Consider the following 115,343-nt stretch of genomic DNA (forward strand, 5'->3'; position numbering starts at 1 on the left):
CAGTTGTTTTCAAGCCTTCAGAGCAAACACCGCTGACCGCGCTCAAAATGGCAAAACTGCTTTCCGAAATCCTGCCTGAAGGCGTCGTTAACGTCATTCTCGGGCGCGGGGATACGGTTGGTAACACACTGATCAATCATCCGGCGATCAACATGATCTCAATCACCGGCGATATCGCCACCGGCAAAAAGATCCTCCAGGCCGCCGCCAAGACCGTCAAACGCTCGCATCTGGAATTGGGCGGCAAGGCTCCAGTCATCGTCTATGGCGATGCTGACATCGACGCCGTCGTCGCAGGTATCAAGGCCTTCGGCTATTACAATGCCGGACAGGATTGCACGGCCGCATGCCGGATCTATGCCGAAAAGAGCATCTACGCAAAATTCGTGGCCGATCTCAGCGCCGCAGTCTCCACGATCCGCTTTGGAGAAGCCGATGACACGATGAACGAAATCGGCCCGCTGATTTCATTGCGCCAGCGCGACCGGGTGGCAAGCTTCGTGCAACGCGCAGCAGAAATCGGCCATATCGAAGTCACCGCAGGCGGCGCAACGCCGGAAGGCGGCGGCTTCTATTATCAGCCAACTGTTGTGGCAGGTGCCTTGCAATCTGACGAAATTGTCCGCCGCGAAGTCTTCGGTCCGGTCGTGTCTGTGACACCGTTCGGTGCTGACGATGATGTTATTGGCTGGGCCAATGATTCCGATTATGGCCTGGCCTCTTCTGTCTGGACCAAGGACATATCGAAAGCGATGAATGCAGCCGCCAGCCTGCGGTATGGCTGTACCTGGATCAACACCCATTTCATGCTATGCAACGAGATGCCACACGGCGGATTGAAGCAATCCGGCTATGGCAAGGATCTCTCCCAATATGCGCTCGAAGATTACACCGTCGTCCGACATGTTATGATCAATCACGGGTGATCGAGTTGGTTTCTTTGCGGATCAATTTCAACGCGGCCCTTTTATTCCCGCGGCTTTGCACAAGGGCTTCGAGAACATAGATGTTGGCGCTAGGGCGTTGGTGTCAGGCGGCCTATATCGCGGCTTCGCCAGTCTGACGAGGTTGTACGTGTGAAGCAGCGTCGGAGGCTACCCCTATGACTGGTCCCGTAAGGCCCTGCTCTACTGAGATAAAATGGAGATCAGGTGGGGAGCACGATCAATGCCGATGAACACCCCACACGCGCAGAAATTTTACAGGTAAAGTCAGGCGTTCTGCAACACGATTGCCTCGACCGATGGTCGGCGGCGGCTGAGCAAAAACAGGTTCAGAAGCGCGCCGCATGAGCATAGTGAGGCGAGACCAAGGAGGACATGACTGCCAAACTGTGTCAGCAAACTGATAAAGATCGGAGGCGATGCGGCCGAAATTAGATTGAGCGGCAGTGCGATGCGCGACGTTGCTTTGGCAAATTCGGCCTTGTCGTAGAATAACAAAGGGATGGTGGCCCGAGACACCGCCAGCGCGCCGCTGCCCAGGCCGTAAATCAGGATGAAGCCAGGGACTGTCCAATAGATGCCATCGCCTACGATGAGCAGCAGCATTGCGACAGGCAGACAAATACCGGCGACCAGGCCGGTGGTTATCCCATCCCATCGACCGCCACCCACGAAATCCAATCCGCGAGCACACACCTGAATGACCCCCAGCATCGAGCCGAAGGCAATCGCTTGGGACTTTGGTAATCCCTCAGCCTGCAAGAGTTCGATCAGTACGGCAGAAAACCCGAAGGTAACGAAGGCATTGAGGGCGATGGCTGTTACTATGAGAGCGAAAGTGCCTTTGCGTGCGATCGTTGTCGGCCCGGTCGCCGGCGCTGACGGGCTCGTCGCCTCCCCCCGATATGCCCGGCGCGGCAAGCCGAAGACATAAAACGGCAGGCATACCAGCACCATCATTGCTGCATAGACGAGGCAGGTGCCACGCCAGCCCACTGCTGCCGAAAGAAATGCGGTCGTCGGCCAGAAGATGCTACTAGACAGCCCCGTTACCAGCATGAGTGCGCCGATGGCGCTCTTGGCCTTCCGTCCGGCGATCTCATTGAGCATGATATAGGCCGCTGTGGTCAGTGTGGCGCTGCCGGCTGTACCCAGAATGACCCAGGCCGCGAAATAGAGCACTGGCCCTGTTGAAACGGAAAGCAGCACAAAGCCGGCCGCAGCGAGAACAGCCCCGGCCATCATCACGCGGCGGGCGCCGAACCGCATAAATCCCTTCGCCAACACCGGAGCCCATAGGCCCATGACGACATACAGGACTGAACTGCCAGCGAAGGCCGCCTCGATGCTCATACCAAGACCGGCGGCAACCTGCTGGCCGATGATCGCGGGAAGGCTGACCGTACCCCACCCTATCACCTGCGTCACGGCAAGGACGAAGAGGACACTGATGATTTTCCTGTCGGGTCCTAGGAAGCGCATAGGCCTGCCAATAACAATTAAAATTGCTGATTAGCAGACTTCACATATCAAGTAGATGACAGCTGTGTTCGAGTGTGTCGGATCAATGCTGACGACGTCAGGCAGACCATCTAAAAACTCTGCTTGCCACAATTATTGATCCCAGCCGACAATTGTGAGCTTGGGCCACATTTTGATCCAGCGATCGATCTTCTTTTCGTATATTTCGCATGTAATCTGCTTTTTGTTTGGGCGGACGACAGCACCAAACAGGTCGGAAAGTCCATAGGGAGCGCACAACTCCAGGCTAGTATGGGCAGGTCGCAGGCCCACGGCCGCCGCCGCTGTCGGAAAAGTGGTTATGGCTTCGGCTGTTGAAGTATACGGATTAATCGAATATCCGAACTTGGCTTCGTACCAAGAGTGTACTCTGGCTTGGTTTTTCACATCTATCCAGACTGGCAACCCCGAGAATGCTGATCGGATACGGGCCGAGTGTTCGGCTTCCGAGACCTCTTAAAGATCATCGGGATCGAAATAAACGATATCGATGTCTTGGATGCCATAAGCGGGCGGGAAACCAAAAATGTGGTTCCAAACCGTTTGGGCGATAGCACCGGCCACAAGCTAGGAATCAGGCAGGGCAATCTCATCCCAGTTGCTAAGAACTGAAGAAAGCAGTGGGCTCTTGGAGACGATCTCTTGTAATTCCAGGTGCAGTTCGTCGCTCACATAAATCTTCCTTCGAACGGCTTGGCTGATTCCAAATAGCACGTCGCCGCGCTAGATTCTGCCATGGCACATCTTTCTGGAACAGAGAGCGCACAATTGCTGCTTCTCGCGGAAGGGCAATGTCACATTGCTTGAATAAGCCAAGCGAAGGGCTTGCAGTTGAAATCAAGCCACCGCGTCGGTCATAGCCTTCCACTGCGCCATTGCGGGGATTCTATGACTCTGGGTAGTCAGAGCTGAAGCAAATGTCGGCGTCCGTGCTCGCAACCGGATGACTGAACCTGGCCATTAAGAGTTCAGCCGCGTTGCATGAAAACTCAAAGGGTCGGGCTAATTTATCAACGCCGCCGACGATTCTTTTTTGATCGAACTTTTTTATCATTATATAAGTAATATATAATTATAACGGCAGGCTGAACCCTAATCCTGGATTAAACGATGCCGGTTTTCAAATTCTCTAAACTCGTTCGTGAATTGCTGACTGTCCGATCTGATAATCCCGATTTGCTAAAAGCCCAATATCGCGCCTTTTCAAGCCAAATGCCGATGATGTATTTCATCTTGTTAAGCAGCAGCTGGGCGCTGGCCATCACACATTTCCATTCCTCACCCTTGTCTCTTACCGTCGGCATACCGCTCCTATTTACGTGTCTGGGCGGCCTACGAATGGTATTCTGGTTGCGAAACCGCAGTGTCAATCCGACAGCTGAAATGGCACATGCCGCAATGATCTTCACAAATCGTCTTTCTATTGTAATTGCGATCGCTTTTGCCGTTTGGTGTTACATGTTGTTACCTTATGGAGATGAATACGAGCGATCTTACGTCTCTTTCTACATGGCAATTACTGTGATGTCGTGCATTTTCTGCCTGATGTATCTCCGGTCGGCAGCAGTCATTGTCACTATAATTGTCAGTATATCATTTCTAATATTTTTCATTCCACTGTATAAGATTATTTCCATAGCCGTTGCGGTCAATGTCATGTTGGTTTGCGCAGGTATTATATCGGTTTTGCTCAAGAATTACCGCAATTTCGAGCAGATGGTCCTATCAAAACATAGGGCAGAAGCATTGAGCAACGAAAATTTGCGACTGGCCCACGTCGATAGCCTAACCGAGCTACCAAACCGACGAGCGTTTTTTTCGTATCTTGAAGTCGAGCTGAGGAACGCGAGCGCCGTTGGTTCCAGAGTAGCCCTTGGCATTATCGACCTCGACGGGTTCAAACCAATTAACGACCTTTACGGCCATTCGACAGGTGATCGGCTTCTGGTTGAAGTGGCAAAGCGTCTCCTGGCTCTTCCTGAGGGCCACGAAGTCTTCCGGCTGGGTGGTGACGAATTTGCTATTATTGCGACGAACTCTCTAGACGATGAACAGTTCTTAAGCGCCTTCAATGCACTGAGCGAGAGGCTTCATCACCCTTTTTATATGGCGGAGGCCACCGTTCAGGTTTCTGCATCAATTGGCATTTCATTCTATCCGGATCTTACATCGACGCCAGAGAGATTGTTTGATCAGGCTGACTACGCCCTCTATCACGCAAAGAATACTCGACGTGGGAGTGCGGTATTGTTTAACGCGTGCCATGAAAGACAAATCAATATTAACGCCAGCATCGAACAAACACTCAAGCAAGCTGACATATCGCAAGAAATGTCTATCCTCTATCAGCCCATCATTGATATCAGACGGCGCAAGCCCGTTGGCTTTGAGGCACTGGCCCGGTGGGAAAGCCCAACTTTAGGCCAAGTATCGCCAGCCGAGTTTTTTCCTATTGCGGAGCGGGCTGGAATTGTCGGTCTTTTAACAAGACCACTTCTCAGAAAGGCCCTCGATGCGGCCAGCCAATGGGATAGCGATCTGCGGCTATCATTCAATCTTTCTGCTTACGACCTTAACTCGAGCGAAAGTGCTGCGCTCTTGATCGACATCATCGAAAGTGGAAAATTTGATGCTGGCCGAATTGATTTTGAAATTACCGAAACAGCATTCACACATGATTTTGCCCAGGTGAAGCGGTCTATTGAAATGTTGCGCCTACTCGGCTGCGGAATTTCTCTTGACGATTTTGGTATTGGTTATTCGAGCCTCACACGGCTGCACTCTCTTCCACTCACCAAGATCAAGATTGATCGCAGCTTTGTCGTAGGTCTGGACAAGACACCTGCAAGTTATAAAATTGTCAAATCCGTGCTCGCTCTCAGCCAGGATATGGGATTGGAGTGTGTTGTTGAAGGTATAGAGACACACGACGAATTGGCGGCTCTACAAAAACTCGGTGGCATCCTCGTTCAAGGTTATATCTGTTCTCCGCCACTGCTTGAGTCAGATGTGGCTGAGTTCGTTGCTCGATCTACGAATACCGGTGCTGTGTAGGCTTCCGCTGTGTTGAATTTTCGATTTACCAGCGTTGATACTTTGAGCCATTCTGACGTCGCTGACTGAACGCTGATATATTTCCTTAAATTGTCTGTCGGTCAGGCCATAGAGCGGTTACTTTCCCGCCTGCCGTCGTCACGCAATGTAGCGGAACTTCCCGGTTCGCTGATGGCATTCATGCCGCTGACCATGCGGGATGCGCGTGCGCCAGGATTAACTGGGCATCATCATCCGTTAACACACCTGGATAAACTAAAAAATAAACATAAAGCACGAGTCAGGTTGTATATTTACAATCCCAGACTCTTGGCTTTACATCGGCTTAACATCACCGAGCTGGGAGCCATGATGAAAACTGTTCTTTTTTGTTTAGCAATTTTTCTTTTGCCTATTTCAGCTGCTCTTGCCGATTGTCCCGCCCCCATCGACAACAGTTTCGCAGCAGCAGCCAAAGCCAACTTCGACTGCTCCAGTAGCCTGCCCCTGAAAGGTCACGAGACGGATCGCAAGTTCCAGATCCACTACGATTTTCCAAAGACCTTGCCCGATACCAGCAAGTTGCCCTGGTTGACGATTGATCCCTTCAAGAACCCCGCTGACTACATGCAGGCCGTCTTGAATTACGTTACCAAAGTGAACGCCCGTCCTGATATCGATTGGCGCGTTCAAGACAACAAGGTCGAGGAATGGTGCGATGCGCCATGGTTCTTCATGTTGAGGGAGCCACTGCACGGCATGACCACCGAACGATGGTCTCGCCCCAAGGAGCTGCATGCTCTGCAAACGAATTGGGAGCGTACTTTCGCTGTCGGGATCTACAATGATGTGGCCTGTTACGGTCTTGGTCAGATCTGGGCCGATCCGGCCTTTCCCAAAACCCTTGATTTTGCATTCGCGGAGGGCGCCGTTGCCGCCAAAATGCTGTTCACCTCAGCGACACCTTCCAGCGTTCCTTATCTTGCAGGGTCAAAGGAGTGGGACGTTGCCGGAGAAAAGGACGGCAGCACCATGACGATGCGGCTTCTGCAATTTGATCTCTCGATCAAGGACAAGCGTTCGCCCAACGGCTGGTTCTTCGGGACTTTCGTCTATAATGCCATGCAGCCCGGTGATACGCCTTATCAACGCCTTGTTCCGGTCGGTCTGATCTGGGGAAGCGATCCCGCGTTGAATGCAACAGCCTATCTCGAGCAAGCCATGTCGCCGACCGAAAGCTGGGTCAATCCTGCGGTCGCAACTATGTTTTATCCCCTCCCGAGACAGCATCTCGGCCTTTTCGGGCGCGCCAATGGCCCGGTCGACAACCCAATGTCCGCCTGCATTACATGCCATCAGCGCGCGCTTGACTGGGGGACCGCAGTCTTGCCTGACAGCCCTGAAGCGGCGCAAGCGGCGGAACTGTTGCCAGATGCTCCCACTGATCCATACAATGACTCAGCCGTCGCCGCCTATTTCAGAAACATTGGGTCCAATTCACCCGTGCCGGACACGCAATCGCTTGATTATGTTTTGCAGGTTTCAAAAGGGATTGCTGCATTCCGCAATTGGGTGAAGACCGATTTTCCTGACCATGCCGCATCCACCTCGGATGTCCCGCCCTACCCCTTCAAACCTGGCAACACAATCACCACGGTGCCCGTTGACATTACTGCTCCCGGCACTGAAAAACCTGGAAACGATCCGACCGGCAAGCTTTTCCTTCGCTGATCCAATATGATAATCTAACTATATCCCGTCTTCAGGAGCTGCGCATGTTGTCGTTAAACATCTTTGGCCGCTTTCTGATTGTCGACTCTCATGGGTGTGACCGCAGCCCGAGAGGATCAAAGGCACGCGGTATATTGGCATTACTTGCCATGTCAAAAGGCTATTCGTGCAACCGGATCTGGCTGCGGGACAAACTTTGGAGCGATCGGGATTCCAAGAGAAGATCGGATAGCCTTCGCCAGACGCTCGTCGACATACGACGGGCGTTTGGCCCCTATCACACCGTATTGCAAGCGGATCGGGAAAAGGTGGCACTCGATCCAACCCGCTTTAAGATAAAATACCAGCTCATGCCCACCTCCGGTAACTGGACGAATGAGCAGGACGCATTTGCCGACCTCGACATTCGTGACACTGAGTTCGCAGACTGGATTCGGAACTTACGAGCGTCTCTTGCAGACAAGGCGCGGATCAGTCCGCCCCATGTCCTACGCAGTCATACCTCCCCCAAACCCGCAATTTTTTTCCAATTCCTATCCGATAACCAGCTTGCGAGTGAATTGACATCAAGTCGGCTGATGACGCTGACCACGGCGTCGCTCCATGATTTAGACGATTTTGAAATCTTTCCCCGTCACACTGCCATCACTGGCACGCTCCCTCCCTTGCCTGTCAAAGGCATCAGTGTCGCAGTGCGGACCGTAACTTTGGGTCCAGACAGCCATGTGGTTTTTGCCATCAGCCATGCAGGGACTGGACAGCTCTATTGGTCGCGAACCACTCAAATATCGGCATCACACACTGACTTGCTACATCACGAATCCGGGATTCTTGTCCAAGCCATTCTTTCGACGTTGCGGGAGCGGAAGGATCAGCTTGGAATCTCACATTCTGGAGCCATGCTCGCCAATCATGCGCGGGCCTTGATCTTCCGATTTGATCGGCAAAGTTTAAGAGATGCAGACGTAAATTTGCGCTATGCCTATGATCGCGATCCGCGGCCGCAATATCTGGCATGGCGAGCATTCCTGCGTAACATGGCTCAATTCCAGCACTGCAGCAGCACATTCCTGGACGACAAGGTCACATCGGCAGATTTGGTTCAGGAAGCATTGCGCCAGGACGTCGGCAGCGCCAGTATTCTGGGCATCGGGGCCCATCTCGAATATCTTGGAGGCGGTTCAAGCCGTGGTTCGTTACGGCTTGCTGAACGCGCTGTCAGCCTCGATCCGTCGAACGCAGTCAACTTGGCGATTTTATCCAATACAGAACTGGTTCTCGACAAGCTCAGGGATAGCCGAGGATCGGCTTTAAGCGCACTTGCATTAACAGGCGGAGGCGAGCACAGGGCCTTTGTCGAATTCTTTTGCTGTATGTCCGCCGCCGCGTTGGGCGAATATGCAACAGCCATAGGTCACGCAGAAGCTGCGCTTATTCTGCGTCCCGCATTTCGAGCACCTCTAAGGTATTTGGTCGCGCTGTATAAACAAATGAACATGATCAAACAAATGGAACGTGCCATCTCCCGATTGCAGCAGTTCGAGCCTGACTTCGTGCCGAGCCGCTTTCTCGACAACGATTATCCGGTCACCACCATGCGAAGGCTTCGGCTGATCGAAGCCATTGCCAGCTAGTCATCGCAGCCCTCACCGCAGCAGAGATAGCGTTATCGCCGGTGCAGCGGCTGGCGGCAAAGATTGACGTCCGCGTTTTCAATCCGATTTAAGGAATTATGCAGTCGGGTTATCTCCACCTGACTCTGATCCCTGCAAGGTGTTCCATTGCGACGTCGCGTCGGCGCGATCTTCCAACGCAGTGCCACGAGGTCTTTCCGACCCAGTCAGCGTCGGCGCGATCAGTGTGATCGTCAACACAATCTGTCGCTCAATCGCAATTTGATCATCCGTACCTGTCAATCGCCAATAACTCCAATTGGCATTGACGAGGGTGTAAAGACTAATGCCGAGCTCAAAAAGCTGTTCCTGCGGCCATGTTGAGCCAAGACGATGCAACAGCCGTGCATAGTTCGACGCAACCAGCCTTGCATGCTGTTGGGCAATGGGAAACAGGGTCTCATAATAATAAGCCGCATCAACAATGGTGCGGTCCAGCCCGATGGAAAGTTGATAAACCCATGTCTCGCGGATCAGGGTTGCCAATTGCGCCTGCCAGCCATTAGCCTGGACTTTCTCCGATCCGGCTTCCAGAAAAGTTCGCACCTGCGCCAGTTTTTCCTCGTAAATTTCGGCAATGCGGAGTTTGATGTCAACAATCTTTTGCTTAAAGGACGCAGCATTCGGAGCATTGTAGAAGGCGACAGCGTACCTCAGGTCTTTATCCCTCAACTGGTGGAACTGCACCGGCAGGGACGTTTCCGGTTTGATAAATTGGTCAAGTTCTACCCGCTTGCCGACATCAATCAGGCGGTTCAAGACAGTGAAAGCGGTGTGACTCTGAAGGCAATCTTGCGCATGTCGGGTTCTTGATATTCTTTCACAGCGCTGTGGACATTTATGTAAAAGGGGGATGTGTTGCATCGATTCCATAAGCATTTTTCATATTCAGCGTCTGTGCGAAACTTCACTTACCGCGGTGGCGATTTCATTATGTCCGATTTTGTGGTGATTGCGCAGTCCGTTCTGGCGGGCAGCGCGTCATCATCTCTCATCAAACTGTGTGGCTTTGGGCTGAGACATTCGTCAGACACTTTGCCAATGATCTCCAGACGCGATCTGCTGGCAAACTCGGTGATATCTGGAGCTTGATGAGGTTGCCATCACCAGCGGTGTGACACCCCCGGAATTGCGCCTTCAAAGGCGCGTAAAGCGATGTGAGACAGGTCGACGCAAAGCAGCATCACTCTCAGGGTTTTCCACAGCCGCCCATTGCAACCGCAGAACTGGACAAGTGAATATCCATCAAGGTCTCGACAACGAAAACGAGTATGGCTAATAGCGTAACGATATAACATTAGGGAGATGCCTATGCTCAAGACATCCATGCTCGCAGTATCTGTAATGCTGCTCTTTTCCGGCTCGGCGGTTGCTGGCGCGAACGACACGACAGTGGACGTCGTCGCTCCCTTCGAGATCACCGGATTGGATCCAGCCAAATCGGGCGATATCTTCCTGCGTATGGGCATTGTCGAGACACTGGTGGAATCCGACAAGGATGGTAACCCGGTACCGGCACTCGCGAAAAGCTGGATCGTTTCACCAGATGGCACTTCGGTGCGTTTCACGCTCCAGCAGGGTGTCTCCTTTCATGATGGGTCAGTGCTTGCTGCGAAAGATGTCGCCAGAGCGTTGAACGTTGCGCGGGGCAAGCCCGGCCTTCTGAGCAAAGCACCGATTGATTCCATTACCGCTGACGGTCAGGACACCGTCGTCATTACGTTGGCCCGGCCCTTTGCCCCGCTTCTGGCTTTCCTCGCTGAAAGCCGGGCGCAGATACTTGCGCCGTCTGCCTATGAGGGCAACACCGTCAAGGCAATTATCGGCACCGGCCCCTTCAAGCTCACAGGTATCGAAGCACCGCAAAGTCTCGCCGTCGAACGCTTTGACGGCTATTGGGGCCGCAAGCCTGCCATTGAGAAAGCAACCTATCTCACGGTAAGCCGCGGAGAAACCCGCGCTTTGATGGCCGAAAGCGGCGATGCCGACTACGTCTTCAACCTTGATCCGGCCAGCCGCACGCGTCTGTCCAAGAGCGACAAGGTCAAGCTGCTCTCGACCTCGATCCCGCGCAGCGTGCTGTTGAAGGTGAACGCTGGTCTGGCCTCACTTGAAGATATCAAGGCGCGCGAGGCGCTGAGCCTTGCCATCGATCGCGAAGGGCTGGCGGTGGCCATCCTGCGCTATCCGGCCGCAGCAACCCAGCTTTTCCCACCGAGCGTCGGAATCTGGTACGACAAGTCGCTTGCCCCCCTCACCTATGATCCAGACAAGGCCAAGTCCCTTCTTACAGAACTCGGCTGGAAAGCCGGATCAGATGGCATTCTTCAGAAGGACGGCAAGCGCTTCGCTCTGACGCTGACCACCTATCCGGATCGCCCCGAGTTACCGCTGATAGCCGCCGTCCTTCAGGACCAGTTCAAGGAAATCGGCGTCGCATTGACGATCAATTCGGCCAATTCGAGCGAAATCCCAGCCAAGCATCAGGACGGCACGCTGGAACTGGCGCTGATGGCGCGCAATTTTGCCCTGGTTCCCGATCCCATTGGCACGATGCTTTCTGACTATGGTCCCAAGGGTGGCGATTGGGGTGCCATGAACTGGACCAATGCGGATTTCAACAAGGCCCTTGACGAGCTGACCCGTGTCACGGATCCGGCAGCAGCCGAAACCCTGCGTCACGGAGCCGTCGCTGCCATCCAAAGCGATTTGCCCGTGATTCCGATTGCCTGGTATCAGCAGACGATTGCAGTATCACCGAAGCTGGAGGGGGCTACCATCGATCCCTTTGAGCGCAGTTTTGGCCTTCAGAATATGCGGTGGGCAAAATGATTAGAGCTATCGTCAGCCGTCTCATCCAGGCAGCTCTGGTGGCGCTTATGGTCGGTATCCTGACGTTCGTCATGGCAAGGTCGCTGCCAGGAGACCTTGCCTACCGGATCGCGGCTGGCCGCTATGGCTACGATATCGTCGACGGCGCCGCGGCGGCCAAAGTTGCTGCGGAGCTGAACATCGGCCAACCATCGCTTGCTGCTCTCGGGCAATGGTTGCTGGACCTGCTGCGTTTCGATCTCGGCACATCTCTGGTGACCGGTGAGCCGGTGGCGCACGCCATCCGTGCCCAGTTCGGCCATACGCTTGAATTGGCGCTTGTCGCCATTCTGCTATCGCTTGTCATCGGTCCGCCGCTTGGCGTTCTGGCGGGGCTGCGACCCGGCGGTCTGCTTGATCGTGCATTGCTGCTGCTGTCGACCACACTGCGCGCACTGCCGCAATTCGTCGTCGGTCTGATGCTGATTATCGTTTTCGGTCTCACCCTCAATCTGCTGCCGACTGCTGGGCACGAACACGGTGGCCACCTTGTCTTGCCAGCCCTTACGCTGGCGCTTGGTCTTGCGGCGGTCTCCAATCGCGTGGCCAGAGACGCCATGCTTTCCGTGTCCCGATCCGCCTATTATGCGTTTGGACGCACCAAGGGCCTTTCGGAATGGCAGGTCTTTCGTCATCACGGTTTGCGCAACGTCGCTGTGCCGATCGTCACCTATCTCGGCGTCCAGTTCGTCTACCTCGTTGAAGGGGTGGTCGTGGTCGAGACGCTGTTCGCTTGGCCGGGAATCGGCCATGCACTGGTCCATGCCATTTTCGGGCGAGACGTGCCGATGATTCAGGGCACGGCTCTTATCATGGGTCTGTTCTTCGTGATCCTCAATGCGGGCATCGACCTCATGTGCCACATCATCGACCCTCGGAGACGCAGGACATGACGGCTCTCGATTATACAGCGCCAACTGAGGCGCGTTGGCCACCGCGTCGGCTGGCGGGACTTGCGATCCTCGCAGGCCTGCTGGTATTCGCCTTCCTCCCCTTGCTGATCGGAAGTGAGGATCCACTGAAACAATCACTACGCCTCTCGTTGCAGGGGCCGACTGTGAGTAACTGGTTCGGATACGATCATCTGGGCCGCTCGATACAAGCGCGCCTATCGGCTGCGCTGCGGCTATCCCTCGGCTTGGCAGGGCTGTCGGTCCTGACCGCGATGATCCCCGGCGCTCTTCTGGGTGCCGCCGCCGCCTGGCGCGGCGGCTTTGTCGACAGGGCGATCGGTGCGGTCTCGGAAGCTTTTCTGGCTCTGCCCGGACTACTCCTGGTCCTGATGCTGACTGCTATCGTCCCCGATAGCGCCGCCATGCTTTATCTTGGTATTTCGCTTGTGCTTTGGGTCGAATACTTCCGGATCACCCGCGCCCTGACAAAACCGTTGCTTGCCTCGCCAGCCGTCGAAGCCTCAAGGCTTCTCGGTTTCGGCCCAATTTATATTCTGCGCAGGCATTTATGGCCGGAGGTCGCGCCGGTGCTGCTGACTGTGGGGGCCTATGGGGCCGCATCTGCCATAATGGCTATTGCTGCACTCGGTTTCGTCAGTGTCGGTGTTCGTCCTCCGACATCCGAGCTCGGCGCCATGATGATCGAGCTTCTTCCCTATTACGAAGAAGCCCCCCACGCCATTCTCCAGCCAATCGCAACGATCTTTCTGATCGTTCTCGCGTTGCAGCTCATCGGGGGAAAGAACAAGCCATGACCGTTTTACTCGATGTGACCCATGCGACGGTTTTTACCTCAACCGGCGTCCTGGTAGAGCCGGTCAGCCTCACGCTTCATGCCGGGCGCGCTTTTACCATTCTTGGCGAAACCGGATCAGGCAAGAGCCTGCTCGCACAAGCCATCATGGGCATCCTGCCGGACGGGCTGGCCGCGAAGGGCAAAGCCATAATAGACGGCATTGCCCTTGACCTCGCCAACCCCTCGGAGCATCGCGCGCTCTGGGGGCGCAAGGTCAGCATTCTGCCGCAAGAACCGTGGCTGGCGCTGGACCCAACCATGCGTTCTGCCCGGCAGATTGCCGAGGGTCATCGGTTTGTTGGCGGCATGACGGCGACAGCTTCTCTCGCGGAGGCTCGTATCGACCTGGCAGCGCTCGGCGTGGCCGATGCTGAGAAAAAGCTGCCGGGCGAATTGTCCGGTGGCATGGCGCAGCGCGTGGCTTTTGCCGCAGCACGCGCAGGGGGCGCCCGGATTGTGGTTGCGGACGAACCGACAAAAGGGCTCGATGTCTCCCGCCGCGACGACGTCATCGCACTGTTGATGAAGGAAATCGAAGCAGGCGGCTCAGTCCTCACCATCACGCACGATCTTGCGCTCGCACGGCAAATGGGCGGTGACCTAGCTATCATGGTCAATGGGCGCATCGTTGAGCAGGGAGAGGCCGCGACCATTTTGGCCCACCCGGAACATGATTATACACGCCGGCTGATCGCGGCCGATCCTGGCCGTTGCCAGAGGAATGCCAGCCGATCCGCAATCAAGGGCGACCCCATCCTGACCGCCCGCTCCATCGCCAAGAGCCGTGGTGGAAAACGCCTGTTTGAGGGGCTTGATGTAGATATAGGTGCGGGTGAGATTGTCGGCGTCACGGGTCCCAGTGGCTCGGGTAAGAGTACGCTCGGTGACATTCTACTTGGACTGCTGAAGCCGGACCGGGGTTCCGTCAACCGCCCGGCGGGTGTTGCTCGGACGCGCTATCAGAAGATCTACCAGGACCCGCCCTCCGCATTTCCAGCCAAGATCCGCATCGGCACGAATCTGGACGATCTTATCCGTCTGCACCGATTGGACCCGACACGGATCACGCCGCTGATGGAGCGACTGCACTTGTCGCAGACCTTGCTCGGACGCCGACCAGACGAAGTCTCCGGCGGCGAATTGCAACGTTTCGCCCTACTGCGGGCATTGCTCCTTGATCCCGTCTTCCTCTTCGCCGACGAACCAACATCAAGGCTCGATCTCATCACTCAACAGGAAACCATTGAACTGCTTAGCGAACTGGCACGGGAACAGAATTGCGCCGTACTCATCGTCAGCCACGATGCTGCCCTCATAGGACATGCCTGCGACCGGAGCTTGGTGATTTCGTCGTAAGCCGGGCTACGATGCCGATGCGATGATCCCCTCTCCTCGTTCAAAATGCTGGCCAGGTATCCGAAAGCCGGTAGCCCGACGGCCATGGATCGGTCGGGTCGAGCATCAACTGGGATACTCCCGTTATCCAGGCGCGGCCGGAAATGACGGGGCGAATGGCGCTCAGCCCACCAATTTCTGTCAGCGAGTCGATGTGGCACTTGAATTCGGAATCAATGATCGAGCGCCCGATATAGGTCTCACCAACTCCGATTTCTCCCCGCGCATGCATGACGGCAAGTCGGGCGGAACAGCCGGTTCCCGTTGGGGAGCGATCGATCTTGCCGGGACGGATCGCAACGGCGCTCTTGCCAGTCAGGATGCCGTTTTCGCGCGTTGCTGGCGTCGTCATCTGGCAAAAGGAGATATGGTTCCAATCCGCATTACACGGATGCACGAACCCAAGCTGTTCGTTGGCAGCGGCGGTGATCCTCATACCGAGTTCCGCCAACTCCCTCGCCTCGTCGGGCTTCAGCGAGAAGCCGAGGCCGACCGCATCGACAATCACGAAACTGTCGCCGCCATAGGCGGTATCGACCGTCAGGGTGCCGAGCCCCTCGACTTCCAGCGCAGCGGCGAGCCGTGTTGCGAAAGAGGCCACATTCAGCACATTGATCCGCTCGGCCTTGCCATTGGCACATTCCGCCGTCACCTCGATGACACCGCCCGGTGCTTCCAGGACCATATGCGTCAGAGGCTCCTGCATCGAAATGATGCCGCTGTCGAGGATGGCGGTCGAAACACAAATAGAGTTCGAGCCTGACATCGGCGGCGTATCGGCTGGCTCCATGATAATGAAGCCCATCTGCGCGCGCGGGTCTTTCGGCGGGACCAGCAGATTGACATGCCGGAACACCCCGCCGCGTGGCTCATTCAAAACAAAGTTTCGCAAGGTGTCGTCGCTGGCAATAAAACGCGACTGCTCCCAAAGCGTATCACCCGGCGGGGGTGAGACGCCACCGACTATCACATCGCCGACCTCCCCTTCCGCGTGAACCCCGATAACGTGAATAACCTTGTTGGTGCGCATTCGAAGGTTCCTTTAATTGCGGTCTGTGGCGAACCGGGTTTCAGCAGACATTCTGCTAAAGGATATCATCGCGCAGGCAGGCCGCCACATGGTCGGGACCCAGTGCCCGCAAGAGCGGCACGGTTTGCGCGCAAGCCGGCATGGCGTAGCGGCATCGCGTTCGGAACACGCAGCCGCTCGGCGGATCGATCGGATTGGGAAGATCACCCTCTGCCATGGCACGGATCGGCTGATGGTCGGGGTCTGGAACAGGCGATGCCGAAAGAAGCGCTTCGGTATAGGGATGGCGCGGGCGCGCATAAAGCGCGTCGCGAGGCGCAATCTCCATCACCCGCCCAAGATAAAGCACCACGACGCGGTCGCATAGATGCTCCACGACGCCGAGATCGTGCGAGATGAACAGCATCGTCAGATGCAGAAGTTCTTTAAGATCTTGCAGGAGGTTCAGAACCTGCGCCTGAACCGAAACATCAAGCGCAGAGACAGGCTCGTCAGCCACAACGAATTCCGGCTCCACGATCAGCGCACGGGCAATCACGATGCGCTGACGCTGGCCGCCGGAAAACTCATGCGGGTAACGGTTTGCGGCATCCACGGGCAGGCCAACAAGGTCCAGCATCTCCGTCACGCGGCGCGCACGATCCGCCTTGTTGCCGATGCCATGCACTTCAAGCCCTTCAGCAATTTGCGCGCCCACCCGCATGCGCGGGTTGAGGCTCGAAAATGGGTCCTGGAAGATCATCTGAATACGCTTGCGAAAAGGCAGAGTATCGCGCTCGACAAGATTTCCAATATTCTGCGTGTCGAAGACGATGTTGCCACTGCTTGGTGCATCCAGACGCATGACCAGTCGACCTATGGTGGTCTTTCCCGATCCAGATTCGCCGACAAGGCCAACCGTCTCGCCCCTGCGCACGGAAAAGTTCACATCCGCGACAGCATGGACGTAGCGGGCGGGGCCGAAAAACGCATCGCGCTTCACCGGAAAGCGCTTGACGAGGTTTTCAAGAACCAGAAGATCGGGTTTGTCACTCATGGAGCAACCTCCTTCCAGTGCAAGCAGCGGACGATGTGATCCGCCTCCACGCTTTCGAACGGTGGGTTGGCGCGCAAACAGTCATCCGTCGCGAATTTGCAACGAGACGCGAAACGACAGCCCGCCGGAAGGTCGAAGGGACTGGGGGGAATGCCTCCGATCGCTGGCAGGCGACCGTCTCTGCCGACAGCCCCTTTGCGCGGGATCGAGTTCAACAGGCCGATCGTGTAGGGATGGCGGGGATTGGAAAAAATCCGTCGCACCGGACCGTGCTCCACGATCTGCCCGGCGTACATGACAGCCACGTCATCAGCGACCTGCGCGATCACGCCCATATTGTGGGTGATGAAAAGAACGGACATGCCGATCTCGCCCTGCAGACGCTTGATAAGGTCAATAATCTGCGCCTGGATCGTCACGTCTAGCGCCGTCGTCGGCTCATCTGCAATCAGCAGGGACGGGCGACAGGACAGCGCAATTGCGATCATCACGCGTTGGCGCATTCCACCCGACATCTGGTGGGGATAGTCATCGACGCGCTTCTCGGGCGCTGGAATGCCGACCAGACGCAGCATTTCTATGGCACGGTGGCGTGCCTCGACCTTGCTGGCCCCCTGGTGTAGCCGGACGGCCTCGGCGATTTGCTTGCCGACCGGCCAGACCGGATCGAGACTGGTCATCGGCTCCTGGAATACCATCGCGATTTCGTTGCCGCGAACGGCTCGCATCTCTTTTTCCGGCAGCCTCTTAAGATCGACCTCGCCGTTTCCGCTTTTGAACAGCATGGAGCCGCCGGCGATCCGGCCATTACTGCGTTCGACGAGGCGCATCAAAGAGAGACTGGTCACCGATTTGCCCGACCCGGATTCGCCCACGAGACCCAGCGTCTTGCCCGGAGCAATGGAAAACGACACACCATCGACGCTGGTGACGAGGCCGCGCGGTGTGTCGAAGGTCGTCTTCAGGTCGCTGACGGTCAGAAGCATGGCCGTGGAGGAAGCGTGAGTGTTCATGGTCATGAGCGCCTCACCCTTGGGTCGACAACACCGTAAAGGATGTCGACAAGGAAGTTGACGACGATATAGATCAACGCGCTCAAGAGGATAAAGGCCTGCACCACGGCATAATCCTGCCTGAGGATACCGTCGATCACCAACCCGCCGACACCAGGCCAGGTATAGATGCGCTCGACCAGCACGGAACCACCCAACAGCTGGGCAAGGATCAACCCGCCAGCCGTGAGCGTAGGCAGGAAGGCATTCGGCAGCACATGACCAAATGCAATCGCAAGGCTGCGGACACCCTTGGCGTGGAGCACTGTGACAAACGGTTCGTTTGCCGTATCAAGGAGATTGGCACGCAATAGCCGGATCAGATAACCGAGCGACCCTAGCGCGAGCGTCACACTTGGTAGCGCCAGAGAGTGAAGCGCACCGAAGAACCCGGACATGTCGCCGGCAAGCAGGAAGTCTATACTGTAGAGCCCTGTCACAACCGCCGGAGGCGCATCGCCACGCCCAACAGGGCCAGGGAACCAACCGAGATTTTCCGAAAAGACGATCAGGAAAAGCAGCGCGATCCAGAAGGGTGGAACGCCAACGAAAACGAAAGCAGAGCCACGCAGCAACCGATCGAGCCAGCGCGAACGCGCAAAGACGGAAAACACCGTCAGGAATATCGCGCCGATGAAAGCAAAGAGAAAGGCGTAAAGCGCAAGTTCCGCGCTAGCCGGCAAGCGTTGCCCGATCTGCTGAAGCACCGGCTGGCCGGCACTATATGAGAAACCCCAGTCGCCTCTGACAAATCCGACAATATAATCGGCATATTGTATATAAAGTGGTTTATTGAGGCCAAGTGCTGCCTCCACCTGCCTGATGACCTCGTCTGTCGCGAAGGGGCCGGCAATGAGACGAGCAGGGTTTGTCGGTACAGCGCGCAGCACGATGAAGGCGATGAGGGAGGAGCCCAAAAGCGTCAGCAGTGCCGAAAAGATCCGTTCCATGATGAAGCGAAGCATGTCTAATACCTTCCCATCGCGGACTTCGGGTCGTAATATTCGCGCAGACGGTCGGCGATCAAGTTCGCGGATGCGGCCAGAAAGAAGATGCCAAGGCCGGGGAAAAGGCCGAGCCACCATTGCCCCGTCAGCGCATAGGCGAGACCTTCCGTAATCATCGTTCCCCATTCGGGTAGCGGCGGCTGGATGCCGAGACCGACAAAGCCGAGCGCTGCCAGCGTCAGAATCGCGAAGCTGAAGACCGACGACGCCTGAATCAAAACCGTCGAAACCGTCTGCGGCAGGACATGACGGCGCACGATGCTGAGCCGGGATACGCCGAGGGCCCGCGCCGCGTCGATATAGGAGAGATTGCGGATGCGCAGCACCTCGCTGCGAAGCAGGCGATAATACCAGGGGATCGCTGCCAGAACGATGCCGAACACGGCTGAAACAACACCGGGACCGAGCCCGATCGCGACTGCCATGGCCAGGATCAATGGCGGAAAGGACAGGATTGCATCCATGATCCGCGAAACGGCGAGGTCAAACCAGCCGCCTGAAAAACCGGCCACCAGGCCAAGCCCCCCGCCAAGCAGCGTGGCGAGAACTGTTACCACGCACGACACGGCCAATGAAACCCGTGCGCCGCTCATGAAGCGGGCCAGCACATCGCGACCGACATCATCCGTTCCCATTGGATGCGACCAGTCCGGCGGTGAAAGGGCGGTCAAAATGTCCACTTCGAGCGGGTCGAAATGCCAGACCATCGGCCCGAAGACCGCGATGGCGAACAGGACGACCAGAATGATCGTTCCCGCTGCCATTTCACCGTCCATAAATATTTGACCGAAGAGGGACCGCATGATGTTCCTTTGCGAAAAGAACCGGGAGAAATCGTATCCCTTCCGGCTCATGAGATTCAGAATGCGTGCGGATAATGCTGTCGCGCAAAGGCCTCAGAGATATAACCGTCATCGAGATCGGCCTGGATCTTCTCCAAAGGTCGCTCAGCGGGCTCGCCATATCCGCCGCCGCCGCCGGTTTGCAGCTTGAGCAAGCCGCCCTTAGGGACGAGAAAATGCGTGGTTTTCGGAACGATATGTTCTGTGCCGTCCGGCATGACCACCATTGCATTGTTCGCACGGCCACCAAGGCCGCCCTTAAGTCCCCAGGGCTGGTTCTTCGAGCGTTCGAACACCGTTGTGATGAATGTGTCTTCCGTCATCTCAAAGAAGAGATCGATGCCTGGTCCGCCACGATATTTGCCGGGACCGACGGAATCCTGCGCCAGAGCAAGGCGCTCGACGAGGAAAGGATTGCGGGCCTCCCAGACTTCGACCGGGGTGAAGCGCGTGGCCGATTCCGAGATATGCAGCATGGTGCCGCCATCGCCGCCATCCCAGGCACCCTGCCCGGTCGGATGCGGGGCGCCATCCGCCCAGGCCTCGCCGGTTTCCTCGCGGGTTCCCCACCAGACGACCGAGCAAATACACCCGCCAGAGCAGGCCGGAACAGATGAAGGCAGTGCCTTGGAGATAGCGTTGTAGATGACTTCGATCGCCTGCAATGCCGACCAGCCATAGAGAAAGCAGGGAGACGGCGGTTCGGGATCGAACATGCTGCCGGGGCGGGTGATGACCTTGATCGGCCGGAAGTGGCCTTCATGGGGCGCTTCGCCATAGCCGGCAAGCATGGTAATCGCAACACGGCTCGCGGAGATCGTCGATGGCAGGGGGCTGTTGACGGGACCGCCTTGCGCATCAGGGGTTTCGGAAAAGTCGATGGTGACGTCCGAGCCCTTCACGTCGACAGTGATTTCAAAGGGAATTCGGTTCTTGGTGACGCCGTTGTCGTCCATTTCCCCATTGCCCACATAGCGGCCATCGGGAATCTTCTCGAAGAAGCTGCGAATGATGGCCTCTCCATGGTCGAACATATGCTCGACAGCATTGCGATACGTGTCGAGGCCGAAACGCTCCACCACTTCGAGGAAGCTCTTGGCTCCGACGCGGCATCCGGTAACCTGGGCATCGAGGTCACCCGATACGGCCTTGGGAACGCGGCTGTTGCCGAGGATCATGCGATAGATGTCGTCGTTAAGCTCGCCCTTTTTGTAGATCTTCACGCCTGGGAAGATCGTGCCTTCCTGGTAGACATCCGTGGTGTCGGTGCAATAGGGATCCTTGGCGGCGATATCGAGCCAGTGGCCCTTGATCGCCGTGTAGCCGATCAGGTCCTGCCGATAGAAGACCGGCATGATGATGACCATGTCCTGGGGATGCGAACCAGTGCCATAAGGCCAATTGTACATCAGGATGTCGCCATCGAAGATCTTGTCTTCGCCGCCGATATTCTTGACAGCCTCGCGCACGGCAAAGTTCAGCGTTCCCATGAAGATGGGAAGGCTTGGCGCTTGAGAGAGCATACGCAGCTCTCGATCATAGATGGCGACAGCAAAGTCCAGCACCTCGTAAATGATCGGCGAGAAAGCCGTCCGGATCAGCGCCCGCTTCATCTGGTTGGCGGCCGAATTGAGCGCATGCCGCACGACTTCCGTCGTGATCGGATCGGAGTTGACGGCAAGCCCTTTGCTGGGAACCCCTGCCAAGTGAAGGACTGGATCTTTCCGCTTCATGATTAATTCTTCCGTTCCAGAATGATTTCGCCCACAGTCCCGATCCGCGCCGTCCAATCGGCGTCCAGATAGGTCGTGCAGGTTCCTTCGGTGATGATGGCGGGGCCTGAGAGCGTACCGGCGATCGCCTGGCGCTGTACGATCGCAAAGGACATGCGCTTTCCTTTCTCGAACGAAAAAGCCTCAAGCGTCTGGAACTCTGCAACGGCTTCCGGCTCGTGCGTGAAGCGGATTTCCCGCCGCGGCAAGGGCACGCGCACCGTGGCACGAATGGAAACCACCTCGATTTCGTCGTTCATCGTGCTGCCGAATGTCCTGCTGTATTCGGCGCGGAACTTCGTCTTGATGGACTCCGCGCTCTCAGAGATCCTGCCATTCTCGTTATCGGCAACGATAGACAGCCGGTGCTCCTGCCCCTTGTAGCGAAGGTCGAGACGAACGGCATTGACCGCTTCGGCGAACGAACGCTCGCTTCGCGACCGGATCGCGACAAACAGCCCTTCCAGCACCTCATTGGCGATCTTCAGGCTATCATCCGTGAGATCCAGGATGCGGGTACGCGCTGCCGACTGCACCATGTCAGCCCCGAGAAGTCCCCAGGCAGAGAAATTGCCAGCGAGTGGCGGCACGACGATCTCGTTCATCTTCAACTCGTCAGCAAGCAGGGTCGCCATCAGCGGTCCCGCACCACCAAAGGGCAGCAACGTCATCTCGCGAGGGTCGAAACCCTGGTCTAGAGAAATCTCCCGCATGGCATTGGCCATGGCCGAGCTGGCAATGCGCAGAACGCCCGCCGCCGTCGTTTCGATATCTTGTCCGATTGCCGATGCGACAGGGGCAAGTGCAGCCTCGGCCTTGCCGATATCGAGATGGATGCCGGAGGCGAGATTGCCCGGACCGAGCATGCCAAGATAGGCCGCAGCGTCAGTGAGCGCTGGCTGGATGCCGCCTTTGCCGTAGCAGGCAGGCCCCGGAACGGCGCCAGCGCTTTGTGGCCCTACACGCATGAGGTTGCCGGCATCGACATAGGCAAGCGACCCGCCGCCCGAACCGATTGAGCGCACGTCGACCCATGGGGTCTGTACCGGCATATTGTCGATCATGCCCTCAAACAGAACCTGGGGTTCGCCATCGATGATGACGGCCGTGTCGAAACTCGTCCCGCCGACATCGGCGGTGATCATGGCCTTCCGCCCAAGCATCTTGGCAAGCTCACCTGCCCCCTGAGCGCCGCCGACAGGCCCGGACATAATCGTTTCGAACGGTCGGTCTTCCGCCTCGGAAAATGTCATGGAGCCACTGCCGGAACGCGTAATCAGGCACTGCCCCTTAAAGCCGAGAGTGCGCAGCGTGTTTTCCAGCCGCCTGAGATAATTCGACATGCGACCGCGAACGAACGCATCGATGACCGTTGTCGACGTGCGCTCATATTCCCGGTATTCTCCGGAGATCTTGTGGGAGAGCGAAATGCCGCCCTCATACCCCGCATCCCGAAGAATGGCTTCGATCTCGAGTTCGTGCTGCGGATTGGCAAAGGCGCTGATCAGGCAAACGGCAATGCTGTCGACCTTTTCTGCCGCCAGCAGTTCATAGGCCGCCAGAACACTTTCTCGCGTCACCGGCGATAGAACCGCGCCATCGCCCCGAATGCGGCCATCGACTTCCAGACGAAGGCGGCGCGGAACGAGCGGCACCGTTTGCTTCCAGAACAGATTGTACATTTCCGCGCGGTCGCCGCGCCGGATTTCAAGGACGTCGCGGAAGCCCTGTGTCGTGATCAGGCCGACTTTGGCGCCACGGCGCTCAAGCAGAGCATTGAGGCCCACTGTCGTTCCATGCAGGAAATACGCAGCGCTGTCGATAATGGCCTGGGGCACATGAGCACGGATCGCATGCGCAACACCTTCCTCAGGCGCTGATGGAACGGTGGGAACTTTTCCTTCAACCGTTCTGCCATTTTCTTCATCGAAGTAAACAAGGTCTGTGAAGGTGCCGCCGATATCGACACCAATTCGGGTAGCCATGCGTATTTTCTCCTGATGTGCCGCAGAAGGCTTCGTCTCTGTGCGCCCGACACGACGTTGTTTCTGTCGCTCGCCGAGAGGGAAATATCAGCGTTCAACAACTGCCTTAGAGGCGGTTTACTTACCCATGAAGCGGAAGTCTGTGAGCGGCGCGAAACGGAACGCCTTGACGTTCTTGCTCAAGACGATGACCGGCTGGTCTTCGAAGAAGAGGAGCTTCGGATAGTCTGCTCGCCAAAGCGTGGTGATCTCGTCAAGGATCTTCTGATGCTCGACCTTGTCCAACGTCGCCCGCAACTTGACGACCAGCTCGTTGATTTTCGGATTGCAGGATTCTGTCAGGTTATAGGGCGTCTTACACATGACGTCGTAGCCGAAGTAGTAACCGGCCTCGAAGACGCCCGGACCATCAAGCCGCATCAGCGACTGCACCTTATGGCCCTGCGTCAGGTCCTGATATTCGGCACCTGGCGCAATGCGGATCTTCAGGTTGATGCCGAGCTTCGACCAGGTGCTTTGCAAGACGGTGGCAATCTGCTGTTGCGTCGTGTCGCCTTCCTGAACGAGGACTTCGACGTCGACCGGCAGTTTCACACCGCTCTCCGCCAGCAATGTCTTTGCCTTGGCAAGATCAAACTGGATTGGTTTGCTCAGTTCGGCATTGAAGCCGGCCATGCTTGGTGGCACCGGGCCGAAATAGAGCGTTCCGTATCCGAACGCGACCTTCTTCACGATATCCTCGTAAGGGACGGCATGGGCGACGGCCTCGCGCACCTTCGGGTTGTCCCAGGGCGCCTTTGTGTTTGGCAACATCATCTGCTGGACGAAGGGATTGGAAAAGGCCTCAACCTTGACATCCGGCGAAGACTTAAGCGTAGATACCGCCTGTTTGGAGAGACCATAGGTGACGTCCGCTTGCCCGCTTCGGGCCTGTAGCAGCAAGGTCGGAGCGGAGGAAATCCAGTTCATCTGGATCGACTTCGCCAGCGGCGGCTCGCCGCCGAAATTAGGATTGGCCGTGGCATGGGCCGACTGGTTAGGCAAATAGGAATCCAGCACATATGGCCCGGAGCCAGCAACATGCGACGACATGTATTCGTTCGGCTTGCCAGCAACGACGCCACCATTGGCTTCAACGACCGCCGGATCGACGATCGAAGCCGCTCCCGTCGCCCAGTCGGCGAGGGAATTGGCATTGGACTGGATCAATTTGATGACAACTGTGGTCGCGTCAGGCGCTTCGATCGATTCGATAATGCTCGGGCTGAGGAACCCATCGGTCAGGAAATACTGGCCACAGCCGCCCATCTTGAGGCCGCGCTCGAAGGAATATTTGACAGCAGCCGCGTCGACTGGCTTTCCGGAGGTGAACTTGTAATTGTCGTTGAGCTTGAAAGTGTAGGTCTTTCCATCATCGCTGATCATCCAAGATTTTGCCAGATAGGGCCGAACCGCGCCGTAATCTACTTCCTCGCCGCCCGCAGCATTCTTTTTGATGCCGAAATCGACCAGCCGCACATAGAAATTCTGCAGAAACCCGATATCCGGAACACCACAGGCCCAGGCTGGATCAAGGGTGGATGGCGCGGTCGGCGCATTAACGACGAGATCGCCCGAGGCGCCAAGAGCCGTACCAGCGCCCAAAAGTGCGGCGGCAGCCGTCATTCCCAACAATCGCGATGACATTAAGCTCATCATGCCCATGACTCAGTTCCCTTTTTGTGTCGCCTCTTGGTGAAGCGTTTATATTATTCTGATAAGAAATTAATTTCCTATCGTATTTTGAAAGGCTATATTGTCAATAAATTTTTCTTATGGTCATAATTTTCGAATTCGTCAAAAAGACTATCCTACTGATATAAAATAGGATTACCCGGCGAATATTTCAGGCGCTGATAAAGCGAACGAACCCTATTCAAAGGTGATCAAGGAATAATCTGCTTGCGAGCAGTTCATTTGACACCTATATTTCCTATAAGAAACATTTGCGAAGTTGCCCTATGACATTGAAAACGAATTTCGCAGCGGAAACCTGCTGCCTGCCGTTCGAAGCCCTTCAGAACCTCCTCAAACGCATTTTCCTGGCGGCCGGAGCAAGCGAGCACGTCGCGAACATCCTGAGCGTCAATTGCGCTGGGTGCGAACGCGATGGGGCGCTTTCACACGGCATTTTCAGAATACCCGGCTATGTAAATTCCATTCGCAGCGGTTGGGTCGACCCTGCCGCCGTGCCAGTTCTGGAGACCGGTAGCTCGGGCTTCCTGCGGGTCGATGCCCGTAACGGATTTACGCAGATCGCACTCGATTTCGCGGCACAGTCTTTGAAGGAGCGCGCAAGGCAGGAAGGCGTCGCATTGCTTTCGATCCGCAATTCTCATCATTTCAGCGCGCTTTGGCCGGATGTCGTGCCCTTCGCCGAAGAGGGCCTACTGGCCATCGCGATGGTCAACAGCTTCGCCTGCACTGCGCCTTTCGATGCCAAGGTGCCGGTTTTCGGCACCAATCCGGTTGCCTTTGCTGCGCCCTGTGACGGCATGGCGCCTATGGTCGTCGATATGGCCACGAGCGCCATCGCCAATGGCGATGTGCAGATTGCTGCGCGTGAAGGCTTCAGCCTGCCGCCTGGGCTAGGCATCGACCGGAGTGGAGAGCCAACCGTCAATCCGCGTGCGGTACTGGATGGCGGCGCACTGCTGACATTCGGCGGCTACAAGGGCTCGGCCATTTCCATGCTGGTGGAAGTGATGAGCGCCGCTTTGACCGGAGGCAAGTTTTCCTATGAAGTGGACTGGTCCGACTATCCTGGAGCGCAGACGCCGCATACGGGCCAGCTCGTTATTTTGATCGATCCGGATGTTGGCCGCAACGCGCAATTCAGCCACCGCGTCCGGCATCTGGTCGAACGGCTCCGGCTCGCAAAGGTCTCGCGCCTGCCAGGCGATCGCCGGCTGGCGACACGCGAGCGTTCGATGCGGGAGGGGGTGTGCCTGCAAAAGAGCGACCTGGAGAAAATGGAATTTCTCGCGCAGCAAAGGTGGGCATCAACCTGATGTCGCGGGGCGGGACTCAGGTTGATCCTTGCAGAAGTTGCGGCTCTGTGGCATGGGCCATCGGAAGTTACATAAGAAACAACGTCTACAAGTGATGCACCTGAGACGTGACAATGGGAAGATCGAATATGGAGACGGAGACCTCTCAGCGCAGCTCGCCGCGAGCGGGTACGAAATCTCTTTCGGTAATTTTGCGCAAACTGCGAAAGAATGCGGGCCTCAGCATCGGCGAACTCGCGGAAAGGAGTACTCTAGCCCCCTCGACGCTCTCGAAAATCGAGAACGCGCAGATGTCGCCGACCTATGAGACGATCCTCAGTCTGGCAAGCGGCCTGGGTGTCGATGTATCTGAACTGTTCGCCCACAAGCCTAGTTCACCAGTCAGTGGACGCCGCGCCGTCACCCGTGTCGGCGAAGGCTCAAAGCTGAAGACCAGTCATTACGAATACGAACTTCTCTGTGCAGACATTGCCAACAAAAAAATCATTCCGCTACTGACGCGGATCAACGCGCATTCGGTACAGGAATTCGAGACATTGGTTGTCCATCCTGGAGAGGAATTCGTCTACGTTCTCGAGGGCAGCGTCACTCTACATACCGATCTCTACGCCCCCACCGTCCTCAATGCTGGCGACAGCTGCTATTTCGACAGCATGATGGGACATGCGCTGGTCAGCACCTCCAGCGAGCCTGCCACCATCCTTTGGGTTTGCTCGAATGTCATAAGTCCATTGATCGGCTGACCTTAATAGATCTGAACCGCCAATTAACCTATATTTTCGCAAAATGGTCCGTGTCCGGGCAAAACTAAGATACCGACAATCGCTGGGTGTTCAAACGATCAACCGGACGCCACCGATATCTGCCTTAGTCCACACCAATCTGCAATAAAAATTGCGATGATTTTTGTCATGGATTTCACGCTATCAAGATCTGTCCGTTCCCGAGGAGAATGGCTGTCGAAACCTCTACCGCCGTAGCAAAGCGTCGGAATGCCATAGTATAGGTCGTACTGCCGTGTGTCGCTCGTTGCGGTCTGGCTGAACGTTTCCAATTCCGTTCCCATGACGTAGCGGTGGCACCTGGAAAGGACGGCTTCCGCCTCCGAACCGGGTTCGAAGACGTGGCCGTCTGCCTGGAATCCAATCCAGGTGACGTCCGGAATTTTTTCAGCGGACAGGCGTTTCGCACAGGCGGAGATGCAATCCAGAACACGTTGCCTGACCATTGGCAGCGGATGGTCCGGCAGGACCGACAGCCGGCATTCGATCTCGCACCAAGAGGGTACGGAGCCAAGCCAGTCTCCTCCCTGAATCTTGCCGAGACTGAACTTGACCGGGCTTTCAATGTGACCGAACCAGGGATGCTGTTTTGCCTCCTCGTTGATCGTTTTTGTGAGCTCCTCGAGGTCGGCGACATATTCGAATGCGGCGAGAATCGCGTTCGAGGTGCGCGAGGCGCTCAGGACATGGCCGGGTCGTCCAAGGATCCGGGCTCGAAACCAGACGGATCCGAGCTCGGCCCGCAGCAGGCGATGATCGAGCGATTCCGGGATAAGGCAGGCGTCCGCCCTGTAGCCACGCTCGAGCGTCGCAAGGGCGCCATTACCGGTGCACTCCTCTTCACTCACCGTCTCGACGAAGACTTTTCCGGCTGGGACATAGCCGAGCGTGCGGAGAGCATCGAGCGCGAAGACCATCTCGCAGACACCGGCTTTCATATCGTTGGTGCCGCGTCCCCACATGAAACCATTTTCGACCTTTGGCTGGAATGGATCACGATCCCACAATTCTGGCGCGCCCGGCGGCACCACGTCGATGTGCCCTTGCAAGATAAGGCTACGATGGGCGGGATCGGGATCGGGAAGCGAGGCAACGACCTGCATGGCCTTCGCATAGTCCACATCCACTGCCGGCGAAGCGCCAGGCTTTCCCGCGATCGGCACGTCGGCAATCGCGAACTGGTCCACCAGCCAGCCGCGCGCCTGGAACTCCGATGCCAGCCAATCCTGGCACGGCGCCTCGTTGCCACGAACCGATCCGAAAGAGACGAGCTGGCCCAGCCACTGTACCTGCCTCTGGAACCCCGCCTCGATCACGTCATCAAGCGCTTCTGAAAGTGTGGCCAGATCCAAAGGCAGATCTGATTTTGCAGTTTCATTCGATGGCATTGAAACTCCTTCTTGGACGCATCGACATGCACCCATTCCCAAGCGTGATCGTCAACCAGAACCTCTCACAGACCCTCGACGCGAACAACCGCAATGAAAATATTATTTGTCGACAGATGAAATTTTGGGTGATAGCTTTTTTGATATAGGACGCCAGATGCCGAAATCGCATTGCGATGATCGTTCTTACGAGATCGACGAACCAAGACTGGCTCGACTGGACGGAGAGAGTTCACAGATGAGACACCCGTACGATGTCGAAGAGGTTTGGAGACGGGCAGCCGGGCCGGACGCTGCCGCTTCACTTTTCAGCTATCTCCGCGATGGCATCCATCGCGACGTCGGCTGTGGTCTCCTCACGGCGTCGATCTACGACGTTGCCAACATGCGATCACGCCGCGTCTTTTCCGAGAATGTCGAAGCCTATCCGACAGGCAATTTTAAACGTCTCGACCGCAACCTCTATTTCGAGACCGTTCTGGTCGGACGGAAGCACTTTTCATCCACGACCATTGAGGAAATTGCAGAGGTCTTTTTCGACTGGGAGAAAATCCGCGACCTTGGCTTCGAGTCCAATCTGAACATTCCGGCAGTCGCGAGCGATGTCGTCATCGGCTCGGTGAACCTCCTGGCAAAGAAGGGCCACTACGATGCCGAGTGCGTCGGGCGCGCGCTCCTCTGGCAACCGATCGTCACGCTCTGCTTCCTTCTGCTCTCTCAGAGCAGTTTTGAGAACGCCTCGTTCAGCCCAGACTTCGACGGCACCGCCCATCCGGCAACGGAAGGGTAGACTCCGTCCCTCAGTTCAACCTGAAGAGCCGGAAAGGCCGCAGGTCCAACATCCAGAGAACAAGGAACCTAAGCCCATGAAATACCGAATGCTTGCCGCCGCCCTTCTGCTTGGCACCTGCCTCACGCCGTTTGCGACCACCGCCCAGGACAAACCTTTGAAGATCGCCTTTCTGGCGGCCTCTAGCCAGAACGGCTTCAATCAGGCCATCTATGCTGGCATTGAAAAGGCGGCCAAGGCGGCGGGAAATGTCACCACCGAGATATTCGATGGTGAATTCTCCGCCCCGACGCAGTTTAGCCAGGTCGAAGACCTGACCGCCGGAAAGCGCTTCGACGCGATCATCATCGCGCCGAACGATACGGTCGGCATAGCCACCGCGCTTGAGGACGCGACGGCTGCGGGCATCAAGGTCGCAACCACCCTCTTCCCCATCGGTCCAGACCTCAAGAACATGCAGCCGCAGGTCAAGGGACTGACGACGACAGTCGCGTCCGACCCGTCGATCGGTGCCTCCGCGCAGGCAGAGGCGGTGGTAAAATCCTGTGAGGGCAAGCGCCCCTGCAACGTCGTCATCATGATCGGACAGTTGATCTATCCATTCGACAATCTGCGCTACGAGACGTTCAAGACCGTTCTCGCCAAGCATGACAACATCAAAATCGTGGCGACCGGCGAAGGAAATTACAGCCCCGACACGTCCCTCAAGGCTATGCAGGATATCCTCCAGGCCAATCCGAAGATCGACGCAGTGCTGTCCAACGCCGACCAGCATCTGCTAGGCGTCGAGATCGCGTTAGAAGATGCCGGCATTGATCCCTCATCCGTCTATCTCATCGGCGGCGGGCTGAACCAGATCACCGTCGATAAGATCCGCAACGGCACCTTCAAGGCGTCGCTTGCCAACTTCCCGGTCTCCATGGGTTCCGCGGCGCTTGAATCCGTCGTCACTTCGCTGAAGGGCGGCACCGTACCTGTCTGGACTGACGAATCCAAGCTGCGAGATATTCCGCAGATCGTCGATAAGGCCTGGCTCGATGCTCATCCAGATTTTACGGCTGAATGGCAGGGCTGATTATCGCCCCATGACATCGCAGCTATTCCAGGTGCGCAGGACGCATCTCGGTACACCCGGAGATCACGCTCTATGACGAAAAGCGACATCGCCGTTCGTATTCATGGCGTTGCGAAGAGTTTCGGAGGCACCCGCATTCTTCACGACATCAGCATCGATTTCGAAGCGGGCAAGGTCCACGCGCTGGTCGGTGAAAATGGCGCGGGCAAATCCAGTGTGGGTAAGATCGTCGGTGGATACTATTCCGCTGACGAAGGCGAGATCATCGTCTTTGGCGAGCAGATGACCCGCTATTCCCCGCGCGAAGCGCTTCTGCGCGGCATTGCCATGATCCACCAGGAACTTCAGCTGGTGCCGGAACTGTCTGTGCTGCAGAACGTCTTCCTCGGCCGGGAGACAAACAAGGTAGGCTTTCTCACGCGCGGCGATCGAGACCGCTTTGCGGCACTCGAAATCACCTGTGACTTCGGGCTCGACCCGGATGCGAAGGTGGCGGACCTCAGGATCGCCGAACGGCAGAAGGTCGAGATCATGCGGGCAATCGCCCGCGATGCCCGCGTCATCATCATGGACGAACCAACCTCGTCGCTGACGGAGGACGAGGCAGAACGCCTGCATCTTCTCATCCGCCGACTGAAAAGCCAGGGCGTAACGATCATCTATGTCAGCCATTTTCTCGACCATATCATTGCCAATTGCGATCGTGTCACCATCATGCGCGACGGCCATGTGGTGCGCACAACGAACATTGCCGACGAAAGCAAGGAGAGCCTTGTCGACAGCATGCTCGGACGGGCTCTCGAAATCGTCTGGCCACCCCTGCCCGCCGCACCTTCGCGCGAGATCGCCCCGGTCGCGGAAATGCGTGAGGTCTCGACCCACACCGGTCTGCACGATATCTCGTTGACGGTCAGACCGGGTGAGATCGTCGGACTGATCGGCCTTGTCGGCTCCGGTCGCACGGAGGTGGCCCGCGCGCTGTTCGGTGCAGACACCATTACACAGGGCGACTATTTCATCCGGGGGCAGCGACAAAATCGGCTCGATATTCCCTCGGCAGTGGCACAGGGCATCGCCCTCGTTCCCGAGGATCGTCGCAAGCAGGGCCTTGTTCTGACCCAGACCACCCGGCCCAACATCAGCCTTGCGACACTGGACCGGATCAGTCGCTTCGGTTTACTAAAGAGGCGCCAGGAGTGCAACCGCACGGCTGGGATGATCCGGCATTTCGGTATCGTACCGGAAAAGATCGACGGGGACGTCGCCTATTATTCCGGTGGCAACCAGCAGAAAGTGCTTCTGGCCAAATGGGCCGTTGCTAAACCAAGGCTTCTTATTCTGGACGAGCCGAGCCGCGGCGTCGACATCGGCGCACGCCAGCGCATTCACGCCTTTATTCTTGAAATGGCTGCAAACGGAGTGGGCGTCGTACTGATCTCGTCCGAACTCGAGGAAGTCATCAATCTTTCGCATCGCGGCTACCTCATGAGCGAAGGCCGCATTTTCGGCGAGGAAGATTGCCGCACCCTAACGGTCGAAAGGGCCCTCAAGCGCATCTTCGAAATCCAGAGCCGAAACATGCCATCCGAGGAGTTTAAGGTTCCATGAACAAATCACCGACAGCCGGATCTGCAAAAAATGAAGGCAGACCTTTCAACGCAGGCGCCTTTGCCCGCGAATACGGCGTTCTCGTCATCATTGCGGCTTTGCTGATCGGGCTCAGCCTGGTCTCGGACAGTTTTCTGACGGTGCGCAACCTGCTCAATATCGTCAATCAAAGCGCACCGCTGATGATTATCGCCTGCGCATTGACACTGGTCATCATTGGCGGCGGATTCGACCTGTCGACCGGTGCCATCTTTGGCGTGGCCGCTGTCTCGTCCGGTTGGATCGCAACGCAGGTCGATCCCTATGTCGCCATCCTTGCGGGCCCATTGATCGGGCTGGCTCTCGGCGCTGTCAACGGATTGATCATCACCACCTTCAACGTACATTCCTTCCTCGTTACCCTCGCAACCAGTCTCGTTTATCGCGGTATCGCGATCCTGATCACAGGCGGCTCGCTCATTCCTGTGCGGATCGAAGCCTTTTCCTGGCTCGGACGCGGGCGCATCGGCATGGTCAACGTGGCGGTTATTGTCGTCATCGTTTTCATGATCATGATGGTGGTGCTGCTCAACCGCACGACCTTCGGGCGCAAGGTCTTCGCTGTCGGCGGCAATGAAGAGGCGGCCATCCTCTCCGGCATCAGAACCAATCTGGTCAAGATAATCACCTTCACGCTCAGTGGCGGCGCTGCAGGGCTTGCCGGTGTGATTACTGTGTCGCGCCTCTCCATGGCCGAACCGCAGGCGGGCGCCGGTCTTGAACTGGAGGCAATCGCGGCCGTCATTCTCGGTGGCACGGCAATCACGGGCGGCGCGGGCGCAATCTGGCGATCGATCGCCGGTGTGCTCCTAATGGCGCTCATCGGCAATGGCTTCAATATTCTCAACGTCAATCCTTTCTTCAAGGACCTGACAACGGGAGTGATCATCGTGATCGCGGTCGCGCTCGCCGCATCGAATTCGCGGCGCTGAACGTTGCCAACCCGGCGACACCGGCAGGTTCGCATCGTCTTTAGGGAACACCACACATGACGGACAAAACTATCCGTGTCTCCACCGATGTTGGCGGCACTTTTACGGATCTGGTTTATTTCGAAACCGATCGCGTGAGCGGCGTACAGACCGTACGCACGGAAAAATCGGACACGACCCCTCCGGACTTTGAAAAAGGCGTGCTCAACGTGCTTGATAAGGCCGGGGTCGACATCGCCAGCGTCGATTTATTTGCCCACGGCACCACTGTTATCATCAACGCGTTGACGGAGCGGAAAGGCGCAAAGGTGGGGTTGATCACCACGAAGGGTTTCCGGGATACGCTGGAAATCGGACGTGGCAACCGGCCCGACTTCTTCAACCTGATGTACCGCAAGCCGGCACCTTTCGTGCCGCGCCACCTGCGGCAGGAACTGCCTGGGCGGATGGACTATCAGGGCCATGAAACCATACCGCTCGACCTTTCTTTCCTCGACACCATCCTTGCCGGATACAAGGCTGAGAAGGTAGAGGCAATCGCCATCTGTCTTCTGCATTCCTATGCGAACCCCGCGCATGAAAGCGCCGTTCTACAGGCGATCCGCGAACGCTGGCCGGAGATTGCTGCCGTCGCCTCCCACCAGATCACTCGCGAGTGGCGCGAATACGAGCGTTCCAACACCACGGTGCTTTCGGCCTATGTACAGCCAAAGGCACAGCGCTATCTCGAAAAGCTGGAAACTGGCCTGAGGGACAAGGGATATCGCGGCAACCTGTTCATCATGCAGTCCAATTGCGGCGTGGATTCTGTCGATGCCGTAAAGGCCGTGCCGATCACCATGGTCGAAAGCGGTCCTGCCTCCGGCTTCTGGGGTGCTGCCGAACTTGGCCGGATTATCGACGAACCCAACGTGCTAGCGCTAGACATCGGCGGCACCACCGCCAAATGCTCGTTAATCGAGAATGGTCAGGTGCGGATCAAGACCGACTACTGGATCGAGCGCAACAAAACATCGGCCGGTTATCCCATCATGGTGCCGGTGGTCGATCTGGTGGAAATCGGCAATGGCGGCGGATCGATCGCCTGGGTGGACGATTTCAACAAGCTTCATGTCGGTCCGCAGTCCGCTGGCGCATCGCCCGGTCCTGCCGCTTATGGCAGGGGTGGAACGAACGTCACAACGACGGATGCCAATCTGGCACTTGGCCGCATCAATCACGACTATTTCTGCGGCGGCTCTGTCATCGCCGACATCGCAGCGCTCGATACAGCACTGGAAGCACTTGCCGGGCAACTCGGCGTCTCCCCCACCGAGGCTGCGCGTGGCATTGTACGCATCGCGAATTCCAACATGGTCAATGCGCTCAAGTTGGTTTCCGTCAATCGCGGTTACGATCCGCGCGACTTCACTCTGGTCGCGTTCGGCGGCGGCGGCGCCATGCATGCCGTGTCGCTCGGCCAGGAACTGAATGTCAAGAAGGTGGTGATCCCACGCGGAGCTGCGGTCTTTTCTGCCTGGGGCATGATGATGTCGGATCTACGCCGGGATTATTTCGTCACCCGCCTGCTAGACGAAACGGATCACGCAGCACTCGACGATCTGGTCTCGCAGACGATAGCGCTTGCCGTTTCGGAGTTTGCGCATGAGGGGGTCGAGGCGGCGAAGGTGACGATGCGCCCGATGATCCGCTGCCGCTACCGCAACCAGGAATTCGCCGTCGAGGTTCCCGTCATTTCCGGGCCTATAGGTGCGGAAGAGACCGCCCGCATGGTAGCGGATTTCCACGAGATCTACGAGCGAGAATACACCTACCGGCTGGATGCCGACGTCGAAATCATCGGCCTGCATCTGATCGCGTCGAGCGAAATCGGCAAGCTGGAGCTTGTTCCCTTGCCACGAGCCGGAGCCTCTGTCGAGCAGGCCATCAAGGGTCGACGCAGCGTGGACTACGCGACGGAAGGTGTCCACGAAGCCGTGATCTATGACGCGAGAAAGCTCGAGCCGGGAATGCAGTTCGCCGGACCGGCAATCATCGAGGATCCCGGCACCACCATCGTCGTTCACCCAGACAATATCGTCCTGATCGATGATTACGGCAACACGCACATCACCATCCGGAGTTGATCTGATGACCGAGCCCCACGATCCCGTTACTTTCGACATCATCCAGAACGCACTGGAAGCGGTGGCCGACGAGATGTTCGTTGCTCAGCGCAAAACCTCAATGAGCGCCATCATTTACGAGGTCCTCGACCTGTCCACCTCTGTCCTCGACAAGGATGGTCAGATCGCCGCGTCGGGCGCCGGCATTCCCGCCTTCATCGGCGTGCTCGACAAGGCGATTGCCGGCATCTTCAAGAAATTTAAGCCGGAAGATATCCGGCCGGGTGATCTTTTCGCCTCCAACGACCCGTATTTCGGCGGCGTCACCCACCTCAACGACATGGTTCTTGCCGCCCCGGTCTTCCACGACGGCAAGCTGATCGCCTGGGTTGCCAACATCGCCCACTGGAACGATGTGGGCGGCAACGTTCCGGGCTCCATGTCATCGGATGCGACTGAAATCTTCCAGGAGGGGATCCGCATTCCTGCTGTGAAGCTGTTTGAGGAAGGACGTGCGAACCAGGCGGTTTTCGACATTCTCTATGTCAATACGCGGCTGCCGGACTTTCTGCGTGGCGATCTCTGGGCCGGCATTGCTGGATTGCGGATTGGCGAGCGGCGCATTCTGGAGTTGGTCGTGAAATACGGCGCGGCCACATTCGAGGCTGCCGTGGCCGACTTCATGGCATTCGGCGCGCGCCGCGCGCGCGCTGCCCTCAAGCGCATCCCAGCCGGCACCTACACATTCGAGGAAGAACAGGATACTGGCGCGATCCATAAGGTTGTCCTCACCATCACTGATGAGGAATTCATCGTCGATCTGCGCGACAATCCCGCACAGAAGGGTTCGTCCAACTCCAGCCGCGAAGGCACCGAAATTGCTGTCCAGCTCGCCTTCAAGTCCTTCACGGACCCGGAAGCGCCTGGCAATGGCGGCTTCTTCCAACCGCTCAAGGTGGTTACGAAGCCGGGCACGATCTTCCATGTCGAGGCACCGGGGGCGCTCGGCTATTATTCCGAGGTCGAGATACGCCTTTTCGATATGCTGTTGCGGGCGCTCTCCTCGCACTTTCCCGGCGTCGTCCCTGCCGGTAATTTCGCTTCCATCTGCGGTACAGTCGTGGGCGGACCGCATCCCGTCACCGGACGTCATTACACGATCGTCGAGCCACAGGTCGGCGGCTGGGGTGCCTGGGAGGGTTGCGACGGGAACAGCGGCCAGTTTTCCGGATTTCACGGCGAGACCTTCAATTGCCCGGCCGAGATCGCCGAAGCCCGTTATGGCCTGTCGGTGGACCAGGCCATGCTGAACGCGGAGCCCGGCGGCGAGGGCCAGTGGCGCGGCGGCAAGGGGATCGACGTCCATTACCGCGTGCTGGCCGACAACAATTTCCTGTCAGTGGGCTACACCCGCACCCGCATCCCTCCATGGGGCGTGGCGGGCGGGCTCGACGGGTCGGTCAATTATGTGGAAGTTCGACGGACGGACGGCACCCGCGAACGCCTGTCCTTTGCGACCAATGTCGTTGTCAACACCGGCGATGTCATCCGTGTCGTAACCGGCAATGGCGGCGGCTTTGGCGACCCAAAACTGCGCGCGCCCGAGGCCGTCGCCGAAGACATCAAGAACGGATATCTAACGGAAGAAAGAGCACAGGCCGTCCATCGTTAAGCCTGGCAACAAGGTCCTCCGCTCTCGCCGATTCCGCCCTCACTTGGTTTCGCTGACGCGCAGTGATCCGCACCAAAGGGACGGTTAACCGAACGGCGGTATAGCTGAGGTCAAGCGGTTGCAGAGAAATCAGCGCGGGGACGGAGAGGAAGGTGCCGCAGATATCACTGGCTTGTATTCGCTCACCGCTTTCAAAGGCGAGATTGTCTTTGCTTGTGCAGTTTTCGAAATGCCCGCCTACCCTACTCTATACTGAAGCTTGCCCATAACCTCACGAGCGAGGCCTATGTTCATTCTCTCGGCGACTGCCAATGCAGCGGCGACCTTGTCTTTGAATGTGACGTGCACCCCGGTTTTGGGCCAGCGGGAGCTGGGGATCAGAGTATGCCAACGGCGATGAGAGCTAAGAATAGAAGGGTGGCTGCTGAGATCAGGGTCACCATACGCGAACGAACGCCCATTCGGTGAATTATAGACATTCTCGTTCCTCGTAAGAATGATATCAACCTGAACGCTACTATAAGTGTAGCATCAGCGAACGGCTTATATCACGACACAATCAGAGGCTGAGAGCAATGCAATAGCATCGGGAATAGGCCGATCTTCAGCCCCTTGGAACGTAGACAAGAAAGGCAGGCTCATCGCCTGCCTTTCTCTTGAGTATCAGGTTGCCGGCAGGACTGCGATGTCCCGCACTTCATTTTCCAGACCGGAGATCGCGCCGACTTCGGTCGCGGCGCCCGTTTCAAGATTGACGGTGTAAAGCATCTTGTTTGCCACCAGATAGGCCGCGTTCTTGCCGCCCTCCATTCCCTGAATGTCGAAGGCATAGGTCGCAGGCTTGTCTTTCAGGCCAAGCTTGCCGATGGCTTTCAATGTGCCGTCATTCGGCTTTGTCTGCTGGATCAACGCTCCGATTGTGGCGTCGATATCGTACATTGCAGTCTTTTCCGGCTTGCCTATGGAATTGGTATAGGCGGCGGCTGCAATATTCGGGGTCTCGCCCTTATGCATATCGCCCTCTTCGAAAGCGAGTACGCCGTCAACCGTCACTGCCCCCGTATCGGGGTGAACGCGGTGGTTGGTGGTGCCGGTCATGAAGCGCAGGCGGTCTGCCATCGGGTTGAAATCGACCACGACAGGCGCATCCGTCATGGTCAGCATCTTGTCCATCTTCGCCACTTCGCTTGCAGCGCCCGTCTCCAGGTTGATGCTGACGATGCGGTGGTCGGGCGTCACTCCGATTACGGTCTTGTTTCCGGGACGGTAATCGATGCCGACGAGCTTATCGACGCCGGTAACATCCATCGTCTTTGTCACGGAAGGCTTTTCCGTATCGAACATGACGAGCGTCTTGTCGCCGCTTAATGCCAGAACGGGTGCCGCAAAGGCGGATGTTGCCGTGGCAATGACGGATATGGATGCTGCTAAAGCAAAACGAATGGTCTGCATGTTTTTCTCCCGTGCGTTCAAAATCGAAGAAGGTTCCGCCGTATGGCTCACGACCTTCCATCTTGAAGACACAACAGAAGATGCGTTTGGATGCAGCGCTCGAAAATATTTTTGGTGACTGCATCTATTCAGCTGTCGCGGCGGGTATAGTTTGCAAGAGGCAGGCGGTTTGCGCTCTGATCTAAGGAGATGGTTTTGACAGTGATGGGCTCCAGGCCGGTTAATCTCGATGAGGCGCTTAATGGCTGCGCAAAGGGCGACCGCCTGGCATTGCGAAACATCTTTGATCAGGAGGCGGGTAAGCTCATCGCGGTTGCCCAGCGCATCGTCAGACGTCGCGAGCTTGCTGAAGAGGTCGTGCAGGACTCTTTCATCCGTATATGGACGCATGCCCATCAGTACCGCTCCGATAGCGGCTCGGCGCGCGGCTGGATCTATGCCATCGTTCGAAACCGGGCCATCAACCTATTGCGTGATGGCAAGCGGGAACACTCCGTCGAGGAGGTTGAAACGCTTCAGGACGATCAGCAGACGGATGAAATCATGGCGGCATGGCACCGTCTGGATCGCAATTCCCGTCTCTATGACTGTCTCGGTTCGCTGGAAGATACGAAGCGGCAGGGGATTCTCATGGCCTATGTTGGCGGTTATTCCCATGGCGAAATTGCAGGCAGGCTGCGCATTCCGCTTGGCACCACCAAGTCGTGGATCAGGCGCGGGCTTCTGGCGCTGCGGGAGTGCATGGCATGAGCTACGACCGCAAAGACATGGCGCATCTCGCCGACGAATATGTGCTGGGGTTGCTCGAGCCAACACAGGCGGAAGAAATCGAGGATGCGATGGAAGGTGATCCTGAACTCAAGGCTGCCATTGCCGCAAGTCGAGATCGTTTCCTGCCGCTCGATACGAGCATGGCTCCGCAACCCGTCAGCGAGGATCTCTGGAATCGTATCGAGGCCTCCCTGCCGGGTCAGGACAACCGTCGCGCCAAATCAAACACACACATCGCAAACGATAATGGCTCTCGCCGCTGGAAGTTGGCTACACTCACGTCGCTTGCCGCCTCGCTGCTGCTTACCGTCGGCCTCGTCTACAGCCTGACCAGAACGATGGAGCCACTCGTCGTCGCCGTCCTTGTCAACGAGGCAGGAGAGGTTCAGGCGGTTGTCGAGGATTTCGGCAACGACGAGGCCTCCGTGCGGCTTCTGACGGATTTCGTCGTTCCGCGTGACAAGACGATCCAAGTTTGGACCCTGCCGTCTCGCGATGTCGGGCCGGTCCCTCTCGGCCTGCTGGAAGGCGTGCGTTCCGCCCGCCTGCATGGGCCGACGCTGCCGAAGCCGCGCAACGATCAGCTTTATGAGTTGACGCTTGAGCAGGCAGGCGGTTCGCCGACAGGCCGTCCCACCGGGCCGATACTTGCCAAGGGATTTGCCCGTATACCGCGGTGACGCTCCAGGACATAGGCAACTGAGCAAATGACCGGTTCGCCGAAGACTAGGTGTTTAGTCCCAGCATTTTATGGATTGGATTTATGATGAATCGTTCCGGCTCCAAAGTCCATCGTTTACAGATGAACTCGTAGGGCGTGAGACACCTTTAGTGTCTTGAGCCTTCGTCCGAAATTATAGGCATCGATGAAGTCGGCGAGATGCTTTTTGAGCTGTTCGTGATCATCGTATTGGAAACGCTTGACGGTCGCATCGCTCAATATCGTTCTCGTCACACACGCGGTCGAAGATGTGATGGAAAGCGTAGAGATCGCAGGCCCGATTGGTGAACTGAGTGCCATTGTCCGTCAGAACAGTATGGATAGTATAGGGCACAGCCTTGACCAGATTGCGCAGGAATTGGGCTGCATTCATCTTTCCAGCTTTGGCGTAAAGCTCGACGAAGGCAAACTTGGATGTTCTATCAATCGCCACAAAAAGATAGAGCTTGCCCTCAGCGGTCTGGACCTCAGCGATATCGATGTAAGGACGAGCGCGTCAGATGTGGGATTGTCGGCTGAAGGGCATAAAGGCAATCATCCAAGGGCAGAAGCGTGTGTCTGCGGAAGGCAACAACCCCAGCCCCCTCCTCAAGGCTCAAGACAGTCGAATGCGGTTACTTCGGCCCGGTCGCCAAATCGGCACTCGGATTTTGTCTGACGCGATCGCTATCCGTTGCTACTGGCCGCACATTTCACTGCGAAACGCATGCGGGGTCACGCCTGTCGCGTTCCTGAAGGCGCGGGTGAAATTGGCGTGGGATGAGAAGCCGGCCGCGATGGCGACGTCTGCGATGTTCCAATTTTCATCGAGCAGTCTTTGCTTGGCGACAGCCATGCGCTTGTCACTGACATAGGCATGTGGACTTTTCCCCGTTGCCTGTTTGAATGCGCGGGCAAAGTGGGCAACGCTCATGCACGCGACGGAAGCAAGGTCGGCCACGGAAAACTCGTTGTCGAGATGGAATTCGATATAGTCTGTGACGCGTCGCATTCGGCGCGTGTCGAGCGCGCTATCACCGCTGCGCTTACCCTGCTGTCGGGGCGTTGCAGTCGAATAGGAACGAACCAGATGCGCGGAGAGGGCGACAGCGAGGGTCTCGACCAGCAATCGGCCCGCCGCACTTTCCGTAGACATTTCTTGCAGGATCTGTCCCGCGGCAAATTCAATGAACGGATCCTGGTCGATGCTTTCGTATCGCAGTTCTATGGCCGCCGGATCGAGGTCGAATTCCTGCAGGATGGTCGAGGAGAAGGGCTGCCCTGGCAGGAACAAATGGAGACAGTCGTCCATACGCTCTGTCACCGATATGAACTCCTCCTCAATTCCGGCCGGACAGAGCCAGATGGTGCCGCGCCGGGCGACCGTGTGTTGCCGCATGCCTCCGCCACGGCGATCAACGATGCTGCGCCCGTGCAGCAGTATGGCGATCTCCGTGTCGTGCGGCACCAGCGATGGCAGTTCGCCCGCTTCATGACGCCAGCGCTCGGCCAGAATGTTGCGCCAACCGCTCGCATTCGAGGTCTCTATCATCGTTCCGGTAATATACTTGTCGACGGAGTGACCGAGCATGGCTTTGCTCCAAGTTCCATTTTGCTGGTGTTGAGAACAAGCAAATTCCGGACCAATCGCCCTAAATGACCACTTGAGCAGAAATTGAATAAACAAACGCAGTTTTTGATAAAGCCAAAGCCTGCGCTCCGCTCCACACTGCCTAAAGTTCAAGCACTGCTTTTCAACAGGCAAATCATGGGAGTTGAAAATGGCTCGCACTACCGTTGTCGGCGCATGCCCGCATGACTGTCCAGACACCTGCTCCATCCTGACGACGGTCGAGGACGGAAAAGCCGTCGCGGTCCGGGGCAATCCTGATCATCCGTTTACGCGCGGACGCCTGTGCGTGAAGGTCAATAATTATCAAGACCGCGTCTATAGCGACAATCGTCTGCTGTATCCGATGCGTCGCGTGGGCCCAAAAGGCAGCGGCCAGTTTGAACGCATCAGCTGGGACGATGCGATTGCGGAGATCGCGTCGCGTTTCAAGGATATTATCGCGACCGACGGTGCGCAGGCCATCCTGCCTTACAGCTATCTCGGTACGCAGGGCATCATCAACGGGCTGAATGTCGGCGATCCGCTGTTCAACAAGCTCGGCGCCAGTGTCTGCGAGCGCACCTTCTGCGATTCCGGCTCCTGCACCGCCTATATGATGACGATCGGCCACACACCCGGCGTCGATCCGGAAGCCTTCATCCATTCGAAATACATCATCCTGTGGGCCTGTAATACGCTGAGCACCAACTCACATCACTGGCCCTTTATCGAACAGGCCCGGAAAAACGGCGCAAAGCTGGTAGTGATCGATCCGGTGCGCACCCGCACGGCGCGGCTGGCAGACTGGCACATTCCCATCCGCCCCGGCACCGATTGCGCACTGGCCTTGGCGATGATCCACATCATCATCAAGGAAAAGCGCATCGATCGAGACTATATCGATGCGCACACCGTTGGTTTTGCGGAGCTGGCGGAGCGGGCAGAACAGTACACGCCGGAATTCGCCTCCGCAGAAACGGGCATTCCTGTGGAAGACATCTACGCGCTGACGCGCGAATATGCGTCGACCGCGCCAGCGGTTGTGCGCATCGGCGTTGCGGTGGAACGTCACGCCGGCGGCGGACAGACCGTGCGCGCCATCGCCTGCCTGCCTGCCTTGATCGGGGCCTGGAAGCATGTCGGCGGCGGTCTGCTGCAATTGCCGATCTGGGCCTTCCCAGTCAACTGGGGCGAGATGATGCGTCCTGATCTCCAGCCCGAGACGATGCGTGTCATCAACTCGTGGCAACTCGGGCCTGCCTTGACCGGCGATTTGCCACTCGATCCGCCGATCCGCTCGCTGTTTGTCTATAACGCCAATCCCATGGCGATGGTGAGCCAGCAGGACAAGCTGGAGCAGGGGCTTGCGCGAGACGATCTCTTCACTGTGGTCAGCGAGCATTTCATCACCGATACGGCCCGCTATGCCGATATTCTTCTGCCGGCAACCACCCAACTGGAGCAGAAGGACATCATGTTCTCCTGGGGGCATCTCTACCTCTCGTACAACAACCCGGCGATCGAGCCGCTTGGCGAGGCGGTGCCGAATACCGAAATGTTCCGCCGGATTGCCCGCGCGCTCGATATAGATGATCCTTTCTTCTTTCGCTCGGACGACGAGATGATCGCGCAGTCGATGGACTGGGCCAATCCTGTGATGGAGGGTCTCACGCTCGAGGATCTGAAGGAAAAGGGCTTCCTACGTCTTCAACTGCCGGCTGCCGGCGACTGGGCACCGCACCGCGATGGCAATTTCCCTACGCCGACCGGGAAATGCGAGTTCAAGTCCATGCTGGCCGAGACCGGCAACTTCGTGGTTCCGCTGTTTCGTCAGGGCTATAATGGCGATCAGGCCGGAGAACCCGTCGATCCTCTACCGCATTACATCAGGCCCAATGAGAGCCCGGCCAGTGCGCCGGCGCTTGCGGAGAAATATCCGCTCAGCCTGATCTCGCCCAAGAGCCATGCCTTCCTCAATTCCAACTATGGCAATCTGCCGGCTCAGGTTGCGCTGGCGGGCGAGGAGCAGTCGGTGACCCTCCATCCGGACGACGCAACCGCGCGTGGAATAGAGGTGGGGACGCCCATTCGTGTCTTTAACGATCGGGGCGTCTTCGAAGCCTTTGCCACCGTCTCATCGGATGTGATGCGCGGCGTGGTGGTGGCGCCTGCCGGCTACTGGCAGCGCTCGAACCGCCGAGGCCCCACGGTTCATGCCCTGACGCCGCCCGCTTTTGCCGATCTGGGCCGCGCACCGACATTTTCGGATGTGCTGGTCGAGGTCGCCAAATTCTAACGGACAAGTCATGGCTTACTGAAGAGGTTTATCGAGAATGCCCTATGTCGTTACCGACCATTGCACCGGATGCCGTTATACGGAATGCGTGACGGTGTGCCCCGTCGAGTGTTTCCATATCGACGATGACATGACCTATATCGATCCCGACAATTGCATCGATTGTGGCGGCTGTGTGCCTGTATGTCCGGTTGGCGCGATCCAGCCGTCCTATCTGCTGTCGCCTGATCAGCAGAAATGGATCGAGATCAACAGACGTCGCTCAGCCGAAACGCCTGTGATCAACATGCGCCTGCCGCCGCTTGCCGGTGCAGACGAACGCAAGAAGGCGATGGGCCTGTGACGGTGCCGCGCTATCATGTCGCCATCGTCGGTGCCGGTCCTAGTGGGTTCTATGCGGCCGAGGCATTGCTTCGGTCGGATAAGAACATTGCGGTTGATCTGTTCGAACGCTTACCGGTGCCGTACGGCCTGGTTCGCTTCGGCGTCGCCCCTGATCATCCGAAGCTGAAGCAGGTCACTGCTGTCTTCGAGAGAATCGCGCAGATGCCGGGTTTTCGTTTTATCGGTGGGGTGGAGATCGGCGTTGACACTAACATCACCGATCTTCGCAGATCCTATCATGCCGTCATCCTGGCGACAGGGGCGGCGCTCGGTCGTGAGATCGGCCTGCCGGGTGAAAATCTGCCCGGCACGCATCAGGCCAGCGATTTCGTCGGCTGGTACAATGGTCATCCAGATTGCCGGGATCTGACCTTCGATTTTGGCGGCGAGCGGGCGGTCGTCATCGGTCATGGCAATGTCGCCCTCGACGTGGCGCGTATCCTCGTGAAGACGCCGGAGGAATTGCGCCATACGGATATTGCCGGGCATGCTCTGGAAATGCTGGCGGAAAGCCGTATTCGCGAGGTGCATCTGGTCGGGCGGGGCGCTCCGGCCGGGATACGTTTCTCGGCCAAGGAGCTGCATGAATTCGGCACGCTGGAGAATTGCGATCCGGGCGTGGAGATGGGCGATCTGGCCATTGACCCGTTTGCCTCTCCTGAGGGCGTGGACCCCGAACGAAAAACCGCCATCGGCCTTATCGATGCGTTCTCCCGCCGCAAATGGGAAAAAAGCAAGAGATGCCTTTTCCGCTTTCATCTCACTCCGGTTTGTTTCGAAGGACATGAGCGCGTCAGCCGCGCCGTGTTCCGTTGGGGCGCAACGGGCAAGGGAATGGAGCAGGACGTCACGATCGATACGAACCTTGTCTTCCTGAGTGTCGGCAGGCGCAGCGCACCGGTTACCGATGTTCCCTACGACGCAGACCGGGGCGTCCATGCCAATGCCGGTGGCCGTATCTGGGCAGAGGACGGGCTGGTTCTTGGCCTTTATGCCTGCGGCTGGAGCAAGCGCGGCCCGCAGGGAACGATCGGTACAAATCGCGCCTGCGCTATCGATACGGTTGAAAAGGTACTGGCCGATCTCGATTCTCTGCCATTGCCAGATCCTGCCGCTGCGGACAGTTTCGTCTCCTCGATCTGGGACCGCCAGGGGCTGCGCCTCGACTTCGATGCCTGGCGTGCCATTGACACGGCGGAGGTGGCGCGGGGCCGGTCGCTGGGCAAGCCGCGCGAAAAGTTCGTCTCCGTTGAAGCGATGATTGCCGCTGCCGGGGGGAAGGATATTGCATGCTGATGGAAACCTCTCCTGCGTGTGGGCTTGTCGATAGCTTCGGTCGCCGGGTCAGCTATCTCAGGCTTTCGGTGACGGACCGCTGCGATCTGCGCTGCGTCTATTGCATGTCGGAGCGGATGACCTTCATGCCGCGGCGGGATATTCTTTCGTTGGACGAATTGGCGCGTGTTGCCCACGCCTTCATCGGTATCGGTGTGCGTAAGATACGGATTACGGGGGGAGAGCCGCTCGTGCGAAAGGGTGTCATCGACCTCTTCCGCAGTCTCTCGCCATGTCTGCAAGACGGATCCTTGCAGGAACTGACGCTGACGACCAATGGCACTCGCCTTGCCGAACATGCTCGGGATCTGGCAATTGCGGGTGTGCGGCGGGTCAACATTTCCCTGGATACGCTCGATCCGCATCGCTTCGCCGCTTTGACCCGTGGCGGGTCGCTCGCAACCGTGCTTGCGGGCCTCGATGCCGCGCAGGATGCTGGTCTTACGGTGAAGATCAACACGGTTGCACTACGTGGCAGCACGGAAGACGAGATCGATGACCTGATCTCCTTCGCCCACAGGCGCGGCATGGGCCTGACACTGATTGAAACCATGCCGCTTGGAGAAACTGGAGAGGATCGGCTCGATCAGTATCTGCCGCTGGACCTTTTGCGTCGCCAGATCGAGGCGCGGTGGTCGCTGACGGATATCGGTCTGCGCACCGGTGGTCCCGCGCGCTACGCGAGGATTGCCGAAACCGGGGGCCTCATCGGGTTCATCACGCCCATGACGCATAATTTCTGCGAAAACTGCAATCGTGTGCGCGTCACCGCCGCGGGCGTGCTCCATACCTGTCTCGGACAGAACGATGCGGCGGATCTAAAGGAGGCCATACGCGCATCCGATAACAACACGATGCTGCTGGAGACAATCGCCCATGCTCTCAAGCACAAGCCCAAGGGGCACGACTTTGTCTTGGACCGGGCGCGGATTCCGCAGATCGCCCGCCACATGTCGGCGACCGGAGGGTGACCACCACCCGTACGCACAGGCGTGCCTAATCACGGGCAAGATTTATAACTCTATAAAATACTTTTGAATTCAATGCACTGGAAAAGGTAGGCGGCGCGTGGAGCACCGGCGCTTCAATGAGAGCTTCATGCAACATGCCTCCACGTCGCCCTTCTATCCCCTGTTCGCCTCGCTCGATGTCGGCGCGCAGATGATGAAGGGTCGTTCCGGCGAGGTGCTGTGGGACGATACGATCCGCCTCGGGATCGAACTCAGGAAGAAAATGCGCGCCGTGCGCAGGGAATTCGAGGACAAGGAGCCACGTGCAGAGCGCCGTTGGTTCTTCGAGCCCTTCGTGCCGGATCGCGTCTTGATCCCTGATGTTGCCAGCCCCGGCGCCTCGCACGACGTGCCATGGGAGAGTATTGCCACCGACCAGCTGGCGACAAACCCGGCTTTCTGGCACCTCACCCCCGATGCATCCTGGCATGGGTTCAGCGGCATGGAACAGGGGTTCGCCATGACGGACCCCAACAAGTTGACGGTGCTGACGCCAGGCTTCGACCGCAAGACTGGTCTCTATGCCGAACATGGCATTCCCGCCCCAATCGTAGCGCAATATCTTCGCGAAAACCGCATTGTTGCCGAAAAGAACGACCTCAACTCCTTACTCTTCCTGCTGACGCCTGGGGTCGAGGCAAGCAAGGCTGGCACCCTGATAAGCGGCCTCGTGGCCTTCAAGAAGCTGCATGACGACAATTCATTGCTGGAAGAAGTGATCCCGGAATTCTACCGTCGGCGCCCGGGCCGCTATGCTGGCGTGCGCCTGCGCGATCTCTGCGGCGATCTGCACCGCTTCTTTCGGGATGCCAACGTCAGCGCGTTGCAGGCAAAGCAGTTTTCTGCTGCGCACCTACCACCAATGGCCATGTCTCCGCATGACGCGGCACGCAGCCTGGTGCGCAACGACGTCGATTACCTGCCGATCGACGAGATCACTGGACGCATCGCGACGACACCTTTCGTGGTCTATCCGCCTGGTATCGCCACCATCGTTCCGGGTGAGCGCCTCACCGATCGGGCGCAGCCAATGATCGACTATCTCAAGATGTTCGAATCCTGCTTCAACACCTTCCCCGGGTTCGAAGTGGAAATCCAGGGCGTCTATCGCGAAACGGATGCCTCCGGGCGCGTGCGGCTCTACACCTACGTCGTTGCGGAGTAGCCTGGACATGTCGGAACAAATGATGGAGCAGGAAACCCGGATCGTCATCCGGCCGTCACGCGACGCAGACGTGGAGGCGATGCTGGCGATTTATCGCCGGCATATCCGCCGAGGCCTCGATGAGGGCGTGGACGAAGGCGACACGCCGGAGCCGGACGACCTGCGGGAGCGGCGCAAGAACCTCAAGAGCAAACGCTTTCCCCATCTCGTCGCAACCATCGACGGCACGGTCGTGGGCTACGCCTATGTGGTTCTGTTTCGGAAGCGACCGGCCTATCGCTATACGGTCAAACACTCGATCTATGTGCATCACGACCATATCGGCAAGCGGGTCGGAAGCCAGTTGCTGCGCGGTCTGATCGACGCCTGTGCTGCTGCGGGATTCCGGCAGATCATCGGCTACATCGACGCCGACAATGTGGCTTCGCTTGCCCTGCACGATCGTTTCAACTTCGTGCGCGTCGGCCTGTTGCCGGCCGTCGCCTATCGCTACGGCCGCTGGGCGGACAGCGTCATGGTGCAACGTTCGCTGGGGACGGGCGCAACCACGCCACCTCCCCCGCCGCCGTTATCCACACGCTGACGCTCCACCGAGGCTTTATGGGGTGGACCACGGACCTGCTGGGCTCCGCAGGCATTCAAAGCGCAGCGCGACCACTGCAACAGGCTGCCTGGTGGAAGACCAATAGTAGATCCTGGGCTTACGGGGTCGGGCATTTTCTCAGATCATCCGTCTGGCTTCCTATTATTCGAAGGAGCAGAGATGCAGCGTTTTCAGCTCAAGTGTGCAGGTTCAAGGTTTCCAAACACCTTGATAAGAGCGCCTTGACGAAGGTCTTATCGACGTCGTTCGCCTTGATGAGGATCAGGACCTTTGATTCTGCTTCTTAAGCGGAGCTATACATATGAAATTATCAAATTTTTACGTATTTCTTCGTGCGGAAAACGTCTAATATTGGGCCGGAAACGGACGATCAAACTCCGCTGCATCGGCCCTTCACCATTTTGATTTTGAGCTTGTCAATTTTCATCTAGGTACACCTGGAGGGGCAGATGAATGTCCCATTACGTATGCTTTGGATTAGGCATCGCCTGTAGCTTTCTTTTCGCAAAAAGAGCTGCTGAATAACCTTCGCGATCGCGGAATAAGCAGCAATATCGCGATGTCAGGTAGCCGCAATTGCAGATCCCACCACGGTGCTTTCGTCTTTCAACGAAACCCCGCTCAATCCGAATTGGAGCGCCATCTGAGTGAGCCAAGTTAGCTTCGACGCCGCCACATCGGCATCGAGCCCCCCAGGCCGGATATTCGAGACACAATTCCTTTCCGCATCCGTCCGACCGGGACAAGGACCCCATGTCAAGTAAGCGCCGAGACTATCAGAAGCGGACAAGCCTGGACGTTCCCCGATCAGAATGATCGAAAGGCGTGCACCAAGAAGAGAACCAATTTCATCCGCGAGCGCGACACGAGCCTGGCTGGCCAGCACAAGTGGGCCGACTGACAGACCCAGACCATAAAGTTTTTGAACCAGAACCGCCAATAGTCCAGGAGCACCTGCCTGGACGGCGGTGGAGGAAAGACCATCCCCAACAACCAGGATGACGTCGCTTGAACACGGTTGGCGCGCCGTCAGAGCCGCTCGGGAGTTATCGCAGAGACGGCGGCCGTAATCCGGACGACGCAGATAGACCTGTCTATCTTGGGCCGCACTATCGACCCTCACGATTTCCAGTCCCAACCCTGTGCAATCTCCATGAAGAACAGACAAATCAAGCGGGCGCTGAACAGCGTCGCGCGCCCGCGCATGGTCGAGTGTGAACGCAAGCGCAGCGTCGGTCGGCAATCCGGCTCCGACCATCCCGAGTCCCAGTCGCGCGGTGGTCACTCCAGCGGGCAGCCGCAACCGGTTCGTCCGGATGGCAGGCGAGTAGCATGCGCGCTCATCGCTCATATCACTGCCGCTCACGATGCGAGGCTCAAGTGGGCGGCCATCAGCGGATTGTCGCTTTCGATTGGCGTGATCCTTCCTTCATCATCGGCCAGGTTCATCTTGCGAAGCCATTCTGCGAACTCAGGTGCACGTTTGAGCCCGAGGAGATCTCGGACATAGAGCTGGTCATGATAAGATGTCGATTGGTAATTCAACATGATGTCATCGGCACCGGGAACGGCAATGATGAAATTGTTGCCCGCTGTTCCCAGCAAGGTGAGGAGCACATCCATGTCGTTCTGATCAGCTTCGGCATGGTTCGTGTAGCAAATATCGCAACCCATCGGCAGGCCAAGCAGCTTGCCGCAAAAATGATCCTCAAGCCCCGCACGAATGATTTGCTTGCCGTCATAGAGATATTCCGGCCCGATAAAGCCAACGACTGTATTGACCAAAAGTGGCGAAAAGGGCCGGCAGACCGCATAGGCACGTGCTTCGCAGGTCTGTTGATCAACGCCGTGATGTGCATTGGCCGAAAGGCATGAACCCTGGCCGGTTTCAAAGTACATCACGTCTTTACCGATAGTTCCGCGTCTGAGTGATTGTCCGGCCTCATATGCCTCGCGGAGAATGGAAAGCGATATCCCGAAGGATTCGTTGGCGGCTTGAGTGCCCGCAACCGATTGGAAGACGAGGTCGACGGGGACATCTTTCTCGATCAATCGGATTGAGGTCGTTGCATGTGTGAGAACACAGGACTGAGTGGGTATCTCAAAGCGGTGGATCAGTTCATCCAGCATATGGATGATCTGTGCTGCCGCTGCGGGAGAATCCGATGCCGGATTGATGCCAATGACGGCATCGCCGCATCCATAGGTTAAACCTTCGAGAATGGATGCTAGAATGCCCTGCGGATCATCCGTTGGATGGTTCGGCTGCAGTCTCGTTGCCATAGTGCCGGCCAGACCAACCGTGCTGCGGAATTTCTTGACCACCTTGATCTTGCTGGCAACCAGGATCAGATCCTGGTTTTGCATCAGTTTCGAGACCGCTGCGACCATCTCCGGGGTAAGGCCGGATCCAAGCCTGGCCAGACGCGCAGGCGTCGCATGGTACGACAGCAGCCAATTGCGGAAATCTCCGACACACATATGGGCGATCGGAGAGAAGGCTGCGGCATCGTGGGTATCGACGATCAAGCGCGTCACTTCATCATCATCGTAAGGAATCATCTGCTTTGTCAGAAAGGATTTCAATGGCACCTCCGCGAGACATATTCTCGCCGCCGCAGTCTCTTCCGCCGAGCCTGCAGCTATGCCTGCCAACAGATCACCGGACCGCAATAGCGAGGCTTTCGCCATCAGTTCCTTCAGATCCCGAAACACCCAGGTCTGGTTTCCAAGGATGGTCTTGTACATATCGAACAGCTCCCCGGTCCGGTCAGGCGGCAAGAATGGAGCTAACCATGCGGGCAGTCCGTGGGGCCAAGGTCAGGCCGATATGACCGTGCCCGAATGCGAACACGATATCCTTGCCGCCTTTCGAAGGCCGGATGACAGGCACGGAGTCGGGCATTGACGGCCGAAATCCCATCCACGTCCGACTCGGTTCGCCAAGATGTGGGAACACACGCCGGGCGTTGGAAAGCAGAAGGTCGATCCTCCTCCGGTTCGGGGGGGCAGCCAATCCGCCGAGTTCGACCGTGCCTGCAACGCGCAGTCGCCCCTCCATCGGGCAGAAGTAGAAGCCATGATGCGTGGGGCAGACCGGACGTTCTACCGGTGCCGTCTGCATATCGAACTCAAGGTGGTAGCCACGTTCGGTGTCGAGGGGGACCGGGTCCCCGATCTGACGAGCGAGACGGCCTGAATGGGCCCCCGCCGCTATCACAACCGACCGAGCCTGTATCTCGTGCGTTGTGGACATGATCTTCACCCCATTTGCCTCGCGCGCGATCGCACTTACCGCAGATCGGATAAACTCCACCCCCGATTGTCGTGCCGCCGCCGCGATCGCGTCCATGACCCGTCCCGGATCGGTGAAGTTGATGGCGTTCGGAAAGAACAGTCCACCGCCTTCAATCTCTGGGAGGTTCGGCTCCAGGCTGCGGATCTCGTATGAGCTTAAAAGCTCCTGCGAAATCCCATAGTTCTGTCGCAATGCTATATCCGATGACGCAGCCTTGAAGGCCTCGGTTGTCTGGTAAAGGTAGAGGCAGCCCTTTGCGCTCAGCAAGTCGGATACGCCGATCTCGGACGCCAGCGTCAACCAGGACGAAGATGCATCAGACAACAGGTTGGCAATACGGCCGGTATTGTCCCGGTACCGATGGGGAAGGGATTCATAGGCAAACCGCATCAACCAGGGAAACAGCATCGGCAGCGCAGCCTTGCGGATGGACAGCGGACTATCGACGTTGAGCATCAGCGAGGCAAGGTTTTTGAGGACGGATGGCGTCCCAACCGGAATGATCGCGTAGTCCGCGATCGTTCCGGCATTTCCAAATGACGCACCCGATCCCGGCTCATTCGGCTCGAATACAAGAACCTCGCGCCCTTCACGTCGCATCTGAAGAGCGACTGCAAGCCCAATGACCCCGCCACCTACGACGGCGATATCTGTCGTTGTCTTTTTCATGGAATATGAATGCCTTCACGATGCTAAGTTGGCGCGGTACAGCACAGCGTATCATACGGTCACCTCGCCATTCTGATGTGGTTGGATGGGCGATACGGCAGCCATTGAGAACCGTATCGCCCGAAACCCGGTACTAGCCCGGGGATGCGTATCGAGAGACATAGGCTGCGGTACGAGCCTCTCGTGGACGGTCGAGCACGTCGGCGGCGGTTCCCTGCTCGACAATCTTTCCGCCGTCGATGAAGACGATCCAGTCCGATACTTCCTTTGCAAAGGGCAGTTCGTGCGTGACCAGGATCATCGTCATGCCGTCATTGGCAAGCTCCCGCATGACCCGCAGCACCTCGCCCGTCGATTCGGGATCGAGCGCGGATGTCGGTTCGTCGAACAGCAGCACCGTCGGCCCGAGCGCCAGGGCTCGCGCAATTGCAACCCGCTGCTGTTCGCCGCCCGACATCTGTTCCGGGTAGGCCAATGCCCGCTTTGCAAGCCCGACACGGGTCAGCAGCTTCACGGCTCTTTCGACAGCATCGCGCTCGCCGATACCGCCGGCATGCATCTGGGCAAGCACGAAGTTCTCAACGGCGGTCAGATGCGGAAACAGATTGAAGCGCTGGAACACCATGCCTACGCGCTGCCGGAGCTTTGCGAGATTGCGGCATGTGACCATGCCGGCGGAAAAGATCGTCTCCTCCCCGATGCTGATCGTGCCTCGATCCGGACATTCGAGCAGATTGACGCAGCGCATGAGGGTGGTTTTTCCTCCGCCGCTTTGGCCGATGATGCTGACGATCTTGCCGGTCGGCACTTCCAGATCGACGTTATCGAGCACCATACGCCCATCGAAGGATTTTTGTAGACCGGCGATTCTGATCGCGGGGCTGCCAGCCGATTGATTTTTCACCAGCGCGATGTTCGGCTTTATCGCCATGCTTCACACCCTCCCTTCGGTCAAAAAGGACTTGGCCAACGTGAGGCGTCGGCGTCTGGCCAGCGAGAGTGGAACGCCTGCATGGATCTTGCGCTCCAGAAGAAGCAGGCATTGCGAGACCGGGTAGCAGATCGCGAAATAGACGGCTGAAATGACAAGATAGACCTCGAGCGCACGGAAGGTCTCCGAAGCGATCAATTGCGCCTGCGTCATCAGTTCGGCAGCAGAGATCGTCACCAGCAAGGAGGTCGATTTGATCAAATCGACAAACATGGTGTTGGTGCCGGGAAGTGCGAGGCGCACGGCCTGCGGCAAAACCACATGGATGAAGATCTTTACCCGTCCAAGCCCCAGGGCTTCAGAGGCTTCCTGCTGCCCTCGATGGACCCCCGAGATCGCCGCACGAAAAATCTCGGACAGATAGGCCGCGTAAAACAACACAAGGCTCAAGACCCCCGCCTCGAACACTTCCAGCCTGATCCCGGCGGATGGCAGACCGAAATAGGTGAGAAAGATGATGGCAAGCAGCGGGATGTTCTTGAAGATTTCCGTGTAGAATGCAGCAGGTATCCCCAGCAGCCGCGAGCGATGCAATCGCATCAAGGCAAGAGCAAGCCCAAGCAGCGATGCGCCGATAAAGCTTGCTATCGTGTAGCCGAGGGTCTTCAACAGACCCCCGGCAATGTTTGCGCCATAGTCGCTCCAGGACACCTGAAACACGTCGGCCAATGAGGAGAACGCCGTCATAGCCCGCTCTCACTTTGCGACCGATGGAGGGGTCCAGTCTGCCGGCCGGTCTATACCGCGCCGCGCCGCCGCCATCTCAGGCGACGGCACCAGGAACTGCTTTGGATCGCCACCCCATTTGGTGATGAGGGCCGCGAGCGATCCATCCTTGTACATGGCGTCGATTTGCACAGAGATTGCCTTTTCAAGCTTGGGTGCCTGCTTGGGAAGATAGAAGCCCGTCATGTAGGATTGGAAATATTTGTAATCGGGGTGAGCCGCTATCTCCTCCTTGGTCAGTGGCGTCATGTATTCGATCCGCACCTTCATATCGGGCCGCTGCTGTTGCTGGTAGGAGATCAGGAGAGGATCGAGGAAGCCGACATCGAGACGTCCGGTGGCCAGGTCCTGAAACACGCTATCGGCGCCTGGGAAGGTGCGCGGTGTGGCATTGGGAACCTGGGCGATCGACTTTGCCCAGACATAGCCCGTTACCGTTCCCAGATTCTTGCCCTCGAGGCTTTTCACATCGGAAAAGGTTTTCTCTCCGCCAACGGCCATGGCCGGCGGAGAATAGTATGGCGGGTCCGTGAACAGGCCGACCTTCTGACGTGCCTCAGACCAAGCGATGCCGCCAATGGTGATATCGGCACGCTGGTTCTGGACAGACGCCAGCATGCCTGGGAAGTCCGTGACGTTGACTTCGAGCTTGAGCCCTAGCTTTTCGGCAACCGCCGCCAAGATGTCACTGTCAAGGCCGACGAGCTTGTCGTCCTTCAATGCCGTGTAAGGCATGTAAGGCTGCACCGTGACAACCAGGATACCAGGCTTGAGCGTTTCCACGTCGGCTGCGTCGGCTGTTGCGGGTACGATCAGTCCCAGCGCCACAACCCCGATCGGCAGTCCGGCGAACACCATCCTGCCCTTCGACATCAAGCTTTTCAGTATTTCAGCAGAATTCATGATACACCCTCTCTGTTCTTATATATTGCTGATATATCGACAATATGCACATAGAAGACGGAGTCAAGAAGATTCGATGGCCGCCTTTTCGGGCGGTGTGAACCAAGGCGAAGTGACGAAAGATGAGTGGATGATGAACACGTTGGGATTCGAGACCGACTACGAAGAAGCGGAGCCCACGCTCGCTGAGCGGACCTATCTGAGGCTACGCGACGACATCATTACATCAGAGCTTGCTCCGGGAACGCTTCTGCGAGAATCGGAGCTGATGAAACGCCTCGACGTTGGTCGAACGCCCGTACGCGAAGCAATTCAGCGTCTTCAACATGACGGGTTTGTCGTCATCAGTGCCCGTCGAGGCACATTTGTAAGTACGATCGACATTCACGATCTAACGGCCATCTATGAGGCACGCGCGCGGATTGAATCCTGGGCCACGCGCTTGGCAGCAGAGAGATTGCGCGAATTCGAGCGACAGGAAGCCACCAAATTGATGGAGGAACTTCAGCAAGCGTCCGGCCCCATGGCCCTAGAGGACATTCTGGCGCTGGACCGAAAAATTCACCGATTTATCTACAGAACAGCCAAGAACTCGTATTTACTCAATACGCTCGATCACTATCACAACCTGTCCTTAAGGATCCTGTACGTCTTCATGAAGCGCTTCCCTGTCCTTGTTCCACGCCTCGAGGACGTTCTTCATGATCAATTCCTGATGCTTCAGGCCGTATGTGCTGGCGATGCGGACCTAGCTGAGAAGATTGCCATGGATCATGTGATGAGCTTCGAGCGGGAGGTCAGGAAGGTCATCTGATCGATCCAAGGCGAAGACGGGGCAAACTTTAGAGCGCTGCGTATGCTTCTGTCCAACGCTGACGCGACCACCTGGTGCGGACGACCAACATGGAGGCGCAAAGCTGATCGAGTCTTGAGAGAGGCTCTCTGAGCAAAAGGGCGCGGCCCTAAAACGTGCAAGGCCGCTCCCCTTAAGATCTCAGTCCGCTCGACCAACCCCAGTGCATCCTATATATCCAACGCCAAGATACCTGACCGTGTTTTCAATCTTGGTATGGCCAAGCAGGATCTGGATCGCTCTAAGGTTGTGTATCCTGAACGTACTAACGACGCGGAGCGCTACACTGGGCAAACTGAAGACGCTGTATGACACCCGCTTTGGGAAATCGTCTAAGAACCGGAAATTGTCAATCGGCTCGGACTGTTGATCCTGTTGGTTTCCGCGCGGAACTGAGGCGGTTTTAAGTTGAACCCCTCGGGCTGGACCACGAGACCTGGAAAAACTGATACACTCTGCGGGCCTCAACCGGAGAAGGCTCATGAAGTCCCGAGGTCCATATCGACGGCATTCGACGCCGTTCAAGTTGCAGCTCTGCCAGGATATCCGAGATCGTGTTATCGGACGGCGGGACGCGCAGCGCACCTACGGCGTTTCGGCCAACCTCATCCAGCTATGGCTGACGCAGTTCGATCGCGGCGAGCTGAATGATGAGGAGGCCGAGGCCAGTGTCATTGCAGAATACGAGGCCCACATTGCGGCGTTCGAACGCAAAGACGGCCTTTCATAGGTGCGTGAAATCGAGATCATGGATGACCAGCTCGCCAAACTCGTGCAGAAGGTAGCCGAGCTGGCCGAATTGACCGATTATCTACGAGCAAAGCGCGACTGGGTCACGCGCGGCAATCCAGGTGATGAGCCGCGTTTTACCGACGAGACACTTTGCCTGGCTTCGACATGGACGGGCTTGCGACAATGTGTGGGCTATCGGCCGTATTTGCATAGCATCGCGCAGGATAGCGCGCCATAGCGCACAATTGGCGGGACTGACGGGTCGGGAGGGATTCGGATGCATCATAAACAATGTCAGCTTTTGGAATTTGGACAATGCAGCTTTCATGTCCGGTTCGAAGGCGCAAAGTTGCCGCAGCAATACGCACCTTCGCTTAGATAGGAATCGAATCGTCTGCCGATGTGAACCCCTTTTCATTTAGCCACCGGACCGTCAAAACGTTTTAAAGCCCAGTGATTGTAAGACTCGATGACAACGCGAGTGACGAAAATGTAATGGTCTGAAATCAACTCTGTCTGACTGGCCGTGCCGGATTGCCAACGACCGTCGCTCCCGCCGCAACGCTGCGAGTAACCACGGCTCCTGCGCCAATGATCGCGCCATCCCCGACAGTCACCCCGCCGAGTATAACGGCCCCGCCACCGATCCATACATCTTTGCCGATGGTGACTGGCCGCGCGCGTTCAAGGCCCGCCTTTCGTAGCATCATGTCGCGATGATGTTCGGGGCAGTAGATTTGGACGGCTGGGCCGAGCATCGTGCCGTCGCCGATAGAAACCGATGCGGAATCGAGAATGACGCAGCCAGAATTGAGGTACACGCCGCTTCCAAGTGAAATATTCATACCGTATGCGCAATGAAACGCTGCCTCGATAAAGGCTTCCCCAGGGGCGGCAAACAGCGCATTGAGGTTCTAAAAGAGCCGCCAACTTCAACTGATCGACCCAAACTCATTTCCTGCTGGTCTTGATGGAAAGTGAATAACCACCCTGCGATCACAATCTTTACAGTTGATGTAATCCGATATGGTGTTCCACTCGAGCCAATCCCTGGTTTGGCCACGTCCAACGCATTGAGGTCAGCGCTGGCCGGTTGGGCAAAAACGCTGGCAACCGAGGTCGCGGAGGATGGCGTGACAGTCAATGTCGTGATGCCTGGACGCTTTGCGACCCCGCGCACCACGACTGGACGCCTTGGATGCTGCTGGTCGTGCGGTGGACGCAAGCGTCATCACCGCCCAAAACCAGAAAGAAACCCCGATAAGACGATATGGGAACCACAAGAGTTTGGTGAGGTGGTTACCTTTCTGGCCAGTGACGAGGCAAGTATGTTACAGGCACCGCCATGCCTGTCTATGGTGGGCTCAGCCATGCGATGCTGTGCTCCACTTGTCCTGATCCGACCTGTCGTTACTGTTAATGTTTGAAATAGAAAGACCACGAAATTGACGCCGACGCTTCATCTCCCCAACCGTCCGTTCTCGCTGGCATCCGATGCTATCTCGATCCCTCGCGCTTACTTCTGGTCTCCTCCCATTATCCTCGCGCTCGCGACCTTTCTCCTTTTCTGGGAGGGACCAGGCGTCTATCGCGATTTCCTCATCAGCCAGAACCCAGTGGTGGTGGACGACGGCGATATCCAGGATGGTCAATGCACGACGCGAAAGGCGATCCTCACCGACTGCAAGGCTCGGCTTGTCTATAACGTCAACGGCCAGAGCTACGACACGAAGGTCGAAGTCATGTTCGTCGATTTTCATGTGGGAGACTATGAAACCGCACTGGTCATTTCGGCAGATCATCCAGAACTGGCGACGATAAGCCTTGGCCTCGACAAGCTCTGGAACCGCATCATAACGCTCGCAATCTTCACCCTTGCACTGGGCGGCTTGGGCATCGGCATGATTTTTCTGGCTCTGCGCATTTTGCGGGTTAAGAGCCAGCTGCGCCGACCGGCTTTGCTCCAGCCCGTGCCGGTGGAAATTACCGCCTTCGACCGCAAAAGCAATATTCTTTCCGTTACCTACAACGACAAGGTCGCCTCCGATAAAACCGGACGATCCGCCTATACACGGATGGCACAGGGTGCCGAGCCACTGATCGTCGGCGAAGCCAATGGCAACCTTTTAGGACTGGCTGTCCGGCACGGCAATACGGCCCTGCCAGTGCTTCTGGATGATCGGCTCCAGCGTGTTGCATTGACCGACGACGAGCGAACAGCGGCACTGGCCCCCTTCGTGAATCACGCCAGTATTGAAGGCACGCCAGTTATCCAAGCGCAGAAAAAGACGATGTCGGCCTGGAAAGGCCTTCAAATTTTCTTCGTGACATTGCTGCTGCTTATTGTCGGCATGTTCGGCTTTTGGCTCTGGTATGTGACGACATCGCCAACACAATTTCAGTCTCCCGGAATGGACATCAACAATATGATGCCTGCACCACTAAACCGCTGGGGCTGCGACCAGCTGAATAAACGCTTTGGTCAGGACAGAGCACCGTTCGGATGTGCCGCAGCAGATCACACGAGCTGGAAATGATGCCGGAGATTCAGCTGATCAAAACGTTGGGACTTGTAAACTTTTAAGCTGTAACTGAAGTTGCGCCACTTTTTCATTTTCCGGTACACCAGCCAACAACATTTGTGTTCTTGAAGTGCCTAAGTGGAGCGGGTGAAGGGATTCGAACCAGCGACTCGATCGGCACTTGTGGGCCACGAAACTGCTAACGAGTTACGCAAAACACCAATTGCTAATCCGCCCACGTGCCGAGGATCGGCGACATCAACTTTATGTGGGCGTCAATCCGTTCCAATACTTTATTGGGGAGGACAGCTCGTTCAGGCAGAGACCACCAAGACTGGTTGACGCGCTCGACCGTCTCCGTAACAGCCTTCAGCACCGCAGCTTCCGGCAGTCGCGCACGATGAGCGAAGACGTTCCATCGCTGGGCGTTCATTGCCTTGAACGGCCTTTCACCGGCCAGCGACAATGCCATGGCGTCCGACGGAATGTAAGGGACAGTCGAGAGCACATCATAGACTGGGGCGAGTGCCGGCTTGTCGCCCTTCCCATGATAAATCAGCGACCAATTCTTGAGGTGCATGTCGCCGTTTCCTGTCAGCGCAGCCAAAGCCAGTCGTCGGACGAACTCTAGGGCTGCCGCTGAAGAAACGGCGACCCCAAGAGCGGCGGCTATATCATGATAGGCGGCACCCTCATATTTTCGAGACGGATAGACGCCGAATACCTGAGCGAAATCTTCGATGTGGACGCGCTCACCACCGGCAACCCGATCGAAACGTTTGACGAGGAGGACTTTTCCGTCAGACAGCGTCTCAAACTCCGCCGGGATACCCTCGAATTGCGATTGTTCCACGAGCTCTCGTTCCGGCACGTCCATACCAATCGCTTCGGCCAATGCGAGATTGGCAAATTCATTTTCAGAAACACCGGGAAATGATGTCGACGGAAACTTGGCGATATATGAACCCTGCTCGTCGCCTAAGGGGATCGTCAGACCGCCGCCCTTGCCTGTGTTTTTGATGACGGAAAGTTTCATCTGCACACCGGCAAGTGAAAACCGGGCCTTTGACCTGGAGGCTGTCAAACCCTCACTATGAGCAACGGCCCCTTCGCTCGGCACAATTCGGACAGCCCCCGGCAGATCCGACCCGAGTGCTGCAAGCAAATCGAAATCATTTCCTGCTCGCACGCTACCTGAATGGTGCTTCTCCATCGCCTCGCGCAGTTTATCCTCTGGAAGAAGGTTCGCAAAGAACGATGGCAAAGCCCTTGCGACAGGCTTCGGGTCCTTCCGCAAACCCCCATGTGCCGCGCGAAATGACAGACTGAGCACTGGGAAACCACCCGTCTGACGATAGCTCTCCTCAAAGCTGAACGCGTTGAAGTCTCCCGGCGTCCTCACGATCATGCCTACCTTCAGGTCATTTAGCAGCACGTCAAGTGAGGTTATGGATCTTGGATCAAGATGCGTATTAGACATTGCCTTCACCATCGGGGCTGGCGACGAAAGCAGGAAGATCATCTTCGGCGCCACCTGGCTGCAGCAAAGCTTCAACCGCCGGGACCATAGCCTGCGGGATGAGCATCAGTTCCAGACCAAGCGCACGACCAATGTTGATCAGTGTGGTCGTACGGGCAGCGCTGGCTCCAGCCTCAATCTCGCGGTACCGCGGACGCGACATACCCGCCATATCCGCAACCTGCTCCTGGGTTAGGCCCAAAGTCTTGCGCGACGTCTTGAGCAGCCGCCCTATGTCCTGAAGAGCCTCCGAATCCCACTTCATTTGATACCTTAATGTTTCATATTTCTCACTATGATATGTTTACGTATCTCACGGTATCTACGCATGTCAAACTAAATGCCACGAATAGAGATCATATGACACTAAAAGATCTTCTTACAGATCAATTTTGTTTCCTCTACTGATAGGACGTTAGGCAATCTGCGCACCGAAACTGGAAGCCCACCCGCAATACACGCTTCTTTTAAATGTCCGCTCCTACCCGCCCGCGCTCGGCACTGGTGCCGAGAAAACGGAATAAGAGCATGGCAAAACACGATCTTTCATCTCATCACTTTCAACGAAACATCTCGGATTTCTGCGAGGTACGCATTGCGCCAATCGCCTCAAAGCGAATGCCGCAAAGCATTAGGACCTTTCTCATCGGTCTCGTCATCCATCGCCAGTTACCACCGATCGCCAATGGTCGTATGGACTGGACAGCAATCGGTCAGTCTTGCGGGATCGAAAACCAATTGACGGCCGATTGGAAGAAGGCGCTCCGTCCGGGGCTGGACGCGATTATCCGCTGGCCCGGAGAACCGCCTGCCGGCGAGGACATACAGTCGACGAAAACACGCACGAAATCGCGCAATACCGTTCAGCGCAAGGCTAAAACTGCGGCGTGTTCCAGACCGCGACAGATCCTCTCCGAAAAGCCCCCTGCACAATTACCGCCCGTACCCCGAGGGCCACCGCCGAAACCAATCAGTCCATTTCCTAAGCCATTGTTTGAGGCGACCGATGATCCGGCAAGTTTCCAGGATGCACTCTTCTATCACGTGCGCCGGTTCGGCGAGAGCTACTGGCAACTCTACCGCGTCGTCATTCGCCTGGGCGAGACGTTCGATGACAAGCTTCGAGATCCTATCCCGCATCGAGCAGCGTTATCGACTGGTGCAAGGCTATTTCAAGGCGAACTTGCCGCACCAATCCCGCTCCCTCTACGACCATGATATGGGTGACATCAGCGCTGCGGAACGTCGGCGTCTTGCATGGCATCTTCCAGGCGATTTCAGCAGCCTGCCGTTCTCTAAGCGAGAGGAAATCATCGAATGGGTGCGCAGGTTCATCATCTCGGGCTCGACTGACTATCGCCGCTACCAGGCGGCGGCGATTAAACAGCGCTATGCAATTCGGTTTCCAGGCGTCACCTATGGCGGCAGAGCCCTGTCGCCCCGATCGCAAATCAATCCAGACAGCACGAGCTAAAATACGGAAACCTTTGAAGATCCTGATCTCCTGTCAGGTGTCGTCGATGCACCGCCACGGCTGGCTATGGAGATGGTCGATCTGATCCGCTTCAAGACATCGACGCTGACGGCGATTGGGTTTCAACGCAACGGGGTATGGTACGAGGAAACGGCATCGCAGAAGGTCGAGCATTTCGGGCTGATGTTCGGGGCGCTCGCCGCTTCACCCACCGGCATTGTCAAAGGGCGCGGTGTGCTGCTCTGTCCGGCGAAGGATTCCCGGCACCTTGTTCGTTAGGACGGTCAAAACAATCAGTCTGGACGCGGCATACGATTCCGCCAAATTCTATGAAGCCTGGCAAACCGTGATCCAACGCTATGGCATCTACAATCCCTATACCGGCCGCGGCGCCATCAAGGGGTTACTGCCGCACGGGCCGCATAATCTTCGGGATATTTTGGCAACGCATATCCTCAAACAGACCGGTTCTTACGAGCAGGCGTATGCCATCCAGGACACACCGGATGTCGTTCGCAGCACTACGGCCGCTTCCTACCGCAAGATAAGGCCGCGCTTGCGGCGAAAATCCTCAATCAGGTTTGGGAAGCTGCATAGCCATTCGGATGAACAGCTGGTCCACATCGCCCATGACACTGCCATGGTCGTCTCCGCCTTGAAGGGATCTGAACCCACAGAAGGTATGTGACGGAATCGTGGCATTCGATCTATAGCCGGATTTGTATTCGCCACCTTCCGGCGGCCGTCTCATAACTAACTAGCTTAGGCAAAGCGCCGTCAGGGATGCAGCAGGCATTACGATACTGCCAAAGCCCAAGGCGACTATGGCGATACCGACGACTTTGCGCAGCGCAGCCTTGGGCAGCGTTGCCCCCATCACAGCGATTTGGGCGGCGCCGGCAGCTGTCAGAGCCACCGCCGGAACGGTCGCCAAGCCGAAGCTCATCATGAACAAAGCGCCCGTTGCACCCGTGCCGCTGAGCATGGCAGTCATCAAGGCGTTGTAGACCATGGCGCAGGGCGCAATACCCCATGCCATTCCGAGCAGCAACGCTGAGGGCGTCCCGAAATGGACGGGTCCCTGACGACCGCCAAGCAAAAACGTCGAGGCGGCGATCACGCGACGGTCGATGAGCTGAGGACCTGGGACCACGCCAATTAGCGAAAACCCCACCCACAGTAGCATGGCTGCGCCCAGGGCCCGCAGTACAGGCTGTAGACCGGCGAGATCAAAAAGCTGCCCCAATGCGTCGCCGGCAATGCCGACGACACAGCCAGCGATCGTGTAGGTCACCGTGCGGCCGAGCTGGGTGGCCAGCAAAGCCTGCGCTCTTTGCCGCCCGGAACGACCTTGACCCGTCGCGATCAGCAGCGACGAGGCGATGCCGCCGCATTGGCCCGCGCAGTGCAGGCTGCCGGCAAGGCCCATCAGGAAGCCAGCGGCAACGGTGCCCGCAAGCATTGGGAGATCCGGCATCATTTCTGCCTCTTCCTGTTCGCCAACGTGCAGTGCATGACGGATATGCTCATGCGGCGCAGCTGGCCGTGTTGACCACCGGTGGCAGGTTGATAGCCGGATTGCGGTCGAAGAAGCCGCTCGGCATCAGCTTAAAGCCGGTGAACACGCAGGGCTGCACCGGAAAATCCTCGACACGCACGGGGTGATGCAGGCCAAAGACATGCCAGAGCACGATATCGGTGTTCTCGATCGGCCGATTCTTGGCGACGAATTCTATAAGCCCGCTGGCTCCATCGGAATGGTTGACGAAGTCGCCCGCCGGGAATCTCTCTTCCGGATCGAAGGCCGTGACCCAGACATGATTTTGAACGAACGCAGCGCGTTTTCCGGATGGCGAATCGGGATGAACGAACGGGGTGACGCAATGGTTCGCCTCGAGCTTGTAGCCAACGGGAGCGCCGGTATAGTTCGTCTTGTTCGGGTTAATGACCTTCCAGTAGCGGTGCGATGCCGGATCGGCGCGGCGTGCTGCCTCGCTCTCCCGGGCAAGAACGGTTTGCTCCTCGAAGAATGCATTGCCATAGGGGTTGGCGGGACCAAGCGGCTCGGCATAGGTGTTGCATTCCACGACGCTGTTGGCATCGCCGTCCACCGCCATGTCCAGGCGGGCGCATAGGATATGCTGGTGGATATGACCGACGACACCAGGTGCCACTTCGCGTCCATATTTCGGCGGCTGGCCGGGGATGCAGGCGGCGGTGTTGATGATCCCGGTTGCCTTGACCTCGTGTTCGATCGTCCCGTCGAGAAAAAGATACCAGTACAGGCCGTATTCATAATTGCCGACGGTGCAGATCGTTGAGACGACGAGCTTGGCGCCCCGGCGGATTTCGGAGCGTTCTGTCCGGAAATCCATATGCTTCCACAAAAGCCCGGAATCTTCCTCGTGAATGCAGATCGCCTTCTCAATCGTCCAGGGATCGCCGTCCATGGTGTTGAGGTGCACGTCGAGATACTTGATGACGCCCAGGCAATCGCAGCCGAGCTTCAGGGAATTGGCGAGCTTGCCGATGCCGTATTCGCCGATATCGAAGACATTCTTGCGGAAATGGCCGTTGTCCGGGCTGCCATACGGCACTGTCATCTCAACGATCGAGGCGCGGTTAACGATCGGTCGCCCGTCGAAGCGGATGTCGTGAAGGGTGAGCGCCTCGCGCGCATTGAAGCCGACGACCAGCGACCAGTTGCGCCAAGTGAGGCGGTGCCCATCGAAAACGAAGTTCACGCCTTCTTGCTGCACCACGTCGATCGGCTTGGCCGTTGGCTGAAAGGTTTCTATGAACTGACTTTCATAGTTCACTTCCTGCATCGGAACGGGCACCACGCCATAGTCGTCGACCCGGATAACCTTGCCGGTGATAAGGTCGATCACCGCATTCAGCCCCTCGATCGGATGGGCGTAGAAGTTCTCATTCTCGCGCAGCCGCAGCCAGCAGAAAATGTGGCAGAGATGGCGACCCTCCTCGCCGGGCACACCGAAGTTTCCGGCCGACCATGGATCAACGCACACCGTCTCCATGTCGGTGATGCCGCGCTTTGCGCAGGCCGCTATGAACTCCGGATCGGCCCGTACGATACCTTCGATGGATAGGAACTGTTCGAGCTGGATCATCGGACGCTTGCCGGGGAAATCCTTGCGGGTGAGGATGGTTTGCGTATCGAGGCAAACCACGAGACTGGTGACGGTGACGGCGGCGGCGCTGAAAACGTTTACCCGTGCCTTGCGGGCGATCAGCGCGCCGGACGAAAACGCCCGAACAGTCGCCTTGTCCGGCTCTATCAGTTCGATCGTTTCAAAGCGGGTGTCATCGCCATAAGGCGGATCCTTGCGCACGATCGTTGCCACCGCGCGGATTTCGTCCGGGGTCAGGGGCTGCAAGGGATGGGTGACGCTCAGCGGGATCTGACGGGGTGCAGCGGAAACACAGCAGGTGTCCATGGTAGTCTTCCTTAGTCTGTTCGGCTTTTGCAGCCGGAAAGTGAAGAAGCACGGCGGTTGTGAGCCGCCGTCGCGGTTTTATCGAAGGGCCGCAGCAAGTCTTGCGGTTGAGCCGGGCCCCACCTTTAAGCGAAGGCGCGGCCGAGATTGGCGTAAATGGCCGGCTTGCGGGCCTTCAGCCACACCGCAAAGGTGGCGCCTGCGGCGGCGATGATGGCCAGGATGACAGGGAAGCTGGCGACGATCGGCGATTGCGAGCCGCTAATCAGCGGCAGGTTGATGATCATCAGCGCCAGGCATGCTACCAATCCGGCCATGCTGATGATCGGGGCCACGATCCACTGCCAGACGCTGACGCCACGGGTATCCGTGCGGAAAAAGCCGATGACCGCCAGGCAGACCATTGTCTGTAGGAGCAGGATGCCGACGCTGGCGAAAGCGCCCATCCAGGCAAACACGACCGCGTAGGGATCCTGCCCGGTGAAGGCGAAGGCCAGGATCAGCGCGACCATCAGTATGGTCTGGACGCCACCCGCCATGTGAGGCGAATGATGGGTTCCGTGCGTGCGTGCGAAACCCGACCAGGCGATACCCTCGCGGCCAAGCGAATAGAAATAGCGATTGATGGTATTGTGGAAGGACAGCGCGCAGGCAAACAGGCTGGTGATCAGCAGGGCGTTAAGGACAATCCCGGCCGGACCGCCAAGCATGGCCTGCACGGCGGTCAGGTACAGCGTCGCTGTATTGGCCGTTGCCTCGGAGGCTATGTTGGACGGACCGTAATGCAAGGCAACGGCCCAGGTCACAAATGCATAGAACACGGCGATGATGATCACCGCAAGGTAGGTGGCACGTGCGATGGTGCGCTTTGGATCGCGGGCTTCCTCGCCAAAGATCGCGGTTGCCTCGAAGCCTATGAAGGAGGCGACGACGAAAACCAGCGACACACCTATTCCAGGCCCGGCCACGGCGGAAAGGCCGAAAGGAGCGACAGTAATACCCTCGGGTCCGCCACCGGAGATCAGCACCGACAAGGCAAACAGGGCGAGAATGGCAATCTCGGCGATCATGCAGTAGCCGAGGACTCGGCCGGAAAATTCGATATTGCGGCGGCCGCAAGCATAGATCAGGGCCGCAAGTGTGCAGGCATAGATCCACCAGGCGATGCTGGGACCGCCGGATGTCTTGACAATATCGTTCATGAAGAAGCCGAACAGGCCGCAGACCGCCAGTTCGATGGCGACATAGGTCGCAAGGGCGACGAACGCTCCGGCTACCCCGGCCGGGCGGCCGAGGCCGGCAGCGATATAGGGATAAAAGCCACCGGCCGAGCCGATAAACCGGCTCATGGCCGTAAAGCCGACGCTGAAGACCAGGTAAAGCGCACCGACCAACAAATAGGTGGCCGGCACGCCAGCACCGTTTCCGAAGGCAAAGGCGGCAGGTGATGCACCGACCACTGCCGTTAATGGCGCAGCGGCGGCGACGACGAAAAAGACGATATGGCTGACCCCGATAGCATTGCGCCGGAGTTCAGTTCCGGCCTCTCCAAGTTCAATTGTGGACATGGAAATTCCCCCAGATAGAACGTTCATTTTTGATCGATTGTGAATTGTATATTTGGTGTATTGCAGAGAAGAAAGGCCGGTATAATTTAGATTTTTCACTAAAAAATACAGGCGATATTTATCTATAGTTTTGTTCTTTTGAGCCGGGTTTCTACTATGCAAAAATTTTGGGGCCTGTATTTGACACTTCATGCCAAAATGGCCGCCTGTTGCGTCGGTCCATGTGACCCACTTATTGCATGGGCAGACTCGAAAGTTCCATTCGGAGCAAGCCATGAAAACAACAGGCATCATTGCCTCCTCTGCCATGAACGGCTTGTTGGCTTCGATCCGTCTCGGAGGGCTCGACGCGGATACAGTGTCGGCGCGCATCGGACTTGGCAGCAATGCGTTGTTTGCCGAAAGCGATTTCATGCCGCTGGCCGCCTTCACATCCGCCCTTGAGGTCGCTTCTGAAGAAACGAACGATCCGATATTTGGATTGAAACTTGGAAAAGAATTTGAATTCCAAGCAATTGGCTCCCTGGCCGCCCTGTTTCTAACGGCACCAACGCTCAAAGAAGGACTGACGCAATTCAGTCGCCATTTTCCGGCATTGCAGAGCAACAGCCGGTCGGCGCTGGTCGTAGAAAACGATGTCGCCCGGTTTTCCTATTCCATCCATGACAATACGGTCCGTCACAAGACCCAGGATGCGGACTTTACCGAAAGCTTGCTGAACACAATGCTGGCAGCGACCATTGGTGAGGATTGGAAACCGTGCTGCATAGAGTTTGAGCATATGCCGGGCGACAATCTGGCGCTTTATCGATCACAGCTTGCCTGCCCTTTATCGTTCGGCCGTCGGGAAAACGCGATCGTGTTTCCAAAAAAGTTTCTAGATCGCCCGATCGGCGCCGGCGGGGATGAACATCGCCATTTGCAGATCGCCTGCGAACTGTCCGATCTTCTTTACCGCCGGGAGAAACGTCTCGATCTCGTGGCCGCGCTGAAGGCATGGATCGCCGCCGCTCTTTGCCAGCATGCGAGCATCGATATAGACCACGCCGCTGGTGATTTCGGCATGAGCCTGCGCAGTTTCCAGCGCAAGCTCGCAGAAAACGGCGTCAATTATGCGGACCTGCGCAACATGGTCCGGATGGAAATCGCAAAAAGCCTACTTGCCAACACGCGGCTGCCAATCTCTGTCATCGCCGAGCAGCTTGGCTATAGCGAACTCAGCGCCTTTGCACGCAGCTTTCGCCATCTGACCGGCTTCACTCCAGCTCGCTTCCGTCAGAAGTCCCGAAACTATACTGACGTGCTCAAGGAATGAACATTCCTCACGCCTTGATCAGGATCGAACCTTTGATGCGAATTTATTTTATCTTTTATTATCCAGCACCGTAGATTTTTCAGCGTACCGTAACGTTCTGTTTTGAAACTTCTTCCAAGCGCGACTAGACCACTGCGGAGTTGGAGAAACACGCGTGTTTGCGGCACGGCGTGCCTTTGTGTCCTTGGTCCTAGGACAAAGGACACCATTCGGAACACGTGATAAAAAGCCAGCATCCAAGAGCGGGAACAAGAGCAATGGTCGAACACTTCTGCTTAAACGTGCAGGGAGATGCCCAATACTCCGTCCGGAATTTGGCTCGACCTAAACCAAGCCGACTGCGTTTATGAATCGGGGTCGGAGGTTGGCTCCTTAGATCCGTCCCGTAAGACTCTGATTTGTTGAGACGGAATGGAGATTGTTTCGTGTCACGATCAGTGCCTATGATGATCCCGCTCTCGTTACGATTTTACATTTAAATTCAAGTCTTACCGTCCTTTCGAACTGTGTCGACCTTCTGTGCTTATTCACACCCCGTTGCCAGTGTTTTATCTGGCCCGAAATTAAGTCTCTAGGGCAAATTCGAAATCGGGAATTTGGTAGAGAATATGCACTATGACAATTCCTTGTCCAGGCTACTATTCCGTCAGATTTAGATGCATTCTTGCAAAAGAAATCAAGCTTTCGATATGAATTGCGACCGCCTTATACACGGCTTGAGCATCTTTACGTTGAAGCGCGTCAATAATGACCTGATGTTCTGTTGAGTCGGGCGTGAGCCGATCTTTCAACTGTCCGATTTCAAAAAGGCGGGTCGTGGCACGCAAACTGCGCAGGACGTTGGCCATAACCTCGTTGCCGCAGTAATCGATAATGAGATTGTGCAGATGATCGTCGGAGAACCAATGCGCATCGGTATGATAAGCGGTTGCTCCCATCAATTCCTCAATCTCGCGCCGCACCTCAATTAATTTTTGTCCAGGAATGCTGACCATGGCTTCTACCGCAGCCTGCGGTTCAATCAGAAGACGTAGCTTGAGACTTTGAATATATTCGCCAATGTCAACGTGACGCACAACATAGTTACGCCCCTCGCCCTTGTGCACCAGTCCTTCGCCTTCCAGACGCTGAAGCGCCTCACGCAACGGAGTCCTTGACACACCAAGCGTTTCAGCAAGACGCGCTTCGACGATCACATGACCTCCGCCTAAACGACGATGGCGGATCATGTCGGAGACGGCATTATAGGCAAGTGCTGCCAGTTTGTGGCTTGATCGCGCTTGAGTGCGTATTTCCATTTTCTCCTCAGACGGTATCACCTCAGTGTAAATCCTTTTGATATTGTGTTCTTAGCGTCATTGTCGACCCTTGCCACATGAGAGACTTTTCACGGTGCCCATCATGGTCCATAGCAGTCAGGATTGCCAAAAGCATCGGGAACAACAATGCATGAGTGACGCAACCACGAACGACAAGAGCCTTGCCGACGAAACCTATGGTATCTTGCTCGAAGAAATTCTCTCGGCGCAGTTGGCTGGTGGTGCTGTTATACAAGAAAGAAGGCTTGCCGACCGCCTTCATGTTTCGCGGTCCCCAATGCGCGACGCACTCGGCCGATTGGAAGGTCAAGGTCTTCTGGTGCGCAATAAAAAGGGTGTATTGACCGTGCGCGTCATCACGCTCAAAGACTACCTCAATAGTCTTGCCATGCGATTGCTTGTGGAGCCAAGTGCTGCGGCCCTGGCCAGCGTGCATATCGTACCCGCCACAGTGCACTCCCTTGAGGAGATGCTCAAGGCAATTGAAAACGACCCCGATCCAAATCAAGCCTTTGTTTGGCAGTTTGACGACATGTTGCACCAGGAGATTGGGGAGGCCAGTGGAAACCAGTTCATGGCCGACACGATCGTGCAAATGCGACGCTACACAACGATTTTTGAGCGCCAGCGTAAACTTGCGCAACGCAAGCCAGGGCTTGAAGATCATCGTGCCATTATTTTGGCGCTTGGCCAACGAAACGCCGACGCGGCAAAAGCAGCCATGGCGCTGCACCTCGAGCGTGTCCGTGAAAATGTCTTGGCAAGCTATTAGAGCAAATACTCTTTTGTGAAAGATCCACGAGTAGCGCTTTTCTGCGATTTTCCTAATACCCCTCAATGATGCCCCGAATCTTTCTTTGGCTGAGCGTGCGACACGACGTGTGATTTTTCTTTTGCGTTAAAGAATGAAGTCATCGCGAAGTAAGGCTTGCCGAGTCGATATTTTGTATGTATGTAATTGGTATACCAATTGAATGCAAACAAAACAAGCATTCCAAAGCATGTCCACAAGAAGACATCCATCAACGCTCCAGAGGTCAAAAATGAAAATTCACATCCTATCTCTCGCATCAGTCTTCATGCTATCTGCGGCGGCTTGCGCCTTTGCTGAAGACTGCAATCCCAAAGTTCCAAATTCTGCGCTGACCAAGCCCGGCACATTGGTCATGTCCACCAATCCAACCCTGCCCCCACTGCAATATGTCGACTCGAGCGGTGAGCTAAAGGGAATGCGGATCGAGCTTGGTAAAGAAATAGCCAAGCGGCTGTGCTTGACACCAGAATATATCCGCATCGAGTTCTCTGCGATGATTCCGGGCCTTCAGGCTGGACGCTGGGACATGATCAACACCGGCATTTTCTTCACGCCAGAGCGTGCCGCGATGATGCAAATGATTCCTTATGAAAATCAGGCGATCAGCGTCTCCGTCGCCAACACGAACACATCCATAAAGATGAAAGAGGACCTCGCCGGCCTGCGGATTGGCGTCGAAATTGGTGGCTTTGAAGAAAGCAAGACCCGCGTTCTCGACAAAGAACTAACTGCTGCTGGCAAAAAAGGCCTCAACATTCTGACATTCGATAATTTCGCTCTCGCCTTCCAGGCGCTTCGCGCGGGTCAGGTTGATGGCGTCGTATCCATTGATGGTGTCGCCAAGGAATATGAAACCCGCGGCGATTTCCGCCGCGCCGTGAGCGGCCTCTACCCAGCCCCGGTCGCTGTCGCCTTTAAGAATCCGGCTCTCGCCGACGCCGTTTCTGGTGTCCTCAAGGGCATGAAAGCAGACGGTTCACTCGGCAAGCTCTTTGAAAGTTACGGCTTGCCTATGATTGATGGTGACTATTCGGTCAAGGGCCCTAACCGCTAGAGACCAAAGTCTCATCATGCGTGCGAGGATGCCGACTTCGGTCGGTACCTTCTGCAATCGCGAGAGCATGTCCATTTTTATGGAAATGGCAAATGCTCGATATTTCTCTCTTTGCGCATTTCCTCACGCAAAACCGCGACGCGTTTTTGCTGGAAATTCTCTAAAAAGGACGTCTCGTGTCAATCTGGAGCTGGTCCGGTTTTTTCCACTATCTCTTCAACCCATTCATTCTTGATGGGGTATTCACCACGATTTGGCTGACATGCGTTTCACTGTTCTTTGGCTTGGCTTTGGCTGTCATTGTGGCTCTCATGCGCCGCTCAAAACGGCGATCCCTGAGGTCAATCGGTTGGTTTTATATCTGGCTGTTTCGCGGCACGCCGCTGCTGGTGCAGTTGATCATGATTTATACCGCTCTGCCGCAGCTGGGCGTGCGCTTTTCGGTTGTTGAAGCGGCGTTGATCGGGCTTGCGATGAACGAAGCTGCCTACCTGGCAGAAATCATCCGGGCTGGGATTGAAGCCGTATCGGAAGGCCAATCACGGGCGGCCCGCGCCTTGGGCATGAGTGAACGCCAGATCATGCGCTACATCGTCATGCCGCAGGCTTTCAAAATCATCATTCCTCCGCTCGGAAATTCCGTCAACGGCCTCCTCAAGACCACGTCGGTGACATCCGTGATTTCGATGGAGGAATTGCTGCGCCGTACGCAGGTTTTGATCCAGGAAAAATTCATGGTGCTGGAGCTGTTTACCGTAGCGGCCCTCTATTACCTGCTCCTGACCACAGTTTGGGACTTCGTTCAGAGACACATTGAAAAGCGGTTTGGTCGATCCACGGCAGTCGTAAACCTCTCTGAAAAACGCTGATATTCTAGAAGGATAAATTCTATGCCTAAGCCATTTCGCGGTGTTTTCACCGTGATGATTACACCGATTGATGCTGATGGAAGCGTCAATCTTCCAGCTCTTGCCGCCTTTACCGATTGGCAGATCCGTGAAGGCATTCATGGCCTGATTCCGCTCGGCTCGACGGGTGAGTTCCTCTCGCTTTCCCAAGATGATCGCGACGCAGTTGCCCGCACCGTGATTGAAACAGCAGCAGGCCGCGTCCCCGTGTTGATCGGCACAGGCGCTGAAGACACACGCGAAGCCGTACGTCTCGCGCGCAATGCCCAAGCCATGGGTGCAGATGGTATTATGGTCATTCCTCCATTCTATTGCACACCAACAGAGGATGAATTGGTCGAGCATTACCGCGCCATTGCGGCATCGATTTCCATTCCGATCATGGTGTATAACAACCCAGCCACGGCCAATGTTGATCTCAAGCCGGAAATTTTGGCCCGCATAGCGCAGATTGATGGGTGCGACTATGTCAAGGAATCCACCCTCGAAGTCACCCGTATTCGCGACATCGTGCGTCTAGCCGGTCCATCCATGACACCCTTTGGCGGCATTCTGGGTTTTGAGTCTTTTGTCATGGGTGCTCAAGGTTGGGTCGCCGTCGCCTCAAATATCGCGCCGGGTCCAATGTCTCGGATCTTCACATTGGCCGCAGACGAACAGAAATATGATGAGGCGCGTGCGCTCTATCTGGAATGGCTACCTCTCATTCAAGCGGTTGGCGGCCAAGCTTATGTTGCTGGATCGAAGTCCCTGCTCAATCACATGGGGTTTGCTGCGGGCTCCCCGTTGCCGCCTCGCCTTCCGTTACCTCAGGCACAAGATGCCGACATGAAATCGCTTGTCGAACGTTTCGGCCTGCGGTTTGAAAACTGAGCAAAAGAGGATACCCATGCCCGCATTGATCACGAGAGGCGCAAAAAACTCTGTCTATATTGACGGGGTTGCGCATCGAGTCGATGCTGGCATGTCCGTTGCCGCCGTTCTCAGTCACCTTGGTCAACCGGGCTTTTCAACGGATACCAAAGGTCACGGGCGCGGCCTGTTTTGTGGCATGGGTATATGCCACGAATGTCTGGTCACGGTGGATGGCCGCACAAGCCAGCGTTCCTGCATGACACCTATCCGTGATGGCATGCGTATTGTGCGTCAACAGCCGCGCCCGGATATTGCCGAAACGGGCCTTGCCGATCTAGCACCTGTCGCGACCACACTGGCCAATCTCGACGTCGATCTGCTGATCATCGGCGCAGGCCCCGGCGGCCTTGCAGCGGCAGAGACTGCGGCTGCCGCAGGGGTCTCTGTCATCATTGTCGATGAAAGGCACATATCAGGCGGTCAATTTTACAAGCAACCGAGCACAGTCGACGCAACGCTTGCCCTCGACGGCGATCGTCAAGCCCGCGACGGTGCCGATCTGATCGACCGACTGCATGCTCTTGGCGTAACGATCTTATCCAGCGTGACCGTTTGGGGTGCATCCCAAGCTGCTGAGGGCCACACTGTGATTGCCTGTCATGGTGCAAAAGGTGCTTTTTATATCAAGCCGCGCATGCTGGTTTTTGCCACCGGTGCTTTCGAGCGACCTGCGCCAATTGATGGCTGGACACTTGCAGGCGTTATGACAACCGGTGCGGCGCAAACATTGTTACGCAGTTATGGCACGCTACCTGGACGCCGAATCCTGATCGCGGGCAATGGCCCGCTCAATTTTCAGGTCGCTGCGGAAATTCACAAAGCCGGTGGCAAAATTATCTGTGTTGCGGAGCGTGCCGCCGCACCATGGAGCCGTCAACGCGAAGCGTTTGCACTGTTGCGCCAAAGCCCTGCATTGGCACTCAAAGGGTTGCGTGACATGACGCGGCTGCAGCGCTCGGGGATTAATATCGCATGGCAGACACAGGTTCGGTCCATTGAAGGAGACCAATGTGTCGCCTCGGCAACCGTGTCAGGGCCGGATGGCGAGCGCAAGATTGAAATTGATACCGTGCTCCTCGGTGGAGATTTCACCCCATCCAATGAATTATCGCGGCTTTTGGGCTGCGATCACACAGTAGCAGCAGACGGCTCGCTCATCGCAATCTGCGGTGAAGATGGTGAAAGCTCCCTTGCCCATGTGCATATTGTTGGGGAAGCGGTGCGTTTCGGCGGTGCTCATATGGCTATGGCAAGGGGTCGGCTGGCAGGGCTGTCGATCGCGAAGAAGCTGGGACATGCCATCACGACTGATCGGGAGGCCCATCGACGGCTCGTCCGCGCAACGGCCTTTCAATCTGCCCTTTGGCGACTGTTTTCGCCGGACATCACCGCCCACCCTCCTTCCGATGATACTCTGGCCTGCCGGTGTGAAAGCATTACTTTTGGAACATTGAAGGGCCTTGCCGAACAGGGGCCACCCGATATTGCAACGCTCAAACGTGTGAGCCGTGCTGGCATGGGGCGATGCCAGGGCCGTTACTGCAACCGCACACTCACATTGCTGTCTGGGCACCCCGAAAATCACACACAAGGCTATCTGGCACCACAAATGCCGCTGAGGCCTGTGCCGCTTGCAGCATTGGCTGTCGAAAAGCCTGAATGGGGCGGCCACAAACGTGCGCTGCTGCCACACAGGCCGCCGCTTACACATTCAGAACCTCTGCCGGTACAGCAGGCCGCAACGGTCATTATCGGTGCAGGTATTGTGGGCCTATCAACAGCCCTCTTTCTGGCCGAGGCGGGCGAAGACGTTGTGGTACTTGAAAGGGGTTTTCCGGGCGGTTTGGCGTCTGGCGGCAATGCTGGAAGCCTGCACGGCCAGCTTTTATCCTTCGATCACGGTGCACGAGCCGAGGGTGACGGCACGCCCGCGGCACGAACCCTGTCATTGCAGCGCGATTCTATCCAGTTGTGGCAGTCCTTAAGCGAACGACTGGAGCGTGACTTCGAAATGAAGATCACGGGCGGTTTGATGGTTGCCGAGACAGAAGCGCATATGCGCTTTCTGGAAGAAAAGACCCGCGTTGAACGCCAAAGCGGCATAGATTGCCATGTGATCGGCAAGGACGATCTGCGCCGGTTAGAGCCATTGCTCTCGGATGCCATGATCGGTGCGGCCTACTGCCCTCAGGAAGGCAAAATCAATCCGCTGGTGGCGACGCGCCATGTGGCTGAAGCCGCCTTAACCGCAGGAGCCCGTGTTTTTGACCGCACAGATGTGCTGTCAATCCAGCATTTGGACACCGGATTTCTGATTAAGACCTCGCGCGGGGCCATTCGTGCTCGCCGCATTGTCAACGCAGCAGGCGCATTTGCCGCGCGGATTGGTGCTATGCTCGGCCTCGACGTTCCGGTTTTCGGTGCGCCGCTGCAAATGGTGGTCACTGAGGCGGCAGCACCTGCGATTTCCCACCTCATCGCCCATGCGGATCGGCATTTAACCCTGAAACAGGCTGCAAACGGCAATTTCCTGATCGGTGGCGGCTGGACCGCAGGCCTTGATCCAGTCCACAGCCATCCCAGGCCACTGTTTTCGAGCATAGAAGGCAACCTTTGGGTGGCACAACATGTGGTGCCTAGCTTGCGAAAGCTGCATGTGATCCGCAGTTGGGCCGCGATGAACATCAACATCGACGGGGCGCCGATTCTCGGAGAGCATCCTGCTATGTCGGGCTTCTTCAACGCGGTTACGTCCAACGGCTATACACTTGGCCCTAGCGTGGGGCAGCTCACCGCAGCCCTCATTCAAGGTCGAGATCCGGGCCGTGATCTGTCTGCCTATTCCATTTCTCGGTTCCAAGGAGGTCGATCATGATCGAGATCACCGGCGTCAGCAAATATTATGGTCAGTTCGCTGTGCTCAAGAACTGCACGACCCGCGTGGCAAAAGGGGAAGTGGTGGTGGTCTGTGGTCCCTCAGGGTCAGGCAAATCCACCCTGATCAAATGCGTCAATGCGCTTGAGCCTATTCAGGAGGGATCAATTCGTGTGGATGGCATCGAAGTGGCAGATCCAGCAACCGATCTACCCGACCTGCGATCCCGAGTCGGCATGGTGTTTCAGAATTTTGAGCTCTTCCCACACCTGACCATCGAAGCGAATATCATGCTGGCTCAGCGCATCGTTTTGGGTCGCAGTGAGGGTTTGGCCAAAAAGTTGACCATGGAACTGCTGGAGCGTGTCGGCATGAGCGGTCACGCGGCAAAATACCCATCGCAGCTCTCCGGCGGCCAGCAACAGCGAGTAGCCATTGCGCGGGCGCTCGCCATGAACCCCAAGGCCATGCTGTTTGATGAACCCACCTCGGCACTTGATCCGGAGATGATCTCGGAAGTTCTCGATGTCATGAGCACTCTTGCCCGCGAGGGTATGACAATGATGGTGGTGACCCATGAAATGGGCTTTGCTCGCCGCGTTGCCACCCGCATGATTTTTATCGATCAAGGGGAGATCGTCGAGGATCGGCCAACAGAAGACTTTTTCAACAATCATCACAACCCGCGGACTGAGGCGTTCCTCGGTAAAATCCTGCATCACTGAGAGACGACGATGAGCACATTCGACTTGATCATCAAAGGCGGCACGATTGCCACCGCATCCGATATTTTTCACGCCGACATTGGTATCCGCGATGGCAAGATCGTGCAGATTGGCGACAATCTGAATGGCGACGCGCAAACAATCAACGCCACAGGCAAATTCGTGCTGCCAGGCGGTATTGATAGCCATGTCCACATCTCCCAGCCATCGGGCGCGGGCATTGTCATGGCTGACGATTTTGAAAGTGGTACACGTTCAGCTCTGTTTGGTGGGAACACCACCATTATGCCTTTTTGCCTGCAAGAAAAAGGTCGACCCATGCGGGAGGCCCTGACTGCCTACCACGCGCTCGCAAAGGACAATTGCTATACTGATGTCAGTTTTCATCTGATCATTTCGGATCCAACGGAATCGCTCCTGGGGCAGGAACTGCCAGCACTTGTCGCGGATGGTTACGCCTCTTTGAAGGTGTTCATGACCGATGATGATCTGCGCTTGACTGACGCCGAGATCCTGAAAACGCTCGATGTTGCGCGATCAACCGGGGCGACTGTTATGGTTCATTGTGAAAACGAGGATGCGATCCGGTTTCTCATCGCACGGCATGAAGCCAACGGAGAGGTTGCACCACGCGCCCATGCTTCAACGCGGCCCGTGGCTGTCGAGCGCGAAGCGACCCACCGTGCCCTGTCGCTGGCCGAGGTTGTCGATGTCCCTATAGTCATCGTGCATATTTCCAACGGCGAATCCATGGACGAAATTGCCCGTGCCCGCGCGCGGGGTGTCAAAGTCGTCGGCGAAACATGCCCCCAATATCTTATGCTGACGGCAGATCAATTGGACGGAATGGACTGGGAAGGGGCAAAATTTGTCTGCTCGCCGCCGCCACGCAATCAGGCTGCACAGGCAGAATGCTGGCGTGGGATTGAGATGGGCATTTTCGATCTGTTTTCATCAGACCATTGCCCATTCCGTTATGACGACGAACGCGGCAAGCTCAATCCTAAAGGGCGCGAAAATTTCCGCCATATTCCCAATGGCATACCCGGTGTGGAGACACGCCTGCCAATCCTGTTTTCCGAAGGGGTCATGACAGGACGCATTGATCTGCCGCGTTTTGTGGCCCTGTCTGCCACCAACCATGCCAAAACCTACGGACTCTATCCAGAAAAAGGCACGATTGCTATCGGCTCAGACGCCGATCTCGCGATCTGGGATCCCACCATACAGCGCACCATTCGCCACGCGGATCTGCATGACGGCGCGGATTACTCGCCCTATGAGGGCATCCCAATCACAGGCTGGCCAACAACCATCATCCTTGGCGGCCGCATTATGGTGCGTGACGGCAAACTTCTAGGCGCAAAGGGCAATGGTGCATACCGCCCCGCCCGCACACGCAACAATGCTTTAGCAGTTTAAAATGCTGCATAATTTTCACCTAAAATTGGGTCTGATTTAAAAATCAAGCCCCGATCAACACTGGAGACATACCCTTATGAAGCTGAAGATCACTGCCGGAACCTTTGAATTTGACGCCATTCTGGAGACAGAAAAGGCCCCCGAAACCTCCAAAGCCTTCCTGGCGCGCATGCCATTCGAGGGCCAGATCGTGCACGTACGTTGGTCTGGAGAAGGTGTGTGGATTCCGTTGGGCGACTATAATTTTGGCGTCGGCTATGAAAACCACACGAGCCATCCCGCACCCGGCCATGTCATCCTCTATCCGGGTGGCATCAGCGAGACCGAGATTCTGATTGCCTACGGCGGTGTGGATTTCTCCTCAAAAATGGGCCAGCTTGCCGGTAACCATTTCATCACCGTGACGTCAGGTCTCGAGAAACTGGCCGAACTTGGCAAGAAGACGCTTTGGGAAGGTGCCCAGCCAATTCTGTTCGAGTTGGCTTGATTCCAACCGAACCATTGAACCGCGCCGGGTTTGCCGGAGAGTGTTGGGTTTAAGTTATGCGGCCAATGCTGGGGTGTCCAGCATGGCGTAGCATCGCTCCTCGGCTTCGGCTGGTGGGATATTCCGATAGGCTCCAGAAGACGCCGGTTGTTGAACCAGTCGACCCATTCGAGCGTGGTGAACTCCACGGCTTCGAAGTTACGCCCCGGTCCTCGCCGGTGGATGACCTCGGCCTTGTAAAGCCCGTTGATCGTTTCGGCGAGAGCATTGTCATAACTGTCGCCGACACTTCCGACGGAAGGCTCGATGCCCGCCTCCGCCAGGCGCTCGGAATATTTGATCGACACGTATTGTACGCGGCGACCGGAATGGTGGATGAGCCTGCCGCGATGGACGGGCCGCCGGTCATGAAGTGCCTGATCGAGGGAGTCGAGGACGAAACCTGCGTGGGCGGTTCGGCTTGCTCGCCAGCCGGAGATGCGACGGGCGAATGTGTCGATCACAAAAGCCACGTAAACGAAACCCTGCCAAGTCGCAACATAGGTGAAATCGGATAACCACAGCTTGTTCGGCGCGGGAGCATGGAGCTGCCGGTTCACGCGGTCGAGCGGACACGGTGCGGCTTTGTCCGACACGGTGGTTTTGACAGGCTTGCCACGAATGACGCCTTGAAGCCCATCGCCCTCATAAGCCGAGCAACCGTGCAGCGGGCGATGTCGTAACCCTCCCGCTGCAACTGCCGCCAGACTTTCCGCAGGCCGTAGACCTGGAAGTTCTCATTGAACACCCGGCGTATCTCGACCTTCATGGCCATGTCACGCCGGGCGTGGGCTGACAGGCGATCCGTGCGCTTGGCAACAATATCATAGTAGGTGGACGGGGCAATCGGCAGCAGCCTGCGGATCGGCTCGACCCCGAGCACCGAGCGGTGTTCGTCGATGAAGGAAATCATCGCTTCAGTGGGCGGTCGAGCTCCGCCTGGGCAAAATATGCCGAGGCTTTGCGCAAAATTTCGTTCGCCTGACGAAGCTCGCGGTTTTCCCGCTCCAGAGCCTTCATCTTCTCTGAGACATCGTTTGACAGACCCGCTCGCTTGCGGCTGTCCACCTCGGACTTCTTAACCCATTCATTGAGCGTGTGTGCCGAGCACCCTATCTTGGCGGCGATCGAGCAGACAGCCGCTCAACGCGACGGATGCTCCGCTTCTTGCTCCGCGACCATTCGAACGGCACGGGCGCGGACTTCAGGGGAGAATTTGTTCGTCGTCTTGCTTGTCATAGACCCTACTTCTCACGAGTTGGGGTCTCCGGCAAACTTGGCTCGGCTCACACCAATTCCCGCGCCCGTTCTTAAATATTCAAACAAAAATTTGATTCTCTCCGGTTTTTATGGGGCAGTTCCGCAAAAACGCTGGTTCTGTTTTTGGCCTCAGCAAAAATCCAATCCTTAAACGTCTTGACTGCTTTGGAGGCCGGCTGCAGGGGTGAAATGAGATAATAAGGATTGCGAATTGGATATGGGTCGCCTAGCCGGATCAACTCTCCAGTTTCCAAGGCGTGCTCAATCAGAATAGAGCGCCCAAGCAGGGCCCCCATCCCCGCTTTGGCCGCTTCGATGGCAGGGCCAGCCTGATTGAAGCGTGGGCCTTTGGCAATGTCATTGCGACTGATGCCATATTCACGCAGGTAACGGTCCCAATCTGGATATTGGCCATTAATGCTCGCCTTGGCGCGGTCCACGTGAACAAGGGGTAACTCCCGTAAGGAGTCAAAGCTCAACTCACCAAACTCCTCAGCCATTTGCGGCGAACAAACGGGAATAATATCCTCTTCTAATAGCAGTTCCACGCGCCGATCGAGATTGGTGTGCCAGTTGCAGATCCAGACATCGGAAGTGTCTGTCTCAATCGTCGAACGTTCGATGAAGGTGGTCAGCGAGATATCAATTTCTGGCGCTGTACGATAAAAATTCCGCAATCTTGGCATGAGCCACAAAGAACCAACGGAAGCTGATGCGCCAACCACCAGACGCTCCGGCATGTCCACCGGCTTGTGAAGTGCGGAAATTGCATCGTCTATGATGTCCAGCGCTTCGGTAAGCTTGGCAAGGCAGGCCCGCGATTCCGGCGTCAACTCCAAGCGGCTGCTGCGGCGCAAAAACAGTTTGGTTTGTAGAAAATCTTCAAGTTGCCGGATCTGATGACTGACCGCCGTCGGCGTCACACACAATTCGTCACTGGCCTGCACAAGGCTCATGCGTCTTGCCGCCGCTTCAAAGGCCCGCACAGAGTTAAGAGGTACACGTCTTCTCATGCCAACGTCCCCTATTGGTTGTCCTCCCAATCAAAGAAGACCACGAGAGCATAAGAACGGCAAGTCTAAAAATTGATCAAAATCAAAGACGTTCAAAATATAGGCAAAACTAAGTTTATTCGGCAGCTTGTGCCTTTGGGATAGGCTGCGTTCGGCCATTGGGTGCGGGACGGGTGAGATCGAAAGGAAAATACCGTCGCATCCTGTGAAAATAGAAAAAGGCGAAAGCCGTGCCAATGCAGCACAACACACCATTGGTGAAAATGGCAGCGGATATGCCAAAATGTTCAGCGAGCACACCAGTCATCATAGCCCCAATAGGCGATGAGCCGGTAATCAGCAGATGGACCATCGATGCAAAACGCCCGCGCATCTCCGGCGGAGATTGGATCTGCAATGAACCGGAGACCGATGTCGAAAAGGTGACTGCTGCGGCACCGACCAGCGAGAACAGCAGGCAGCTGACAACGAGGGAGCCACAGAAGGCAATGGCGATCAGCACCAGACCAAAGCTGAGACCGGCAACCAGGATCAGTCCAACGGTTGGCTTTCGACGCCCCGTTAGCATAAATGCGGAAAAAAATGACCCCATACCAAGGCTAGAGTTCAACAGGCCGAATTCTGCAGCACCCGCATGCACCAGATAATTGGCCGCCAAAGGGACAATGGTCGTGAAGTTCTGCCCGAACATGCCAATAAAGGCTGTCGCGATCAGCAGAAACAGAATACTGGGGGTTTTGCGGGCATAGCTCAACCCTTCCGCGATCTGAGATAACATGGTGTAACGGCCGCTGAAGCGGATGGGTTGCAGATCTCCAGCGCGGATAGATGCCAGCGCAAAGAGGATCGTGCTGCAAGTCAGCGCATTGATCAGGAACGCTGGACCGACCCCGAATGCCGCAATCACCACACCGCCAATGGCGGGGCCAATGATGCGGCCAAGATTTTGCATCATTGACACAAGCGCAATGGCGTTGCCAAGCCTTGGCACATCAACCAGTTCGCTGACGAATGCCTGCCTTAACGGATTATCGAGTGCATTGATCACGCCCAAGCTAAGAGCCAAAAGATAGATATGCCAGAGCGCGATCGTATCTGTCATCACCAGCACACCCAGCAACAGTGCCTGCACTGCCGCAAGGCTCTGGGTAATGGCCATCAAGCGGCGTCTTGGAAATCGGTCGGCAACCACGCCGCCCACCAATGCCAATAGCATGATCGGCAGGAATTGCAGGGATGTCACCGTGGCCAGCGCGAGCGAGGAATCGCTGAGTTTCAACACCAGCCACGCCTGCGCGGTGGTCTGCATCCATGGACCGGCAAGGGACAAGAGCAGACCGAGATAAAAGATGCGAAAATTGCGGATCTGCAAGGCTGGGAAACGGTTTGCCAGCATCAAACGGAGTGTCGTGAGAGCCATTGGTGCCGTCAGACCGCTGCGCTCATAACATAGCTATCTGCCCGGCGATTGGCCCCGAAATCCCACCTGTCTCGAATAGACTGCTGTTTTTGTAGATCGATGTCAGCCACCACCAACTCGTCGCTCATGGTTTTCGCTTTCTTGAGAATGTTCCCATCCGGACCAATCACCACGCTGCCGCCGATGTAACGCAAACCGCCTTCCATGCCCGCTTTGCCCGCCGCAATCACATAGGTGCCGTTTGAATAGGCCCCGCCACACATGGCAAGTTCCGAGGCATGGCGGCTTGCAGACAGTGTATTGCCGGGCATGACAGGCGTGTTGTAGCCAATACAGATGACATCGACACCCTGCACAAACAGCGAGCGATAGGCCTCGGGAAAGCGTCGGTCATAGCAAATCAGTCCGCCCAGCTTCCAGGGTGTGCAGTCATAAACGGCAAATCCCTTGTCTCCGGGTGCGAAATAGCGCTTTTCCAGAATGGTGACTTCGCCACTTTCCTTCTGCTCCACGAAGCCTGGAATATGCATTTTGCGAAAGGTGCCAACATGCTCGCCTCGGCTATTGATGAAGGCCATGGAATTGTAGATGCGATTGCCGTTCTGCTCGGCAAACGGCAGGATCACCGTCATTGCGCAATCGCGGGCCTTGGTTGATATTGCCGAAATTGCTGCATCGTTCTCCACCTTATCGGCATATTGAGCCGCGCGGTCATGAATCGTGGCAGCAAAATAAGGCGTGAGCGCCAGCTCCGGCAACACCGCCAGCGTGATTTTTTGCTCTGCCGCCTTATCCAGCAAGGTTAGAATGCGGGAAAGAGTGGCTTTGATCGTGGCACTTGCAGGGCCAAGCTGCACGGCGGCGGCGCGGAAGGTCATGATGGCATTCTTTCCAGCAAAAGCATTTCCAGAAGAAGCGGCAACCGGTTTTCCTCTGGAGAGACATAAACGAAAGAAAGAGCATTTCCGCGTTTGCGTGAAAAGTTGAAATGCTCACTGTTAAACATGGAGATCAGGCAGCTTGGGTTTTGCGTGCACCATGACTGCTAAACTGGCTCAACGCCTCGTCTTCGCTGATCACATCACAGATTTTAAACTGCATATCGAACAAGGCGGCCGCATGGGACATTTCGATGCGATCAAACACCGCCTCTTCGATGACCTGAATTTTATAACCAAGAGCCGTGCCATCCACAGCCGTGGCCCGCACGCAGCCGCTGGTGCTATTTCCTGCCAGTAACAGACCGTCGACACTCAGATTGCTCAACATCAAATGTAGATTGGTGAAGGCAAAACAGCTCGGGGTCTGTTTTTCCACCAGAAGATCGCCAGACTGCATGGCAACCTCTGACGGAATATCGGATTTTGCATTGCGGGCGCTGAAGTTATTGTCGGACCGCGCTTCGGGAAGACCACTGATGTCGTAGAATACATGCTTGGAGTAAATCACCGGCATCTGCGCGGCGCGTGCCGCCGCCAGCAAGCGTTGTTGCACCGGTATGGCTTTCCAGGCGTGAGGACCGCAGGCACCCGAGTAAAGATCAAGCTGCTCATAAATCGGCTTGTCGAGACCGCAGGCCGTGACTTGCATATCAATGATCAGCAAGGCATTGCGACGGCCCGGTCCATTCAGTGGGCGCCGCGCACGCCGCGCCACCACAAGCTTGTCATCGTCAGTCAGAAATCGATCCCACACAGCCATGCGCCTGTCCTCTTTTCCTTACAACTCTGCGCGACGGTAGAGGCAAGCGACGCTATTGGCGATTGCGATTTCCTGATGGTGGTGATGAGAAATGTTCAGCCTGTCTTTTTCACGCCGTCTGTTTAACGGCCTCCCCTGCGGGCATGAGTTTTTCTCAAGGTACAGCTTCGAATTCGTCGCTTGGCATTACACGCAAGCCGTTCAACTCTTGTCGCATAACAAGAAAAGAGAGGAACGCGCTTATGACGAAGATTGGAGTTTTCATTCCCATCGGCAGCCGAGGCTGGCTGATTTCTACCACTTCACCCGCAACCATGCCGAGTTTTGAGCTCAACAAGGCGGTGGTACAGCAGGCAGAACATTACGGCCTCGATTTTGCCCTGTCGATGATCAAGCTTCGCGGTTACAATGGCCCAAGTGAATATTGGGTCCATAATCTGGAATCCTTCACCCTGATGGCCGGTTTGGCCGCCGTCACCAAGAAAATTCAGCTGTTTGCATCTGTGGCCATGTTGACCATGCCGCCCGCAGTGGTGGCACGCATGGCCGCGACGATCGATTCGATTGCGCCGGGCCGCTTTGGCATCAATATGGTCACCGGCTGGCAGCCCAAAGAATACCAGCAGATGGGCATCGAGCTGACACCCGAGCATTTTGCCCGCCGCTATGACTATGCCTCGGAATATGTGCAGGTGATGCGCGATTTATGGACCAAGGGCGTCTCCAACTTCAAGGGCGAATTCTTCCAGATGGATGACTGCAAGCTGTCGCCACGTCCATCCGCCCATATTCCAGTGGTTGGTGCGGGCCAGTCGGAACGCGGCATGCGGTTTGTGGCGGAATATGGCGACTACAACTTCATTGGTGCCGGCGGTGATATGAACCAGACCGATGGTGCCCGCACCATGGTGGCCAAGGTGGAAACCGCAGCAAAGCAAAGCGGACGCGACACCGGCGCCTTTCTGCTTTTGATGGTGATTGCCGACCGCAGCGACGAGTTGGCCTTTGCAAAATGGGAGCTTTACAAGCAGGGCACCGACATCGAAGCGCTTGAATGGCAGGCCAGTCAGGCCGGGCAGGATACGGTCGCCAAAGAAGGCTCAACGGCCGCCGCCCTGGTGCGCCAGATCAAAAATCCGCAACCAACCGGCATGCTGAAGCTGATCGGTTCCTATGAAAAAGTCGCGGCAATGCTGGATGAAATTGCTTTGAGCACTCCAGGCCTGAAAGGCATCATGCTGACCTTTGATGACTTCGTCATCGGCATGGAGCAGTTTGGCCAATATATTCAGCCCTTGATGCGTTCCCGCAATCCCAACCTAAAACGCAATCTGGATGCAGCGTGAGTTGAACAGAGGGTGAAAGCGCCGTGTCTCCATTCCAGAGTCACGGCGCTTTTTTGATGAAATCATGTTATTCGGCCGCCATGCTCTGTCGGTTTTGCAAGGCTGCACCCAACAAACCAGCATAGGCAATCACCTTGCGATCCTGATAGCGCTGCGCGGTCAGGGAAACCCCAACGGGCCTACCATTTGGCCCGTATAGGCCGGGAACATTGACGACAGGCACTTGCATCAGCGTCCATATCGAATTGAATATCGCATCTCCGGTTGTCTCAATACCCTTGGGTGCTTCACCGGTGGAACTCGGCGTGAGGATCACATCAAAGGATGCCGCAATATCCTCAAATGCAGCGCGGCATTGATCGGCAAGCCGATAAGCACCCCGGGCCTGAGACGGGGTGATCGCCTCGCAATTTTCAACCATGGATTTCAGCTCATCGTGAAGATCAGGTGTTCCATAGGCTTCATTGAGGAAGGCTGCGCGCCCCTCCCGGCGCAAGATGATATGGTGGGCGGTCAGAATGCCATCAAACATCGGGGGCAAGACAATATCCGAGACCACGGCCCCCGCCTGTTTCAGAGCGTCAATTGCTATGCTCATCGCATGTTGCGTAGCAGCCTCTGCTTTTGGCCAGGCGGGCGACAAGCAAACACCAACTCGCTTTCCGGCGAGGTCATCGGCAAGCGTCGTTTCCGGGGCATCCAGTGCAAACACATCTGCCAGAAGGGCAAGGTCATTGGCCGAGCGGGCATAGAGGCCAAGGGTATCGCAGGTGGCGGAATACATTTTCAACCCTTCCCGGCTGATTGCATTCCAGGTTGGTTTAAAGCCGTAAATCCCGCAAAAAGAGGCGGGACGAATGGTCGAGCCTCCCGTCTGGGTGCCAAGCGCCAGCGTTGCCTGAAAATCGGCAACCGCTGCACCCGATCCACTGGAGGAGCCGCCGGGCGTGCATGCCAGATCGTGCGGATTGCGGGTCACGCTTCCCCGGTTTGTTGTAGCAAATTCAGTGGTGACCGTCTTGCCGATCAACAGTGCTCCGGCTTGGCGCAGGGTATCGACGCAGGCGGCATCCATTCCCGGCTGGTGTCCCTGATAGCGGGCTGAATTGTGCTGCGTCGGCATATCCTTGGTGTTGATAACGTCCTTGATGGCGATGGGTACGCCATGCAGCGGCCCTTTATGGGCTGCCGTATCCAGCTGCTGTGCGGCGGCCAGAACCTGGGCGGGATCAAAGTGAGCATAGGCACGCACGGCACTGTCGCGCTCTTCAATGCGGCGGATAATCGACATTGCGATGTCGGTGACCGAGAGCTGCCCACCGTGGGTGAGGGTCGTGAGCGTGCAGGCATCCAATTGATAAGGCAATGTCATTCCCATGTCCTTCTTGGTGGGTGCGATCTTGGCGCGCAGGTTACCGTTACTCTTGTTCTATGACACGGCAGATTTTCTCACGACGCGGCTGAGAAATGGTCATTTGGCGTCTGCACTCTCGGGCAACATAGTTTCCACCGAAGACTGATGCGCATTTTTAACGTGTGTTTTGGCAAGAACCATCAAAACAGCATGAAACGGAGATGGAAAACCATGGATATTGCCCGCTTCAAGCTTGGCATGCGCCGTCTGGCCTCTGGCGTGTCACTGATCACCACACTCTCTGACGGTGCGCGCCACGGATTGGTGGCAACGGCGGTCAACTCCGTCAGCGGTGATCCACCGTCGCTGCTGATCTGCGTCAACAAGAATGCCTCGGCGCATGGGCATATCGAGCGCTCCGGCATCTACTGCGTCAACATCCTGTCGGAAAGCGCCCAGCCGATTGCCGCCAGCTTTTCCAGCGTCATTGACCGGGACAAGCGGTTTTTGCGTGGTGAATGGCAGGTGCTGAAGACCGGTGCACCCGCCCTTGTTGACTCACTGGCCAGTTTCGATTGCGAGGTGCGCCACGCGCTCACCTACGCCACCCATACGATCTTCATCGCTGACATCGTCGCAACAGAGCTTTGGGACAGTACCGATGCACCATTGGTCTATCTGGATGGCCGCTATCGGCAGGTGCTGGTCGAGCCGGATATGACACCCGCTGAGTGAGATTTTCATGAGGCGCCAGGCACCAAGTATAGTTCGTACTGACCATAAAACGGGAACAGACGCACGGCAAAAGCCGGCATATGGAGCATCAGATGAGCAACCAAAAGCGCAAGGGGATAACACGGCGCGGATTGATCAAAGGCGCGGCAGCGGTGGGCGGCATGGCCGCAGGGTCCGGCGCCATATCGGGATTTCCAACAATCTGGGCGCAGAATATCAAGGACGTCAAGTTGGTCCATGTTGGCCAGTCCTATTCCACCATCAAAAATATTCAGGTACAGGCCAGCAAAGATCTCGGCTTTACCATTGAAATGCAGACGGCTGACGTTGCCACCCAGATGAACCGCATGTTGACCCAGCCGGAATCGATGGACGTGGCCGACCTTGCCAATACCTCTGTACGCTATCTGCTCGGCCGCAATATTGTTCAGCCGATCACCACCAAGGAATATAAATGGTGGGATAAGACCATTTCCCTGTTTCAGACAGGCAAATATCCCAATGGCAAAATGGCCTCGCTGGAAGGATTTGCGCCGATCAAGGCGCAATATTATGCCGACAAGACCGCCAGCGCCTATTCAATGACACCGACAGAATGGCTGGTGGGTATTCCGCTCTATTATAATGCGGATACGCTGGGCGTGCGGCCCGATCTGATTGGCACGACCAAGATCGACAGTTGGGCGCGCCTGCTGGACCCCGCCTTCAAAGGCCATGTGGCGCTCCAGGAAGGTGTCAATGTCGGCCTGCCGGATGCCGCCATGGCGCTATCGGCGCTGGGCGAGGTCTCCTATGTTGACAAGGGCAATATGACCCGCAGCGAAATCGACAAAACCATCAAAAAACTGATCGAATACAAAAAAGCCGGGCAATTCCGGTCCTTCTGGCTGAATTTCGATCAATCCGTGCAACTGATGGCCTCCGGCGAAGTGGTACTGCAATCCATGTGGTCGCCTGCTGTGACAGAAGTACGCACGCGCGGTATTCCCTGTACATTCCAACCGCTGAAAGAGGGTCATCGCGGCTGGTACATCATGATGTTCCAGATGCAGCACCTGACCGGGCTGAAGCGCGAGTGCGCCATTGAATACATGAACTGGTACAATTCCGGCTGGGCCGGCGCCTTCATTTCCCGCCAAGGCTTTTACAATACCGTGCCTGAAAATGTGAAGCCGCTGATGAGCGCCAATGAATATGGCTATTGGTATGATGGCAAGCCCGCGTCCGAACCTATTCTCAACCCCTTTGGCAAGGTGATGGAAAAGCCGGGTGCGGTGCGCGACGGCGGCTCACTCTGGGATCGCATGGGCAATATCGGCATCTGGAACACGCTGATGGATGAGGATCGCTATCTGGTGCGCCGCTGGCAGGATTTCATCGCGGCGTAAGATTTCATTCCAATCAAGGACATTTTCGATGTCACTCTCCTCGGCAAAGCGGGTATCGCTTGTGCAAATCGCGCCGATGGCGCTGGTTCTGGTGTGTTTCGTGATCCTGCCGCTGGCGATGATCCTTGTTGTGAGTTTCATGGATTACGGTTTTGCCGAGGTAATCCCGGAATTTATCTGGGAAAATTATCTCGATATTTTCACCTCGGAACTGACGCTCAGGCTGTATCTTCAAACCTTCAAATTCCTGGCGATTGTCTGGGCCATCACGCTGTTTCTCGGCTTTACCATCGCCTATTACCTGATGTTTCATGTTCGCAGCCCCATCGTGCGGGCGCTGTGCATTGCGGCCTGCGCCATACCGTTCTGGACATCAGGGCCAATCCGCATGGTGTCCTGGGTGCCGCTGCTGGGGCGAGAAGGGCTGGTCAATCAGGTCTTGCTGCATCTGCATATCATAGAGCAGCCGCTCTCCTGGCTGCTCTATTCTGAATTTTCCGTCATCGTCGTCTACGTCAACGTGCTGACGTTGGCCATGTTGGGGCCGATCGCCAATTCCATGGCAAAGATTGATAAAAACCTTCTGCATGCCGCCCGCGATCAGGGGGCAAGTGAGGGACAGATCATCCGTCTGGTGATTATTCCGCTGATCAAGCCCGGCATCGCCATAGGTTCAATCTTTATTGTGACAGCGGTGATGGGTGATTTCTTCATCGTCAAGCAGATGGGCGGCGGTCAGATCAACACGGCGGTGGGGGCCATAGCCACCGAGCTGAACGCCTTCCAATACCCGCCCGCTGCGGCAAAATCGGTGGTGATGCTGGTCATTGTGCTGGGCTTCGTCGCCTCTCTGCTGCGCGTTGTCGATATCCGTAAAGAACTGGCCAATCAGGAGTGAGTGATGCGCGAGCGTGGACAACCAAGGCCTGCTTCCTTCTATCTGTTATTCGGCATTTTTGCGCTCTATCTCGCCTTTCTCTATGGGCCGATGCTGTGCGTGTTTATCCTGTCTTTTCAGGGGCCAAGTGGTGGCATGAGCTTTCCCATGGTCGGTTTTTCCTTCCACTGGTTTCAGGTGCTGCTGGGCGGCACGGGCGGCGAAGGGGTTGGCGATCTACATGAGGCCTTTCTGCGCTCCATGCGTCTAGCCGCCATTGTGGCGGTGTTGACCATGACGATCTCGGTGGCAGCGGGCATGGCTTACCGGCGAAAGTTCCCCGGGGCCAATCTGGTGTTTTATTCCGCGATTGCGGCCATGGTGCTGCCGGGGATTTTTGTCGGCTTTGGCATCGCGCTGGCCTTCCACCTGCTGGGCTATAAGATCCAGTGGTACTCTTCGGGTATCGGCGCTCAACTTACCTGGTCACTGCCTTTTGGCCTGTTGATCATGTTCATCGTGATGGGACGTTTCAATCGGTCCTATGAAGAGGCCGCAACGGATCTTGGTGCCACCAGTTGGCAGCGCTTCAGCCAGGTGATCCTGCCAATCATTCTACCCGGCGTGATCGGAATCCTCATGGCAGGTTTTACGTCCTCCTACGAAGAACTGGCACGCACCTCGCTCAACGTTGGCTCGGGCAATACCGTGCCCATGGAAATCACTGGCTTGCTGACGGCGGCCACGTCACCGGTGTTGTTTGCCATCGGTACGCTGACGACAGCGGTATCCTTCATTCTCGTTATCGCCATGCTGCTTCTGGCGATGCTGCTGGCCAAACGGCAACAGTCAAGATTGCAACCGCATTGATGCGACCCACTCTATGAGGATGTGATAATGAGACATGAAACACAGCTGACAACGGCTCCGACGGATAGCGTTGCAAAGAATTTGATCCAGAAAACCGCCCCTTCACCTTCAGCCCACCATAATGATGTTGAGCTGGTGGCCGTGACCAAACGTTATGGTTCCAGCACCGCAGTGAATACCATTTCGCTGCGGATTCCGTCAGCCAGTTATTGCTGTTTGCTGGGGCCAAGTGGCTGCGGAAAAACCACAACCTTGCGGATGATTGCCGGGCATGAAATTGTCAGCGAAGGTGATATTCTGGTACAGGACCGCAATATCACGCTGGCCCCCGCCGTTCAGCGCGGCACATCGATGATGTTTCAGAATTATGCGCTGTTTCCCCATCTCAGCGTGGTTGATAACGTGGCATTTTCCCTGAAGCTCAAAGGTGTTGCCAAGGCGGAGCGACGGCGCCAGGCGATGGATTATCTGGCGCTGGTGCAGATGGAAGCATTGGCAGAACGACTTCCGGCCCAATTGTCCGGCGGCCAGCAGCAGCGCGTAGCGCTCGCCCGTTCACTCATCACCCGGCCAAAGGTTTTGCTACTGGATGAACCACTCTCCGCGCTGGATCCGTTCTTGCGCATCACCATGCGCTCGGAACTGAAGCGCATCCAGCGAGAGCTCGGCATTACCTTCGTCCATGTTACCCATAGCCAGGAAGAGGCCATGGCCTTGTCGGACATGATCGTGGTGATGAATGGCGGCGCGATCATGCAGGCAGGCCCTGCCCGCGAGGTTTTTGCTCGGCCGCACAATGCCTTTGTCGCGCGTTTCATCGGCGGACATAATGTTTTGAATTTCGGTGGACGCCAATTTTGCGTGCGGGCGGACAAATGCCGAATCGCAGGATCCGCGGATGGCAGACACACCATCGCCGAGGTGGTTGGAGCTGAATATCAGGGTGCAATGGGCCGCCTGTCTTTAATGACAGCCGACAAGCAATCGATCTCCGTGATGGTCAGCGATGACGATTATTTCGCCTTTAGTCACGACATCGGTGATCGGGTCAGCGTGTCATGGTCAGCGAAAGATGAATGGGAGCTGGAAACTGTTGGTTACGCAATCGCTTGATTATTTTTTGCAGATTTCAAAATGTCGGCATCCGGTGACTGGAATGGCGAAAAGTTCGCATTTGCCGACCTATTGCCAATGCTAACTGCCTCACTCTTCGATGCTGTTTCACAAGCCCTCAAAAAGGCTTTGCATGGAGCTACAAAAATCCAACTTAAAGACAGTTGCTAGTCTGCCATTGTTAGCCATTTATTCCCGCGAAAGACGTCTGTCCGACAATCTTTAAATATGGCGAACAAGATGTGTTGAAGCATTAGGCACTTCTGGCAATTGGCGCTATGATCTCCTTAAAAATCACGGGAGGCGGCTTTTCAAGAGCCGGTGATTTCATGGGATTTGCCGATCACGTCAAGGAAATTGAGCGCGTCGGGCAGGGAAGCAATACGGGCCGCGACGCTATTGTCGTGGAATCCTGGCGGCGATGCCTGGAGACCTATCAGCTCGATCCGGCGCAAGCGCGTGAGGCGGTCATCGTCTCTCAAACACGCCTACGCGAACATCGCCAGCAGGCGGAGGACCTCGTACACATCGCACGCTCTGGACTGGAGCGGCTCTACCGGCAGGTTGCCGAGCAGAATTATGTTCTTCTCCTCTCCGACAGGCAGGGCGTAACCGTCGAATTTCTTGGTGATCCCTCCTTCAACAACAACCTGCGAAAGGCCGGGCTCTATCTCGGCTCGGAATGGTCCGAGCCCCGCGCTGGCACGTGCGCCGTTGGTGCCTGCCTGGCCACTGGCGAGGCTCTGACGATCCATCAGACCGACCATTTCGACATCACCCATACACCACTCTCCTGCACCGCCGCGCCGATCTATGACACGCAAGGCACATTGGCAGCGGTCCTCGATATTTCGCTCCTGAGTTCACCCATCTTGAAGACGAGCCAGAATATGGCGCGTCATCTTGTCTCCTCGACCGTGCGGCGCATCGAGCTCGCCAATCTCATGGCGAACAGTCGACACGACCTGGTGCTGCGCTTTGCTGGCGCGCCGGAATTTCTCGATGTTGATCCGGAAGCGGCGATTTCTGTCGATGGCGGGGGCCGCATCACCGGCATGACGCATGGCGGCGCGCGGCTTCTCGCTGCCTCGCGTGGAATCGACTGGCGTCAGCCCGAGCTTTTGCTTGGCCAGCCGGTCGCGGATTTTTTCGAGGCTGGCTTGGACGAGCTCGCTTCGCTGACACGCGCCAGCCTGCCGCAAGACCGGCGGATTGGCGTGCGCGATGGGTCGGTCCTGTTTGCCCATGCGATCGAGCCGCAACAGCGCGTGGCCGGGGCGCCGCTCGTTCGATCTCATCGGTCGCCGCCAGCCATGAGCCTGCTCGGCGGCAGTGTCGAAATCATGGACAGCCTTCGCCGCAAGATCGCCAAGCTCGCACCGAGCGCACTGCCGATCCTGCTTCAGGGCGAGACCGGAACCGGCAAGGAATATCTGGCACGCATCATCCACGAGGTGAGCGGGTTGTCAGGCCGCTTCGTTGCGGTCAATTGCGCAGCAATCCCTGAACAGCTGATCGAAAGCGAATTGTTCGGCTATGCGCCAGGCGCCTTCACCGGCGCCCTTGTCAAGGGTCGAAAGGGGTTGGTCGAGGAAGCGGTGGGCGGAACCCTGTTCCTCGACGAAATTGGCGACATGCCATACGCCGCGCAAAGCCGGTTGCTCAGGGTTCTGGCCGAGGGCGAGGTATTGCCGGTCGGCGGTTCAGTGGCGCGCAAGGTGGAGTTTCGTGTCGTGTCTGCCTCGCATCGGTCTTTGGCCGACATGGTCTCAAACGGCGCATTCCGGCAGGACCTCTATTACAGATTGAATGCGGCCATAATCTCCCTTCCACGGCTTTGCGAGCGCGGCGATCTGCCGTGGCTCCTCGACAAGTTGCTCGAAAAACATGCTCCGGTGGACCGATCGCTCAGGCTTTCAGACACTGCCCGTCTTTTGATTCTCAATCATCGCTGGCCAGGCAATATCCGCGAGCTGGACAATGCGATCGCCGTCGCCGCAGCGCTGTGCGACGATGGGCTGATTGAGGTAACGGACCTTCCAGAACAGCTGGCTGCGAGTGTGCCGCTGCCTGACGACGACAGCCCTGAAGCCGAACTTCGCGCTGTGCTCGCTGCCTGCCATGGCAATATTTCCGAGGCAGCGCGCCGCCTCGGCATTGATCGTACCACCATGCATCGCCGTATGCGCAGGTTTGGCATAGACAGGCCGCATTGAGCATCCGCACTGTGGCACGCGCCACACCTGTCGCGCCACAGCTGTGGCGCAGCGAAACCCGTCCCGGCTCAAAAACTAAGTAATTCCAGCCCTTCGCTCTGTCAGGAGCCACTGGCACGGGCATTGCTCTTCTCTTGGCATGAATAGCATCCAAGGGAGGAAACATGCGCGCGCTCAGATTTCATGCAGCCAAGGATTTGCGACTGGACGACATTGCCGAGCCGATGCAGCCGGGACAGGGCCAGGTTCTGGTCCGTAATCGCTTCGTCGGGATTTGCGGCACGGATCTTCACGAATACAGCTACGGCCCGATCTTCATCCCGACCGAGCCACACCCCTTCACCGGCGCCCATGGCCCGCAAGTGCTCGGCCATGAATTCGGCGGCGTCGTCGAGGCGATTGGCGAGGGCGTTACGTACGTAGTTGTTGGCGACCGCGTATCCATCCAGCCCCTCGTTATGCCAAGGTCCGGCGACTATTTCGCCGATCGCGGCCTTTTTCACTTAAGCACGCAGTTAGCGCTGGTGGGCTTGAGCTGGGATGGCGGCGGCATGGCCGAAGCAGCGCTCGTCAACGACTACAATGTTCAGAAAATCCCGGACGAGATGTCTGATGAAGAGGCAGCCCTGGTCGAGCCGACGGCGGTTGCCGTCTATGCCTGCGATCGCGGCGGTGTAACGGCCGGCAGCAGCGTGCTGGTGACTGGCGCCGGTCCCATCGGCATGCTGACGCTGCTCGCCGCGCGCGCGGCAGGTGCCACCCAGCTTTTCGTGTCTGATCTCAATGACTCCAGGCTCGAGCTTGCGAAAGCTGTGTTGCCCGATGTCATCACGATCAACCCGCAGCGCGACACTGTCGGCGATGTCGTCCGCCTGCAGACGGAAGGCCAAGTAGGCTGCGATGTCGCCATCGAATGCGTGGGCAACGAACATGCACTGAAGGCCTGCGTCGACGCCGTGCGCAAACAGGGCGTCGTGGTCCAGACCGGGCTGCATCCGCATGAAAATCCGATCGACTGGTTCCAGGTGACATTCAAAGATCTGGAAATCAAAGGATCCTGGGCCTACCCGACACACTACTGGCCACGCGTCATCAGGCTGATTGCTTCCGGTCAGCTGCCGGCAATGAAGATCGTCACCAAGCGTGTGACACTCGACACGGCTGTCAAGGAAGGCTTCGACGTCCTGCTCGACCCGGCTGGAGCCCAACTCAAGATCCTGATCGATCTTTCAAAATAGGCGTCTCGGCCACCGCCTGGTCCGGGAGAGGAGCCCGGTAGGCGAAGGCCATGCCGCTTCGTAGGGCGCCTGGAGGGGCGCTTCATTCGCCGAGACACAAGCACTCATGGAGGAGAAGACCATGCTTGATATCAGCCCAGCCACCAAGATAGACACGGCTTTGTCGAAGCTCGGCAAAGCGCTTGAAAGCGGCGACATCAATGCCGCCGTCAATTTGTTTCAGACTGATTGCTATTGGCGCGATCTGGTGACATTCACCTGGAACCTTAAGACACTCGAGGGTCACGAGCAGATCCGAGAGATGCTGAAGAGCCAGCTTGCCGCCATCACACCCTCGAATTTCGTGCAGGATTCGAAAGAGCCCGCCGCTGATGCTGGTGGGATCACTGACGGCTGGTTCGAGTTCGAAACAGGCGTCGCACGCGGTTACGGACATATCCGCCTGAAGGATGGGCGGATCTGGACCCTTTTGACCACCATGTCCGAATTGAAGGGCCATGAAGAGCCGAAAGGCACCCGCCGCCCGATGGGGGCAGAGCATGGCCATGATCGCAACCGCATGACCTGGAAAGAAAAACGCGAGACCGAGACCGCCGAGCTGGGCTATTCGGTGCAACCCTATGTCGTTATCATCGGTGGCGGCCAGGGAGGCATTGCACTTGGCGCGCGGCTTCGCCAGCTGGGTGTGCCGACAATCATCATCGAGAAGAACGAGCGCCCGGGCGATAGCTGGCGCAAGCGCTACAAGTCGCTCTGCCTGCACGACCCCGTCTGGTACGATCACCTGCCTTACATTCCCTTCCCGGAAAACTGGCCTGTCTTCACCCCGAAGGACAAAGTCGGCGACTGGCTGGAAATGTACACCAAGGTCATGGAGTTGAACTATTGGGGGTCCACGACCTGCAAGTCGGCGCAATTCGATGAAGCAACAAACGAATGGACCGTCATTGTCGACCGCGCCGGCAAGGAGGTTGTGCTCAAGCCGAAGCAGTTGGTGCTGGCGACGGGCATGTCGGGCAAGGCCAATGTGCCAAAATTCCCCGGTCAGGATGTGTTCAAGGGCGAACAGCAGCATTCCTCGCAGCATCCGGGGCCGGACGCCTATGCCGGCAAACAAGTGGTGGTGATTGGCTCCAACAATTCCGCCCACGATATCTGCGCAGCGCTCTGGGAAGCCGGTGCCGATGTCACCATGCTGCAACGATCATCCACCCATATCGTCAAATCCGGTTCGCTGATGGAGATCGGTCTCGGCGATCTCTATTCGGAGAGGGCGGTTCAGGGCGGCATGACCACGCGTAAGGCCGACCTGATTTTTGCGTCCCTGCCCTACCGGATCATGCATGAGTTCCAGATCCCGATTTACAACAGGATTCGTGAACAGGATGCGGATTTTTATGAGGCGCTGAAAGATGCTGGTTTCATGCTGGATTTCGGCGACGACGAATCTGGCCTGTTCATGAAATATCTGCGGCGCGGATCAGGTTATTACATCGATGTCGGCGCCTGTGATCTGGTGATTGACGGCTCGATCAAGCTCAAATCCGGCGTGGACGTCTCGCATCTGACTGAAAACGCTGTCGTATTGAAGGATGGCACGCAGTTGCCAGCGGATCTCGTGGTCTATGCCACTGGCTATGGCTCGATGAATGGTTGGGCGGCCGATCTCATTTCGCGCGACGTCGCTGACAAGGTCGGCAAATGTTGGGGGCTCGGCTCCGATACGACCAAGGATCCCGGTCCCTGGGAGGGAGAACAGCGCAACATGTGGAAGCCGACGCAACAGGACGCATTGTGGTTCCACGGCGGCAACCTGCACCAGTCACGGCACTATTCGCAATATCTGTCACTGCAGCTGAAAGCTCGTCAGGTCGGTATCGATACGCCCGTCTATGGCATGACCAGACCGCATCATCTGTCGTAAAGCCCATAAGGGGCGCCAGCTTGGCTGGTGCCCCTTATGATTGGTCCTGTAAGGTCGTGATTTGCGGAAATGAAATAGAGATCGGGTAGGGTGGCGATCGGAGCCGATGACGCAGCGCTTTCGTTGTAATTTTGCAGGTAAAATCAGTTGCCTATCGCCTTTTCAAACGAGGGCAACCATCTGTGCTGTTTCACATCTTTATGCCGTGACCATCGTCACACGGATCGCACGTCAATGATTTTTTCGGACAGACCCTTAGATGTTAAGGGGAATTTCAAATCCATGTCCGGAGCACCCGCTCACGCTTCGACCGAAAATCCTTTAGCCCTCAGCACGGGCTCAAGATTACTGACTTCAATGACCGACTTCCCCGCCTTATAGGCGGCAATATAGCCCGCTTCGGCATCTTCCCGGGTTTGGGCAAGTGCTGCAACGTCCATGGCTTCCTGTCGACGAACGACCACCACGCCGTCGGCATCACCGACGATGATGTCGCCCGGATACACCAGTTCATCACCGATAACGATGGGATCGTTTACTGCGGTCAATGTTTCCTTAACGGTTCCCTTGATGCAGACACTGAGTGAAAATACCGGAAAGCCAAGATCTCGAAGCTGCAAGGTGTCGCGCACGCCCGTGTCGGTCACCAGGCCTCCAATGCCTTTAGCGAGGCAGGCATTGGCCAGAACATCACCGAATGACCCCGCCTCCTCGTATTCGCCGCCGGATACCACGATGATGTCGCCCGGTTGCGCATAATTGATCGCCAGTTGCAGCATGATGTTGTCGCGTGGCGCGGACTTGACCGTGAAAGCAGGCCCGCAAAGCTTCATGCGGTAATCCACTGGCTTGATGCGGGAGGACAGCGCACCACGACGGCCTTGTGCCTCATGGAGGGTCGCGGGTGAGAATTTCGCAATCGCATCAATCTCTTCCTGGCTTGGACGCTCGGGAATTTTCTTAATGTGGATCATGGCAACCTCAAAACACCATTGTTCGATAGGGCGAAACGGCGCTGGTTAACCCCAGCACTTTCGCGATCTCCTCCGTTTTAATAGGCTTGCGCTATGCCAACAAATATATATTGACGATACTTGATATATGAATCCTGTATATCAGGAGGCAGCCTTGGCATTGGATGTGACAAAAATGCGCTATTTTGCGCGCATTGCGGAGCTGGGTTCCTTTACCCGTGCCGCCAGTGAACTGGGTGTAGCCCAACCAGCGCTGAGCCTGCATGTGCGCGCGCTGGAAGACCAACTGGGGCTGCAATTGCTCAATCGCACCTCGCGTGGCGTCGTGGTAACGGAGGCAGGTCAGACGCTGCTGGTCCATGCTCAGGCAATCCTTCGGGCGATAGAGCAGGCCGAAGCCGCAACGCGGGAGCAGGCGAAATATCCAAGTGGTGATGTCTCGCTTGGCATTCTTAGCTCGCTGTCTCCCATTCTCTCCATTCCGGTTCTGGAAGCATGTGACCGCCGCTTTCCAAAAATCCGCCTGACGATCAGCGAGGGCGATAGCCAGACCCTGCGCACAGCGACCGAGACCCATGCGCATGATCTGGCCGTGAACCTTCTGGATGTGGCCAAACCGACCGCAGTGCCTTTGTTTGATGAGCGGCTCTATGCAGTCGGGCCTCTGAATGCCTTTGCCCAAAGGCAGAATGATTTGCCGCTCCGCGAAGCTTTGAGCCTTCCACTGATCATGCCCTCGCAGCGTCATGGGATTCGCATTCTTTTGGAAAAGCAGGCGCTTATTCTTGGTCAGAAAATCAATATTGTTCGGGTGATCGAGGGAGTGGCCAGCACCAAAGCGGCTATCCGTGCCGGGTTGGGATTGACCATTCTGGGGCGGGGAGCCGTCTACGCCGATCATCAGGCAGGAGAACTTTCGGTCATTCCGCTGAGCGGACCAGAACTGTTTCGACGCCTTGTGCTGGATATGCCGGTCAATCACCCCCCGACCAAGGCGGTTCTTGAGGTGAGACATATCCTGATGGAGGTCATCAAGCGCCTCGGTGGAGAGGGCCATTGGAGCTGTCTCGCCTGAGAAGAGGCTTTCTTCCAATGGTCAGGTGAGCATCATTCAAACTTTGTTTGCCCCCATCACAGGAAGGGTCGTGCTAGCTGTTTTTGAACGTCTTTACAGATCAGTCCTGCTGCAACGCAATTGCTCTGGCCTCTGAAGACGGCATGATGACACTATCACAGCCGGTGGTTTGAATGGATCTCGACAAGATCAAAACGCTCATAGACTTTGTTGGTCAATCGCGCATTTCGCAACTGAGCGTGACGGACAGCGGCACGACCGTTCGGATCTCTCATTACGCTCACCCGCAGAATGCCGCTGTCATCGCAAGCGATGTGGTGCCGGACCGTATTGTGAACGCCATTCCTACGTCGCTGATCAAGATTGAACAGGCCGCAGATACCGTGCGTGCGCCAACATTTGGTGTTTTTCATCGCGCCCCCCATCCGGGGGAAAAGCCCTTTGTGGACATCGGCGATGAGGTCGAGAGCGGCCAGAGCCTTTTTATTGTTGAGGCCATGAAAGTCTTCAACACGGTGACCACGGATCGGGCTGGCAAAATTGTTCGGGTGCTGGTGGAAGATGGGCAAGAGGTCGATGCCGGACAGCCTGTGTTGGAGATTGCCCTATGAGTTTTGAGATACCTGCAACAGGGCTACACCTGCGGAGCGCATCATGACAGCACGCAGTCGCTCCCTCTCCCGCCGTTCTCTTGATTTCACCCGGGCAGATGTCATCGCACAACTGACGTGCTGGCTGGAGATGGCAGGGGTTCACGCCATCGACATCGAACACAACGACCAGCAGATCAGCATTGTGATGACGGGGGGAACTGCGCACGTCTCCAGACATATGCGCAGCAATGTGCCAGTTGGCGCATCTGTCATGATCACCTCGCCTTCCGTTGGTCATTTTCTGGCATATCACCCGGCCCGGCCCGATGGTGGCCCGCAAGAGGGGGAAAGTGTCAACGCTGGCGATGTGGTTGGTTTTGTTAAAATCGGCCCCCTGCTGTTGGGTGTTGCAGCCCCGCAAGACGGCGTTCTTGGCGAGGCTCTGGTCAATGCGGGCGATGCTGTTGGCTATGGCACCCCCCTGTTTTCGCTTGAGCAACCGTGATGGCAGCAATGGAGAGCAACAGTTTGAAACATCCGGCAATTTTGGCAGTGTCCAAGGCAGACATGCCGAAAATCTCTGTCATTGGCACCAAGGCCTTTGTGGTAGACGCCCCCGGCCCATTTGATCTGGCCTCGCAGCGGCGCATCTGGGCCTTATCTGCCATGGTTCAGGACTGGCCGGATGTGCAAGAAATTGTGCCTGGCATGACCAATCTGCTGCTGGTATTGCACGACACGCCTGAAGACCACGAGACCATCGCAAGCCGCCTGCTGGAAGCGTGGAATGCAGCGCAAGGCATGGATTTGAGCGGAAAAACCGTTGAAATCCCGGTGACCTATGGCGGCGAACATGCCACCGATCTTCCCGCTCTTTGCGATCTTTCCGGCCTGTCAGATCGCGATATCGTCAAAATTCATGCGGCCGGCACTTACACTGTGTTTGCGCTGGGTTCTGCTCCGGGCTTTGGCTATCTGCATGGTCTGGACCCGCGCATTCACATGCCACGCAAAACCGTGCCATCGCTGAAAATGGCGCGTGGCTGTCTGACCATCGGCGGCATGCAGACCGGGGTTGCCGTCTTGACCGGGCCAAATGGCTGGAACTCCATCGGCTTTGCCGAAATGCCCATGTTTGATCCCGTGGCAGCTTCCCCTGCCCTGCTGGCCCCCGGCGATACCGTGCGCTTTATTGCCGAGAGGATCGAGCTATGATCGAGGTTCTCACCACCGGCCCCCTCAACACCGTGCAGGACCTTGGCCGCTTTGGGTTTCGCAACATCGGCGTCACCACCTGCGGTGCGATGGACCCGGTTGCGCTGAAAATCGGCAATCTGATGCTCGGCAATGATGAGGGTGCCGCAGGCTTGGAAATTCAAACCTTCCCCTTTCGGCTGCGGTTTGAGAAAGACGGTTTTGTCGCCATCACCGGGGCCGATTGCGCGGCAACGCTGGACGGCAAAACCATGCTGCCGTGGTGGGCACTTCCGGTTTTGGCAGGTCAAGAACTTGAGTTGAAAACACCCACCCAAGCAGCGCGGGCCTATCTGTGCTTTTCCGGCGGCATTCATGTGCCGCTGGTGATGGGGTCTCGCAGCACCTCGTTGCGGGGAGCCTTTGGTGGTTATCAGGGGCGTTTTTTGGCCGTTGGCGATCGTCTCGCTTTAGGTGAGGCACAGGCTTCGTTTATTCCATCATCCGGTTTCGGCGTGATGCCGCCTGAGGTGGCCTTGCAGGATCATTTTCCAGCAGTTGAAAATGGCATTTTGCCCATTCGCGCCCTGCCCGCAGGCGAGCATGACTGGTTTGGTGAAGAATCCGAGCGCTTCTGGGTGCAGGATTGGAAAATCTCCTCCCAGAGCGACCGCACCGGCTATCGCCTGTCTGGCACTCCGGTGAAGCTCATGGAGCATGTTGAAATGCGCTCCCATGGCGTCGTCACAGGCGTGGTGCAGGTGCCGCCCGCAGGCGAGCCGATCATTCAGATGAGCGACGCCAACACCGCAGGCGGTTATCCCAAAATGGCGGGTGTGATTGACATTGACCTCTGGCGTTTGGGCCAAGCCCGCATTGGCAGCCGCATTCGCTTTGTGCAATCCAGCTTGGCGGAAGCGAAAGCCGCAGAACAGGCGATGGTGGCCTATCTGGCTGATATCCGCCACACCGTGCCGCTGTTGACCGACGCTCTCGCCACCATGACCAAGCGCTAAATCTGAGGATAGACGATGAAGATTGATCTCAATTCCGATATGGGCGAAGGCTTTGGACCCTACCGCCTCTGTGACGATGAAGCGCTGATGGATGTTGTGTCCTCGGCCAATATCGCCTGTGGTTTTCATGCTGGTGACCCGGAGATGATGCTGCGCATGGCGAGGCTGGCCAAGGCCCGTGGTGTTGGCATTGGCGCGCATCCCGGCTTTCCTGACAGGGTTGGTTTTGGCCGCCGTGATATTCCGGTGTCATCAGAAGAACTGCGGGCGCAGGTGCTTTATCAGCTCGGCGCTTTGAGCGCTATTGCGGCCAGCGAGGGCCTGACCGTTGATCACATCAGCTTTCATGCCGCGATGGGCAATCGGGTGAACCAAGACCCGGCGCGGTGCGATCTAGTGCTGACGGCGGTGAAAACCGTGGCCCCGGAAATTATTGTGTTTTGCATGTCTGGCTCGGAAATCGAACGCTCGGCCCTGCGCTGCGGATTAAAGACGCTGACGCTGTTTCTGGCCGACCGCGCCTATGACGCAAACGGTGCACTTGTGCCACGCGGCGTGCCCAATTCGGTCATCAAGGAAGAAATGGCGGTGCGTGCCCGCGTCAAGCAATTCCTTGAAACCGCAACCGTCACCACCATCGATGGCCAAACCATTGCCATGCCCGCCCGCTCCATTCTTGTTCACAGCGATACGCCCGGATCTCTGGAACTGGCGAAAACTGTGCGCAGTGAAATTGAAGCCACGGGCGCGACCCTTGCGCCTGCCCGAGACGTGATTGCCTGACATCCACCGATTTTGAAACCTTCATCACAACCCTCGAAAGTCTAGACCATGCCCATGATTGCCGACCGTCTCAAGAATGTCGCGGTTTCCGCTTCCGCAGCCATGACGCAGCGTGCCCGCGAACTTGCCGCCCAGGGCATTGACGTTGTATCCCTCTCATCCGGCGAACCGGATTTTGCCACCCCAGCCCACGCCATTGAAGCTGCGCATGCGGCAGCACTGGCTGGCGACACCAAATATCCGCCGCTGGATGGCACTGCTGCCTTAAAGGCTGCGATTTCCCGCAAATTCAAGCGCGAAAACGGCTTGGACTATGACCCAAGCCAGATTGTTGTCGCGGGCGGTGGCAAGCAGGTGATTTTCAATGCGGTGATGGCCACCTGCAACCCCGGCGACGAAGTTGTGATCCCCACCCCGTCATGGATCAGCTATGCCGATATCGTACGTTTTGCGGGCGGTGTGCCGGTTTCTGTGGAATGCCCACAGCAGAACGGCTTCAAGCTGCGCGCCGAAGACCTTGAGGCCGCCATTACGCCGAAAACCAAATGGCTGTTTTTGAACTTCCCCAACAATCCCACAGGTGCCGCCTGTTCGCGCAAGGATATGGCCGCGATTGCCGAAGTGATGCTGCGTCACCCCAATGTCTGGATCATGACTGACGATATTTACGAGCATCTGATCTATGACGGCTTCGAATTCTGCACCATCGCCGAAGTTGAGCCTCGCTTGTATGACCGCGTGCTGACCGTGAATGGTGCTTCAAAGGCCTATGCCATGACTGGCTGGCGTCTTGGCTATTGCGGTGGCCCGAAGGATTTGATCAAGGCCATCAGCAATGTCAACGGCCAGAACTCCGGCGGCACATCCACCATCACTCAGGCCGCTGCCATGGCTGTTTTGGATGGCCCACAGGATCTGTTGAAAGAACGCGCCAATATCTACAAGGGCCGTCGTGACTATGTGCTGTCGCGCCTTGCCGAGATTGACGGTCTGCGCGCCCATAAGCCTGAAGGTGCGTTTTACATCTTTCCCAGCATCGCTGGCCTGATTGGTAAAACCACCAAGGGTGGCCGCAAGATTGAAAACGACACCGATTTCGTCTCGGCCCTGATTGATGAGCAGCACGTTGCCACCGTTCACGGTGCGGCTTATGGCATGAGCCCTTTCTTCCGCATTTCCTATGCCACCAGCATGGAACGCCTCACAGCAGGTTGTGACCGGATTGCCCAATTCTGCAACGACATGAAATAATCTTGGCTCCGTAGAGACTATCGCGCCATGCATCCCACAGGATGCATGGCGCGAATAAACGAATTTACACCTTCAACTGCCGCGTCAATCGCAGCAAAATATCCCTGACGGCCACGGCTGAATCTGACAATTGAGCGTGTTCCGACACGCAGAGTGACAGCGTTTCTTCAATCTGTGGCGACAGGGTGCGGCAGATGATCTGGCTGCTGGCCTCAGCGGTGATGCGGTCGGCCACCGCCTTGGGCATGATGGTTGCCCCGACCCCGCCACTCACCGCCCGCGTCAGGGTGCGAATAACCTCCACCTCACCAATCACGTTCAATTTTGTACGGCTGCGGGCAAAAGCCATGTCCACGGCACGGCGCACGAAATTATAGGGTGGCGGCAGCAGAAAAGGCACCTCTTCCAGATTGGCAACCGAGAGCGGCTTGTCATCGGCCTCAATGCCAAAATCCTCATGGGCCACCAGAAAGAAATCTTCGCGCAACAGCGGATCAAAATGAACGCCCTTCATTGGCCCCGTGCCATGAATGAGGGCGATTTCCAGCTTGTTGTTCATCAACATCTGGCTATAGGCCTGCCCCACGCTTTCGGTCAGATGCAGCACAATGCCCGGATAAAGCCTGCGTGTTTCCGCCAGCAACTCAAACGAGAGCGTGGCCGCACTGCTAAACGGTGCCAACCCAACTGATACCCGCCCGGCCAGATGCTTGCCTGCCGCCAGAACATCGGCGTGGGCCTGATCCATCTGCCGCAAAATCATTTGTGCGTGACGATAAACTTGCGCGCCCGCATCGGTCATCACCACGCCCTGCTGGCTGCGCAGCAAAAGCTTTGTGCCAAAATGCTCTTCCAGCGAGGCAAGCTGTTGGCTCAGGGCAGGCTGGGCGATGTGCAGAATATCGGCTGCGCGGGTGATGCTACCGGTATCGACAATCACGATAAATGACTTGAAGCGCCTGATATCCATGGGGGGAGTAAACTCGAATTCTATGGGGTCAAGCCTTCACACTATGCAGCAGCCGTCACGCCGTAAATGGATAAAACAAGGTTCTAAGCTGGCTTTGGCGGGTTGTGCGATCATGACGACCAGTTTTTGGGCAATTGCCACCAAGCTCATAAGATAGGCTTATCACTCCACATATAATCGGCATTATCGCTCAGACTAAAGCTTCGCTAGTCTTTCCCAAGAACAAAAGAGGACGTCAGATGCCATTTTCGGATTACAAAACTGCGCTCGTCACTGGCGCATCCTCCGGGATCGGAGCCGCTATTGTGGAGCGGCTGTGCGCTGAGAATGTTGAAGTGCATGCGGTTGCCAGAAGTGGTGATCTTCTCAAGCAGCTTTCCGAGAAAACCGGCTGCATTGCCCATGTGATTGACGTCACGGACCGCGCCGCCCTGGCGGACCTCACATCCAAAATTCCATTTGATATTCTCGTCAATAATGCCGGTGTTGACCGTCCAAAGAAGTTTCTGGAAGCCGAAGACGGCGATATTGACCTGCTGGTGGATGTGAACCTGCGGGCTGTCTTGCATCTGTGCCGCATGGTTGTGCCGGGCATGGTGGCGCGGGATCGCGGCCACGTCATCAACATATCATCGATTGCCGCTCAGTATAATTTCGGTGGAAACTCCTCCTATCACGCCACCAAGGCTGGCGTCAGCATGCTGTCTAATCAGTTGCGTATTGATGCTTTTGGCAAGCGGGTGCGGGTCACGGAAATCTGCCCCGGTCGCGTTGCAACCGACATTTTCAGCCATGTTCATGGCGATGATCCATCGGTGCGCGAGCGCTTTATTGATGGCTTTGAATTGCCGCAGGCGTCCGACATTGCCAATGCCATTGCCTTTGCCATTGCGGCCCCCATTGCCGTTAACATCGGCCATATGGAAATCACCCCTACCCTTCAGGTGATGGGCGGATTGCAGACGGCCAAGCCGGAGGAGCGGAAGCCTTGAAGGGGTTTGATCTCTCAGCAATTCTCGGCAATCCAGACTATGTCTCCATGCTGTTGCACGGCATTGAGATGACCTTCATGATCGCCATCGGCTCATGGGTTTTGGCGATGACACTCGCGGTTTTGCTGCTGGCGCTGCGGTTTTCGCCGGGCGGAATCGGCAATGCCATTGTGACGGCCTATGTTTCCTATCACCGTAATGTGCCAACTTTGGTGCAGCTTGTACTGTGGTATTTCGGCATTTTCACTCTGATGCCCAGTGGCCTCAGCGCTTGGCTTGTCAATCATAACGCCGAAACCATCTTTGCGGTCATCGGACTTGGACTGTGTCAGGCGGCGTATTTCAGTGAAGACCTGCGCTCCGGCCTGCGCTCGATCAGCCCCGGCCAGATGGAAGCAGCCCGCGCTTTGGGCCATGGTTATCTCTCGGCCATGCGTTACGTGATGATCCCCCAAGGCGTGCGCAATGCGTTGCCGCCGCTGATCAATCATACGGTTTCGCTGTTTAAAAACAGCAGTCTTGCGATTGTTGTTGGTGCGTCAGAGCTTACCCATGCGGTGAAGGAAATTGAAAACATTACCTTCAGAACCTTTGAGAGCTATCTGATTGGCACAGTGCTGTATCTGTTCTTCTCGCTATTGATCATGGCAGGCGGCGCCTATCTGTCATGGCGCGTTGATCATGCAAGGGGTATCCGCTCATGATCCATGACATCATCAAGATTGTGCAGGATTATTGGTTGCTGTTGTTGATCGGCCAATATCCCAATGGTCCGCTTGGTGGCCTTGCCAACACGCTGATCCTGTCGGTTTTCAGTATTGCGCTGGCCTTTCCACTCAGCATTCTTCTGGCCCTTGCACGCATGTCCAAATGGCGCACGCTGCGCTGGCCGGTCACCTTCCTCGTCTATGTCACTCGCGGCGTGCCGTTGCTGATGCTGATTTTGTGGTGCTATTTTCTGGTGCCGCTGCTCACGGGCGCCGATGTACCAAGCTTTGTCACCATGCTGACCACATTGGTGGTCTATCAAAGCTGCTTTCTCAGTGAAGTTGTTCGAAGCGGCATTGTTGCTCTCGGCCACGGACAGATGGAAGCTGCCAAAGCACTTGGGCACAGCTATCCCAGCGCCATGCGCTACGTGGTTCTGCCGCAGGCACTGTACAATGTCATCCCCAGCATCCTGTCCACCTTCGTCTCGACCATTAAGGACACGACACTGGGCTCTGTCATCAATGTGCCGGATCTGACCTTTGCCGCCAATCAGGTCAACAATGACCTGCTGACCCAGCCGTTTCAGGTCTACCTGATCCTTGCCCTGATCTATTACGTGATTTGTTGGAGCCTCACCCATGCCGCCAAACGGTTGGAGGGCAGCATATCCCGCCGCCGCGCCGGTCTGTCTGGCAAAGGCGAGGACGCCCCCAGCATCACGCCCCAACTTGTCTCGGAGTAGAAGCCATGCCCTTATCCAAGCCAGCCATTGAAAAGCAGCAGACCATCACGCTGTCCAAGGTTCGCAAGAGCTATGGCAATTACGAAGTGCTGAAAGGCGTTGATGCCCATGTCAACCGGGGCGAGGTTGTGGTGATTTGCGGGCCGTCTGGCTCGGGCAAATCAACGCTGATCCGCACCATCAATCGCCTTGAGGAAATCAGCAGCGGCTCGATCTCCTTCGAGGGGCAAGAAGTTCATGTGCCAATGCGCACAAAGCAGCTCAACGCTTTGCGCAGCCAGATTGGCTTTGTGTTCCAGAGCTTTAACCTGTTTCCGCACTTGTCTGTTGTCGATAACGTCGCCATGTCGCCCGTGCGGGTCAAAGGCGTGGCCCCGGATGTGGCCCATGATAAGGCCATTCGGTTGCTGGACCGGGTTGGCCTTGCCGACAAGGCCAATGCCTATCCGGCGCAATTGTCTGGCGGCCAGCAGCAGCGCGTGGCCATTGCCCGGGCGCTTGCTATGGAACCGCCGGTGATGCTGTTTGATGAGCCAACCAGCGCGCTGGACCCGGAAATGGTCGGCGAAGTCTTGGCGGTGATGAAAAGCCTTGCCGCCGATGGCATGACCATGATGTGCGTGACCCATGAAATGGGCTTTGCCCGCGATGTGGCCGACCACATCTGGTTTATCGATGCCGGACAAATTCTGGAAATGGCCCCGCCGGAAACATTCTTCACCAATCCCACCCATCCCCGCGCCCAGCGTTTTCTCTCGGAACTGCGCCACTAAGCACCAGCCTCAGAGAAGGGCAAAAAGGACCAAACCACCTACGTACCATCACAATAAAAACCAAGGAGAACAGCAATGAACATGAAATGCATCACACTCGGTCTGGCGCTTGCTGCCACCACGGCCATTGCAGCCCCTGCAAGCGCGGATCAACTGGCCGATATCATGGCAGCCAAGACTTTGCGTTGCGCCACTTTCGCAGATGTTCCCCCCTTTGCCTCTCCAGATCCCAAGACCCGCGAAATGGCTGGTTTTGACGTTGATCTTTGCAACGCCATTGCTGCCAAACTGGGCGTGAAGGCTGAAATCAAGCCGGTTTCGGTGGAAGCTCGCGTGCCGGAAGTCAAGCTCGGCCGCGTTGACATCACCGTTGCCAATCTCGCCTACACTCTGAGCCGCGCCGAGCAGATTCAATTCAGCGACCCTTACTACCTTGCCAAGGAAATGCTGATTGTTCCTGACGACAATTCCGGCAAGACCAAGGCCGATTTCACCGGTAAACGTTTGGCCTCGACCAAGGGTTCTACATCCGAGATGTCGATCAAGCTCAACAAGTCGGACCCGCTGACCTTCCAGGATACGGCATCCGCCTATCTCGCCGTTCAGCAGGGCAAGGCAGAAGGCATGGTTGCCAACACCATGACCACCACCAAATTCGTCAACGAATCCCAGACCAAGGGCAAGAAGATGCGGATGATCGATGATCCCATGCTCTATCAGCCCATCGGCGTTGGCATGAAAAAGGACGAGCCAGCCCTGACCGCCAAGATCAACGATACGCTGCGCGCCCTTGATGCGGATGGCGAAATCAACAAAATCTGGAACAAATGGCTTGGCCCGGACACCGAATATAAAATGACCCGCACCGACAAGGTTGTGAAACTGAGCGAATTGAAGTTCGATCCAATTCCATAATCAATAACCCTAAACTTGATGGGGATATAGGTCTCATTCACCGGCATGACGGATGTCATGCCGGTGAATGAGCGTGCCGCAAGGATGCCAAGCCACCGACCCAATCCCAATTGCCAAACGTTCGGTTATTGCAGTGATACCAGGTCTCGAAGATGCTGACGCTTCCTCGATTTGAAAGAATTGAACATATCTCAAATATGTCAGAGGCTTGAGATGCTGTCTAAAGCAATACGAAGAGTCATTTTCAATGAATCCTCGTATTATCCCCTCGAATTCGTCGCTAGAAACTGCGCAATTATATCGGAAGATGTTGGTCTCATTTCATTCTGTGACCAGGTTTAGGACGAGAGCGATGAATGCATCCAGAAGACTGGCGTCGGATGTTGTGTCGATCGGTCGGTCATATATTGAGGTCATGTCTGGTCCTCAACGGTTGCCGGATTTGCGCCGGACAGGATTTGCGCAGGTGGCCTTTCAGGCAGGTGTTGCAAGAGGTGTATCGTCCTTTGGAACCTGTTTGGATTTCCCAAGACGAATGCCGGTCAAGCGCTCATATTCTTCCTCGGACGGACCATATGTGCCTTTGGTGAGCCTTATAAGCCCTTCTCGGTCTTTGACGACAATCTCGCCGCGCTGCGACCTGATCAGATGGCTGGACTCGAGAATCTATAACGCCACCGTGCCGCCGGGGCGTCGGACCCCGAGCATCATTGCGAGAAACTCATGGGTCACAAGAAAACTGCCATGATCGACGCGATCATCCACCATCAGAATCCACCGTGCCGGCCGCTCCTCCAGCTTGATTTGGCCGTTCGCAAGAGCCGTATAAGTCGTCTGTATACCAAGCGAGCGCGCATAGTGGATGAGCAGGTCTGTAACCGCGATGCTTTTGGACACGGCTTTACGCAGGTTGTCAGCCGAAATGCGCATCGCAGAACCATCCATCTGTGTGAAACAATCGAGCGGACTTTCCGTATCACCCAAGGCGATGGACGTGCCTGTCATGCCGTCGCGGCCGAACAGGCCGACTTCGACGGTCGTGCCGCCATCTTTGCTGGCAACCACGGAACCCAGGCCAGACTTAAGAAAATAGACGCGGTCGATCGGCTGATGTGCTGTCTCAAGCGATTGGCGGAGACTGAGCTGCACTCGCTCGAGGCTGGGAATAAGTAAATGAAGATCGGCTGGCGAAAGCGCTCTAAGCAGGCGGTTTTCAAACAAGCTGGCATGTTGGCCGGACATCGTGCTCTCCATGAACGGGGCGAAAGCACGAGTCTCTTTCAAACGCCTGCGCCCTTGCGTGGCTGGCGACGCATATGATGACCGCGTTAAAAAACCGCGGATCGAAACAACGTTTGTACGAAAGATGACATAATATAAAATCTTTGGTTGATTTCGGTTGTAAGCAATATGCTGGATGATAATGCCAAGTTGTTTGATCCGTGCGTCTTGGGTATCGAGACGAAATGAAATTTCCGAGCGGATTTCCCTCTCTGAAGGTGTTTGGTTTTCTGCTGGAAATTGCCACCTACGCAGTGTGGCTCCATCACCGGCATGCCCTGAGCACAGCGGATATGGAAGACCTTCTTGCCGTATGTGGCATGGTGTCAACATCCCAGACGTCCCTTCTCAGATTGGAAATTAAGTCCACGCGACCCCGGATTTTACCGCCATAAAAGGATGTTCATTGAAACGATAGATAGAACTTTTCGCTTACATTTTATGCGACATTCGCCGCCGATTAAAAAATAGCCTTATGGTTGCTTGACAAAAAGCGCAGGGTTATGTGAACTTTGTAAAGCGCTTTACTAAACCGCTTTACAGGGTGGATATGGTCAAGGAACGGGTCACTGGGCTAAAGGATGTTGCCGCCGCCGCTGGCGTGTCGGTGACCACCGTGTCGCGCATGCTGAATGGCTCGCTTGATCTTCCCGGCGAGACGCGCAAGCGGATTGAAGACGCCATTGTCGCGCTCAAATATCAGCCAAATCCGCATGCAAGGCGTCTCAGCCGTGGCCGCTCGGACACCATCGGTCTTGTGGTGCCGGATATTGCCAATCCGTTCTTTGCAACTCTGGTGGCTGCCGTCGAAGAGGAAGCGGATCTGCGCGGTTTGGCGCTGTCGCTCTACGCCACGCTAAACCGCCCGGGTCGCGAAATGGCATACTTAAGCCTGCTGGAGCGCAACCATGTGGATGGCCTGATCTTTATCACCAATCACCCTGACCACGGTGAGTTGGCGGCGATCATCAACCGCACCGGAAAAGTGGTTGTGGTCGATGAAGACGTGCCGGATGCGACCGTGCCAAAGCTGTTTTGTGACAACCAGCAAGGCGGAGAACTGGCCGGGCAGCATCTGGCCGGTTTTGGCCATCGGCATGTTCTCTATATTGGCGGGCCGGATGTGATGATCAGCACCGAGCGCCGCTTTATCGGGTTTGAAGCCGCCATGCGCGCCAAGCACGGTGAGAATGCGGTCATCGAGCGCTATTGCGGTGATTATACCGCCGAGTTTGGCAGACAGGCAGCGCGGCGTTTTCTGGAGGGCGCACGCGAGGCGACCGCGATTTTTGCCAGCTCCGACGAAATCGCCATCGGCGTCATTGAAGTGCTGCGGGCGGAAGGAATTTCCATTCCTGAGCAGATTTCGGTCATCGGTTTCGATGATGTTGGACCTTTGCATCTTTTTGCCCCGCCGCTGACGGCCATTCGTCAGCCGGTGCGGGGAATGGGAAGCCGCGCTCTTTCGCTGCTTCTCGACACCGATTGGCAACAGCCTGCGAGAGCATCGGAGGAATTGCTGCCAGTGGAAATCGTCGTGCGGAACTCCGTTGCACCGCCAGCGAAATAACAAAAGCAACGGGCAAACCTATAACCAGAGGATGGAATGATGACCCGGACTTTCACACGTAGAACCATCAATGCAGCCTTGGCTGTCACAGCCCTCACCGGCCTGTGCCTGACCGCAGGAATTGCCAATGCCGCGCAAAAAACCTTTGCGTTGGTGCAGATCAATCAACAGGCACTGTTTTTCAACCAGATCAATCAGGGTGCCCAGAAGGCCGCAGATGCCGCAGGCGCAAAACTGGTGATTTTCAACGCCAACAATGACCCTGCTGCTCAAAACAGCGCCATCGAGACCTATATTCAGCAGAAGGTAGACGGTATTGCCGTTGTGGCCATTGACGTCAACGGCATCATGCCAGCGGTCAAACAAGCAGCCGACGCCGGCATTCCGGTGGTCGCCATCGACAGCATTTTGCCTGCTGGCCCTCAGAAGGCACAGATTGGCGTCGATAACGCCAAGGCAGGAGCCGATATTGGCAAATTCTTCGTCGATTACGTCAAGAAGGACATGGGTGGCAAAGCCAAGCTGGGCGTTGTCGGCGCGCTGAACTCCTTCATCCAGAATATCCGCCAGAAGGGCTTTGAAGACACGATCAAGGGCGTCTCCGGCATCACCTCGGCAGGTGTGGTTGATGGCCAGAACGTGCAGGACAATGCGCTGGCAGCGGCTGAAAACCTGATCACCGGCAACCCTGATATGACCGCTATCTATGCCACGGGCGAGCCAGCGCTGCTGGGTGCCGTTGCCGCCGTGCAAAGCCAGGGCAAGCAGGACAGTATCAAAGTGTTTGGCTGGGATCTGACCGCTCAGGCCATTGCCGGTATTGACGCCGGTTATGTTGCAGCCGTGATCCAGCAGGACCCGGCAGCCATGGGTGAAGCGGCTGTAAAAGCGCTGAAGACCATTGCTGACGGTGGCGCGGTTGAAAAGACCATTGCCGTGCCGGTCACCATCGTCACCAAGGCCAATGTTGAGCCTTACCGGGCCGTGTTCAAATGATTTCCGGTGGACAGCTCCCAACCGCTGTCCCTGGAGCCGGGGGAGTTGATCTCCCCCGGCAACCCGGAGAAGGCGGTGCGCGTGAACCCCGGATTTCGCTTCGTGGTATCCGCAAAACCTTTGGCTCGCATCAGGCGTTGCGTGGTGTTGATCTCGATCTTTTCCCCGGCGAATGCTTAGGCCTGGTCGGCGACAATGCGGCGGGGAAATCAACGCTCACCAAAGTGATCTCCGGCACTTATATCCCTGACGATGGCACCATCACGCTGGATGGCGAGGCGGTTCGGTTTTCCGGTCCAGCTGATGCCCGTTCGCGCAATATCGAGATGGTGTTTCAGGATTTGAGCCTGTGTGACCATATTGATGTGGTTGGCAATCTGTTTCTGGGCCGGGAATTGACCAAAGGCCCGTTTCTGGATCGCGCCCGTATGCTGGTGGAAGCGCGCAAGATGCTGGATGCGCTGGAAATCCGCATTCCGCGCCTCACCGCCAAAGTCGAGAAATTGTCGGGCGGCCAGCGGCAGGCGATTGCCATTGCCCGTGCGGCCTCATTCAATCCCAAAGTGCTGATCATGGATGAGCCAACCTCGGCACTGGCCGTGGCGGAAGTGGAAGCGGTGCTGGCACTGATCAACCGCGTCAAGGCCCGAGGCGTTTCCGTGGTGCTGATCACCCATCGCCTGCAAGATCTGTTTCGTGTCTGCGACCGCATCGCGGTGATGTATGAAGGCACGAAAGTGGCCGAGCGGCAGATTGGTAGCACCAACCTTGAAGATCTGGTGAAATTGATCGTCGGAGGGGAAAGACATTGACCGCCTATACTGAACGCGCCAAAGGCTCGCCCTTCGCTGACTTTATCACCGAAAATGCCCAGGTTCTGTCGATTGCTATTTTCTTCTTTGCCTGCATGGTTTTCTTTTCCGTCACGACCGATACATTTCTCACGCTCGGCAATATCCTCAATGTGGTGCGGCAGGCAGCGCCCATTTTGATTGTTGCTGTGGCGATGACACTGGTGATTGTGACTGGCGGCATTGATCTTTCCGTTGGCTCGCTGGTGGCGCTGATCAATGCAACGGTAGCGATTGTGCTGGCAACGGGCCTGTCATGGCCGTTGGCCGTGTTGCTCATGCTGGTGTTGGGCGGCGTGATTGGCCTGATACAGGGCTGGTTCATTGCCTATCAGGGCATTCCGGCCTTTATCGTCACGCTGGCTGGCCTGTCCATCCTACGCGGCGTGGCGCTCTACATCACCCAAGGCTATTCCATTCCCATCAACGAGGTGCCGGGGTTCTTCACGCTGGGTCGTGGTGAGTTCCTGAGCCTTCCTGTTCCGGCTCTGATTGCCATTGCCGTGACCATCTTTGGGTTTGTGTTGGTCTCCTCCACCAAATATGGCCGTCAAGTGGTGGCCGTCGGCTCCAATCTGGAAGCGGCACGTCGGGTGGGCATGCCCGCGAAATGGATAGTCGCCTCTGTCTATCTGGTGTCTGGCGTGGCTTGCGCCCTTGCTGGCCTGTTGATTGCGGCCCGCCTTGGTTCAGGCTCCTCCAACGCCGCCGTCGGCTTTGAATTGCAGGTGATTGCTGCCGTGGTTTTGGGTGGCACGTCGCTGACGGGCGGGCGCGGCACCATGCTGGGAACGCTGCTGGGCACCATGACCATCGCGGTGATCGGCAATGGTCTCATTCTCATGCATATCTCGCCGTTTTTCACGCAGATTGTCACGGGCGCGATCATTCTTGTGGCGATCTGGCTGAACACCCGGATCTTTTCCGCAAACTTCCGCTTCGGCGCCGCGAAGAAAGGGTGAGATATGACCAGTGAACTCTCAGAGGCTCATATCCGCTCCGGCAAGGTGATGACGGTGGCCGGCCCCATCTCAGTGGACCAGATGGGCGTGACCTTGATGCACGAGCACATCCTCAATGATTGCCGTTGTTGGTGGCATCAGCCTAAAACGCCTGATCGGCAATATCTGGCAGAAGGCTTCGTCTGCATGGAGATTCTGGGCGAGTTGCGCCAGGACCCCTTTGTGAACAAGCATAACATCAC

At 56.6% G+C, this 115,343-nt stretch carries 97 protein-coding genes, 9 pseudogenes and 1 other annotated feature (2 of these 107 cut by a window edge); of the genes and pseudogenes, 68 read left to right on the forward strand and 38 right to left on the reverse strand.

Annotation, left to right across the window (positions count from 1 at the left end; all coding sequences use genetic code 11):
- On the forward strand, positions 1-926 hold the 3' portion of the coding sequence (locus G6L01_RS24550; protein ID WP_060717729.1) for a gamma-aminobutyraldehyde dehydrogenase. It extends 502 nt beyond the left edge of the window; 926 of the gene's 1,428 nt are visible here — the last part of the coding sequence; its start codon lies off the left edge, out of view; it ends in the stop codon at positions 924-926.
- A gap of 285 nt (positions 927-1,211) precedes the next feature.
- On the opposite strand, the gene G6L01_RS24555 is transcribed toward G6L01_RS24550, so the two are convergent.
- Both G6L01_RS24555 and G6L01_RS24560 read right to left on the reverse strand, forming a co-directional pair.
- A complete protein-coding gene (locus tag G6L01_RS24555; RefSeq protein ID WP_060717728.1) occupies positions 1,212-2,426 on the reverse strand; it encodes an MFS transporter in 1,215 nt (404 codons plus the stop codon).
- Between the two features lie 132 nt (positions 2,427-2,558).
- A pseudogene (locus tag G6L01_RS24560) lies at positions 2,559-3,029 on the reverse strand (nucleotidyltransferase family protein).
- A gap of 546 nt (positions 3,030-3,575) precedes the next feature.
- Between G6L01_RS24560 and G6L01_RS24565 the strand changes: the two are divergent.
- The 3 genes from G6L01_RS24565 (at position 3,576) to G6L01_RS24575 (ending at position 8,863) form a co-directional block, all read left to right on the forward strand.
- Positions 3,576-5,519, forward strand: a complete 1,944-nt coding sequence (locus G6L01_RS24565) for a putative bifunctional diguanylate cyclase/phosphodiesterase (protein ID WP_060717727.1) — start codon at positions 3,576-3,578, stop codon at positions 5,517-5,519.
- Positions 5,520-5,690: 171 nt separating this feature from the next.
- The gene (locus tag G6L01_RS24570; RefSeq protein WP_234892410.1) at positions 5,691-7,229 is read left to right on the forward strand and encodes a hypothetical protein; all 1,539 of its coding nucleotides are present in this window, start codon (positions 5,691-5,693) and stop codon (positions 7,227-7,229) included.
- 44 nt (positions 7,230-7,273) lie between these two features.
- Positions 7,274-8,863 carry an AfsR/SARP family transcriptional regulator gene (locus G6L01_RS24575; protein WP_060717725.1) on the forward strand — a complete coding sequence of 530 codons (1,590 nt, stop codon included), beginning with the start codon at positions 7,274-7,276 and terminating at the stop codon, positions 8,861-8,863.
- Between the two features lie 96 nt (positions 8,864-8,959).
- Here G6L01_RS24575 and G6L01_RS24580 read toward each other — a convergent pair whose 3' ends face one another.
- Positions 8,960-9,388, reverse strand: a complete 429-nt coding sequence (locus tag G6L01_RS24580; protein WP_234891855.1) for a hypothetical protein — start codon at positions 9,386-9,388, stop codon at positions 8,960-8,962.
- A gap of 93 nt (positions 9,389-9,481) precedes the next feature.
- On the opposite strand from G6L01_RS24580, the pseudogene G6L01_RS24585 reads away from it, so the two are divergent.
- The 6 genes and pseudogenes from G6L01_RS24585 to G6L01_RS24610 form a co-directional block, all read left to right on the forward strand.
- Positions 9,482-9,715: pseudogene (locus G6L01_RS24585) on the forward strand (NAD(P)-dependent alcohol dehydrogenase); the annotation flags it as partial.
- 167 nt (positions 9,716-9,882) lie between these two features.
- Positions 9,883-10,016: pseudogene (locus tag G6L01_RS24590) on the forward strand (IS6 family transposase); the annotation flags it as partial.
- A 197-nt stretch (positions 10,017-10,213) separates the two neighbouring features.
- Positions 10,214-11,734 (forward strand): ABC transporter substrate-binding protein, encoded by a 1,521-nt coding sequence (locus G6L01_RS24595; RefSeq protein WP_070165969.1) that lies wholly within the window; start codon positions 10,214-10,216, stop codon positions 11,732-11,734.
- Positions 11,731-12,666: an ABC transporter permease gene (locus G6L01_RS24600; RefSeq protein ID WP_070165971.1), complete on the forward strand. Its 936-nt coding sequence runs from the start codon at positions 11,731-11,733 to the stop codon at positions 12,664-12,666. Before G6L01_RS24595 ends, G6L01_RS24600 begins: the two co-directional genes overlap by 4 nt.
- On the forward strand, positions 12,663-13,481 hold the full coding sequence (locus G6L01_RS24605) for an ABC transporter permease (RefSeq protein ID WP_070165973.1): 819 nt from the start codon (positions 12,663-12,665) through the stop codon (positions 13,479-13,481). The genes G6L01_RS24600 and G6L01_RS24605 overlap by 4 nt, the downstream gene beginning before the upstream one ends.
- Entirely contained in the window at positions 13,478-14,878 is a 1,401-nt protein-coding gene (locus G6L01_RS24610; RefSeq protein ID WP_070165975.1) for an ABC transporter ATP-binding protein, read from the forward strand. The genes G6L01_RS24605 and G6L01_RS24610 overlap by 4 nt, the downstream gene beginning before the upstream one ends.
- A 40-nt stretch (positions 14,879-14,918) precedes the next feature.
- Here G6L01_RS24610 and G6L01_RS24615 read toward each other — a convergent pair whose 3' ends face one another.
- From G6L01_RS24615 to G6L01_RS24650, 8 genes are all read right to left on the reverse strand, one after another.
- Positions 14,919-15,947 carry a trans-3-hydroxy-L-proline dehydratase gene (locus G6L01_RS24615; protein WP_070165978.1) on the reverse strand — a complete coding sequence of 343 codons (1,029 nt, stop codon included), beginning with the start codon at positions 15,945-15,947 and terminating at the stop codon, positions 14,919-14,921.
- Positions 15,948-16,002: 55 nt separating this feature from the next.
- On the reverse strand, positions 16,003-16,983 hold the full coding sequence (locus G6L01_RS24620) for an ABC transporter ATP-binding protein (RefSeq protein ID WP_070165980.1): 981 nt from the start codon (positions 16,981-16,983) through the stop codon (positions 16,003-16,005).
- Positions 16,980-17,996 (reverse strand): ABC transporter ATP-binding protein, encoded by a 1,017-nt coding sequence (locus G6L01_RS24625; RefSeq protein ID WP_070166165.1) that lies wholly within the window; start codon positions 17,994-17,996, stop codon positions 16,980-16,982. Before G6L01_RS24625 ends, G6L01_RS24620 begins: the two co-directional genes overlap by 4 nt.
- 2 nt (positions 17,997-17,998) lie before the next feature.
- A complete protein-coding gene (locus G6L01_RS24630) occupies positions 17,999-19,000 on the reverse strand; it encodes an ABC transporter permease (RefSeq protein WP_070165982.1) in 1,002 nt (333 codons plus the stop codon).
- A gap of 2 nt (positions 19,001-19,002) precedes the next feature.
- The gene (locus G6L01_RS24635; protein ID WP_234891856.1) at positions 19,003-19,806 is read right to left on the reverse strand and encodes an ABC transporter permease; all 804 of its coding nucleotides are present in this window, start codon (positions 19,804-19,806) and stop codon (positions 19,003-19,005) included.
- Between the two features lie 95 nt (positions 19,807-19,901).
- Positions 19,902-21,617, reverse strand: a complete 1,716-nt coding sequence (locus G6L01_RS24640; RefSeq protein WP_081344122.1) for a hydantoinase B/oxoprolinase family protein — start codon at positions 21,615-21,617, stop codon at positions 19,902-19,904.
- 2 nt (positions 21,618-21,619) lie between these two features.
- The gene (locus tag G6L01_RS24645) at positions 21,620-23,641 is read right to left on the reverse strand and encodes a hydantoinase/oxoprolinase family protein (protein ID WP_070165986.1); all 2,022 of its coding nucleotides are present in this window, start codon (positions 23,639-23,641) and stop codon (positions 21,620-21,622) included.
- A 117-nt stretch (positions 23,642-23,758) separates the two neighbouring features.
- Positions 23,759-25,327 carry an ABC transporter substrate-binding protein gene (locus G6L01_RS24650; RefSeq protein WP_234891857.1) on the reverse strand — a complete coding sequence of 523 codons (1,569 nt, stop codon included), beginning with the start codon at positions 25,325-25,327 and terminating at the stop codon, positions 23,759-23,761.
- A gap of 314 nt (positions 25,328-25,641) precedes the next feature.
- On the opposite strand from G6L01_RS24650, the gene G6L01_RS24655 reads away from it, so the two are divergent.
- Both G6L01_RS24655 and G6L01_RS24660 read left to right on the forward strand, forming a co-directional pair.
- A complete protein-coding gene (locus G6L01_RS24655; RefSeq protein ID WP_070165988.1) occupies positions 25,642-26,691 on the forward strand; it encodes an Ldh family oxidoreductase in 1,050 nt (349 codons plus the stop codon).
- 128 nt (positions 26,692-26,819) lie between these two features.
- The gene (locus G6L01_RS24660; protein WP_070148143.1) at positions 26,820-27,434 is read left to right on the forward strand and encodes a helix-turn-helix domain-containing protein; all 615 of its coding nucleotides are present in this window, start codon (positions 26,820-26,822) and stop codon (positions 27,432-27,434) included.
- A gap of 98 nt (positions 27,435-27,532) precedes the next feature.
- Here G6L01_RS24660 and G6L01_RS24665 read toward each other — a convergent pair whose 3' ends face one another.
- Positions 27,533-28,861 carry an ArgE/DapE family deacylase gene (locus tag G6L01_RS24665; RefSeq protein ID WP_070165990.1) on the reverse strand — a complete coding sequence of 443 codons (1,329 nt, stop codon included), beginning with the start codon at positions 28,859-28,861 and terminating at the stop codon, positions 27,533-27,535.
- Between the two features lie 106 nt (positions 28,862-28,967).
- Between G6L01_RS24665 and G6L01_RS24670 the strand changes: the two genes are divergently transcribed.
- From G6L01_RS24670 to G6L01_RS24695, 6 genes are all read left to right on the forward strand, one after another.
- Positions 28,968-29,651 (forward strand): hypothetical protein, encoded by a 684-nt coding sequence (locus G6L01_RS24670; RefSeq protein WP_197432317.1) that lies wholly within the window; start codon positions 28,968-28,970, stop codon positions 29,649-29,651.
- 76 nt (positions 29,652-29,727) lie between these two features.
- Complete coding sequence (locus G6L01_RS24675; RefSeq protein ID WP_174089369.1) at positions 29,728-30,726, forward strand: sugar ABC transporter substrate-binding protein; 999 nt, start codon at positions 29,728-29,730, stop codon at positions 30,724-30,726.
- Positions 30,727-30,798: 72 nt separating this feature from the next.
- Positions 30,799-32,334, forward strand: coding sequence for a sugar ABC transporter ATP-binding protein (locus tag G6L01_RS24680; protein ID WP_070165994.1), 1,536 nt, complete (start codon positions 30,799-30,801; stop codon positions 32,332-32,334).
- The gene (locus G6L01_RS24685) at positions 32,331-33,305 is read left to right on the forward strand and encodes an ABC transporter permease (protein ID WP_070148147.1); all 975 of its coding nucleotides are present in this window, start codon (positions 32,331-32,333) and stop codon (positions 33,303-33,305) included. The genes G6L01_RS24680 and G6L01_RS24685 overlap by 4 nt, the downstream gene beginning before the upstream one ends.
- A 56-nt stretch (positions 33,306-33,361) precedes the next feature.
- Entirely contained in the window at positions 33,362-35,431 is a 2,070-nt protein-coding gene (locus G6L01_RS24690; RefSeq protein WP_070165996.1) for a hydantoinase/oxoprolinase family protein, read from the forward strand.
- A gap of 4 nt (positions 35,432-35,435) precedes the next feature.
- Positions 35,436-37,082, forward strand: a complete 1,647-nt coding sequence (locus G6L01_RS24695; protein WP_070165998.1) for a hydantoinase B/oxoprolinase family protein — start codon at positions 35,436-35,438, stop codon at positions 37,080-37,082.
- A 663-nt stretch (positions 37,083-37,745) separates the two neighbouring features.
- On the opposite strand, the gene G6L01_RS24700 is transcribed toward G6L01_RS24695, so the two are convergent.
- Positions 37,746-38,534 carry a DUF4394 domain-containing protein gene (locus tag G6L01_RS24700; protein WP_070166000.1) on the reverse strand — a complete coding sequence of 263 codons (789 nt, stop codon included), beginning with the start codon at positions 38,532-38,534 and terminating at the stop codon, positions 37,746-37,748.
- A gap of 204 nt (positions 38,535-38,738) precedes the next feature.
- Between G6L01_RS24700 and G6L01_RS24705 the strand changes: the two genes are divergently transcribed.
- Both G6L01_RS24705 and G6L01_RS24710 read left to right on the forward strand, forming a co-directional pair.
- On the forward strand, positions 38,739-39,284 hold the full coding sequence (locus G6L01_RS24705; RefSeq protein WP_070166169.1) for a sigma-70 family RNA polymerase sigma factor: 546 nt from the start codon (positions 38,739-38,741) through the stop codon (positions 39,282-39,284).
- The gene (locus G6L01_RS24710; RefSeq protein WP_070166002.1) at positions 39,281-39,985 is read left to right on the forward strand and encodes an anti-sigma factor; all 705 of its coding nucleotides are present in this window, start codon (positions 39,281-39,283) and stop codon (positions 39,983-39,985) included. Before G6L01_RS24705 ends, G6L01_RS24710 begins: the two co-directional genes overlap by 4 nt.
- A gap of 46 nt (positions 39,986-40,031) precedes the next feature.
- Here G6L01_RS24710 and G6L01_RS24715 read toward each other — a convergent pair.
- Together G6L01_RS24715 and G6L01_RS24720 are read right to left on the reverse strand one after the other, a co-directional pair.
- Positions 40,032-40,667, reverse strand: a pseudogene (locus G6L01_RS24715) (DDE-type integrase/transposase/recombinase); the annotation flags it as partial.
- 35 nt (positions 40,668-40,702) lie between these two features.
- Complete coding sequence (locus tag G6L01_RS24720; protein ID WP_337692712.1) at positions 40,703-41,797, reverse strand: helix-turn-helix transcriptional regulator; 1,095 nt, start codon at positions 41,795-41,797, stop codon at positions 40,703-40,705.
- Between G6L01_RS24720 and G6L01_RS24725 the strand changes: the two genes are divergently transcribed.
- From G6L01_RS24725 to G6L01_RS24750, 6 genes and pseudogenes are all read left to right on the forward strand, one after another.
- Positions 41,787-43,913 (forward strand): molybdopterin-containing oxidoreductase family protein, encoded by a 2,127-nt coding sequence (locus G6L01_RS24725; RefSeq protein WP_070166004.1) that lies wholly within the window; start codon positions 41,787-41,789, stop codon positions 43,911-43,913. The genes G6L01_RS24720 and G6L01_RS24725 overlap by 11 nt on opposite strands.
- A gap of 37 nt (positions 43,914-43,950) precedes the next feature.
- Entirely contained in the window at positions 43,951-44,256 is a 306-nt protein-coding gene (locus G6L01_RS24730; RefSeq protein WP_060717708.1) for a ferredoxin family protein, read from the forward strand.
- Positions 44,253-45,593 (forward strand): FAD-dependent oxidoreductase, encoded by a 1,341-nt coding sequence (locus tag G6L01_RS24735; protein ID WP_070166005.1) that lies wholly within the window; start codon positions 44,253-44,255, stop codon positions 45,591-45,593. Before G6L01_RS24730 ends, G6L01_RS24735 begins: the two co-directional genes overlap by 4 nt.
- Positions 45,587-46,603: a GTP 3',8-cyclase MoaA gene (gene moaA / locus G6L01_RS24740; RefSeq protein ID WP_071206629.1), complete on the forward strand. Its 1,017-nt coding sequence runs from the start codon at positions 45,587-45,589 to the stop codon at positions 46,601-46,603. The genes G6L01_RS24735 and moaA overlap by 7 nt, the downstream gene beginning before the upstream one ends.
- 88 nt (positions 46,604-46,691) lie before the next feature.
- Positions 46,692-47,807, forward strand: a pseudogene (locus G6L01_RS24745) (Orn/Lys/Arg family decarboxylase); the annotation flags it as partial.
- Positions 47,808-47,829: 22 nt separating this feature from the next.
- A complete protein-coding gene (locus G6L01_RS24750) occupies positions 47,830-48,390 on the forward strand; it encodes a GNAT family N-acetyltransferase (protein WP_070166170.1) in 561 nt (186 codons plus the stop codon).
- 583 nt (positions 48,391-48,973) lie between these two features.
- Here G6L01_RS24750 and eutC read toward each other — a convergent pair.
- From eutC to G6L01_RS24780, 6 genes are all read right to left on the reverse strand, one after another.
- On the reverse strand, positions 48,974-49,762 hold the full coding sequence (gene eutC, locus G6L01_RS24755) for an ethanolamine ammonia-lyase subunit EutC (RefSeq protein ID WP_070166009.1): 789 nt from the start codon (positions 49,760-49,762) through the stop codon (positions 48,974-48,976).
- An 11-nt stretch (positions 49,763-49,773) separates the two neighbouring features.
- Positions 49,774-51,159 (reverse strand): ethanolamine ammonia-lyase subunit EutB, encoded by a 1,386-nt coding sequence (locus G6L01_RS24760; protein WP_070166011.1) that lies wholly within the window; start codon positions 51,157-51,159, stop codon positions 49,774-49,776.
- Positions 51,160-51,181: 22 nt separating this feature from the next.
- Entirely contained in the window at positions 51,182-52,378 is a 1,197-nt protein-coding gene (locus G6L01_RS24765) for an NAD(P)/FAD-dependent oxidoreductase (protein WP_070166013.1), read from the reverse strand.
- A 133-nt stretch (positions 52,379-52,511) separates the two neighbouring features.
- A complete protein-coding gene (locus G6L01_RS24770; RefSeq protein ID WP_070166015.1) occupies positions 52,512-53,309 on the reverse strand; it encodes an amino acid ABC transporter ATP-binding protein in 798 nt (265 codons plus the stop codon).
- A 3-nt stretch (positions 53,310-53,312) separates the two neighbouring features.
- Positions 53,313-54,056: an amino acid ABC transporter permease gene (locus G6L01_RS24775; RefSeq protein ID WP_070166017.1), complete on the reverse strand. Its 744-nt coding sequence runs from the start codon at positions 54,054-54,056 to the stop codon at positions 53,313-53,315.
- A gap of 9 nt (positions 54,057-54,065) precedes the next feature.
- Positions 54,066-54,968, reverse strand: coding sequence for a substrate-binding periplasmic protein (locus G6L01_RS24780; RefSeq protein WP_420359840.1), 903 nt, complete (start codon positions 54,966-54,968; stop codon positions 54,066-54,068).
- Between the two features lie 163 nt (positions 54,969-55,131).
- Here G6L01_RS24780 and G6L01_RS24785 point away from each other — a divergent pair, with 163 nt between their 5' ends.
- Entirely contained in the window at positions 55,132-55,812 is a 681-nt protein-coding gene (locus tag G6L01_RS24785) for a GntR family transcriptional regulator (RefSeq protein WP_420359842.1), read from the forward strand.
- A 176-nt stretch (positions 55,813-55,988) separates the two neighbouring features.
- Here the strand turns inward: G6L01_RS24785 and G6L01_RS28200 are convergent.
- Positions 55,989-56,100 (reverse strand): annotated as a pseudogene (locus G6L01_RS28200) (integrase); the annotation flags it as partial.
- Positions 56,101-56,332: 232 nt separating this feature from the next.
- Here G6L01_RS28200 and G6L01_RS24790 point away from each other — a divergent pair.
- Both G6L01_RS24790 and G6L01_RS24795 read left to right on the forward strand, forming a co-directional pair.
- Complete coding sequence (locus tag G6L01_RS24790; RefSeq protein WP_234614358.1) at positions 56,333-56,581, forward strand: hypothetical protein; 249 nt, start codon at positions 56,333-56,335, stop codon at positions 56,579-56,581.
- Positions 56,582-56,821, forward strand: a complete 240-nt coding sequence (locus G6L01_RS24795) for a hypothetical protein (protein WP_070166021.1) — start codon at positions 56,582-56,584, stop codon at positions 56,819-56,821.
- Positions 56,822-57,089: 268 nt separating this feature from the next.
- Here G6L01_RS24795 and G6L01_RS24800 read toward each other — a convergent pair.
- Positions 57,090-57,494: pseudogene (locus G6L01_RS24800) on the reverse strand (sugar O-acetyltransferase); the annotation flags it as partial.
- Positions 57,495-57,560: 66 nt separating this feature from the next.
- On the opposite strand from G6L01_RS24800, the gene G6L01_RS28205 reads away from it, so the two are divergent.
- A complete protein-coding gene (locus G6L01_RS28205) occupies positions 57,561-58,010 on the forward strand; it encodes an SDR family oxidoreductase (protein WP_081344126.1) in 450 nt (149 codons plus the stop codon).
- Positions 58,011-58,028: 18 nt separating this feature from the next.
- On the forward strand, positions 58,029-59,120 hold the full coding sequence (locus tag G6L01_RS24805) for a hypothetical protein (protein WP_070166023.1): 1,092 nt from the start codon (positions 58,029-58,031) through the stop codon (positions 59,118-59,120).
- A 211-nt stretch (positions 59,121-59,331) separates the two neighbouring features.
- Here the strand turns inward: G6L01_RS24805 and G6L01_RS24810 are convergent, their stop codons facing one another.
- Both G6L01_RS24810 and G6L01_RS24815 read right to left on the reverse strand, forming a co-directional pair.
- On the reverse strand, positions 59,332-60,585 hold the full coding sequence (locus tag G6L01_RS24810) for a type II toxin-antitoxin system HipA family toxin (RefSeq protein ID WP_070166025.1): 1,254 nt from the start codon (positions 60,583-60,585) through the stop codon (positions 59,332-59,334).
- Positions 60,578-60,889 carry a helix-turn-helix domain-containing protein gene (locus G6L01_RS24815; protein ID WP_070166027.1) on the reverse strand — a complete coding sequence of 104 codons (312 nt, stop codon included), beginning with the start codon at positions 60,887-60,889 and terminating at the stop codon, positions 60,578-60,580. The genes G6L01_RS24810 and G6L01_RS24815 overlap by 8 nt, the downstream gene beginning before the upstream one ends.
- A 263-nt stretch (positions 60,890-61,152) precedes the next feature.
- On the opposite strand from G6L01_RS24815, the pseudogene G6L01_RS24820 reads away from it, so the two are divergent.
- Positions 61,153-62,695: pseudogene (locus tag G6L01_RS24820) on the forward strand (hypothetical protein).
- A gap of 160 nt (positions 62,696-62,855) precedes the next feature.
- On the opposite strand, the gene G6L01_RS24825 reads toward G6L01_RS24820, so the two are convergent.
- The 3 genes from G6L01_RS24825 to G6L01_RS24835 form a co-directional block, all read right to left on the reverse strand.
- Positions 62,856-63,578 (reverse strand): sulfite exporter TauE/SafE family protein, encoded by a 723-nt coding sequence (locus tag G6L01_RS24825; protein ID WP_070166029.1) that lies wholly within the window; start codon positions 63,576-63,578, stop codon positions 62,856-62,858.
- Between the two features lie 46 nt (positions 63,579-63,624).
- The gene (locus tag G6L01_RS24830) at positions 63,625-65,556 is read right to left on the reverse strand and encodes a primary-amine oxidase (protein WP_070166032.1); all 1,932 of its coding nucleotides are present in this window, start codon (positions 65,554-65,556) and stop codon (positions 63,625-63,627) included.
- A gap of 125 nt (positions 65,557-65,681) precedes the next feature.
- Positions 65,682-67,124: an APC family permease gene (locus tag G6L01_RS24835; RefSeq protein ID WP_071207307.1), complete on the reverse strand. Its 1,443-nt coding sequence runs from the start codon at positions 67,122-67,124 to the stop codon at positions 65,682-65,684.
- Between the two features lie 274 nt (positions 67,125-67,398).
- Here G6L01_RS24835 and qhpR point away from each other — a divergent pair, with 274 nt between their 5' ends.
- Complete coding sequence (qhpR, locus tag G6L01_RS24840) at positions 67,399-68,439, forward strand: AraC-like transcriptional regulator QhpR (protein ID WP_174089365.1); 1,041 nt, start codon at positions 67,399-67,401, stop codon at positions 68,437-68,439.
- A gap of 638 nt (positions 68,440-69,077) precedes the next feature.
- Here qhpR and G6L01_RS24845 read toward each other — a convergent pair.
- Positions 69,078-69,737 (reverse strand): GntR family transcriptional regulator, encoded by a 660-nt coding sequence (locus G6L01_RS24845; protein WP_070166037.1) that lies wholly within the window; start codon positions 69,735-69,737, stop codon positions 69,078-69,080.
- Between the two features lie 151 nt (positions 69,738-69,888).
- On the opposite strand from G6L01_RS24845, the gene G6L01_RS24850 reads away from it, so the two are divergent.
- From G6L01_RS24850 to G6L01_RS24885, 8 genes are all read left to right on the forward strand, one after another.
- On the forward strand, positions 69,889-70,530 hold the full coding sequence (locus G6L01_RS24850) for a GntR family transcriptional regulator (RefSeq protein ID WP_070166039.1): 642 nt from the start codon (positions 69,889-69,891) through the stop codon (positions 70,528-70,530).
- Between the two features lie 307 nt (positions 70,531-70,837).
- Entirely contained in the window at positions 70,838-71,626 is a 789-nt protein-coding gene (locus G6L01_RS24855; RefSeq protein WP_420359841.1) for an ABC transporter substrate-binding protein, read from the forward strand.
- Positions 71,627-71,802: 176 nt separating this feature from the next.
- Complete coding sequence (locus G6L01_RS24860) at positions 71,803-72,495, forward strand: amino acid ABC transporter permease (RefSeq protein ID WP_070166043.1); 693 nt, start codon at positions 71,803-71,805, stop codon at positions 72,493-72,495.
- A 21-nt stretch (positions 72,496-72,516) separates the two neighbouring features.
- Positions 72,517-73,407 (forward strand): dihydrodipicolinate synthase family protein, encoded by an 891-nt coding sequence (locus tag G6L01_RS24865; RefSeq protein ID WP_070166045.1) that lies wholly within the window; start codon positions 72,517-72,519, stop codon positions 73,405-73,407.
- A 16-nt stretch (positions 73,408-73,423) separates the two neighbouring features.
- Positions 73,424-76,324, forward strand: coding sequence for an FAD-dependent oxidoreductase (locus G6L01_RS24870; protein WP_174089364.1), 2,901 nt, complete (start codon positions 73,424-73,426; stop codon positions 76,322-76,324).
- Positions 76,321-77,049: an amino acid ABC transporter ATP-binding protein gene (locus G6L01_RS24875; RefSeq protein ID WP_070166049.1), complete on the forward strand. Its 729-nt coding sequence runs from the start codon at positions 76,321-76,323 to the stop codon at positions 77,047-77,049. The genes G6L01_RS24870 and G6L01_RS24875 overlap by 4 nt, the downstream gene beginning before the upstream one ends.
- A 9-nt stretch (positions 77,050-77,058) precedes the next feature.
- A complete protein-coding gene (gene hydA, locus G6L01_RS24880; protein WP_070166053.1) occupies positions 77,059-78,471 on the forward strand; it encodes a dihydropyrimidinase in 1,413 nt (470 codons plus the stop codon).
- Positions 78,472-78,547: 76 nt separating this feature from the next.
- Positions 78,548-78,958 carry a DUF3830 family protein gene (locus tag G6L01_RS24885; RefSeq protein WP_070166055.1) on the forward strand — a complete coding sequence of 137 codons (411 nt, stop codon included), beginning with the start codon at positions 78,548-78,550 and terminating at the stop codon, positions 78,956-78,958.
- A gap of 54 nt (positions 78,959-79,012) precedes the next feature.
- Here the strand turns inward: G6L01_RS24885 and G6L01_RS24890 are convergent.
- The 5 genes and pseudogenes from G6L01_RS24890 to G6L01_RS24910 form a co-directional block, all read right to left on the reverse strand.
- Positions 79,013-80,236: pseudogene (locus G6L01_RS24890) on the reverse strand (IS3 family transposase).
- Positions 79,836-79,952, reverse strand: a sequence feature (AL1L pseudoknot). It overlaps the preceding pseudogene by 117 nt.
- 71 nt (positions 80,237-80,307) lie before the next feature.
- Positions 80,308-81,270 (reverse strand): LysR substrate-binding domain-containing protein, encoded by a 963-nt coding sequence (locus G6L01_RS24895; protein WP_081088954.1) that lies wholly within the window; start codon positions 81,268-81,270, stop codon positions 80,308-80,310.
- Positions 81,271-81,385: 115 nt separating this feature from the next.
- Positions 81,386-82,690 carry an MFS transporter gene (locus tag G6L01_RS24900; RefSeq protein ID WP_070166057.1) on the reverse strand — a complete coding sequence of 435 codons (1,305 nt, stop codon included), beginning with the start codon at positions 82,688-82,690 and terminating at the stop codon, positions 81,386-81,388.
- An 8-nt stretch (positions 82,691-82,698) separates the two neighbouring features.
- Positions 82,699-83,568, reverse strand: a complete 870-nt coding sequence (locus tag G6L01_RS24905) for a nitrilase-related carbon-nitrogen hydrolase (protein WP_060716918.1) — start codon at positions 83,566-83,568, stop codon at positions 82,699-82,701.
- A gap of 133 nt (positions 83,569-83,701) precedes the next feature.
- Entirely contained in the window at positions 83,702-84,280 is a 579-nt protein-coding gene (locus tag G6L01_RS24910) for an isochorismatase family protein (protein ID WP_234893312.1), read from the reverse strand.
- Between G6L01_RS24910 and G6L01_RS24915 the strand changes: the two genes are divergently transcribed.
- Positions 84,275-84,517: a hypothetical protein gene (locus tag G6L01_RS24915; protein ID WP_171431150.1), complete on the forward strand. Its 243-nt coding sequence runs from the start codon at positions 84,275-84,277 to the stop codon at positions 84,515-84,517. The two genes, G6L01_RS24910 and G6L01_RS24915, sit on opposite strands and share 6 nt — an antisense overlap.
- A gap of 116 nt (positions 84,518-84,633) precedes the next feature.
- The gene (gene rutA / locus G6L01_RS24920; protein WP_070166058.1) at positions 84,634-85,737 is read left to right on the forward strand and encodes a pyrimidine utilization protein A; all 1,104 of its coding nucleotides are present in this window, start codon (positions 84,634-84,636) and stop codon (positions 85,735-85,737) included.
- A gap of 67 nt (positions 85,738-85,804) precedes the next feature.
- On the opposite strand, the gene G6L01_RS24925 is transcribed toward rutA, so the two are convergent.
- Complete coding sequence (locus G6L01_RS24925) at positions 85,805-87,109, reverse strand: amidase (RefSeq protein WP_070166173.1); 1,305 nt, start codon at positions 87,107-87,109, stop codon at positions 85,805-85,807.
- 213 nt (positions 87,110-87,322) lie between these two features.
- On the opposite strand from G6L01_RS24925, the gene G6L01_RS24930 reads away from it, so the two are divergent.
- The 8 genes from G6L01_RS24930 (at position 87,323) to G6L01_RS24965 (ending at position 97,452) form a co-directional block, all read left to right on the forward strand.
- The gene (locus G6L01_RS24930; protein ID WP_070166060.1) at positions 87,323-87,826 is read left to right on the forward strand and encodes a flavin reductase family protein; all 504 of its coding nucleotides are present in this window, start codon (positions 87,323-87,325) and stop codon (positions 87,824-87,826) included.
- Positions 87,827-87,918: 92 nt separating this feature from the next.
- The gene (locus tag G6L01_RS24935) at positions 87,919-89,214 is read left to right on the forward strand and encodes an ABC transporter substrate-binding protein (RefSeq protein WP_234891859.1); all 1,296 of its coding nucleotides are present in this window, start codon (positions 87,919-87,921) and stop codon (positions 89,212-89,214) included.
- A gap of 28 nt (positions 89,215-89,242) precedes the next feature.
- A complete protein-coding gene (locus G6L01_RS24940) occupies positions 89,243-90,112 on the forward strand; it encodes an ABC transporter permease (RefSeq protein WP_070166064.1) in 870 nt (289 codons plus the stop codon).
- Between the two features lie 3 nt (positions 90,113-90,115).
- The gene (locus G6L01_RS24945; RefSeq protein ID WP_070166066.1) at positions 90,116-90,961 is read left to right on the forward strand and encodes an ABC transporter permease; all 846 of its coding nucleotides are present in this window, start codon (positions 90,116-90,118) and stop codon (positions 90,959-90,961) included.
- 27 nt (positions 90,962-90,988) lie between these two features.
- Entirely contained in the window at positions 90,989-92,074 is a 1,086-nt protein-coding gene (locus G6L01_RS24950) for an ABC transporter ATP-binding protein (protein ID WP_081344132.1), read from the forward strand.
- A gap of 329 nt (positions 92,075-92,403) precedes the next feature.
- Entirely contained in the window at positions 92,404-94,290 is a 1,887-nt protein-coding gene (locus G6L01_RS24955; protein WP_070166175.1) for a sigma-54-dependent Fis family transcriptional regulator, read from the forward strand.
- 164 nt (positions 94,291-94,454) lie between these two features.
- Complete coding sequence (locus tag G6L01_RS24960) at positions 94,455-95,528, forward strand: 2,3-butanediol dehydrogenase (RefSeq protein ID WP_070166068.1); 1,074 nt, start codon at positions 94,455-94,457, stop codon at positions 95,526-95,528.
- 121 nt (positions 95,529-95,649) lie between these two features.
- A complete protein-coding gene (locus G6L01_RS24965; RefSeq protein WP_070166176.1) occupies positions 95,650-97,452 on the forward strand; it encodes an NAD(P)/FAD-dependent oxidoreductase in 1,803 nt (600 codons plus the stop codon).
- 299 nt (positions 97,453-97,751) lie between these two features.
- Here the strand turns inward: G6L01_RS24965 and G6L01_RS24970 are convergent, their stop codons facing one another.
- A complete protein-coding gene (locus tag G6L01_RS24970) occupies positions 97,752-98,426 on the reverse strand; it encodes a 4-carboxy-4-hydroxy-2-oxoadipate aldolase/oxaloacetate decarboxylase (RefSeq protein WP_070166071.1) in 675 nt (224 codons plus the stop codon).
- A gap of 154 nt (positions 98,427-98,580) precedes the next feature.
- On the opposite strand from G6L01_RS24970, the gene G6L01_RS24975 reads away from it, so the two are divergent.
- The 7 genes from G6L01_RS24975 to G6L01_RS25005 all read left to right on the forward strand — a co-directional run bounded on the left by G6L01_RS24975 (position 98,581) and on the right by G6L01_RS25005 (position 104,338).
- The gene (locus G6L01_RS24975; RefSeq protein WP_070166177.1) at positions 98,581-99,501 is read left to right on the forward strand and encodes a LysR family transcriptional regulator; all 921 of its coding nucleotides are present in this window, start codon (positions 98,581-98,583) and stop codon (positions 99,499-99,501) included.
- A 173-nt stretch (positions 99,502-99,674) separates the two neighbouring features.
- Positions 99,675-100,112 (forward strand): acetyl-CoA carboxylase biotin carboxyl carrier protein, encoded by a 438-nt coding sequence (locus tag G6L01_RS24980; protein WP_070166073.1) that lies wholly within the window; start codon positions 99,675-99,677, stop codon positions 100,110-100,112.
- Between the two features lie 43 nt (positions 100,113-100,155).
- Entirely contained in the window at positions 100,156-100,599 is a 444-nt protein-coding gene (locus tag G6L01_RS24985; RefSeq protein ID WP_070166075.1) for an acetyl-CoA carboxylase biotin carboxyl carrier protein, read from the forward strand.
- An 8-nt stretch (positions 100,600-100,607) separates the two neighbouring features.
- Entirely contained in the window at positions 100,608-101,309 is a 702-nt protein-coding gene (gene pxpB / locus G6L01_RS24990) for a 5-oxoprolinase subunit PxpB (protein ID WP_234891867.1), read from the forward strand.
- Positions 101,306-102,304, forward strand: a complete 999-nt coding sequence (locus G6L01_RS24995; RefSeq protein ID WP_070166079.1) for a 5-oxoprolinase subunit C family protein — start codon at positions 101,306-101,308, stop codon at positions 102,302-102,304. Before pxpB ends, G6L01_RS24995 begins: the two co-directional genes overlap by 4 nt.
- Positions 102,305-102,319: 15 nt before the next feature.
- Complete coding sequence (locus G6L01_RS25000; protein ID WP_070166081.1) at positions 102,320-103,087, forward strand: 5-oxoprolinase subunit PxpA; 768 nt, start codon at positions 102,320-102,322, stop codon at positions 103,085-103,087.
- A gap of 48 nt (positions 103,088-103,135) precedes the next feature.
- Positions 103,136-104,338: a pyridoxal phosphate-dependent aminotransferase gene (locus G6L01_RS25005; RefSeq protein ID WP_070166083.1), complete on the forward strand. Its 1,203-nt coding sequence runs from the start codon at positions 103,136-103,138 to the stop codon at positions 104,336-104,338.
- A gap of 64 nt (positions 104,339-104,402) precedes the next feature.
- On the opposite strand, the gene nac is transcribed toward G6L01_RS25005, so the two are convergent.
- A complete protein-coding gene (nac, locus tag G6L01_RS25010; RefSeq protein ID WP_070166085.1) occupies positions 104,403-105,308 on the reverse strand; it encodes a nitrogen assimilation transcriptional regulator NAC in 906 nt (301 codons plus the stop codon).
- A gap of 239 nt (positions 105,309-105,547) precedes the next feature.
- Between nac and G6L01_RS25015 the strand changes: the two genes are divergently transcribed.
- The 5 genes from G6L01_RS25015 to G6L01_RS25035 all read left to right on the forward strand — a co-directional run bounded on the left by G6L01_RS25015 (position 105,548) and on the right by G6L01_RS25035 (position 109,441).
- Positions 105,548-106,300 carry an SDR family oxidoreductase gene (locus G6L01_RS25015; protein ID WP_070166090.1) on the forward strand — a complete coding sequence of 251 codons (753 nt, stop codon included), beginning with the start codon at positions 105,548-105,550 and terminating at the stop codon, positions 106,298-106,300.
- Positions 106,297-107,004 (forward strand): amino acid ABC transporter permease, encoded by a 708-nt coding sequence (locus G6L01_RS25020; RefSeq protein ID WP_070166092.1) that lies wholly within the window; start codon positions 106,297-106,299, stop codon positions 107,002-107,004. Before G6L01_RS25015 ends, G6L01_RS25020 begins: the two co-directional genes overlap by 4 nt.
- Entirely contained in the window at positions 107,001-107,753 is a 753-nt protein-coding gene (locus G6L01_RS25025; protein ID WP_070166094.1) for an amino acid ABC transporter permease, read from the forward strand. The genes G6L01_RS25020 and G6L01_RS25025 overlap by 4 nt, the downstream gene beginning before the upstream one ends.
- A gap of 5 nt (positions 107,754-107,758) precedes the next feature.
- The gene (locus G6L01_RS25030) at positions 107,759-108,526 is read left to right on the forward strand and encodes an amino acid ABC transporter ATP-binding protein (RefSeq protein ID WP_070148211.1); all 768 of its coding nucleotides are present in this window, start codon (positions 107,759-107,761) and stop codon (positions 108,524-108,526) included.
- Between the two features lie 75 nt (positions 108,527-108,601).
- Complete coding sequence (locus tag G6L01_RS25035) at positions 108,602-109,441, forward strand: ABC transporter substrate-binding protein (protein ID WP_060716940.1); 840 nt, start codon at positions 108,602-108,604, stop codon at positions 109,439-109,441.
- Positions 109,442-110,107: 666 nt separating this feature from the next.
- Here G6L01_RS25035 and G6L01_RS25040 read toward each other — a convergent pair.
- Positions 110,108-111,055, reverse strand: a complete 948-nt coding sequence (locus G6L01_RS25040; RefSeq protein ID WP_174089362.1) for a Crp/Fnr family transcriptional regulator — start codon at positions 111,053-111,055, stop codon at positions 110,108-110,110.
- Positions 111,056-111,272: 217 nt separating this feature from the next.
- On the opposite strand from G6L01_RS25040, the gene G6L01_RS25045 reads away from it, so the two are divergent.
- The 5 genes in view from G6L01_RS25045 to G6L01_RS25065 are tightly spaced (at most 39 nt apart) and all read left to right on the forward strand, a layout consistent with a single transcriptional unit that may run on beyond the window.
- Entirely contained in the window at positions 111,273-112,292 is a 1,020-nt protein-coding gene (locus G6L01_RS25045) for a LacI family DNA-binding transcriptional regulator (protein ID WP_070166096.1), read from the forward strand.
- Between the two features lie 39 nt (positions 112,293-112,331).
- Positions 112,332-113,288: an ABC transporter substrate-binding protein gene (locus tag G6L01_RS25050; RefSeq protein ID WP_070166178.1), complete on the forward strand. Its 957-nt coding sequence runs from the start codon at positions 112,332-112,334 to the stop codon at positions 113,286-113,288.
- On the forward strand, positions 113,285-114,100 hold the full coding sequence (locus tag G6L01_RS25055; RefSeq protein ID WP_070166098.1) for an ATP-binding cassette domain-containing protein: 816 nt from the start codon (positions 113,285-113,287) through the stop codon (positions 114,098-114,100). The genes G6L01_RS25050 and G6L01_RS25055 overlap by 4 nt, the downstream gene beginning before the upstream one ends.
- Positions 114,097-115,101: an ABC transporter permease gene (locus tag G6L01_RS25060; protein WP_070166100.1), complete on the forward strand. Its 1,005-nt coding sequence runs from the start codon at positions 114,097-114,099 to the stop codon at positions 115,099-115,101. The genes G6L01_RS25055 and G6L01_RS25060 overlap by 4 nt, the downstream gene beginning before the upstream one ends.
- Positions 115,102-115,104: 3 nt before the next feature.
- On the forward strand, positions 115,105-115,343 hold the 5' portion of the coding sequence (locus G6L01_RS25065; protein ID WP_060716945.1) for a phosphotriesterase family protein. 829 nt of this gene lie beyond the right edge of the window; 239 of the gene's 1,068 nt are visible here — the first part of the coding sequence; it begins with the start codon at positions 115,105-115,107; the stop codon falls past the right edge of the window.

Origin of the sequence: Agrobacterium vitis, from assembly GCF_013337045.2 — a bacterium.
GTDB lineage: Bacteria > Pseudomonadota > Alphaproteobacteria > Rhizobiales > Rhizobiaceae > Allorhizobium > Allorhizobium vitis_B.

Excerpts from the sequence above, each read along its gene's own strand:
- hydA (WP_070166053.1), top strand. The coding sequence starts at position 77,059 with ATGAGCACATTCGACTTGATCATCAAAGGCGGCACGATTGCCACCGCA.
- G6L01_RS24635 (WP_234891856.1), bottom strand. The coding sequence starts at position 19,806 with ATGGCAGCGGGAACGATCATTCTGGTCGTCCTGTTCGCCATCGCGGTC.
- G6L01_RS24600 (WP_070165971.1), top strand. The coding sequence starts at position 11,731 with ATGATTAGAGCTATCGTCAGCCGTCTCATCCAGGCAGCTCTGGTGGCG.
- G6L01_RS24815 (WP_070166027.1), bottom strand. The coding sequence starts at position 60,889 with ATGAAGTGGGATTCGGAGGCTCTTCAGGACATAGGGCGGCTGCTCAAG.
- G6L01_RS24945 (WP_070166066.1), top strand. The coding sequence starts at position 90,116 with ATGCGCGAGCGTGGACAACCAAGGCCTGCTTCCTTCTATCTGTTATTC.
- G6L01_RS24885 (WP_070166055.1), top strand. The coding sequence starts at position 78,548 with ATGAAGCTGAAGATCACTGCCGGAACCTTTGAATTTGACGCCATTCTG.
- G6L01_RS24660 (WP_070148143.1), top strand. The coding sequence starts at position 26,820 with ATGGAGACGGAGACCTCTCAGCGCAGCTCGCCGCGAGCGGGTACGAAA.
- G6L01_RS24910 (WP_234893312.1), bottom strand. The coding sequence starts at position 84,280 with ATGCAAGTCACGGCCTGCGGTCTCGACAAGCCGATTTATGAGCAGCTT.
- G6L01_RS24570 (WP_234892410.1), top strand. The coding sequence starts at position 5,691 with ATGGCATTCATGCCGCTGACCATGCGGGATGCGCGTGCGCCAGGATTA.
- G6L01_RS24790 (WP_234614358.1), top strand. The coding sequence starts at position 56,333 with ATGAAGTCCCGAGGTCCATATCGACGGCATTCGACGCCGTTCAAGTTG.
- G6L01_RS24785 (WP_420359842.1), top strand. The coding sequence starts at position 55,132 with ATGAACACGTTGGGATTCGAGACCGACTACGAAGAAGCGGAGCCCACG.
- G6L01_RS25035 (WP_060716940.1), top strand. The coding sequence starts at position 108,602 with ATGAACATGAAATGCATCACACTCGGTCTGGCGCTTGCTGCCACCACG.
- G6L01_RS25005 (WP_070166083.1), top strand. The coding sequence starts at position 103,136 with ATGCCCATGATTGCCGACCGTCTCAAGAATGTCGCGGTTTCCGCTTCC.
- G6L01_RS24650 (WP_234891857.1), bottom strand. The coding sequence starts at position 25,327 with ATGTCATCGCGATTGTTGGGAATGACGGCTGCCGCCGCACTTTTGGGC.
- G6L01_RS24695 (WP_070165998.1), top strand. The coding sequence starts at position 35,436 with ATGACCGAGCCCCACGATCCCGTTACTTTCGACATCATCCAGAACGCA.
- G6L01_RS24760 (WP_070166011.1), bottom strand. The coding sequence starts at position 51,159 with ATGTACAAGACCATCCTTGGAAACCAGACCTGGGTGTTTCGGGATCTG.
- G6L01_RS24750 (WP_070166170.1), top strand. The coding sequence starts at position 47,830 with ATGGAGCAGGAAACCCGGATCGTCATCCGGCCGTCACGCGACGCAGAC.
- G6L01_RS24710 (WP_070166002.1), top strand. The coding sequence starts at position 39,281 with ATGAGCTACGACCGCAAAGACATGGCGCATCTCGCCGACGAATATGTG.
- G6L01_RS24565 (WP_060717727.1), top strand. The coding sequence starts at position 3,576 with ATGCCGGTTTTCAAATTCTCTAAACTCGTTCGTGAATTGCTGACTGTC.
- pxpB (WP_234891867.1), top strand. The coding sequence starts at position 100,608 with ATGGAGAGCAACAGTTTGAAACATCCGGCAATTTTGGCAGTGTCCAAG.
- G6L01_RS24610 (WP_070165975.1), top strand. The coding sequence starts at position 13,478 with ATGACCGTTTTACTCGATGTGACCCATGCGACGGTTTTTACCTCAACC.
- G6L01_RS24845 (WP_070166037.1), bottom strand. The coding sequence starts at position 69,737 with ATGGAAATACGCACTCAAGCGCGATCAAGCCACAAACTGGCAGCACTT.
- G6L01_RS24595 (WP_070165969.1), top strand. The coding sequence starts at position 10,214 with ATGCTCAAGACATCCATGCTCGCAGTATCTGTAATGCTGCTCTTTTCC.
- G6L01_RS24575 (WP_060717725.1), top strand. The coding sequence starts at position 7,274 with ATGTTGTCGTTAAACATCTTTGGCCGCTTTCTGATTGTCGACTCTCAT.
- G6L01_RS24655 (WP_070165988.1), top strand. The coding sequence starts at position 25,642 with ATGACATTGAAAACGAATTTCGCAGCGGAAACCTGCTGCCTGCCGTTC.
- G6L01_RS24985 (WP_070166075.1), top strand. The coding sequence starts at position 100,156 with ATGACAGCACGCAGTCGCTCCCTCTCCCGCCGTTCTCTTGATTTCACC.
- G6L01_RS24835 (WP_071207307.1), bottom strand. The coding sequence starts at position 67,124 with ATGTCCACAATTGAACTTGGAGAGGCCGGAACTGAACTCCGGCGCAAT.
- G6L01_RS24640 (WP_081344122.1), bottom strand. The coding sequence starts at position 21,617 with ATGAAGCGGAAAGATCCAGTCCTTCACTTGGCAGGGGTTCCCAGCAAA.
- G6L01_RS24940 (WP_070166064.1), top strand. The coding sequence starts at position 89,243 with ATGTCACTCTCCTCGGCAAAGCGGGTATCGCTTGTGCAAATCGCGCCG.
- G6L01_RS24780 (WP_420359840.1), bottom strand. The coding sequence starts at position 54,968 with ATGTCGAAGGGCAGGATGGTGTTCGCCGGACTGCCGATCGGGGTTGTG.
- G6L01_RS24690 (WP_070165996.1), top strand. The coding sequence starts at position 33,362 with ATGACGGACAAAACTATCCGTGTCTCCACCGATGTTGGCGGCACTTTT.
- G6L01_RS24870 (WP_174089364.1), top strand. The coding sequence starts at position 73,424 with ATGCCCGCATTGATCACGAGAGGCGCAAAAAACTCTGTCTATATTGAC.
- G6L01_RS24905 (WP_060716918.1), bottom strand. The coding sequence starts at position 83,568 with ATGACCTTCCGCGCCGCCGCCGTGCAGCTTGGCCCTGCAAGTGCCACG.
- nac (WP_070166085.1), bottom strand. The coding sequence starts at position 105,308 with ATGGATATCAGGCGCTTCAAGTCATTTATCGTGATTGTCGATACCGGT.
- G6L01_RS25040 (WP_174089362.1), bottom strand. The coding sequence starts at position 111,055 with ATGTTGACACCATGCCACATACGGCAAGAAGGTCTTCCATATCCGCTG.
- G6L01_RS24730 (WP_060717708.1), top strand. The coding sequence starts at position 43,951 with ATGCCCTATGTCGTTACCGACCATTGCACCGGATGCCGTTATACGGAA.
- G6L01_RS24620 (WP_070165980.1), bottom strand. The coding sequence starts at position 16,983 with ATGAGTGACAAACCCGATCTTCTGGTTCTTGAAAACCTCGTCAAGCGC.
- G6L01_RS24830 (WP_070166032.1), bottom strand. The coding sequence starts at position 65,556 with ATGGACACCTGCTGTGTTTCCGCTGCACCCCGTCAGATCCCGCTGAGC.
- G6L01_RS24935 (WP_234891859.1), top strand. The coding sequence starts at position 87,919 with ATGAGCAACCAAAAGCGCAAGGGGATAACACGGCGCGGATTGATCAAA.
- G6L01_RS24705 (WP_070166169.1), top strand. The coding sequence starts at position 38,739 with ATGGGCTCCAGGCCGGTTAATCTCGATGAGGCGCTTAATGGCTGCGCA.
- G6L01_RS24960 (WP_070166068.1), top strand. The coding sequence starts at position 94,455 with ATGCGCGCGCTCAGATTTCATGCAGCCAAGGATTTGCGACTGGACGAC.
- G6L01_RS24605 (WP_070165973.1), top strand. The coding sequence starts at position 12,663 with ATGACGGCTCTCGATTATACAGCGCCAACTGAGGCGCGTTGGCCACCG.
- G6L01_RS24865 (WP_070166045.1), top strand. The coding sequence starts at position 72,517 with ATGCCTAAGCCATTTCGCGGTGTTTTCACCGTGATGATTACACCGATT.
- G6L01_RS24770 (WP_070166015.1), bottom strand. The coding sequence starts at position 53,309 with ATGGCGATAAAGCCGAACATCGCGCTGGTGAAAAATCAATCGGCTGGC.
- qhpR (WP_174089365.1), top strand. The coding sequence starts at position 67,399 with ATGAAAACAACAGGCATCATTGCCTCCTCTGCCATGAACGGCTTGTTG.
- G6L01_RS24955 (WP_070166175.1), top strand. The coding sequence starts at position 92,404 with ATGGGATTTGCCGATCACGTCAAGGAAATTGAGCGCGTCGGGCAGGGA.
- G6L01_RS24645 (WP_070165986.1), bottom strand. The coding sequence starts at position 23,641 with ATGGCTACCCGAATTGGTGTCGATATCGGCGGCACCTTCACAGACCTT.
- G6L01_RS24950 (WP_081344132.1), top strand. The coding sequence starts at position 90,989 with ATGAGACATGAAACACAGCTGACAACGGCTCCGACGGATAGCGTTGCA.
- G6L01_RS24775 (WP_070166017.1), bottom strand. The coding sequence starts at position 54,056 with ATGACGGCGTTCTCCTCATTGGCCGACGTGTTTCAGGTGTCCTGGAGC.
- G6L01_RS24995 (WP_070166079.1), top strand. The coding sequence starts at position 101,306 with ATGATCGAGGTTCTCACCACCGGCCCCCTCAACACCGTGCAGGACCTT.
- G6L01_RS24625 (WP_070166165.1), bottom strand. The coding sequence starts at position 17,996 with ATGAACACTCACGCTTCCTCCACGGCCATGCTTCTGACCGTCAGCGAC.
- G6L01_RS24925 (WP_070166173.1), bottom strand. The coding sequence starts at position 87,109 with ATGACATTGCCTTATCAATTGGATGCCTGCACGCTCACGACCCTCACC.
- G6L01_RS24725 (WP_070166004.1), top strand. The coding sequence starts at position 41,787 with ATGGCTCGCACTACCGTTGTCGGCGCATGCCCGCATGACTGTCCAGAC.
- G6L01_RS24980 (WP_070166073.1), top strand. The coding sequence starts at position 99,675 with ATGGATCTCGACAAGATCAAAACGCTCATAGACTTTGTTGGTCAATCG.
- G6L01_RS24555 (WP_060717728.1), bottom strand. The coding sequence starts at position 2,426 with ATGCGCTTCCTAGGACCCGACAGGAAAATCATCAGTGTCCTCTTCGTC.
- G6L01_RS25030 (WP_070148211.1), top strand. The coding sequence starts at position 107,759 with ATGCCCTTATCCAAGCCAGCCATTGAAAAGCAGCAGACCATCACGCTG.
- G6L01_RS25045 (WP_070166096.1), top strand. The coding sequence starts at position 111,273 with ATGGTCAAGGAACGGGTCACTGGGCTAAAGGATGTTGCCGCCGCCGCT.
- G6L01_RS24850 (WP_070166039.1), top strand. The coding sequence starts at position 69,889 with ATGAGTGACGCAACCACGAACGACAAGAGCCTTGCCGACGAAACCTAT.
- G6L01_RS24875 (WP_070166049.1), top strand. The coding sequence starts at position 76,321 with ATGATCGAGATCACCGGCGTCAGCAAATATTATGGTCAGTTCGCTGTG.
- G6L01_RS24965 (WP_070166176.1), top strand. The coding sequence starts at position 95,650 with ATGCTTGATATCAGCCCAGCCACCAAGATAGACACGGCTTTGTCGAAG.
- G6L01_RS24900 (WP_070166057.1), bottom strand. The coding sequence starts at position 82,690 with ATGGCTCTCACGACACTCCGTTTGATGCTGGCAAACCGTTTCCCAGCC.
- G6L01_RS24615 (WP_070165978.1), bottom strand. The coding sequence starts at position 15,947 with ATGCGCACCAACAAGGTTATTCACGTTATCGGGGTTCACGCGGAAGGG.
- G6L01_RS25055 (WP_070166098.1), top strand. The coding sequence starts at position 113,285 with ATGATTTCCGGTGGACAGCTCCCAACCGCTGTCCCTGGAGCCGGGGGA.
- G6L01_RS24855 (WP_420359841.1), top strand. The coding sequence starts at position 70,838 with ATGCTATCTGCGGCGGCTTGCGCCTTTGCTGAAGACTGCAATCCCAAA.
- G6L01_RS24665 (WP_070165990.1), bottom strand. The coding sequence starts at position 28,861 with ATGCCATCGAATGAAACTGCAAAATCAGATCTGCCTTTGGATCTGGCC.
- G6L01_RS24675 (WP_174089369.1), top strand. The coding sequence starts at position 29,728 with ATGAAATACCGAATGCTTGCCGCCGCCCTTCTGCTTGGCACCTGCCTC.
- G6L01_RS24765 (WP_070166013.1), bottom strand. The coding sequence starts at position 52,378 with ATGAAAAAGACAACGACAGATATCGCCGTCGTAGGTGGCGGGGTCATT.
- G6L01_RS24825 (WP_070166029.1), bottom strand. The coding sequence starts at position 63,578 with ATGATGCCGGATCTCCCAATGCTTGCGGGCACCGTTGCCGCTGGCTTC.
- G6L01_RS24895 (WP_081088954.1), bottom strand. The coding sequence starts at position 81,270 with ATGAGAAGACGTGTACCTCTTAACTCTGTGCGGGCCTTTGAAGCGGCG.
- moaA (WP_071206629.1), top strand. The coding sequence starts at position 45,587 with ATGCTGATGGAAACCTCTCCTGCGTGTGGGCTTGTCGATAGCTTCGGT.
- G6L01_RS25050 (WP_070166178.1), top strand. The coding sequence starts at position 112,332 with ATGACCCGGACTTTCACACGTAGAACCATCAATGCAGCCTTGGCTGTC.
- G6L01_RS24700 (WP_070166000.1), bottom strand. The coding sequence starts at position 38,534 with ATGCAGACCATTCGTTTTGCTTTAGCAGCATCCATATCCGTCATTGCC.
- G6L01_RS24930 (WP_070166060.1), top strand. The coding sequence starts at position 87,323 with ATGGATATTGCCCGCTTCAAGCTTGGCATGCGCCGTCTGGCCTCTGGC.
- G6L01_RS24680 (WP_070165994.1), top strand. The coding sequence starts at position 30,799 with ATGACGAAAAGCGACATCGCCGTTCGTATTCATGGCGTTGCGAAGAGT.
- G6L01_RS24630 (WP_070165982.1), bottom strand. The coding sequence starts at position 19,000 with ATGCTTCGCTTCATCATGGAACGGATCTTTTCGGCACTGCTGACGCTT.
- G6L01_RS24685 (WP_070148147.1), top strand. The coding sequence starts at position 32,331 with ATGAACAAATCACCGACAGCCGGATCTGCAAAAAATGAAGGCAGACCT.
- rutA (WP_070166058.1), top strand. The coding sequence starts at position 84,634 with ATGACGAAGATTGGAGTTTTCATTCCCATCGGCAGCCGAGGCTGGCTG.
- eutC (WP_070166009.1), bottom strand. The coding sequence starts at position 49,762 with ATGAGCGATGAGCGCGCATGCTACTCGCCTGCCATCCGGACGAACCGG.
- G6L01_RS25000 (WP_070166081.1), top strand. The coding sequence starts at position 102,320 with ATGAAGATTGATCTCAATTCCGATATGGGCGAAGGCTTTGGACCCTAC.
- G6L01_RS24970 (WP_070166071.1), bottom strand. The coding sequence starts at position 98,426 with ATGATCCACATTAAGAAAATTCCCGAGCGTCCAAGCCAGGAAGAGATT.
- G6L01_RS25015 (WP_070166090.1), top strand. The coding sequence starts at position 105,548 with ATGCCATTTTCGGATTACAAAACTGCGCTCGTCACTGGCGCATCCTCC.
- G6L01_RS25025 (WP_070166094.1), top strand. The coding sequence starts at position 107,001 with ATGATCCATGACATCATCAAGATTGTGCAGGATTATTGGTTGCTGTTG.
- G6L01_RS24810 (WP_070166025.1), bottom strand. The coding sequence starts at position 60,585 with ATGTCTAATACGCATCTTGATCCAAGATCCATAACCTCACTTGACGTG.